This is a genomic window from Actinosynnema sp. NPDC091369 (assembly GCF_044757065.1).
Classification (GTDB): domain Bacteria; phylum Actinomycetota; class Actinomycetes; order Mycobacteriales; family Pseudonocardiaceae; genus Actinosynnema.
This window is the reverse complement of the sequence record NZ_JBIVUG010000001.1, coordinates 1013391-1128733: the sequence shown is the minus strand read 5'-3', so window position 1 is coordinate 1128733 and position 115343 is coordinate 1013391. Positions and strand designations below refer to the sequence as shown.

General features: G+C 72.0%; 106 protein-coding genes, 3 tRNA genes and 1 pseudogene (2 of these 110 cut by a window edge). 66 read left to right on the top strand and 44 right to left on the bottom strand.

The features are described 5' to 3' along the window. Positions 1-949: the end of a transglycosylase domain-containing protein gene (locus tag ACIQMJ_RS05560; protein ID WP_499759762.1), read on the top strand. The gene continues 1895 nt to the left of window position 1, outside the view; 949 of the gene's 2844 nt are visible here — the last part of the coding sequence; the start codon falls outside the window, past its left edge; its stop codon occupies positions 947-949. 138 nt (positions 950-1087) lie between these two features. Then, the gene (locus ACIQMJ_RS05555) at positions 1088-2653 is read left to right on the top strand and encodes a glycosyltransferase family 87 protein (protein WP_499759761.1); all 1566 of its coding nucleotides are present in this window, start codon (positions 1088-1090) and stop codon (positions 2651-2653) included. On the opposite strand, the gene ACIQMJ_RS05550 is transcribed toward ACIQMJ_RS05555, so the two are convergent. The 3 genes from ACIQMJ_RS05550 to ACIQMJ_RS05540 are packed head-to-tail and all read right to left on the bottom strand — an operon-like array spanning position 2650 to position 6413. Continuing rightward, on the bottom strand, positions 2650-4221 hold the full coding sequence (locus ACIQMJ_RS05550) for a hypothetical protein (protein WP_499759760.1): 1572 nt from the start codon (positions 4219-4221) through the stop codon (positions 2650-2652). The genes ACIQMJ_RS05555 and ACIQMJ_RS05550 overlap by 4 nt on opposite strands. Positions 4222-4233: 12 nt before the next feature. Beyond that, entirely contained in the window at positions 4234-5646 is a 1413-nt protein-coding gene (locus ACIQMJ_RS05545; RefSeq protein ID WP_499760253.1) for a glycosyltransferase family 87 protein, read from the bottom strand. Then, entirely contained in the window at positions 5643-6413 is a 771-nt protein-coding gene (locus tag ACIQMJ_RS05540; RefSeq protein WP_499759759.1) for a deoxyribonuclease IV, read from the bottom strand. Before ACIQMJ_RS05540 ends, ACIQMJ_RS05545 begins: the two co-directional genes overlap by 4 nt. Positions 6414-6569: 156 nt before the next feature. Between ACIQMJ_RS05540 and ACIQMJ_RS05535 the strand changes: the two genes are divergently transcribed. The 11 genes from ACIQMJ_RS05535 (at position 6570) to ACIQMJ_RS05485 (ending at position 15572) form a co-directional block, all read left to right on the top strand. Continuing rightward, positions 6570-7580, top strand: a complete 1011-nt coding sequence (locus tag ACIQMJ_RS05535) for a hypothetical protein (RefSeq protein ID WP_499759758.1) — start codon at positions 6570-6572, stop codon at positions 7578-7580. Positions 7581-7752: 172 nt separating this feature from the next. Further along, a complete protein-coding gene (rpsF, locus tag ACIQMJ_RS05530; RefSeq protein WP_499759757.1) occupies positions 7753-8100 on the top strand; it encodes a 30S ribosomal protein S6 in 348 nt (115 codons plus the stop codon). 12 nt (positions 8101-8112) lie between these two features. After that, entirely contained in the window at positions 8113-8610 is a 498-nt protein-coding gene (locus ACIQMJ_RS05525) for a single-stranded DNA-binding protein (RefSeq protein WP_141979896.1), read from the top strand. A 51-nt stretch (positions 8611-8661) separates the two neighbouring features. Then, complete coding sequence (gene rpsR, locus ACIQMJ_RS05520) at positions 8662-8901, top strand: 30S ribosomal protein S18 (RefSeq protein ID WP_015805710.1); 240 nt, start codon at positions 8662-8664, stop codon at positions 8899-8901. 13 nt (positions 8902-8914) lie between these two features. Next, positions 8915-9373: a 50S ribosomal protein L9 gene (gene rplI, locus ACIQMJ_RS05515; protein WP_170232445.1), complete on the top strand. Its 459-nt coding sequence runs from the start codon at positions 8915-8917 to the stop codon at positions 9371-9373. 410 nt (positions 9374-9783) lie between these two features. After that, positions 9784-12378 (top strand): replicative DNA helicase, encoded by a 2595-nt coding sequence (dnaB, locus tag ACIQMJ_RS05510; RefSeq protein WP_499759756.1) that lies wholly within the window; start codon positions 9784-9786, stop codon positions 12376-12378. 70 nt (positions 12379-12448) lie between these two features. Continuing rightward, positions 12449-12859, top strand: a complete 411-nt coding sequence (locus ACIQMJ_RS05505) for a VOC family protein (protein ID WP_499759755.1) — start codon at positions 12449-12451, stop codon at positions 12857-12859. Positions 12860-12876: 17 nt separating this feature from the next. Then, positions 12877-13179 carry a helix-turn-helix transcriptional regulator gene (locus ACIQMJ_RS05500; protein ID WP_499759754.1) on the top strand — a complete coding sequence of 101 codons (303 nt, stop codon included), beginning with the start codon at positions 12877-12879 and terminating at the stop codon, positions 13177-13179. 76 nt (positions 13180-13255) lie between these two features. Continuing rightward, positions 13256-13819: a TetR/AcrR family transcriptional regulator gene (locus ACIQMJ_RS05495; protein ID WP_499759753.1), complete on the top strand. Its 564-nt coding sequence runs from the start codon at positions 13256-13258 to the stop codon at positions 13817-13819. Between the two features lie 19 nt (positions 13820-13838). After that, entirely contained in the window at positions 13839-14723 is an 885-nt protein-coding gene (locus ACIQMJ_RS05490; protein WP_499759752.1) for an exonuclease domain-containing protein, read from the top strand. 66 nt (positions 14724-14789) lie between these two features. Beyond that, entirely contained in the window at positions 14790-15572 is a 783-nt protein-coding gene (locus ACIQMJ_RS05485) for a GGDEF domain-containing protein (RefSeq protein WP_499759751.1), read from the top strand. A 63-nt stretch (positions 15573-15635) separates the two neighbouring features. Here ACIQMJ_RS05485 and ACIQMJ_RS05480 read toward each other — a convergent pair whose 3' ends face one another. The 3 genes from ACIQMJ_RS05480 to ACIQMJ_RS05470 form a co-directional block, all read right to left on the bottom strand. After that, positions 15636-19046, bottom strand: a complete 3411-nt coding sequence (locus ACIQMJ_RS05480) for a beta strand repeat-containing protein (RefSeq protein WP_499759750.1) — start codon at positions 19044-19046, stop codon at positions 15636-15638. 198 nt (positions 19047-19244) lie between these two features. Further along, positions 19245-20054, bottom strand: coding sequence for a hypothetical protein (locus ACIQMJ_RS05475; RefSeq protein ID WP_499759749.1), 810 nt, complete (start codon positions 20052-20054; stop codon positions 19245-19247). A 168-nt stretch (positions 20055-20222) separates the two neighbouring features. Further along, the gene (locus tag ACIQMJ_RS05470; protein ID WP_499759748.1) at positions 20223-22415 is read right to left on the bottom strand and encodes a hypothetical protein; all 2193 of its coding nucleotides are present in this window, start codon (positions 22413-22415) and stop codon (positions 20223-20225) included. 131 nt (positions 22416-22546) lie between these two features. Here ACIQMJ_RS05470 and ACIQMJ_RS05465 point away from each other — a divergent pair, with 131 nt between their 5' ends. Further along, on the top strand, positions 22547-23779 hold the full coding sequence (locus ACIQMJ_RS05465) for an AI-2E family transporter (RefSeq protein ID WP_499759747.1): 1233 nt from the start codon (positions 22547-22549) through the stop codon (positions 23777-23779). A 3-nt stretch (positions 23780-23782) separates the two neighbouring features. On the opposite strand, the gene ACIQMJ_RS05460 is transcribed toward ACIQMJ_RS05465, so the two are convergent. Continuing rightward, entirely contained in the window at positions 23783-24979 is a 1197-nt protein-coding gene (locus tag ACIQMJ_RS05460; RefSeq protein ID WP_499759746.1) for a GGDEF domain-containing protein, read from the bottom strand. Between the two features lie 223 nt (positions 24980-25202). Here ACIQMJ_RS05460 and macS point away from each other — a divergent pair, with 223 nt between their 5' ends. The 6 genes from macS (at position 25203) to ACIQMJ_RS05430 (ending at position 31307) form a co-directional block, all read left to right on the top strand. Then, positions 25203-26309: a MacS family sensor histidine kinase gene (macS, locus tag ACIQMJ_RS05455; protein ID WP_499760252.1), complete on the top strand. Its 1107-nt coding sequence runs from the start codon at positions 25203-25205 to the stop codon at positions 26307-26309. Further along, a complete protein-coding gene (locus ACIQMJ_RS05450) occupies positions 26306-26956 on the top strand; it encodes a response regulator (RefSeq protein ID WP_378086352.1) in 651 nt (216 codons plus the stop codon). The genes macS and ACIQMJ_RS05450 overlap by 4 nt, the downstream gene beginning before the upstream one ends. 3 nt (positions 26957-26959) lie before the next feature. Beyond that, positions 26960-27529: a DUF1707 SHOCT-like domain-containing protein gene (locus ACIQMJ_RS05445; RefSeq protein ID WP_499759745.1), complete on the top strand. Its 570-nt coding sequence runs from the start codon at positions 26960-26962 to the stop codon at positions 27527-27529. 65 nt (positions 27530-27594) lie between these two features. Next, entirely contained in the window at positions 27595-29058 is a 1464-nt protein-coding gene (locus tag ACIQMJ_RS05440; protein WP_499759744.1) for an SDR family oxidoreductase, read from the top strand. A 36-nt stretch (positions 29059-29094) separates the two neighbouring features. Next, on the top strand, positions 29095-30129 hold the full coding sequence (gene tdh, locus ACIQMJ_RS05435; RefSeq protein ID WP_499759743.1) for an L-threonine 3-dehydrogenase: 1035 nt from the start codon (positions 29095-29097) through the stop codon (positions 30127-30129). Then, positions 30129-31307: a glycine C-acetyltransferase gene (locus ACIQMJ_RS05430; RefSeq protein WP_499759742.1), complete on the top strand. Its 1179-nt coding sequence runs from the start codon at positions 30129-30131 to the stop codon at positions 31305-31307. Before tdh ends, ACIQMJ_RS05430 begins: the two co-directional genes overlap by 1 nt. A 4-nt stretch (positions 31308-31311) precedes the next feature. On the opposite strand, the gene ACIQMJ_RS05425 is transcribed toward ACIQMJ_RS05430, so the two are convergent. Continuing rightward, positions 31312-31506: a hypothetical protein gene (locus ACIQMJ_RS05425; protein ID WP_499759741.1), complete on the bottom strand. Its 195-nt coding sequence runs from the start codon at positions 31504-31506 to the stop codon at positions 31312-31314. A 51-nt stretch (positions 31507-31557) separates the two neighbouring features. Here ACIQMJ_RS05425 and ACIQMJ_RS05420 point away from each other — a divergent pair, with 51 nt between their 5' ends. Further along, on the top strand, positions 31558-32430 hold the full coding sequence (locus ACIQMJ_RS05420; protein WP_499759740.1) for a LysR family transcriptional regulator: 873 nt from the start codon (positions 31558-31560) through the stop codon (positions 32428-32430). On the opposite strand, the gene ptsP is transcribed toward ACIQMJ_RS05420, so the two are convergent. Together ptsP and ACIQMJ_RS05410 are read right to left on the bottom strand one after the other, a co-directional pair. Continuing rightward, entirely contained in the window at positions 32424-34055 is a 1632-nt protein-coding gene (gene ptsP, locus ACIQMJ_RS05415; RefSeq protein WP_499759739.1) for a phosphoenolpyruvate--protein phosphotransferase, read from the bottom strand. The genes ACIQMJ_RS05420 and ptsP overlap by 7 nt on opposite strands. Before the next feature lie 130 nt (positions 34056-34185). After that, entirely contained in the window at positions 34186-35049 is an 864-nt protein-coding gene (locus ACIQMJ_RS05410) for a ribokinase (RefSeq protein ID WP_499759738.1), read from the bottom strand. Positions 35050-35145: 96 nt separating this feature from the next. Between ACIQMJ_RS05410 and ACIQMJ_RS05405 the strand changes: the two genes are divergently transcribed. After that, positions 35146-37107, top strand: coding sequence for a DUF2339 domain-containing protein (locus ACIQMJ_RS05405; protein ID WP_499759737.1), 1962 nt, complete (start codon positions 35146-35148; stop codon positions 37105-37107). A 270-nt stretch (positions 37108-37377) separates the two neighbouring features. After that, positions 37378-38391 carry a YncE family protein gene (locus ACIQMJ_RS05400; RefSeq protein WP_499759736.1) on the top strand — a complete coding sequence of 338 codons (1014 nt, stop codon included), beginning with the start codon at positions 37378-37380 and terminating at the stop codon, positions 38389-38391. A 10-nt stretch (positions 38392-38401) separates the two neighbouring features. Here ACIQMJ_RS05400 and ACIQMJ_RS05395 read toward each other — a convergent pair whose 3' ends face one another. Beyond that, entirely contained in the window at positions 38402-40513 is a 2112-nt protein-coding gene (locus ACIQMJ_RS05395; protein ID WP_499759735.1) for an MMPL family transporter, read from the bottom strand. Positions 40514-40635: 122 nt separating this feature from the next. Here ACIQMJ_RS05395 and ACIQMJ_RS05390 point away from each other — a divergent pair, with 122 nt between their 5' ends. Further along, positions 40636-41385 carry a TetR/AcrR family transcriptional regulator gene (locus ACIQMJ_RS05390; RefSeq protein WP_499759734.1) on the top strand — a complete coding sequence of 250 codons (750 nt, stop codon included), beginning with the start codon at positions 40636-40638 and terminating at the stop codon, positions 41383-41385. Positions 41386-41548: 163 nt separating this feature from the next. Beyond that, entirely contained in the window at positions 41549-42151 is a 603-nt protein-coding gene (locus tag ACIQMJ_RS05385; protein ID WP_499759733.1) for a hypothetical protein, read from the top strand. 6 nt (positions 42152-42157) lie between these two features. Here ACIQMJ_RS05385 and leuS read toward each other — a convergent pair whose 3' ends face one another. Both leuS and ACIQMJ_RS05375 read right to left on the bottom strand, forming a co-directional pair. Then, positions 42158-44959 carry a leucine--tRNA ligase gene (leuS, locus tag ACIQMJ_RS05380; RefSeq protein ID WP_499759732.1) on the bottom strand — a complete coding sequence of 934 codons (2802 nt, stop codon included), beginning with the start codon at positions 44957-44959 and terminating at the stop codon, positions 42158-42160. Positions 44960-45108: 149 nt separating this feature from the next. Next, positions 45109-46224, bottom strand: a complete 1116-nt coding sequence (locus ACIQMJ_RS05375) for an esterase-like activity of phytase family protein (RefSeq protein WP_499759731.1) — start codon at positions 46222-46224, stop codon at positions 45109-45111. A gap of 102 nt (positions 46225-46326) precedes the next feature. On the opposite strand from ACIQMJ_RS05375, the gene ACIQMJ_RS05370 reads away from it, so the two are divergent. Next, complete coding sequence (locus ACIQMJ_RS05370) at positions 46327-46734, top strand: SdpI family protein (protein ID WP_499759730.1); 408 nt, start codon at positions 46327-46329, stop codon at positions 46732-46734. A 4-nt stretch (positions 46735-46738) separates the two neighbouring features. Here the strand turns inward: ACIQMJ_RS05370 and ACIQMJ_RS05365 are convergent, their stop codons facing one another. Further along, on the bottom strand, positions 46739-47320 hold the full coding sequence (locus ACIQMJ_RS05365; protein ID WP_499759729.1) for a YqgE/AlgH family protein: 582 nt from the start codon (positions 47318-47320) through the stop codon (positions 46739-46741). A 273-nt stretch (positions 47321-47593) separates the two neighbouring features. Here ACIQMJ_RS05365 and ACIQMJ_RS05360 point away from each other — a divergent pair, with 273 nt between their 5' ends. Beyond that, positions 47594-48889 carry an MFS transporter gene (locus ACIQMJ_RS05360; RefSeq protein WP_499759728.1) on the top strand — a complete coding sequence of 432 codons (1296 nt, stop codon included), beginning with the start codon at positions 47594-47596 and terminating at the stop codon, positions 48887-48889. Here ACIQMJ_RS05360 and ACIQMJ_RS05355 read toward each other — a convergent pair. Together ACIQMJ_RS05355 and ACIQMJ_RS05350 are read right to left on the bottom strand one after the other, a co-directional pair. Next, positions 48878-49135 (bottom strand): response regulator transcription factor, encoded by a 258-nt coding sequence (locus tag ACIQMJ_RS05355; protein ID WP_073897834.1) that lies wholly within the window; start codon positions 49133-49135, stop codon positions 48878-48880. The two genes, ACIQMJ_RS05360 and ACIQMJ_RS05355, sit on opposite strands and share 12 nt — an antisense overlap. Positions 49136-49232: 97 nt before the next feature. Further along, positions 49233-50705, bottom strand: a complete 1473-nt coding sequence (locus ACIQMJ_RS05350) for a CCA tRNA nucleotidyltransferase (protein ID WP_499759727.1) — start codon at positions 50703-50705, stop codon at positions 49233-49235. A gap of 118 nt (positions 50706-50823) precedes the next feature. Between ACIQMJ_RS05350 and ACIQMJ_RS05345 the strand changes: the two genes are divergently transcribed. The 9 genes from ACIQMJ_RS05345 (at position 50824) to ACIQMJ_RS05305 (ending at position 61017) form a co-directional block, all read left to right on the top strand. After that, on the top strand, positions 50824-51342 hold the full coding sequence (locus tag ACIQMJ_RS05345) for an NUDIX hydrolase (protein WP_499759726.1): 519 nt from the start codon (positions 50824-50826) through the stop codon (positions 51340-51342). Next, positions 51339-53600: a DUF6049 family protein gene (locus ACIQMJ_RS05340; protein WP_499759725.1), complete on the top strand. Its 2262-nt coding sequence runs from the start codon at positions 51339-51341 to the stop codon at positions 53598-53600. Before ACIQMJ_RS05345 ends, ACIQMJ_RS05340 begins: the two co-directional genes overlap by 4 nt. A gap of 14 nt (positions 53601-53614) precedes the next feature. Next, the gene (murJ, locus tag ACIQMJ_RS05335) at positions 53615-55228 is read left to right on the top strand and encodes a murein biosynthesis integral membrane protein MurJ (protein ID WP_499759724.1); all 1614 of its coding nucleotides are present in this window, start codon (positions 53615-53617) and stop codon (positions 55226-55228) included. A 37-nt stretch (positions 55229-55265) separates the two neighbouring features. Then, a complete protein-coding gene (locus ACIQMJ_RS05330) occupies positions 55266-56795 on the top strand; it encodes a protein kinase family protein (protein WP_499759723.1) in 1530 nt (509 codons plus the stop codon). A 65-nt stretch (positions 56796-56860) separates the two neighbouring features. Beyond that, positions 56861-57478 carry an RNA polymerase sigma factor SigM gene (gene sigM / locus ACIQMJ_RS05325; RefSeq protein ID WP_499759722.1) on the top strand — a complete coding sequence of 206 codons (618 nt, stop codon included), beginning with the start codon at positions 56861-56863 and terminating at the stop codon, positions 57476-57478. Then, entirely contained in the window at positions 57475-58233 is a 759-nt protein-coding gene (locus ACIQMJ_RS05320) for an RsmA family anti-sigma factor (RefSeq protein ID WP_499759721.1), read from the top strand. The genes sigM and ACIQMJ_RS05320 overlap by 4 nt, the downstream gene beginning before the upstream one ends. Before the next feature lie 116 nt (positions 58234-58349). Then, positions 58350-59348: a thioredoxin-disulfide reductase gene (gene trxB / locus ACIQMJ_RS05315; RefSeq protein ID WP_499759720.1), complete on the top strand. Its 999-nt coding sequence runs from the start codon at positions 58350-58352 to the stop codon at positions 59346-59348. 29 nt (positions 59349-59377) lie between these two features. Beyond that, positions 59378-59704: a thioredoxin gene (trxA, locus tag ACIQMJ_RS05310; RefSeq protein WP_499759719.1), complete on the top strand. Its 327-nt coding sequence runs from the start codon at positions 59378-59380 to the stop codon at positions 59702-59704. 170 nt (positions 59705-59874) lie between these two features. Continuing rightward, a complete protein-coding gene (locus tag ACIQMJ_RS05305; protein WP_499759718.1) occupies positions 59875-61017 on the top strand; it encodes an N-acetylmuramoyl-L-alanine amidase in 1143 nt (380 codons plus the stop codon). A gap of 6 nt (positions 61018-61023) precedes the next feature. Here the strand turns inward: ACIQMJ_RS05305 and ACIQMJ_RS05300 are convergent, their stop codons facing one another. Beyond that, entirely contained in the window at positions 61024-61248 is a 225-nt protein-coding gene (locus ACIQMJ_RS05300) for a hypothetical protein (protein WP_499759717.1), read from the bottom strand. Positions 61249-61289: 41 nt separating this feature from the next. On the opposite strand from ACIQMJ_RS05300, the gene ACIQMJ_RS05295 reads away from it, so the two are divergent. Continuing rightward, positions 61290-61709 carry a hypothetical protein gene (locus tag ACIQMJ_RS05295; protein WP_499759716.1) on the top strand — a complete coding sequence of 140 codons (420 nt, stop codon included), beginning with the start codon at positions 61290-61292 and terminating at the stop codon, positions 61707-61709. On the opposite strand, the gene ACIQMJ_RS05290 is transcribed toward ACIQMJ_RS05295, so the two are convergent. Both ACIQMJ_RS05290 and ACIQMJ_RS05285 read right to left on the bottom strand, forming a co-directional pair. Further along, a complete protein-coding gene (locus tag ACIQMJ_RS05290) occupies positions 61706-62464 on the bottom strand; it encodes an ArsR/SmtB family transcription factor (RefSeq protein ID WP_499759715.1) in 759 nt (252 codons plus the stop codon). The genes ACIQMJ_RS05295 and ACIQMJ_RS05290 overlap by 4 nt on opposite strands. A 69-nt stretch (positions 62465-62533) precedes the next feature. Then, on the bottom strand, positions 62534-63169 hold the full coding sequence (locus tag ACIQMJ_RS05285) for a GNAT family N-acetyltransferase (RefSeq protein ID WP_387484852.1): 636 nt from the start codon (positions 63167-63169) through the stop codon (positions 62534-62536). 144 nt (positions 63170-63313) lie between these two features. Here ACIQMJ_RS05285 and ACIQMJ_RS05280 point away from each other — a divergent pair, with 144 nt between their 5' ends. Together ACIQMJ_RS05280 and ACIQMJ_RS05275 are read left to right on the top strand one after the other, a co-directional pair. Next, positions 63314-64630 carry an aminotransferase-like domain-containing protein gene (locus ACIQMJ_RS05280; protein WP_499759714.1) on the top strand — a complete coding sequence of 439 codons (1317 nt, stop codon included), beginning with the start codon at positions 63314-63316 and terminating at the stop codon, positions 64628-64630. Between the two features lie 13 nt (positions 64631-64643). Further along, a complete protein-coding gene (locus tag ACIQMJ_RS05275) occupies positions 64644-65588 on the top strand; it encodes a D-alanine--D-alanine ligase family protein (RefSeq protein ID WP_499759713.1) in 945 nt (314 codons plus the stop codon). Between the two features lie 103 nt (positions 65589-65691). Here ACIQMJ_RS05275 and ACIQMJ_RS05270 read toward each other — a convergent pair whose 3' ends face one another. The 4 genes from ACIQMJ_RS05270 to ACIQMJ_RS05255 all read right to left on the bottom strand — a co-directional run bounded on the left by ACIQMJ_RS05270 (position 65692) and on the right by ACIQMJ_RS05255 (position 69015). Continuing rightward, positions 65692-66693: a ParB/RepB/Spo0J family partition protein gene (locus ACIQMJ_RS05270; RefSeq protein ID WP_499759712.1), complete on the bottom strand. Its 1002-nt coding sequence runs from the start codon at positions 66691-66693 to the stop codon at positions 65692-65694. Then, positions 66690-67598, bottom strand: a complete 909-nt coding sequence (locus ACIQMJ_RS05265) for a ParA family protein (RefSeq protein WP_387488104.1) — start codon at positions 67596-67598, stop codon at positions 66690-66692. The genes ACIQMJ_RS05270 and ACIQMJ_RS05265 overlap by 4 nt, the downstream gene beginning before the upstream one ends. Before the next feature lie 116 nt (positions 67599-67714). Further along, on the bottom strand, positions 67715-68392 hold the full coding sequence (rsmG, locus tag ACIQMJ_RS05260; RefSeq protein ID WP_499759711.1) for a 16S rRNA (guanine(527)-N(7))-methyltransferase RsmG: 678 nt from the start codon (positions 68390-68392) through the stop codon (positions 67715-67717). A 164-nt stretch (positions 68393-68556) separates the two neighbouring features. After that, the gene (locus ACIQMJ_RS05255; protein ID WP_499759710.1) at positions 68557-69015 is read right to left on the bottom strand and encodes an NUDIX domain-containing protein; all 459 of its coding nucleotides are present in this window, start codon (positions 69013-69015) and stop codon (positions 68557-68559) included. Between the two features lie 47 nt (positions 69016-69062). On the opposite strand from ACIQMJ_RS05255, the gene ACIQMJ_RS05250 reads away from it, so the two are divergent. Next, a complete protein-coding gene (locus ACIQMJ_RS05250; protein ID WP_499760251.1) occupies positions 69063-69521 on the top strand; it encodes a phosphatase domain-containing protein in 459 nt (152 codons plus the stop codon). A 56-nt stretch (positions 69522-69577) separates the two neighbouring features. Here the strand turns inward: ACIQMJ_RS05250 and ACIQMJ_RS05245 are convergent, their stop codons facing one another. The 5 genes from ACIQMJ_RS05245 to rpmH are packed head-to-tail and all read right to left on the bottom strand — an operon-like array spanning position 69578 to position 71950. Next, complete coding sequence (locus tag ACIQMJ_RS05245) at positions 69578-70120, bottom strand: Jag family protein (protein WP_141979845.1); 543 nt, start codon at positions 70118-70120, stop codon at positions 69578-69580. Positions 70121-70138: 18 nt separating this feature from the next. Further along, on the bottom strand, positions 70139-71179 hold the full coding sequence (yidC, locus tag ACIQMJ_RS05240; protein ID WP_499759709.1) for a membrane protein insertase YidC: 1041 nt from the start codon (positions 71177-71179) through the stop codon (positions 70139-70141). A 3-nt stretch (positions 71180-71182) separates the two neighbouring features. After that, a complete protein-coding gene (gene yidD / locus ACIQMJ_RS05235) occupies positions 71183-71455 on the bottom strand; it encodes a membrane protein insertion efficiency factor YidD (protein ID WP_073897786.1) in 273 nt (90 codons plus the stop codon). Continuing rightward, positions 71452-71793, bottom strand: a complete 342-nt coding sequence (gene rnpA, locus ACIQMJ_RS05230; protein ID WP_387484829.1) for a ribonuclease P protein component — start codon at positions 71791-71793, stop codon at positions 71452-71454. The genes yidD and rnpA overlap by 4 nt, the downstream gene beginning before the upstream one ends. Positions 71794-71806: 13 nt before the next feature. Next, positions 71807-71950, bottom strand: coding sequence for a 50S ribosomal protein L34 (rpmH, locus tag ACIQMJ_RS05225; RefSeq protein WP_073897783.1), 144 nt, complete (start codon positions 71948-71950; stop codon positions 71807-71809). A gap of 475 nt (positions 71951-72425) precedes the next feature. Between rpmH and dnaA the strand changes: the two genes are divergently transcribed. The 11 genes and pseudogenes from dnaA to ACIQMJ_RS05170 all read left to right on the top strand — a co-directional run bounded on the left by dnaA (position 72426) and on the right by ACIQMJ_RS05170 (position 85180). Then, on the top strand, positions 72426-73988 hold the full coding sequence (dnaA, locus tag ACIQMJ_RS05220; protein ID WP_499759708.1) for a chromosomal replication initiator protein DnaA: 1563 nt from the start codon (positions 72426-72428) through the stop codon (positions 73986-73988). A gap of 1231 nt (positions 73989-75219) precedes the next feature. Next, positions 75220-76356 carry a DNA polymerase III subunit beta gene (gene dnaN / locus ACIQMJ_RS05215; RefSeq protein WP_499759707.1) on the top strand — a complete coding sequence of 379 codons (1137 nt, stop codon included), beginning with the start codon at positions 75220-75222 and terminating at the stop codon, positions 76354-76356. Positions 76357-76397: 41 nt separating this feature from the next. Continuing rightward, positions 76398-77312 carry a phosphogluconate dehydrogenase (NAD(+)-dependent, decarboxylating) gene (gene gnd, locus ACIQMJ_RS05210; RefSeq protein ID WP_499759706.1) on the top strand — a complete coding sequence of 305 codons (915 nt, stop codon included), beginning with the start codon at positions 76398-76400 and terminating at the stop codon, positions 77310-77312. A gap of 4 nt (positions 77313-77316) precedes the next feature. Continuing rightward, positions 77317-78450: a DNA replication/repair protein RecF gene (gene recF, locus ACIQMJ_RS05205; RefSeq protein WP_499759705.1), complete on the top strand. Its 1134-nt coding sequence runs from the start codon at positions 77317-77319 to the stop codon at positions 78448-78450. Positions 78451-78568: 118 nt separating this feature from the next. Beyond that, a complete protein-coding gene (locus ACIQMJ_RS05200) occupies positions 78569-79069 on the top strand; it encodes a DciA family protein (RefSeq protein ID WP_499759704.1) in 501 nt (166 codons plus the stop codon). A 236-nt stretch (positions 79070-79305) separates the two neighbouring features. Continuing rightward, complete coding sequence (gene gyrB, locus ACIQMJ_RS05195; protein ID WP_499759703.1) at positions 79306-81276, top strand: DNA topoisomerase (ATP-hydrolyzing) subunit B; 1971 nt, start codon at positions 79306-79308, stop codon at positions 81274-81276. Positions 81277-81309: 33 nt separating this feature from the next. Next, positions 81310-83898 (top strand): DNA gyrase subunit A, encoded by a 2589-nt coding sequence (gene gyrA / locus ACIQMJ_RS05190; protein WP_499759702.1) that lies wholly within the window; start codon positions 81310-81312, stop codon positions 83896-83898. A gap of 27 nt (positions 83899-83925) precedes the next feature. Continuing rightward, positions 83926-84780, top strand: coding sequence for a DUF3566 domain-containing protein (locus ACIQMJ_RS05185; protein ID WP_499759701.1), 855 nt, complete (start codon positions 83926-83928; stop codon positions 84778-84780). A 63-nt stretch (positions 84781-84843) separates the two neighbouring features. Continuing rightward, positions 84844-84917 (top strand) — tRNA-Ile (locus tag ACIQMJ_RS05180). A 35-nt stretch (positions 84918-84952) separates the two neighbouring features. Continuing rightward, a pseudogene (locus tag ACIQMJ_RS05175) lies at positions 84953-85069 on the top strand (DLW-39 family protein); the annotation flags it as partial. Positions 85070-85107: 38 nt separating this feature from the next. Further along, a tRNA-Ala gene (locus ACIQMJ_RS05170) sits at positions 85108-85180 on the top strand. Between the two features lie 284 nt (positions 85181-85464). Here ACIQMJ_RS05170 and ACIQMJ_RS05165 read toward each other — a convergent pair. Beyond that, positions 85465-85881: a DoxX family protein gene (locus ACIQMJ_RS05165; protein ID WP_499759700.1), complete on the bottom strand. Its 417-nt coding sequence runs from the start codon at positions 85879-85881 to the stop codon at positions 85465-85467. A 127-nt stretch (positions 85882-86008) separates the two neighbouring features. Between ACIQMJ_RS05165 and ACIQMJ_RS05160 the strand changes: the two genes are divergently transcribed. Continuing rightward, positions 86009-86563 (top strand): DUF2020 domain-containing protein, encoded by a 555-nt coding sequence (locus tag ACIQMJ_RS05160; RefSeq protein ID WP_499759699.1) that lies wholly within the window; start codon positions 86009-86011, stop codon positions 86561-86563. A 57-nt stretch (positions 86564-86620) separates the two neighbouring features. Here the strand turns inward: ACIQMJ_RS05160 and ACIQMJ_RS05155 are convergent, their stop codons facing one another. Then, positions 86621-87229: a hypothetical protein gene (locus ACIQMJ_RS05155; RefSeq protein WP_499759698.1), complete on the bottom strand. Its 609-nt coding sequence runs from the start codon at positions 87227-87229 to the stop codon at positions 86621-86623. A gap of 96 nt (positions 87230-87325) precedes the next feature. Here ACIQMJ_RS05155 and ACIQMJ_RS05150 point away from each other — a divergent pair, with 96 nt between their 5' ends. After that, positions 87326-87874, top strand: coding sequence for a peptidylprolyl isomerase (locus ACIQMJ_RS05150; protein WP_499759697.1), 549 nt, complete (start codon positions 87326-87328; stop codon positions 87872-87874). Then, positions 87875-88759, top strand: a complete 885-nt coding sequence (locus ACIQMJ_RS05145; protein WP_499759696.1) for a rhomboid family intramembrane serine protease — start codon at positions 87875-87877, stop codon at positions 88757-88759. 133 nt (positions 88760-88892) lie between these two features. Here ACIQMJ_RS05145 and ACIQMJ_RS05140 read toward each other — a convergent pair whose 3' ends face one another. Next, positions 88893-89306, bottom strand: a complete 414-nt coding sequence (locus tag ACIQMJ_RS05140) for a PH domain-containing protein (protein WP_499759695.1) — start codon at positions 89304-89306, stop codon at positions 88893-88895. A 216-nt stretch (positions 89307-89522) separates the two neighbouring features. Then, positions 89523-89789: a cell division protein CrgA gene (gene crgA, locus ACIQMJ_RS05135; RefSeq protein ID WP_053714567.1), complete on the bottom strand. Its 267-nt coding sequence runs from the start codon at positions 89787-89789 to the stop codon at positions 89523-89525. A gap of 950 nt (positions 89790-90739) precedes the next feature. Between crgA and ACIQMJ_RS05130 the strand changes: the two genes are divergently transcribed. Next, a complete protein-coding gene (locus ACIQMJ_RS05130) occupies positions 90740-92119 on the top strand; it encodes a class E sortase (protein ID WP_499759694.1) in 1380 nt (459 codons plus the stop codon). After that, entirely contained in the window at positions 92119-92277 is a 159-nt protein-coding gene (locus ACIQMJ_RS05125; RefSeq protein ID WP_499759693.1) for a hypothetical protein, read from the top strand. Before ACIQMJ_RS05130 ends, ACIQMJ_RS05125 begins: the two co-directional genes overlap by 1 nt. A gap of 3 nt (positions 92278-92280) precedes the next feature. On the opposite strand, the gene ACIQMJ_RS05120 is transcribed toward ACIQMJ_RS05125, so the two are convergent. Then, positions 92281-93636: an FAD-dependent oxidoreductase gene (locus ACIQMJ_RS05120; RefSeq protein WP_499759692.1), complete on the bottom strand. Its 1356-nt coding sequence runs from the start codon at positions 93634-93636 to the stop codon at positions 92281-92283. Positions 93637-93701: 65 nt separating this feature from the next. Here ACIQMJ_RS05120 and ACIQMJ_RS05115 point away from each other — a divergent pair, with 65 nt between their 5' ends. Then, positions 93702-94346 (top strand): aminodeoxychorismate/anthranilate synthase component II, encoded by a 645-nt coding sequence (locus ACIQMJ_RS05115; RefSeq protein ID WP_499759691.1) that lies wholly within the window; start codon positions 93702-93704, stop codon positions 94344-94346. A gap of 60 nt (positions 94347-94406) precedes the next feature. Here ACIQMJ_RS05115 and pknB read toward each other — a convergent pair whose 3' ends face one another. The 7 genes from pknB to ACIQMJ_RS05080 form a co-directional block, all read right to left on the bottom strand. Next, entirely contained in the window at positions 94407-96416 is a 2010-nt protein-coding gene (gene pknB, locus ACIQMJ_RS05110) for a Stk1 family PASTA domain-containing Ser/Thr kinase (RefSeq protein WP_499759690.1), read from the bottom strand. 72 nt (positions 96417-96488) lie between these two features. Further along, positions 96489-97931: a serine/threonine-protein kinase gene (locus ACIQMJ_RS05105; protein WP_499759689.1), complete on the bottom strand. Its 1443-nt coding sequence runs from the start codon at positions 97929-97931 to the stop codon at positions 96489-96491. Then, positions 97931-99394: a peptidoglycan D,D-transpeptidase FtsI family protein gene (locus tag ACIQMJ_RS05100; RefSeq protein WP_499759688.1), complete on the bottom strand. Its 1464-nt coding sequence runs from the start codon at positions 99392-99394 to the stop codon at positions 97931-97933. The genes ACIQMJ_RS05105 and ACIQMJ_RS05100 overlap by 1 nt, the downstream gene beginning before the upstream one ends. Further along, on the bottom strand, positions 99391-100854 hold the full coding sequence (locus ACIQMJ_RS05095) for an FtsW/RodA/SpoVE family cell cycle protein (protein WP_499759687.1): 1464 nt from the start codon (positions 100852-100854) through the stop codon (positions 99391-99393). The genes ACIQMJ_RS05100 and ACIQMJ_RS05095 overlap by 4 nt, the downstream gene beginning before the upstream one ends. Positions 100855-100858: 4 nt before the next feature. Then, complete coding sequence (locus ACIQMJ_RS05090; RefSeq protein WP_499759686.1) at positions 100859-102244, bottom strand: PP2C family protein-serine/threonine phosphatase; 1386 nt, start codon at positions 102242-102244, stop codon at positions 100859-100861. Then, the gene (locus tag ACIQMJ_RS05085; RefSeq protein WP_499759685.1) at positions 102241-102702 is read right to left on the bottom strand and encodes an FHA domain-containing protein FhaB/FipA; all 462 of its coding nucleotides are present in this window, start codon (positions 102700-102702) and stop codon (positions 102241-102243) included. The genes ACIQMJ_RS05090 and ACIQMJ_RS05085 overlap by 4 nt, the downstream gene beginning before the upstream one ends. A 70-nt stretch (positions 102703-102772) precedes the next feature. After that, positions 102773-103948: an FHA domain-containing protein gene (locus ACIQMJ_RS05080; RefSeq protein ID WP_499759684.1), complete on the bottom strand. Its 1176-nt coding sequence runs from the start codon at positions 103946-103948 to the stop codon at positions 102773-102775. A 116-nt stretch (positions 103949-104064) separates the two neighbouring features. Here ACIQMJ_RS05080 and ACIQMJ_RS05075 point away from each other — a divergent pair. The 3 genes from ACIQMJ_RS05075 (at position 104065) to ACIQMJ_RS05065 (ending at position 105867) form a co-directional block, all read left to right on the top strand. After that, positions 104065-104147: transfer RNA gene (locus tag ACIQMJ_RS05075), tRNA-Leu, on the top strand. A 455-nt stretch (positions 104148-104602) separates the two neighbouring features. After that, on the top strand, positions 104603-105220 hold the full coding sequence (locus tag ACIQMJ_RS05070; RefSeq protein WP_499759683.1) for a hypothetical protein: 618 nt from the start codon (positions 104603-104605) through the stop codon (positions 105218-105220). A 14-nt stretch (positions 105221-105234) separates the two neighbouring features. Next, positions 105235-105867, top strand: coding sequence for an SDR family oxidoreductase (locus tag ACIQMJ_RS05065; protein WP_499759682.1), 633 nt, complete (start codon positions 105235-105237; stop codon positions 105865-105867). Positions 105868-105939: 72 nt separating this feature from the next. Here the strand turns inward: ACIQMJ_RS05065 and ACIQMJ_RS05060 are convergent, their stop codons facing one another. After that, positions 105940-107217: a D-arabinono-1,4-lactone oxidase gene (locus tag ACIQMJ_RS05060; protein WP_499759681.1), complete on the bottom strand. Its 1278-nt coding sequence runs from the start codon at positions 107215-107217 to the stop codon at positions 105940-105942. A gap of 73 nt (positions 107218-107290) precedes the next feature. Between ACIQMJ_RS05060 and ACIQMJ_RS05055 the strand changes: the two genes are divergently transcribed. Further along, a complete protein-coding gene (locus tag ACIQMJ_RS05055) occupies positions 107291-108478 on the top strand; it encodes an amino acid deaminase/aldolase (RefSeq protein ID WP_499759680.1) in 1188 nt (395 codons plus the stop codon). Between the two features lie 9 nt (positions 108479-108487). Here the strand turns inward: ACIQMJ_RS05055 and ACIQMJ_RS05050 are convergent, their stop codons facing one another. Continuing rightward, entirely contained in the window at positions 108488-109102 is a 615-nt protein-coding gene (locus ACIQMJ_RS05050) for a TetR/AcrR family transcriptional regulator (protein WP_499759679.1), read from the bottom strand. 117 nt (positions 109103-109219) lie between these two features. On the opposite strand from ACIQMJ_RS05050, the gene ACIQMJ_RS05045 reads away from it, so the two are divergent. From ACIQMJ_RS05045 to ACIQMJ_RS05035, 3 genes are read left to right on the top strand one after another with little or no spacing between them, the layout of a single operon-like run. Then, on the top strand, positions 109220-110464 hold the full coding sequence (locus tag ACIQMJ_RS05045; protein ID WP_499759678.1) for a glycoside hydrolase family 1 protein: 1245 nt from the start codon (positions 109220-109222) through the stop codon (positions 110462-110464). Between the two features lie 47 nt (positions 110465-110511). Then, positions 110512-111684 (top strand): MFS transporter, encoded by a 1173-nt coding sequence (locus ACIQMJ_RS05040; RefSeq protein WP_499760250.1) that lies wholly within the window; start codon positions 110512-110514, stop codon positions 111682-111684. 10 nt (positions 111685-111694) lie between these two features. Next, entirely contained in the window at positions 111695-112486 is a 792-nt protein-coding gene (locus ACIQMJ_RS05035) for an SDR family NAD(P)-dependent oxidoreductase (RefSeq protein WP_499759677.1), read from the top strand. 259 nt (positions 112487-112745) lie between these two features. Here ACIQMJ_RS05035 and ACIQMJ_RS05030 read toward each other — a convergent pair whose 3' ends face one another. Beyond that, complete coding sequence (locus ACIQMJ_RS05030) at positions 112746-113108, bottom strand: hypothetical protein (protein ID WP_141979813.1); 363 nt, start codon at positions 113106-113108, stop codon at positions 112746-112748. Positions 113109-113121: 13 nt separating this feature from the next. Next, positions 113122-113448: a hypothetical protein gene (locus ACIQMJ_RS05025; protein ID WP_499759676.1), complete on the bottom strand. Its 327-nt coding sequence runs from the start codon at positions 113446-113448 to the stop codon at positions 113122-113124. 270 nt (positions 113449-113718) lie between these two features. Between ACIQMJ_RS05025 and ACIQMJ_RS05020 the strand changes: the two genes are divergently transcribed. Beyond that, entirely contained in the window at positions 113719-115041 is a 1323-nt protein-coding gene (locus tag ACIQMJ_RS05020; protein WP_499760249.1) for an NsdA family TPR-like regulatory protein, read from the top strand. 19 nt (positions 115042-115060) lie between these two features. Next, positions 115061-115343: the beginning of an aminoglycoside phosphotransferase family protein gene (locus tag ACIQMJ_RS05015; protein ID WP_499760248.1), read on the top strand. It continues 608 nt past the right edge of the window; only the first 283 of its 891 coding nucleotides appear in the window; the start codon lies at positions 115061-115063; the stop codon falls past the right edge of the window.

The window sequence follows — 115343 nt, the reverse complement described above, 5'->3', positions numbered from 1 at the left end:
CGAGAAGTGCTCCATCCGCAAGGCCATGGAGCTGTCGCTGAACACCGTGTTCTACGAGATGGTGATCGACATCGGCACCCAGCCGGTCGCCGACGCCGCGCGCGCCGCGGGCATCCCGGCGTCGGTCGAGGTGCAGGGCGAGAAGCGGGACCTGCTGGTCGGCGAGAACGGCGGCCCGCCGAACGTCGGTATCGCGCTGGGCGGCGGTGAGGCGCAGGTGCGGCCGTTCGACATGGCCTCGGCCTACGCCACGTTCGCCGCGCGCGGCACCTACCACGAGCCGTTCTTCATCTCGAAGATCACCAACGCCGAGGGCAAGGCCGTCTACCAGCACGTCGACGTGTCCCGGCAGGCGTTCGACCCGGACGCGAAGAAGAACCAGGACATCGCCGACAACGTCACCGAGGCGCTGCGGCCCATCCCGAAGTCCTCGAACATCCCGTGCGCGGGACGCGAGTGCGCCGGCAAGACCGGCACGCACGAGCTCCCCGACGACGCCTCCCAGAACTCGAAGGCGTGGATGGTCGGCTACACCCCCTCGCTGTCCGCGGCGGTCTGGGTGGGACGCGACGAGGGCAACGTGGCGCTGAAGAACGCCGACGGCAAGCCGGTCTTCGGCAGCGGCCTGCCGGGTCAGATCTGGAAGCGGTTCATGGACAAGGCCCTGGAGGGCACGCCCGCCGAACCCTTCCCGAAGCCCGCGAAGCTGAACACCTTCGACGACCCGAAGCCGACGACCACCACTCCGCCGACCACCACGACGACGGACAAGAAGCCCGAGGACAACCGGCCGTCGTCGACCGAGCCGACCACGACCCGGCAGTCGACCCCGACGACGACCCGCAGCGGTCGGCCGTGCCCCGGCCTGGTCTGCCAGACCGAGCCGACCACGACGACCAACGACCAGCCCGATCCGGGTATCGGCAACGGCGCCTCGCCCACGGGTTAGCGCCCGGGGCGCGCACGCGAGGAGAGGGGTCCGGCCTGGTGCCGGGCCCCTCTTCGCGCGTCGGGGCGCGGATCGCCCGCCCCAAGTTCGCGGCGACCTCACATCTTCCGTTGACCCGTGCCCGTAGCATCCGTCCCCGTGGCCAGCCCCTCGCAGCCCTCGCAGGCGAACGCCGACGACACCGACTCGCTCGGCCCCGAAGAGCGGATCAACCCGACGTGGACCGAGCCGTTGGCGCGGGCTGCGAGCAGGCCGCTGGGCGGGCCAGTCGGGGTGCACGCGGCGGTGGGCCGCCAGTGGTTCTGGACGCCGCTGCGGGTCGTGCTGCTGTTCGCGGTGGTGACGCTGGCGCTGGCGTGGTTCCAGAAGTCGCCGTGCGTGCAGCAGTACGTGGACGACAACGGCGTGGTGCAGCTGGACTGGCGGGGCAGCAAGCAGTTCACCGCGATGTGCTACTCCGACACCGTGCCGCTGTACACGGCGGAGCGGTTGGACAAGCCGGACACGTTCCCCTACAAGACGTCCTGGGTGGACGACGAGGGCAAGCCCACCGCGCACGTCCGGTACATGGAGTACCCCGTGCTGACGGGCATGTTCCAGCTGCTCAACGCGCGCATGGCGCAGGGCTGGACCGCGATCGCCGCGTCCGGGTGGCTGCCGAACCCGATGACCGTGATCGTGTACTTCAACATCACCGCGCTGTGGCTCGCGCTGGCGTGGCTGGTGACCGCCTACGCGGTGGCCCAGCTGGCGAGGCGGCGGCCGTACGACGCGGTGATGGTGGCGGTGTCGCCGCTGGTGATCGTGCACGCGTTCACCAACTTCGACACGCTCGCCACGGCGTTCGCGACCGCGGGCATGCTCGCGTGGGCGCGCAGGAAGCCCGTGCTCGCGGGCGTGCTGCTGGGGCTGGGCGGCGCGGCGAAGCTGTACCCGCTGTTCCTGCTCGGACCGTTGCTGCTGCTGTGCTGGCGCGCGGGCAAGCTGCGGGCCGGGTGGACCACGTTCGGCGCCACGCTGGCGACGTGGGCGGTGGTCAACGCGCCGATCGCGTGGCTGTACCCGGACGGCTGGCGGGAGTTCTTCCGGCTGAACACCGAGCGGGGCGTCGACCCGGACTCGGTCTACAACGTGATCGCGCAGTGGACCGGGTGGCAGGGCTTCGACCCCGGCCTGGCGCACGGGCAGGCGCCCGAGGTGCTGAACACGGTCAGCGCGGTGCTGTTCCTGGTGTGCTGCGCGGCGGTCGGGTTCGTGGCGCTGTCCGCGCCGCGCCGGCCCCGGTTCGCGCAGCTGGCGTTCCTCGTGGTGGCCGCGTTCCTGCTGACGAACAAGGTGTGGAGCCCGCAGTACTCGCTGTGGCTCGTGCCGCTGGCCGTGCTGGCCCTGCCGCGGTGGAAGCTGCTGCTGGGGTGGATGGTGGTGGACGCGCTGGTGTGGGTGCCGCGGATGTTCTTCTACCTGGGCGTGGACAACAAGGGCCTGCCGATCGACTGGTTCCTGGGCGCGGTGGTGGCGCGGGACGTCGCGGTCCTGGTGCTGTGCGCCTTCATCGTCCGCGAGATCTACCGGCCCGACCTGGACAAGGTGCGCCAGGCCGGTGACGACGACCCGTGCGGCGGCTTCGTCGACGGCGCGCCGGACCGGTTCGCGCTGCGGTTCGGCCGGTCGCGCCGACCGGTGGAGGTCGAGCAGCCCGCTTAGCGGGCGGTGAGCCGGGCGACGCGCTGCTCGAACGGCACCCGGCGGGCGGCGTCGAGCCCGTCGACGACGCGGGCCAGCGGCGGGCTGCCCGGCACGTCCAGCTCGTCGGCGTCGACCACGTGCGCGAACGCGGCGAGCGCCGGGTGCTCCCGGGTCAGCGGCTCACCGCCGGTCCGGGGCAGCACCGCGCCGGGCACGGGGTCCGCCAGCGAGGGGTCGAGCACCACCAGCGTGTCGTCGGTGCGCCGTTCGGCGATCAGGCAGTCCAGCTCCCGCGCGAGGCCGGCGCTCAGCTCGGCGGCCCAGACGATCACCTGGTCGGCGACCGCGATCAGCGCGGACACGGTGTCGAACCACGTCTCGTCCGGCAGGTACAGCCGCACGGGGGCGGTGAACTGGCCGAAGTCCGGGCCCAGCTCCAGCTCGCCCGCGGTCGTGGAGGCCACCACGACCAGGGGCACGGCGGCGGCCAGCTCGCCCAGCACGCGCCCGGCGCGGCTGAGGTTGATCACCTGGACGTGGTCGGCCGGGTCCGCCGGGTCGCGCCACCACCCGTCCCCGGCGACCCCCGACCGCTCGGTGAGGTCGAAGTTGCGCAGCAGCAGGACGAACGGCTCGCCGGCGCACAGCCACGCCCGCACCTGGCCCGCGGACTTCCGGTGCCGGTCCCGGGCTTGCCGGACGAGCTCGCGCAGGTGGTTGCGGGGCGCGCCGTCGCGCAGCCACCGCGCGAAGCCGAGCCCGGTGAACCGCCGCCGCCGGTCCCAGTGCCGCTGGCGTTCGAGGTAGTCCAACCGCAACCCGGCCTCGCCGACGGGGAACCGGTCCAGCACGGTCGGGGCGTGCCGCGCGCGGCCGACCCACAGGTCCACGTCCGGCGACACCCCCGGCGGGTCCGCGCCGAACTCGGCGGTGATCACGGCGAACAGGCGGCGCGCGCGGTCCTCGTCGTCGGCCTGCAACCACAGCAGCGCCTCGTTGCCCAGCGCGTGCGCCCGCCGGTCGCGCAGCTCGGGGTCGGTGCTGCCGCCGGACCGCTCGGCCAGCTCGCGCCACCGCGAGGCGATCTCCCGGGCCGTGGCCCGGTCGAACGTGACGCCCCTGCCGCTCAGGTGCGCCACGCCGGACAGCGCTCGGCACACCGCCCGTTCCACCCGCACGTCCGCCGGCGCGCGGACGACGTCCACCACGTCGCGCAGCACGCCGACCGCGAGGTCCACCGACTCCCGGTCGACCGCACGCCCGGCGCACGTGTCCGTCAGCGCCATGATCGCCCGGACCCGCGTGTCCACCCGGAAGCCGTCCCGCGCGAAGTGCCGCCCCAGCCAGCGCAGCACGAGGAACGCGTCACCGGCGCGACCGCGGTCGAACAACCCGCTCGCCACCTCGAACGCCAGGAACGCGTGGGTGTCCGCGTCGTCGCCGAGCCCCGCCAGCACCGGCGCGACCTCGAAGAACCACTCGCGGAACCGCTCGTCACCGGCCCGCGGACCGGCCTCCCGCCGCAGCGCGTCCCACCGGTCGAGGGTCGCGGCCACGATCTCGGCGGTGGACATGTCGTCGGTCACCGGCGTCACCCCCTAGGTGCCGCCATCCTCCCGAACCCGCGCGGCCGCGGTCGAGGGCTCGGGCGCACCGAACGTGACCTCCGACTTCAGGAACACCAGGAACAGCGCCGCCAGCAGCGCCGCCCGGCCCCACACGCCGATCACCACCGCCTGCGCCGAGAACCCGTCGTAGATCCCGGACGGCGCGCCGAACTCGATCGCGTAGTACCAGCGGAAGATGCCGATGCCCATGGCGAGGTCGGCCGCGAAGTACGCCGCCACCCAGCCCCAGTCCACCCGCAGCAGCACGAACACCGGCACCAGCCACAGCGTGTACTGCGGCGAGTGCACCTTGTGCAGCAGCAGGAACCCGCACAGCATCGCCGCCGACACCGCCACCCACGGGTAGCTGCCCTCCCGCAGGTACCGCCGCCACCCCAGCCAGGCCGCCAGCGCGAACGACGCCAGGACGCCCACCGGCGACAGCACGCCCACCACGGCCTGCATGGTCTCGTCGGCCATGAACGGCCGCATCGACCAGAACCAGATCGAGTTCGTGGTGATGTCGACCCGGCGCAGCCCCTGGAACGTGAACGACGCCGCCCAGCCCTCCGGCCCGACCACCGCGAACGGCAGGTTGACCAGCACCACCGTCAGCACCGACGCCACCGCGACCTTCACCGCGCCCGCGACGTCGTACCGGTCGGCGCGCGGCAGCCACCGCCCGCCCGGACCGCCGGTCAGCACGTACAGGCACAGCGGCAGCACGAAGATCAGCGGGTAGAGCTTGAACGCGCACCCGATGCCCAGCAGCACGGACGCGACCACGCCGCGCTCGACCAACGACCGCTCGCGCCCGCCCCAACCGTGGTGCACCGCGTACACCGCCGCGACCGCGCAGAACACGACCGGCAGGTCCCAGTTGTGGAACGCGTACAGCACCACCGGCGGGCCCAGCGCCCAGATCAGCGCCCGCCACCGGCTCAACCTGCCCAGCATCCACCCGGCGGCCAGCCCGAACGGCGCCATCAGCAGCGCCGAGTACAGCAGGAACGCCGCGTCGGTCCGGGCCAGGATCGCGCCCGCCCAGATCAGCAGCCCGGTCAGCACCGGGTACTCGACCACGCCGCCGACCAGCACGCCCTTGTCGGTGATGCCGCCGTTGACGTACGGGAACACGTGCCGGTCGACGTCACGGCCGATCCACAGGTGCTGGATGTCGGAGTAGCAGACCTCGGCCTTGTTGCGCTCCTCGTAGTCGGGCGCGCTGCGGCCCCACTGGTCGAACTCGGGGCCGGTGCAGCGGTCCTTGTTGAGGAAGCCGAGGAACATCGTCAGCCCGCACAGCACGACGATCGCGGCGAGCGCGCCCCCGCCGAACCGGCGCGACCGCGACCGGGTGCCCGCGCGCTGCCGCACGGCCACCACCTCCCGCGTCACGCTCAGCGGCCCAGGTGCTCGCGGAGGAACGCGATGTCCTCGGCTTGCCCCTCGTCCGGCGTCTCGACCAGCACCGGCGAGCCCGCCGCGGCGGCCACCGCGACCAGCTGGTCGGGGTCGATGGTGCCGGACGCGATGTTGGCGTGCCGGTCGCGCGAGGAGCCGAACCCGTCGCGGGAGCTGTTGAGGTGGACCAGGTCGATGCGCCCGGTGATGGCCTTCACCCGGTCCACGATGCCGACCAGGTCCTCGCCGGAGGCGAACGCGTGGCAGGTGTCCAGGCAGAACCCGGCGTCGAACTCGCCGACCGCGTCCCACAGCCTGCCGAGCATGTCGAACGTGCGCGCCATGGCGTTCTCGCCGCCCGCGGTGTTCTCGATCAGGATCGGGACCGCGAAGCCGCCGCTGTCGGCCTGCCGCTCGAACATCTTGCGCCAGTTCGCGATGCCCTCGTTCGGGTCCTCGCCCTTGGTGACGTGCCCGCCGTGCACGATCAGGCCCTTGGCGCCGACCTTGGCCGCTGCCTCGGCGTGCTGGAGCACGATCTTGCGGGACGGGATGCGGATGCGGTTGTTGAGCGACGCGACGTTGGCCAGGTACGGCGCGTGGACGAAGACGTCCAGGTCGGAGGCCAGCAGCCCGTCGGTCTGGGGGTGCGGCTTCGGCGCCTTCCAGCCCTGCGGGTCGGCCAGGAAGAACTGCACGACGTCGGCGTCGCGCTCGGCGGCGGCGCCGAGCGGGTCGTCGTCGCGGACGTGGGCCCCGATGCGCATGGGTGTGGAGGGTAGCCGGGAGCTGCAACGCCGCGCCGACCGCCGGCGATAGGAAATTTGTCATCGCGGGGGATGGTCCGCGTCACTATCAGCACCTACGCTCGTTACTTGTAAGTAGGAAACGGGAAGCGCGTGCGGTACGCCAGGAGGCCAGCGATGCGGATCCGGCTCACTCGACTGGTGGGCGCGGCGGCCGTCGTGCTCGCGGTCGGCACGGCCGGCGTCGCGGCGGGCTCCGGTTCGGCCGTGGCCGCCGAACCCGTCGTCGTGGGCAGCTGCGCGACCACCGTGCAGGGCGCGCCGGGCACGCCGGTGGCGCTGAGCCCGGCCGCGGTGCTCGACCCGGTGGTGCAGCTCATCCGGGCGATCCCGCTGCTCGGGCCGCCGCTGGCCGAGCCGTTCCGCCAGGCGTTCACCGCCCTGCCGCCCATCCCGATCGGCTCGATCCCCACCGGTTCCGGCGTGATCACCGGCGGCGAGATCGCGAACAAGGTCAACGCCGAGCTGGTCAAGCTGCCCCTGCTCGGACCGATCATCGTCACCCTGTCCAACGGGGTGCGCACGGAGCTGGCGAAGCTGTGCGGCGTCACCGTGCAGGCGGTCAACACCGCCGCCGCGCCGGTCCAGGACGGGTCGCGGGCGCTCGCGGACGCCTCCGAGCAGGCCGCGGGCCGGCTCCCGGGGCTGCCCACCCTGCCCGGCACCAAGCCGTCGCCGAACCAGCCGCCGCAGACCGGCCAACCCGGCGGCACCCCCGGCACGTCCCAGCCCGGCACCAGCCCGTCCGGCCAGAACCCCGCCACCAGCCCCGTCGGCGGCGTCGGCGCGCTCGACGTGCCGCTGTACGGCTCGAACCCGTGGGGCGGCAACTTCGGCCGCGTGCCGCTGTTCAGCTACGGCTCCCTGCCGTTCGCCGTGCCCGGCCGGTTCGCGCCGTCACCCGGCGTGCGCTACGGCGGCGGCGTGAGCGGCTACCGGCCCGGCTACGGCGTGCCCGGCGCGGACGACTCCGACAGCGTGCAGACCGCGGGCCGCGCCCAGGCCCTGCCCGGCTCGGGCCGGATGGGCGGCGGCGTGGCGGCTCCCGTGCTGCTGGCCGTGCTGCTGCTGTCGTTCGTGACGGGCGCGCTGGTGCGCACCTGGGTGCTGCGCCGAGCCGTCGCCTGATCCCCGGCTGACCGAATCCCGGCCTGAATCCCGGTCGCCTGGATCCCGGCCGCCCGGGACCTGGTCAAAAGCACCGTTCACCGCCTGTTACCCTTCTCGGGTTGCTGACGCGACGACCCTCCTGCCACGGAACGTCCGTGGCCGCCGAGTCCACAGGAGGTGAGTGGTCTTCATGCGTCATTACGAAGTGATGGTCATCCTCGACCCCAGTCTCGACGAGCGCACGATCGCGCCGTCCCTTGACACGTTCCTCAACGTCATCCGCACCACGGGTGGCAACGTGGAGAAGGTCGAGGTGTGGGGCAAGCGCCGGCTGAGCTTCGAGATCAACAAGAACGCCGAGGGCATCTACGCCGTCCTCGACCTGATCTCGACCCCCGACGCGGTGAAGGAGCTGGACCGCCAGCTCGGCCTGCAGGAGACGGTGCTCCGGACGAAGGTCATCCGGCGCGAGCCCGCCAAGGCCGCGAAGACCGCCGCGCGGATCGCCGCCAAGGCCGCAGCCAAGGCCAAGGTCTAGGGGCGCCTCGACATGGCAGGCGAGACGACGATCACGGTGGTCGGGAACCTGACCGCTGATCCCGAACTCCGCTTCACCCAGTCCGGCGCCGCGGTGGCGAGCTTCACCGTGGCCTCCACCCCCCGCACGTTCGACCGGGCGAGCGGTGAGTGGAAGGACGGCGAAGCGCTGTTCCTGCGGTGCAACGTGTGGCGGCAGGTCGCGGAGAACGTGGCCGAGTCCCTCACCCGCGGTTCGCGCGTGCTCGTGACCGGGCGGCTGCGCCAGCGCTCCTTCGAGACGAAGGAAGGCGAGAAGCGCACCGTCATCGAGCTTGAGGTCGACGAGATCGGCCCCTCGCTGCGCTACGCGACCGCGAAGGTCAACAAGGTGAGCCGCGGGGACGGCGGCGGCGGCTTCGGCGGCGGCGGTCAGTCCCGCGGTGGTGGCGGCGGCGCCCCGGCCGACGACCCGTGGGGCTCCGCGCCCCCGGCCGGCTCCGGTGGCTTCGCCGACGAGCCCCCCTTCTAGACCGGCACCGGTCCACTCCACACTTCACTGCGTAATACCAGGAGTCCACACATGGCCAAGCCGCCTGTGCGCAAGCCCAAGAAGAAGGTCTGCGCGTTCTGCAAGGACAAGAACGCCAACCTGATCGACTACAAGGACACCACCCTGCTCCGGAAGTACATCTCGGACCGGGGCAAGATCCGCGCCCGCCGGGTCACCGGCAACTGCTCCCAGCACCAGCGCGACGTCGCGGTCGCCGTCAAGAACGCCCGCGAGATGGCGCTGCTGCCCTACACCTCGACCGCTCGCTGAGAAAGGGGACGGCATCGTGAAGCTCATCCTCACCGCTGACGTGACCGGCCTCGGCGGCCCCGGCGACATCGTCGAGGTCAAGGACGGCTATGGCCGCAACTACCTGCTGCCCCGCGGCCTGGCGATCCTCGCCACCAAGGGCGCGGCCAAGCAGGTCGAGGTCATCCGCCGGGCGCAGGAAACCCGCCGGGTCCGCGACCTGGATCACGCCAAGGAGATCAAGGCGTCGCTCGAGGGCCTCGGCTCCGTGACGCTGAAGGCCAAGGCCGCGGCGGGCTCGAAGAAGCTGTTCGGCTCCGTCACCTCGTCCGACGTCGTGTCGGCCGTGCGTGCGGCCGGCGGCCCCACGCTGGACAAGCGGGCCGTCGAGATCGCGGGTCACATCAAGACCCTCGGCAAGCACTCGGTGAACGTCCGGCTCCACCCGGAGGTCACCGTGGCGCTCTCGGTCGAGGTCGCGAACGCGCTCTGACGCACTCGGAAGCGCCGTTCGACCAGGTGTTCTGGTCGGGCGGCGCTTTCGCGCGTCCGGCTGTGGACAACTCGTGTGACACATCGTGCGCGACACGCCGGGGCCCCGGTTACACGCGACACGCCGAAGGTGTGACGCACGACTTTTCCACAAACTTATCCACAGCCTCTGACCTGCGTTAACTTTTGTCTGGACCCGAGTTGTACCCAGGTTGTCCACAGCTTTCCCCAGCCCTGTGGTCAGCTCGGCCCGACCATCCCCAAGCTGTCCACCGAGTTGTCCACAGGTGGGTTTGCCTACGCCATCCAGGTGGCTCTAGCGTCGCTGGACCACGGGGCGTGGCGTGGCGGACATTGTCGGACCCACGAGGTACAACAAACCGCACGGCAGCAGATTGGGGTGAGCTCACGGTGGCGCTGGTGGACGACCGGGGCATGGCCGAGCCCGGCTTCGAACGGCAGCCGCCGCAGGACCTCGCCGCCGAGCAGTCGGTGCTGGGCGGGATGCTGCTGAGCAAGGACGCGATCGCCGACGTCGTCGAGGTCCTCGCGCCCAACGACTTCTACCGGCCCGCGCACCAGGCCGTGTACGACTGCATCCTCGACCTGTACGGGCGGGGCGAGCCGGCCGACCCGATCACGGTGTCCGCCGAGCTCGAACGCCGGGGCGAGCTGCTGCGCGTGGGCGGCGCGCCGTACCTGCACACCCTGATCGCGACCGTGCCGACGGCCGCCAACGCCTCCTACTACGCCGAGATCGTGGCGGAGAAGGCGGTGCTGCGGCGGCTGGTCGAGGCGGGCACCAGGATCGTCCAGCTCGGTTACAACGGCGCCGAGGGCGCCGACGTGGACGAGGTCGTCGACCGCGCCCAGGCCGCGATCTACGAGGTCACCGAGCGCCGCACCACCGAGGACTACGTGGTGCTGGAGGAGCTGCTCCAGCCGACCATGGACGAGATCGACGCCATCGCCTCGCGCGGCGGCTCGTCCCTCGGCATCCCCACCGGCTTCGCCGACCTGGACGAGCTGACCAACGGCCTGCACCCCGGCCAGATGATCATCGTCGCCGCCCGGCCGGGTGTGGGCAAGGCGCTCGCGCTGGACACGCCGCTCGCCACGCCCACCGGGTGGACGACCATGGGCGAGGTCGCAGTCGGCGACCGGCTCATCGGCGCGGACGGCCGGCCCACCAGGGTGGTGGCGGCGACCGACGTGATGCTCGGCCGCCCGTGCTACGAGGTGGAGTTCTCGGACGGCTCCGTGCTCGTGGCCGACGCCGAGCACCAGTGGCTCACCGACACGCGGGCGTCGCGCCGCTCGGCGCACGAGGCCGGGTCCGGGCGCGAGCCGCGCGTCCGGAGCGGCATCCGCACCACCCGGGAGATCGCCGCGACCCTGCGCTGCGAGACGGCGGACCGGCGGCTGAACCACTCGGTGGCGAACGCCCGAGCCCTGGACCTGCCTGAAGCACCGCTGCCGATCGGCCCGTACACGCTCGGCGCGTGGCTGGGCGACGGGCATTCCGCCGCCGCCCGGATCACCACGGCGGACCCCGAGATCGCCTGGAACATCGAAGCCGAGGGCTACGAGGTCGTGCCTCGGGGCGGCCTGGTGCACAGCATCCGGCTACCCGCGGCGGACGTGCCCGTGATCCGCGCGTGCGTCGTCTGCGGTACCCCGTTCACGCCGAAGACCTCGCAGGTCAAGACGTGTGGCCGCAGCTGCGGCGGCAAGTCGCGCTTCACGTCGGCCCCGGTCCCGGCGTCGACCTGCCCGGACTGCGGTGGCCCCTCCTCCGGCCTGCGGCGCTGCCAGGACTGCCACCACGACCACGGCACCGTGCAGGCACTCCTGCGCGGCCTCGGCGTGCTGGGTGACAAGCACATCCCCGTGACCTACCTCCGGGCTTCCGTCGCGCAGCGGCGTGCGCTGCTCGCGGGGCTGCTGGACACCGACGGCACGGTGACGGCAGGCGGGTCGGTGCAGTTCTCCGTGACGAACCGACGCCTGGCCGAGGACGTCCGCGAGCTCGTCGTGAGCCTCGGGTACCGGTGTTCGACCAGCACCAAGTCGGTGCGCGGGCGCAACGAGCAGACGTCCACCGCGTACGTCCTGACCTTCGGCACGGACGACGACGTGTTCGGTCTCGAGCGCAAGCGGCTGGCGTTGAAGGAACGGCGCCGCGCTCTGAGCCCGGTCCGCACGGGCTCGCGGTTCATCGTCGACGTGCGCCCGATCCCGAGTGTCCCGGTGCGCTGCGTCGAGGTCGACAACGCGGACCACCTCTACCTCGCGGGACGCTCCATGATCCCGACCCACAACTCGACGCTGGGACTGGACTTCGCCCGGTCCTGCTCGGTGAAGCACGGGTTGACCAGCGCGATCTTCTCGCTGGAGATGTCGCGCACGGAGATCGTCATGCGCATGCTGTCGGCCGAGGCGCGGATCCGGCTCGGGGACATGCGCGGTGGGCGGATGAGCGACGACGACTGGACCCGGTTGGCGCGGCGGATGAGCGAGATCTCCGAGGCGCCGCTGTTCGTGGACGACTCGCCGAACCTGACCATGATGGAGATCCGGGCCAAGGCGCGGCGGTTGAAGCAGCGGCACGACCTGCGGCTGGTGGTGGTCGACTACCTCCAGCTGATGTCGTCGGGCAAGCGCAGCGAGTCCCGCCAGCAGGAGGTCTCGGAGTTCTCCCGGAACCTGAAGCTGATCGCCAAGGAGCTCGAGGTGCCGGTGATCGCGATCAGCCAGCTCAACCGCGGCCCGGAGCAGCGCACCGACAAGCGCCCGCAGCTGTCCGACCTGCGCGAGTCCGGCTCGCTGGAGCAGGACGCGGACATGGTGATCCTGATCAACCGCCCGGACGCCTGGGAGCGCGACGACCCGCGCGCCGGCGAGGCGGACCTGATCATCGCCAAGCACCGCGCCGGCCCGACCGCCACCATCACCGTCGCCCACCAGCTCCACTACAGCCGCTTCGCCGACCTCGCCCAGGGCTAGCCGGCCTGCGTCCGGCGGGTGGTCAGGAATCGAGAAGCGCAGGTCAGCGTGCCGATCTAGGCTCACCGCCATGGACCTGACGATTCACACGACCGTCCTGCCGCACGACGACCCGGAGGCGTCGGTCGCGTTCTACCGCGACACCCTCGGCTTCGAGGTCCGCAGTGACGTCGGCCAGGGTTCGATGCGCTGGATCACGGTCGGTCCGGTCGGGCAGCCCGGGACGTCCATCCTGCTGGCGCCGCCCGCCGCGGACCCGAACATCACCGAGGACGAGCGGCGGACCATCACCGAGATGATGGCCAAGGGCACCTACGGCTGGATCCTGCTCGCCACGCCCGACCTCGACGGGACGTTCGCGAAGGTGCAGGAAGGCGACGCCGAGGTGGTCCAGGAGCCGACCGTGCAGCCGTACGGAGTCCGGGACTGCGCGTTCCGCGACCCGGCGGGCAACCTGGTCCGCATCCAGGAACTCCGCTGACCCGAGGAGCGACCGCCATGTGCCATCCCGCGTGGGCGCGCGCCCGCACCGCGGCGCGCCGACGGGAAGAGCTGACCCGGTTGCGCCGCGTGCGCGACCGGATCGACCGCGACCACGCCCTGCCGCTGGACGTCGAGGCGCTGGGCCGCGAGGCGGGCCTGCCCGGTCGGGTCCTCGGCCTCGCGTTCCGCCGCGAGTACGGCAGGTCTCCGTACGCCTACCTGCTGGCGCGGCGTGCCGAGCGGGCGGTGGTGCTGCTGCTCCGCGGTGACCGGGGCGCCACCGCGTCGCCGGACGCGCTCGTCCCGGCGCTCGGGTGACCGTCGCGGGCCGGGCAACCGACCACGTCGGTTGTGGGTCATTCCCGCACCGCAGAACTGCGCATACCATCGGAAGATGCCACCCGACGCGGCGCGGCGCAGCGACCGTTCGAGGCGGGCGATCCTCGTGGCCGCGATTGAGTTGCTCGAGGCGCTCGGCTACTCGCGGTTGACCATCGAAGCGGTGGCGGCGCGGGCCGGGGTCGGGAAGCAGACGATCTACCGGTGGTGGCCGTCGAAGGGGCCGTTGCTGTTCGACGCCTTCCTGGAGTACGGGCCGGCCGGGGCGGACGCGCTGCCCAGCGGTGTGCTGGCGGTCGACCTCAAGCGGGAGCTGCGCACGGCGGCCGAGGAGCTGGCGGAACGGCGGTTCGACCAGGTGTGCCGGGTGCTGGTGCACGAGGAGCGCACGGACCTGGTGACGTTGCTGCTGATGCCGCGCCGGATGGCGCTGGAGGAGCGATTACGCGCGGCCCAGCGGCTGGGTGAGGTGCGGGCCGACGTCGACGTGTCGGCGGCGGCGGAGTTGTTGTTGGGGCCCGTCTACCAGCGGTGGTTCCTGCGGACGGCGCCGTTGACCGGGGAGTTCGCCGACGCCGTGGTCGATCTGGTGCTCCGCGCGCTGACCGGGCGACCATGATCGGTAGGGTCCGTCGATCATGGGGTACGCCGTGGTCGACGTGGAGACGACCGGGTTCGCCGCGCGCGGTTCGGACCGGGTGGTCGAGGTGGCCGTCGTCGGGTTGGACGACGGGGGCCGGGTGACCGACGAGTGGTGCACCCTGCTCAACCCCGGGCGCGACCTCGGGCCGCAGCACGTGCACCGCATCCGCGCGGCCGACGTGTGGCACGCGCCGACGTTCGCGCGGGCCGCGGGCGCGGTGGCGGCGCGCCTGGCCGGGCGGGTGGTCGTCGCGCACAACCTGTCCTTCGACGCCCGGTTCCTGACCGCCGAGTTCGCCCGCGCCGGGGTGGACCTGCCGGTGACCGGTCTGTGCACGATGCGGCTGGCCGACCGGTACCTGCCGAACCTGGTCGGGCGGTCGTTGGCGGCGTGCTGCGAGGCCGCCGGGGTAGTGCTCGACTCGGCGCACTCGGCGCTGCACGACGCCCGCGCCACGGCCCGCCTGTTCGCCCACTACCTGGGGTTCGGCGTGCCAGACGCCGAGCCCGTGCCGCGGCTCGCGCTGGACGACGACGTGGCCGAGGTGCGGCGCGGGGCGGCCACGCCGGTGCCGCGCCGGCTGGGACCGGTGGCGTTGGACCGCGGTGACCGGGTGGTGTTCACGGGTCAGATGGACGTGCCGCGTGACGAGTGGATCGACCGGGCCGCGTCCGCCGGGCTGGTCAGCCAGGGGTACGTGACCAGGTCGACCCGCGTGGTGGTGGCCGCGGACCCGTTCACGCTGTCGAGCAAGGCGCGTCGGGCGCGGGCGTACGAGGTGCCGATCGTGTCCGAAGAGGACTTCGCCGGGATGCTGGCCCGGCTCGGCGTTACACCGCCGGCCAAAGATCACCGGACCGGGTGGCGTCGGAGCTATTGAAAAGCCCGCTACCCGCAGGGAGGCTCTTCACGGACAGGCCATGCCTCAGCGGAAGGCACGAGTCCTATGAGTACCGTGCAGACAACGGCTTCCCGTGCGGTGTGGGACGAGTTCGTCTCGGAACTGCCGGTCGGGGTGCTGCTCCAGGACGAGCACGGCGTGGTGCTCGCCGCGAACCCGATGGCGTCCTCGCTGCTCGGTGACGCCCGCGCCCGCGACGACTCCGGGGCGCCGCTGCCCAGTTGCGCCGAGCTCGCCGCCCAGGTGCTGCGCACCGGGTCACCGCTGACGATCCCGGTGGTGCTGCCGCACGCCCAGGTGTGGGCGGAGTACTACCCGGTCGTGGTGCGCGGGCAGGTGCTGGTGCTGCTGCGGCCGGTGCAGGCGGACGTGCCGCACAGCGCCGGGCTGCTCGACGCGCTGACCGGGCTGCCGGGGCGGGCGCTGCTGCTCGACCGGCTGGACCAGGCGTTGATCCGGGCCCGCACCCAGGGCACGTTGGCGACCCTGGTCCTGGCCGACGTGCACCGCATGGCGGCGGTGAACGCGGCGCACGGCTTCAAGCGCGGCGACGAGCTGCTGACCGTGCTGGCGAAACGGCTGCGGCAGGGTCTGCGGGCCGACTACACGGTGGCGCGCTACGGCGGTGACTCGTTCGCCGTGGTCGCGGAGCACCCGAACGGCAGCGGCGAGGAGGTCGCGGCCCGGGTGCGCGAGCTGGCGGGGCGCGCGGTGCGGCTCGGCGGTGAACGGGTGCGGACCGGCGTGCGGGTGTGCTGGGTGACCAGCGACGGCGAGGCGCCGGTGCACTCGGTGGTCGCGCACGTCGAGGAGCTCCTGCGCCACTGACCCCGAACGCGGACCGGGCCCCCGGCACGTGAGGTGCCAGGGGCCCGGTCGCCGGGGGGTGGATCAGATGCGCGGGATCACCGTGGTGTCCTCGAGCGAGCTGAACACCGTGCGCGCGTCCATCGCGGCCAGGGCGGGAGCCTGGGTCTCGGTGAACCGCGTCGGGCCGACGCCACCCTGGACCGGGTTGACGTTCATGCCGCTGAGCGCCATCGGGGGCACGACCGGGGACTCGGAGCGCGGCTGCGCGACCCCGGGCACCGGCAGCACGAACGGCAGGCCGGCCGGCGCCGCGACGGGCAGCGACGACACGGTGCGACCGCCCTCGGCCAGGCCGTCGACCGGCAGGCCGCCGTCCACGACCGGGAGGGGCTGGGTCGGGGCGAAGTCGCCGAGCACCGGCAGGGTGCCGCCGAACGAGCGCTCCTCGTCGTCGGACCGCACCGCGCGGGCCAGCGTCGCCAGGACCGGCACCGTGCGCAGGGCGGCACGGGCGGCCTCACCGACGGCCGGCAGGCCCTGCCGGACCTGCTCCAGGTCGGTGAGCCGCGGCAGCTGCTGGGTGGGCAGCTCGGCCTGGGACAGCGCGCCCAGCGGCCCTCCCGTCGGCAGCTTGGCCTGCGACAGCGCGCCGAGCGGCGCGTCCAGGGTCGGCAGCTCCGCCTGGGACAGCGCGCCGACCGGGCCCTCGGCCGTGGGCAGCTTCGCCTGCGACACCGCGCCGACCGGGTTGTCCGCCTTCGGCTTGGCCGCGTTGATCGCGTCCACGTCCGGCCTCGGCACGGTGCGGCCCAGCAGCGCGCTGCCCGGCAGCTGCGCCTGGCGCAGGCCCTGGATCGGCAGGCCGCGCAGCTCGTCCAGCCCCGGCGTGCCCAGCGGCACGGTGTACTGCGACAAGCGGCTCACCAGGCCCAGGTTCGGCAGCTCGGTGACGCGCAGCAGGCTGTCGACGCCGGCCGGGAGCTGGATGCCCCGGTTCGCGTCGGTGACCCGGGTGTCGTCGCCCTTGTCGTCGCCGGTGCGGACGTCGTTGCGGTCCTGCGCGTTCGCGGTGGCGGTGCCGAGCACGTCCACCGGGATGCCGAACACGCGGGCGAACGCCTCGGTCGGCACCTCGACGTCGTGCACGCTGACCGGGCCGCGGCCCTCGGTGGTGGTCTTGCCACCGGACTGGCTGGCCGACCGGCTCGCGGTCGCGGCGTCCGCGAGACCCGCGACGGTCACCGCGTCACCGTGCACCGACGGCGTGACGCCGGCGGGCGCGGTGAGCAGGTTGCCCGACCACGCGCTGTCCTCGGCGGAGGTGAGGTGCTCGCCGCCGGCGATCAGGCCGGTCCGGTTGTCGGTCTCCGAGTAGCCGTTGCCCGCGGCGGTGACGGCGTCGCCGAACACCTGGAGGGGGACCGACGGCTGCGCGCCGATGCCGTTGCCGGAGAACGACGCGTCGTCGCCGGAGGTCTGCACGTCGCCGCCGGAGTACGAGCCGAACTGGTTGCGGCTCTCCGACTCCACGTTGCTGCCCGCGCCGACCGCGCTGCCGAACACCTGGGGCGAGGACGCCTCGGGCAGCGACAGCACGTTGCCCGACAGCGAGCCCTCGTCGCCGGTGGTGATGGCGGTGCCGCCGGAGCGGGAGTCGAGCTTGCTGTCGGTGTCGGACGAGCCGTTGCCGACCGCGACGACCGAGTCGCCGAAGACCTGGGCCGGGTTGGAGGTGGGCACGTGCACGATGTTGCCGGAGACCGAACCGTGCTTGCCGTTGGCCCTCGGCGGGTTGCCGAGGTCGATCTCGGTGTCGCTGTCGGTGGTCGACGTCGGGTTGGCGACCGCGCCGCCCGAGTTGCCGAACACCTGGCCGCCCAGGGCGGTCGGGGCGGACACGACGTTGCTGGACACGGTGCCGTTGTCGTCCACGCTGGTCGCCACCCGGCCCGAGCGCACGTTCTTGTTCTCGGTGGCCCGGCCGGTGGGCGTGCCCGCCGCGCCGACGCCGTTGCCGAACGCCTCGGCGGGCAGGCCGAGCGGCACCTGGCCGACGTTGCCGGAGCCGACCGCGTCGTTGCCGGTCGTGCCGTTGTAGCCACCGGACTGCGCGGTGACGTCGTTGCGGCACTCGGCTTCGGCGATGCCGCCGCCGGTCAGGCCGTTGCCGCACAGGTCGGCCGCGCCGGCGGGCGGCAGGTTCGCCGAGTTCGCCGACAGCACGGACCGGTCGCCGTTGGCGTAGGTGTCGCCGCCCGCGGCGGCGGAGGCGGCGTTGGCGTGCCGGGCCGTGGTGTTGCCGACGCCGGACAGCGAGTTGCCCGCGCCGGAGACCGGCAGGGCGAGCGGGGTGTCGGCGTAGTTGCCGGACAGCACCGAGTCCTGGCTGGAGGTGTAGCTGTTGCCACCCGCTTCGGCCTCGTTCGCCATCGCGTTGGTGACCCGCGAGTTGCCGACGCCCGCCAGCGCGTTGTCGCCCGCGGCGACGGGGCCCGCGAACGCGGGCTGGACCACGTTGCCCGCGAGGGTGCCGTCGTTGCCGGAGGTGGACGACCACATCGGCAGGTCGGTCCGGTCGCGCTGGGTGGTGCCCGCGTCGGAGGACGCCCGGTTCTCGGTGACGGTGTCCGCGTTGCCCGCGGCGCCGACGCCGTTGCCGGTGACCGCGAGGACGGGCGCGGCCGGCACGCCGAGGACGTTGCCGCCCCCGGTGCTGCGGTCGCCGGTCGTGCTCAGCGAGCCCGTGGCGCGGGCGTCGCTGGAGGAGGTGGCCTCGCTGTAGGCGTTGCCGCCCGCGGCGACCGCGTTGTTGGTGACCTGCGCCGGCAGGGCGCCCTGGACGGCCGCGATGTTGCCCGACAGGGAGCCGTCCTGGCCCGAGGTCGTGACGCTGTCGCCCGCGACCGCGCGCTGGTGGGAGGTCGCCCGCGACTCGGCGTTGGCCAGCGCGGCGATGGCGTTGCCGTTGACCTGCGGGGAGATGGCGGCGGCGCCGTGCGCCACGTTGCCCGCCAGGGGGCCGTACGAGCCGTCGGTCTTGATCTCGCCCGCGCTGGACGCGGACTGGGTGCAGACGCCCTCGGTGTAGGCGTCGCCGCCCGCCGCGACGGCGTTGCCGCAGACGTTCACCGGCACGACCACGTCCGCGTCGGCGGTGTTGCCGCGGGCCAGGCCCACGGTGTCGACGCCGGTCAGCCGCTCCTGCGTGGCGCGGACCAGCGGGTTGGCCGGGAGCGCGAGGTCGCGCACCGGCCGGCCGGTCGCGCTCGGCGTGCCGATCTCCTGGTGCACGGCCGGCAGCTCGTGGCTGCCGACCGGGGTGCCCAGGGTGTTGTGGTCGACGTCGACCGGAACGCGAACCTTCGCGTCGAGCGGGTTCGGCTTCGCGTCGGGGTTGACGTTCTCCTGGGCTGAAGCGATGCCCGTGCCGAGCATCAGCAAACCACCCGTGACAAGTGCGGTCTTCAGACCGCGCTTGGCCCAGGTTTGCATGGGTTCTCCTTCTTCCGGTGTCCCTTGCGGGAGGTGAGGGGTGGTCGGACGCGGTCACCGCGTCGGAGACGACGACCACCCGGGTCATCAGAGGGGTGGGAAGCGCGGCATCGACCGGGAGGGGAGCGCACGCGAAGCGGCGCGACGGTCGATCACCGGGTCAGCTCGACGATGAGCTGCCGCGGACCGCGCGCGTGGTCAGTCGGGCGTGATGCCGGGCTGCTTGCCCGGCATCACGACGTTCCGCTCGGTGGCGGGGAACAGAGCCCGGGCCACCGCGGGGTCGATGTGGTCGGCGGAGACGACCCAGAACGGGCCGTTGCCACCACTCGAGGAACCGGAGCCGTCGCCACCGCAGGAGCAGTGGGCCGGCGCGCCGAGGGGCGCGAACGGCATCGACGGCAGCCCGGACGGGTCTCCCGGCAGGGACGACCCGTTGTCGCCCGGCAGCGCGACGACCGCCTGCCGGGGTGCGTCCAGCCACGTCCGGCTGAGCTTGGCGAACACCCCGTGCACCACCGGGGTACCGGCGGAAACCGGCACGGCGGTGGCGGCCGGGGTGGTCTCGGTGACGACCTGCGTCACGACGCCGCCGACGACCGCGTCGGCGGGCGCCTGCTCGGACGCGCGGTGCTGGAACCAGTCGCGCACGCCTCCGACGGCGCCGCGGATGTCCTCCGCGACCTGCCGCAGGCGGGGCGGGTTCGGCTCGGGCACCCGCGGGGTGCTCAGCGCCGTGTCGAGCTCGTGCACCGCCCGGCCGACCTCGCTCGCGCGGACCGGGGCCAGCGCGGCCTCGACCCGGCTCTGCGCCGCGTCGGGCGACAGCGAGTCGTGCGCGACCTCGGCGACCTGGTCGACCGGGATCTGCGCGGACGCCGGAGCGGTCGACAGCGCCCAGGCCGCGGCGGTGCCCGCCAGCGTGCCGCCGACGACCAGCAGGGCGCGGGAGAGCAGCCGCCGAACGCGGCTCGCCCCCGTTCCCACTCGCTGGTCAACGCACGACATCGCTGGAACCTCCGCCGAAAGCACTGGGATTGGCCGGCGACGTGATCGAGGTGATCAAGCCGACGACGAGAGACTGCCAGTCGCGGGGGTCGCGGCGCACTCCATCCACACCTGGTTCGCCGGATCGTGTGACGAACACTCTGTGCTTTCAGGCGTGACTGCGGGTAATCAGACGCGCTTGAGGACCCGGGCCGCGCCGGCGGCGGCCGTGGACGCCAGGATCCAGCCGACCGCGATGAGCGAGCTCGAGATCCACTGCGAGGCGCCGCTGAACTTCCACTTGCCGTCCTGGCCGAGGTCCACGATCGGGATCAGCAGGTCCATCGACAGCAGCCACGCGTTCCAGGACGGCGACTCGTCGTCGTTCAGCTTCGGCATCTCGTGGCCCAGGAACCACAGCGCGCCGACCAGCCAGAACGCGGTCAGCCAGGCGATCGCGAGCCACGGCCGGTAGCCGTAGCCGACCGTCCAGCGCTGCAGGAACCCCCACACCCGGCCCGCGACCCCGAGCTCGGAGTAGCGCCGGTGCTGCTTCTCCACCTGCACGAGCTGCGCCAGCTCCTCCTCGCCGCCGTCGCGGTACACCGCGGCCAGCTGCTCGTACGGGCCGGGCGCGAAGTCCGGCTGCACCTCCCGCAGCCAGCGCAGCCGGGTGCGCACGTCGACGTGCGGGGTGGAGGAGATCGAGCGGAACGTGAAGTCCTCGACGTCCACGCCACCGGTGGCGGCCCACAGGCCGGGCCCGTCCATCACGGTCGTCGCGCTGACCCGCGTCAGCACGACCCGGCCCACCGGGGTCCGGTCCTCCGACAGCCGCAGCACGAGCTGGCTCACCGTGAGGCCGTAGGCGTTCAGCGCGATGTCGCTGCCGGGACCACCCAGCCGGGCGCCCGCGAACGTGGCCATCTTGCCGACCTCGGCCAGCCGCAGGCGCACGCCGCCCGCGGCGGTGAAGCCGTGGCTGCACAGCAGGTCCTTGCCGATCCCGGCCACGCGGGCGTCCAGCGACGGCTTCACCGTGCCGTCGGGCCGGCTGCGCGGGGAGAGCAGGGACGCGCCGGAGCAGTCGAGGGTGGAGCCGATCTCGGCGTTCTGGAGGCGCAGCGAACCCTCGGCGCGCAGGTCGCGGAGGAACAGGGTGCCGCCGACCCGGAGCCGGTCGGCGAACAGGACGTCGATGCCGGGTCCGTGCAGCCGCACGCCGGACAGCGACGCGCTGCCCCGCACGTGCGCGTCCACCAGGCGCACCTGGCCGTAGGCGCGCAGCGCCGCGTCACGCTCGCCGTCGCCGTGGAAGCCGCCGTTGACCGCGCCGCGCGCTTCGAGGTCGCCGCGCACCTGGATGCCGTCCGCGTGCAGCGCCACCGGGATGCGCTGGACGTCCTCGCCGGTGCGGCCGGCCAGCTCCTCGACCACGTCGCGGCGGCCGATCACCGCGCCGGACAGCCGCAGGTAGCCGCCGATCTCGGCGTTGGGCAGGCGGACCGTGCCCGAGGAGGTGAAGCCGTCGTCCAGCTCGACGTTGCCCTCCACCCGCATCCGGTCGGCGACCAGCGCGGCGGCCTCGTCGGCGGTGCCGCGCGGGATCACCAGGACCGGGCGGTCGACCACGCTGGCGTGCAGGCGGGCGCCGGAGAACACGACGCTGCCGCCGACCCGCGCGCCGTCGAGCAGGATGCGGCCCTCGGCGGTGAACCGGCCGCCCTCGGCGTCGCAGAACAGGGTGCCCGCGATGGTGACGCCGGTGGCGTCGAGGGCGTTCTGGCCCGCGTTGAGCAGGCGCGCGCCGCCGAGGTGCACGTTGCCGCCGACGTTCGCGCCGCGCAGCCGCACCTCCCCGCCCGCGCGCAGCGCGATGGCCTGCAACGAGCCGGACAGCCGGATGCGGGCGGCGAGCAGGGCGTGGTCGCCGCCCTTGTTGCGCAGCACCGCGCCCGCCAGCCGGCACGTGCCGTCGACCGAGGCGTCGGTCAGGTCGACCACGCCGTCGCTGGTGAACCCGGCCTCCAGCACCAGGTCGCTGCCCACGCGCAGGTTGCGGCCCCACAGGCCGGGCACCTTGCAGCCGCGCAGCCGCAGGCCGACCAGGCGGGCCATGCGCAGGTCCGGCGGCCGTTCGAAGGAGCAGTCCTGGAAGTCGACCACGTGGTCGACCTGCGCCCCTTCGAGGGCGAACGAGCCGACGACGTTCGCGCCGACCAGGCGCAGCGCGGCGGTCCGCGGTCCGCCGACGAGCAGGTCGGCCAGCAGCTCGCCGCGGACCGTGCGGTCCCGCTGGGGCGTCCTCGGGTCGAAGCGCAGCACGCGCCCGGCGGCGAACGCGGCGCGGACGGCGTCCTCGACGGTGCTCTCGGCGGTCACGCCCGCGATCCGATCACCCGGCGCGCCGGTCGCGCCGGCGTTTGACCGAATCCGAAACGTGGGGTCCGCCATGCCGCCCGCGGTGCCCGACCGACCCGCTCGCGGGCCCGCGGCCGACTAGCGTGGTGCGCGTGACGGGGACGGAACGGAAGATCACCGACAACGTGCCGGCGCTGCTGCGCGTGACCGCCGCGCTGAGCTGGCGTTTCGTCGCCGTGGTGGCGGCCCTCTACGTGGTGTTCCACGTGGTCGGGTTCCTGGCCACCATCGTCATCCCGGTGGGGGTGGCGCTGCTGCTGGCCGCGCTGCTGTCGCCCGCGGTGTCGCAGCTGACCCGGGCGGGCATCCCGCGCGGTGTGTCCACGGGCGTCGTGCTGGTCGGGGGCATCGCGCTGGTCGGCGGCGTGCTGACGTTCGTGATCAACGAGTTCTCGAAGGGCCTGCCGCAGCTCCAGGTGCAGGTCGGCAAGAGCCTGGAGCAGATCCGCGACTGGCTGCGCGACGGCCCGCTGCACCTGAGCGACGTCGAGTTCCAGGAGTACCTGGACGAGATGGTGAAGACCATCCAGGACAACCAGGCCGACATCACCTCGGGCGCGCTGACCACGGCGGCGACCCTGGGCGAGATCCTGACCGGTTTCATCCTGGCGCTGTTCACCCTCATCTTCTTCCTGCACGACGGCGACGGGATCTGGCGGTTCCTGGTCCGGATCGTGCCGCGCGACGTGCGCGACCGGGCCGACGTGGCGGGGCGGCGCGGTTTCGCCTCGCTCGTGTCGTACGTGCGGGCGACGGCGCTGGTGGCCGTGGTGGACGCGGTCGGCGTCGGCGTCGGCCTGTGGATCGTGGACGTGCCGCTGGTGGTGCCGCTGTCGGCGCTGGTGTTCCTCGGCGCGTTCATCCCGATCGTGGGCGCGGTGATCACCGGCGCGGTGGCGGTGCTGGTGGCGCTGGTGGCGGTGAGCCCGGTGGCGGCGCTGGTCGTGCTCGCCATCCTGATCGGCGTGATGCAGCTGGAGAGCCACGTGCTCCAGCCGTTGCTGCTGGGCCGCGCGGTGAAGCTGCACCCGCTGGCCGTGGTGCTGGCGATCACCGCCGGGTTGGTGGTGAGCGGCATCGCGGGCGCGCTGCTGGCCGTGCCGCTGCTGGCGGTGCTGAACTCGGGCATCAGGTCGCTGCTGTCGGAGTCGGACCGCGACGTCGCGCCGCGCCAGGTCGACGTGCTGGAGCCTCAGGAGAGCGGACCCGTGGACACGGGCGGGGACCGGGTCTCCGACGACGGAGTCGTCAATCGGGTACAGGATGCGTTCGAGGGTGACACCGACACCGAGGGGCCGACGGCGGACCACAGCGGGCGGCAGTAGGGGTCAGGCCATCTCGACCAGGTTGCGGCCGTAGCCCTTGGCCGCGAGCAGGGCGGCGTCGGCGGCCACCAGCAGGTCCGGCAGCTCGTAGCCGAACCGCTGGGTGGTGGCCACGCCGATGCTCACGGTCAGGCCGGTGAGCAGGTGCTCGCGGCCGTCCGTGCGGACGGTGGGCACGGCCAGGTCGGCGACGGCGTGCCGCACCCGTTGCGCCACGGACCGGGCGACGGCCGGTTCGGCGTCGGGCAGCAGCACGACGAACTCCTCGCCGCCGAAGCGGCCGACCAGGTCGCCGCGCCGGACCGTGCCGGTGAGCAGCAGGGCCACCGCGCTGAGCGCCGAGTCGCCCGCCAGGTGGCCGACCTCGTCGTTGACCCGCTTGAAGTGGTCGAGGTCGAGCAGCATCACGGCCATCGGCCGGTTGCGCGCCCGCGCCTTGGCCAGCTCGTAGCGGGCGCGGCTGTCCCAGTGCACGGCGTTGGCCAGGCCGGTCTTCGCGTCGCGCTGGGCGGAGCGCCGCCACTGCGGCAGCTGCGCCGCCCGTTCCAGCAGGGCCAGCGGCGGCCCGGCCATCAGGGCGTGCACCGGGGTGGTGATCGCGACGAAGCCCATCAGGCCGCCGATGCTCACCGCGACGATGCCCAGCACCACGTCGATCGGCTCGCCGATGACCTCCTCGCCCTTGGCCCGGGGGCTGCGCAGCTTCAGGCCGACCGCGATCACGGCCGCGCGGACGACCAGCAGCACCGTCGCGCCGAGCACCATCACGGCCAGGTCGGTGCTCGGCTCGGCCCAGCCGATGGCGTAGCGGGTGGTGAACACGGCCAGCGCGGTCGCGGACAGGGTGAACACCCAGCGGTGCGACTCCGGGCGCTGGGTCAGCACGCCGTGCAGCGCGGGGCCGAACAGCAGCAGGACCAGCAGGTTGCACGGCAGGGCGACCAGGCCCGCGGTGAGGTAGCACAGGTGGGCGGCCCACGGGTTGCGCGCGGCCTCTCCCGCCCGGTGGCTGTAGATGGAGCTGCCGACGATCACCGCGCCCGCGGTGCCCGCGATGGCCGCGAACCGGCCGATCTGCCCCGGTGTGGGCTGCGGCGAGGTCACGATGCAGTAGACGACGACCGCCAGCGCCAGGGCGTCCACGAGCAGCCAGTAGGCCAGCGCGGAGCGCTTCAGCGTCCACATTGGCCAGTGGCGCACGCTCGGCCCTCCCTCGCCACAGCGGTCCACGGACGTGATCTTCACCCCCGGAGGTAATCAGACTCCGCGAGATCACGCTCGGTGACTCCCGTCAGCCTTCCACAGGTGTCGGTATCGGAACAGACGGCCACCTGGGGGTTAGCTGCGCCACTCGACACGGCAAGATTGGGCGCGAAGGGAGCACACCGTGCACACGAAGCCAGCCGACCAGGGGACAGCGGCCATGGAGGACCCCGTCGCGCACCTCTGGCGGGGAACGGTAGCGCTACGCGTAGTGACGTTCCTGTTCGCCCTGGGCAACGCCATCGACCAGCACGACGAGTACGAGCGGCCGTGGCTGGCGTGGTGCGCGATCGCGGCGATGGCCCTGTGGTCGGTGTTCACGATCCAGGCGTACAGCCGGGAGCACGGGCGGCGGCCGTGGATCGTGGTGGCGGACGTGCTGATCACGTGCGGCCTGATGTCGCTGTCGCCGTTGATCATGACCGACGACCAGTTCCTGTTCAGCGTCCCGCTGATCACCACGATCTGGGCGGCCGGTCCGCCGGTGGCGGCGGGCGCGCTCGGCGGGCAGGTCGCGGGCGCGGTGTCCGGGTTCGCGGTCGGGCTGAGCACCTACCTCAACCGCGGTGAGCTCAGCGTCGACCTGGTGCGCGACGTGGTGCTGCTGTCCGGCGCCGGGTTCGTGGTCGGCATGGCTTCGACCACGGCGCGCCGCTCGGCGGTGCGGCTGGCGCAGGCGCTGCGGACCGAGGCGGCCACGGCGGAGCGCGAGCGGCTGGCGCGGTCCATCCACGACGGCGTGCTCCAGGTGCTGGCCCGGGTGCGCAAGCGCGGCACGGAGCTGGGCGGCGAGGCGGCGGAGCTCGCCGAGCTGGCCGGTGAGCAGGAGGTCGCGCTGCGGTCCCTGGTGGCCGCCGCGCCGACGGAGTCCACCGTGGACGGTGACGCGGACCTGCGGCCCGCGCTGCAACTGCTGGCCACGTCCCGGTTCCAGGTGTCCACGCCGGCCACGCAGGTGATGCTGCCGGCCGCGACGGCGTTCGAGCTGACCGCCGTGGTGCGCGAGGCGCTGTCCAACGTGGACAAGCACGCGGGCCCGGACGCGCGGGCGTGGGTGCTGCTGGAGGACCTCGGCGACGAGGTCGTGATCAGCGTCCGCGACGACGGTCCCGGCATCCCCGAGGGCCGGTTGGCCTCGGCCGAGGCGGAGGGTCGGATGGGCGTCGCCCAGTCGATCCGGGGCCGGGTGGAGGCGCTGCGTGGGACCCTTGAGCTGCAAACGGGGCCGGGGGAGGGCACCGAGTGGGAGGTGCGGGTCTACAGATGAGCGTGTCCGTGATGGTGGTGGACGACCACCCGCTGTGGCGCGACGGTGTCGCGCGCGACCTGTCCGAGCGCGGCTTCGAGGTGGTCGCGACGGCCGGTGACGCCGCGTCGGCGGTGCGGATCGCCCGCGCGGTGCGGCCGGACGTGGTGCTGATGGACCTCAACCTCGGCGAGACGACGGGGGTCGAGGCGACCACGATGATCACCGGGTCGCTGGAGGGCACCCGGGTGCTGGTGCTGTCCGCGAGCGGCGAGCACAGCGACGTGCTGGAGGCGGTGAAGGCGGGCGCGTCCGGCTACCTGGTGAAGTCGGCGTCGGCCGAGGAGCTGGTGGAGGCGGTCAACCGGACCGCGGCGGGCGACGCGGTGTTCACCGCGGGGCTCGCGGGCCTGGTGCTCGGGGAGTACCGGCGGATGGCCGCCACGCCGGACGAGGACAAGCCGCAGCTCACCGAGCGGGAGACCGAGGTGCTGCGGCTCGTGGCCAAGGGGCTGACCGCAAGGCAGATCGCGAACCGGCTGGTCATCTCGCACCGCACGGTGGAGAACCACGTGCAGTCCACCCTGCGCAAGCTGCAACTGCACAACCGCGTCGAGCTGGCGCGGTACGCGATCGAGCACGGGCTCGACGTCGAGCCGGAGGGCTGAGCCATGACCGACCCCAGGGACTTCCGGGTGTCCGACGCCGAGCGCGAGCACGTCGTCGGCCTGTTGCAGAAGGCGATCGGCCGCGGGCTGATCACGCTGGACGAGTTCACCGAGCGCACCGACACCGCGCTGGCCGCCCGCACCCGCGGCGAGCTGAACGCGGTGCTGCTGGACCTGCCGGGGATGGTGCACAACGAGCAGGTGCTCGCCGCGCCCGCGGAGCGGCAGGAGCTCAAGGCCACCATGTCCACCATCAACCGCAAGGGCAACTGGTCGGTGCCGCGGCAGCTCGTGGTGCGCAGCCGGATGGGGTCGACGGACCTGGACTTCCGCGAGGCTTCCATCCCGCACGCGGTGGTGGAGATCGAGCTGGACGTGACCGCCGGGTCGGTGAAGCTGGTGCTGCCCGAGGGCGCGACAGTGGACGCCGACGGCGTGGAGCTGGCCGCGAGCAACCTCAAGGACAAGGTCGGCACGGGCGCGAACGGCCGGCCGCACTTCGTGGTGCACGGCCACGTGCGGGCGGGCAACGTGGAGATCAAGAAGAAGGCCCGCTGGTTCCGGCACGCGTGACCCCGTCGTGACCCCGTGGCGCGCGCCGGCGTGCGCGCCGGCCGTCGCGCGGTGAGGATCGTGGTGTGCACTGCCTCGTCACCGGCGCGACCGGCTACCTCGGCGGACGGCTCGTGCCCCGGTTGCTCGCGGCGGGCCACCGGGTCAGGTGCCTGGTCCGCGACCCGCGCAAGCTGCGGGACGTGCCGTGGGCCGGGCAGGTCGAGGTGGTGCGCGGCGACGTGCTCGACCCGGCTTCGCTCGGCGCGGCGATGCGCGACGTCGACGTGGTGCACTACCTCGTCCACTCGCTGAGCGACCCGCACTTCGCCGACGCGGACCGGCGCGCCGCGCAGAACACGGCCCGCGCGGCGGCGGACGCGGGGGTGCGGCGGATCGTCTACCTGGGCGGGCTGCACCCGCCCGGGGTGGCGCTGTCACCCCACCTGGCCTCCCGCAAGGAGGTCGGGGACGTGTTCCTGCGCGGACCGGTGCCCGCGGTGGTGCTCCAGGCGGCGGTGGTCATCGGGTCCGGGTCGGCGAGCTTCGAGATGCTGCGCTACCTCACCGAACGCCTGCCGGTCATGGTCACGCCCCGCTGGGTGCGCAACCGGGTCCAGCCGATCGCGGTGCGGGACGTGCTGCGGTACCTGGTGGACGCGGTGGGGTTGCCCGCCGAGGTGAACCGGACGTTCGACATCGGCGGCCCGGACGTGCTCACCTACCTGGAGATGATGCTGCGGTACGCCCGGGTGGCCGGGTTGCGCCGGCGACGCGTCCTGCCGGTGCCGGTGCTCACGCCGCGCCTGTCCGCGCACTGGGTCAACCTGGTCACGCCGGTGCCGCGGTCGATCGCCTCGCCGTTGATCGAGTCGCTGGTGCACGAGGTGGTGTGCCGGGAGCACGACATCGAGGCCCACCTGCCGGGTGACACCACCGGCTACGACCGGGCGGTGGCGCTCGCCCTGGCGAAGATCCGCGACGCGGACGTGGAGACCCGCTGGTCGGGGGCGTCGGTGCCGGGCGCGCCCGCCGACCCGCTGCCCACCGACCCCGACTGGTCCGGCGGCTCGTCCTACGTCGACGTGCGGGAACGCCGGACCGCCGCGTCGCCGGAGCGGCTGTGGCAGGTCGTGGAGGGCATCGGCGGCGAGCACGGCTGGTACTCGTTCCCCCTGGCCTGGGCGGTGCGGGGGTGGCTGGACCGGCTGGTCGGCGGGGTGGGGCTGCGGCGCGGCCGGCGCGACCCGAGGCGGTTGCAGGTGGGCGAGGCGCTGGACTTCTGGCGGGTGGAGGAGCTGGACCGGGGCCGGCTGCTGCGGTTGCGCGCGGAGATGCGGGTGCCCGGCCTGGCCTGGTTGGAGCTGCGGGTCGCGGCGGCGGAGGGCGGCGGGTCGACCTACCGGCAGCGGGCGGTGTTCGTGCCGCGCGGGCTGGCCGGGCACGCCTACTGGTGGTTGGTGTGGCCGTTCCACGGCGTGGTGTTCGGCGGCATGGCGCGCAACATCGCCAATGAAGCTGAACTTACGAGTGAATTCAGAAAGTCCTGATGGACTGCACAGCGGGCCGGGGGCACACTCGCCCGCATGAAGGCACTGGTCAAGGCGACCGCCGGGCCCGGTCTGTCGTTGACCGACGTCCCGGACCCCACCCCCGGCCCCGGTGACGTCGTCGTCCGCGTGCTGCGGACCGGCATCTGCGGCACGGACCTGCACATCGACTCGTGGGACGAGTGGGCCGCGCACAACATCCACGCGCCGCTCGTGCTCGGGCACGAGTTCGTCGGCGAGGTGGTGGAGACCGGCGCGGCGGTGACCGGGGTGAAGGTCGGCGACCTGGTCAGCGGCGAGGGCCACCTGGTGTGCGGCACGTGCCGCAACTGCAAGGCGGGCCGGCGGCACCTGTGCGCCAACACGCGCGGCCTGGGCGTGCACAGCGACGGCGCGTTCGCGCAGTACGTGGTGCTGCCCGAGGAGAACGCCTGGGTGCACCGCACCCCCGTCGACCTGGACGTGGCGGCGGTCTTCGACCCCTTCGGCAACGCCGTGCACACCGCGCTGTCGTTCCCGGTCATCGGCGAGGACGTGCTGATCACCGGCGCGGGCCCGATCGGGATCATGGCGGCGGCGGTGGCCAAGCACGCGGGCGCCCGCAACGTCGTCATCACCGACATCAGCGAGCACCGGCTGGCGCTGGCCCGGGAGGTCGGCGTCGACCTCGCGCTCAACGTCGCCGAGCGCACCATCTCCGAGGCGCAGTCCGAGCTGGGCATGTCCGAGGGCTTCGACGTCGGCATGGAGATGTCCGGCAAGCCGATCGCGTTGCAGGAGATGATCGGCAACATGGCACACGGCGGCCGGATCGCCATGCTCGGGCTGCCCGCCGAGGAGTTCGCCGTCGACTGGAGCAGCGTCGTGCTGAAGATGCTGCACATCAAGGGCATCTACGGCCGGGAGATGTTCGAGACCTGGTACTCGATGTCCGTGCTGCTGCAACGCGGCCTCGACCTGTCGCCGGTGATCACGCACCGGTTCGACTACACGGCGTTCGACGAGGCGTTCGCGACGGCGCGCGAGGGCAAGTGCGGCAAGGTCATCCTCGACTGGACGGGAGCTCACTGATGTACGGCGCGATGCGCGAGGACCTGCGGGCCGGGCTGGACGAGATCCGCGCGGCCGGGCTCTACAAGGCGGAACGGGTGATCGGCACGCCGCAGAACGCGGCCGTGCGGGTCGGCTCGGGCGCCGAGGTGCTGAACTTCTGCGCCAACAACTACCTGGGCCTGGCCGACCACCCCCGGCTGGTCGAGGCCGCGCACGAGGCGCTGGACCGGTGGGGCTTCGGCATGGCGTCGGTGCGGTTCATCTGCGGCACGCAGGAACCGCACAAGGAGCTGGAGCGGCGGCTCTCGGAGTTCCTGGGCACCGACGACACGATCCTCTACAGCTCGTGCTTCGACGCCAACGGCGGCCTGTTCGAGACGCTGCTCGGCGCGGAGGACGCGATCATCTCCGACGAGCTGAACCACGCGTCGATCATCGACGGCGTGCGGCTGTCGAAGGCCCGCCGCCACCGCTACCGCAACCGGGACATGGACGACCTGGAGCGGCAGCTCAAGGACACCGCCGACGCCCGCTACCGGCTGATCGCCACCGACGGCGTGTTCTCCATGGACGGCTACCTCGCGCCGCTGGACGAGATCTGCGACCTGGCCGAGCGGTACGACGCGCTGGTCATGGTGGACGACTCGCACGCGGTCGGCTTCACCGGGCCGAACGGCCGCGGCACGCCCGAGCTGTTCGGCGTGCAGGACCGGGTGGACATCGTCACCGGCACGCTCGGCAAGGCGCTGGGCGGCGCGTCGGGCGGCTACACGTCCGGCCGCGCGGAGATCGTGGAGATGCTGCGGCAGCGGTCGCGGCCGTACCTGTTCTCCAACTCCCTGGCGCCGTCGATCACGGCCGCCGCGATCGCCGCGCTGGACCTGCTCAGCTCCTCCGGCGAGCTGCTGACCAGGCTGCGCGAGAACACCGCCCTGTTCCGGTCGCGGATGACCGAGGCGGGCTTCGACCTGCTGCCCGGTGAGCACCCGATCATCCCGGTGATGATCGGCGACGCGGCGCGGGCGTCCCGGATGGCCGACCTGCTGCTGGAGCAGGGCATCTACGTGATCGGCTTCTCCTACCCGGTCGTGCCGCACGGCAAGGCGCGCATCCGCACGCAGATGTCGGCGGCCCACTCGACCGACGACGTGAACCGCGCGGTGGACGCGTTCATCGCCGCACGCGACCGGATGTGAGGTCTCACTTCTTCCCGCTGCCGCCCCAGATGCCCGCGAACACGAGCAGGATCGCGGTCACCAGGATCGAGAGGGTCACCACGACGCCGTTCATCTCGAACCCGCCCGCCCGGGCGCTGGGCACGACGAAACCGAACACGACCAGCACGAGCAGGCCGACACCGGCGATGACCGATTCGGTGGTGCGGAGCGAGCGCATGGCTCTTGGTACCGCACGCGCGCGTGGCGTGCACGTCGTGACAATGGGCCCGTGATAGACCCACGGCGACTGCGGGTGCTGCGGGCGCTGGCCGACCACGGCACCGTGACGGCGGCGGCCCGCGCACTGCACCTCACGCCTTCCGCGGTGTCGCAGCAGTTGGCCGCCCTGGAGTCGGAGGTGGGGCACGCGCTGCTGCGGCGCCGCGGCCGGCGGGTGTCGTTGACGGCGGCGGGCGAGCTGCTGGTCCGGCACGCCAACGCGGTGGCGGCCGAGCTGGAGCGGGCGCAGGCGACGCTGGCGGCGTTCAGCTCCGGCGCCACCGGCCGGGTCGAGGTGGGCAGCTTCGCGTCGGCGATCACGCAGGTCGTCGCGCCCGCGCTGGCCGCGCTGCGGGTGTCCGCGCCGGACGTGACGCTGCGGGTGCGCGACGTGGAGGGGCACGCCAGCGTGCCGCTGCTGCTCGACGGCGAGATCGACCTGGCGATCACCGAGGAGTACCGGCTGCGCACCGACGACCGGCGGCTGACCCGGTTCCCGCTCTACACCGAGCCGTTCGACGTGCTGCTGCCGCCGGGGCACCCGCTGGCCGGGCGGGCGGAGGTCGACCTGGCCGACCTCGCGGACGAGGACTGGGTGGTGACGCTGCCGGGCAACCCGGTGCGCGACGTCGTGCAGCTGGCGTGCGAGCAGGCCGGCTTCGCGCCCCGGATCACGCACACGTCCGACGACTTCCGGGCCACCGGCGCGCTGGTGCGGGCGGGTGCGGGCGTGGCGCTGGTGCCGCGCAACGCCGTGCGGGGTGTGCCGGTCCGCGGCACGGCGCCGCTGCGGCGCGTGGTCGCGGCCGTGCGCCGGGGCAGCGAGGACCACCCGTTGGTGCAGCTCGTCCGGGACGCCCTGCTGGACGCCGTCGGTCAGTGAGGGGCGCGGGCCGCCAGCTTCGCCGCCGCCGGGTCGGCCGCCGCCACCGCGCCGCGCGCCGCGAGCTGGCACAGGTCGAAGCTGGTGGAGGCGAGCTTCGCGCCGACGCCCGCCAGCGCGGTGTGGTTCATCGACAGGCTCGTCACGCCCAGCCCGGTCAGCACGCACGCCAGCAGCGGGTCGGCGGCGGCTTCGCCGCACACGCCCACCGGCTTGCCCGCGGCCGTGCCCGCCTGGCCGACCAGCTCGATCAGCCGCAGCAGCGCGGGCTGCCACGGGTCGTTGAGCGCGGCCACCGCGCCGACCTGCCGGTCCGCCGCGAACAGGTACTGGGCCAGGTCGTTCGTGCCGATGGAGACGAAGTCGACCGCGGCCAGCACCTCGGCGGCGACCAGCGCCGCCGCCGGGATCTCGATCATCACCCCGGCCCGCTGGATGCCCGCGGCCCGCGCCCGTTCGGCGAACCACGCGGCCTCGGCGGCGGTGGCGACCATCGGGGCCATCACCGACACCTCGGCGTCGGTGTCGGCGGCGGCCAGGGCGATGGCTTCGAGCTGGCGCTCCAGCACGTCGGGGCGGTCGAAGGCGACGCGCAGGCCGCGCACGCCCAGCGCCGGGTTCGGCTCCGGCTCGGGCGCGAGGAACGGCAGCGGCTTGTCCGCGCCCGCGTCGAGCGTGCGGACCACCACGGGCTTGCCCGCGAACGGCGCGAGCACCGCCGCGTACGCCGCGCGCTGCTCGGCCACGGACGGCTCGGTGGTGGCGGACAGGAAGCAGAACTCGGTGCGGAACAGGCCGACGCCCTCCGCGCCGCCGGCCGCCGCGGCGACCGCGTCGGCGGGCGAGCCGACGTTGCCGAGCACCTTGACCCGGTGGCCGTCGCGCAGCGCGCCGACGCCGTTCCACTCGGCCCGGCCGGCGACGTGCGCCGCGCGGACCGTGCCGTCGGACGCCTGCACCACGCCGGTGTCGCCGTCCACGAGCAGGGAGGGCACGTCGAGGTCGAGGACGCCGCGGCACGCGACCACGGCCGGGATGCCCAGCGACCGGGCCAGGATCGCGGTGTGCGAGGTGGGGCCGCCCTCCTCGGTGACCAGCGCGAGCACCTTCGCCGGGTCGAGGCCCGCGGTGTCGGCGGGCGCGAGGTCGCGGGCCACCAGCACCGACGGCGAGGTCAGCGACGGCACGCCGGGCGCGGCCACGCCGAGCAGCTCGGCGACCAGCCGGTCGCGCACGTCGCGCACGTCGCGGGCCCGTTCGGCCATGTACCCGCCGGCCGCTTCGAGGGCGGTGATGAACCCGGCCGCGGCCTGGTGCACGGCCCGTGCGGCGGGCAGGGCGTCGGACGTCACCAGCTTCTCGGCCTGGGACAGCAACGCGGGGTCGGCCGCCATCGCCGCCGTGGTCTCCAGCACGTCCTTCGCGTCACCGCTCGCCGCCGAGGCCCGCTCGTGCAACCGCGCGACGACCACGTCCGCCGCCGGCCTGATCCGCGCGGCCTCGGCCGCCGGGTCGGCCGGCGCGGGCCCGGCCGGGGGCTCCCCCAGGGGTTCCGCGACCCGGACCACCGGCCCGGACGCCCGCCCGGAACTGACCCCGACACCGCTCAGCCGCGCACTCGACATGGTCTAGACCATACCCCCAGGTTGACGGGACGTGGAAGACAAGCCAACGCCACCCGGCCCGGACGCGCTACCCCAGCAGGTGCTCCGAGGTCGGCAGCACGGGTCGGCCGAGATCGACCCGAGCCCGCGATCACCCGGATTCCCGCACCCGCTCCGCACCCGGGTACGACGGCTGCGCGCCGGGCGAGGTCACCGACACGGCGGCCACGCGGGCGGCGAAACGGGCGGCTTCCGGCAGGGACGAGCCCGACGACAGGCCGAACGCCAGCGCGCCCGCGAACGCGTCACCGGCGCCCGTGGTGTCCACAACGGACACCTCCGGCGCGGCCACCTCCACCACACCGGACGGCGTGACGACGGCCGCACCGCGTGCGCCCAGCGTGACCACGGCGGACTTCGGGCCGAGGGCCAGCAGCCCCTCGAACGACGACGCCAGCGACGCGGCCTCGTGCTCGTTCACGATCAGCGGGTCCAGCAGGGCCAGCGCGTCCGCGGGCACCTCGACCACCGGCGACAGGTTCAGCACCGGCCGGACGCCGCGGGCGGCCGCCGCCCGCACCGCGTGCGCCACCGTCGGGACCGGCACCTCCAGCGAGCACACCAGCAGCGTGACGTCGTCCCAGGTCAGCGCGTCCACATCGGACACGCCCAGGTCGGAGTTCGCGCCGGGGGCGACGACGATCGAGTTCTCGCCGTCCGGCGTCACGGTGATGTACGCCAGGCCCGTGGGCCGGGACGACGTGCGCACGAAGTCCGTGCGCACACCCGCCGACGACAACGACTCCAGCAGCAGCCGCCCGTACTGGTCACCGCCCACCGCCCCGACGAACGCCACCGGCGCGCCGAGCCGGGCGGCGGCGACGGCGGTGTTCGCGCCCTTGCCGCCGGGCATGACGACGGTGTCGCCGCCGAGCACCGTCTCCCCGCCGGCGGGACGGCGGGGCACCGGCACGACGAGGTCCGCGTTGGCCGAACCGAGCACGAGAACAGTCACGGTGGAACTCTGCCAGGTCCGACCGTGACCCGTTCGGTACCCGGTTGAGTAGTGGTACGGATTCCGGATACACCGGTTCGAGGCGACCCTGGTCACATGACCGGTACCGGGCAGGACCCGTTGACGAGGCTGGCTGACGAACTCGGGCACCTGGGTCGCCGCTTGGAAGCGGTCGGCCTGGAGCTGCACCGGGTCGGCAGCGCGCAGGCGGTGGCAACGGCCACCGCACCCCCCGCCACGACCACGGCCACCACAACGGCCACGGCCACAGCCGCCGCACCGACCACCGCAGCGCCCGCGTCCACCGCAGCGCCGACCACCGCTGCCGGTCGACCGGGCGCGTCGACCGCCCCGCGGGCTGAACCCCTCCGGCCGGCGCAGCCGGGGCCGCAGCAGCCGGTACCGCAGCAAGCCGCCGTGCCGCCCCACGCGTACCCGGCCGCCCCGCCCCCGCCACCCGCCAGCGGCTGGGGTCCGCCGCCCACCCCCTACTGGACGCCGGCCCCTCCGCCGCCGCCCGGCCCCACCCTGTTCGACCGCCTCGCCAAGGACGGCGCGGGCAGCAAGCTCCTCGCCTGGGTCGGCGGCGCCGTCACGCTGCTCGGCGTCGTGCTGCTCCTGGTCCTGGCCGTGCAGCGCGGTTACCTCGGCCCGCTGCCGCGCGTCCTCGGCGGCGCCGCGCTCGGCGGCGCGCTGGTCGGCCTCGGCCTGTGGCTGCACCGCACCCCCGCCGGCCGGACCGGCGCGTTCGCCCTCGCCGCCACCGGCATCGCCGTGCTCTACCTGGACGTCATCGCGGCCACCTCGATCTACGAGTACCTGCCCGAGGGTGGCGGCCTGGCCGCCGGTCTGCTCATCGCGGGCGGCGGGCTGCTGCTCGCGCTGCGCTGGGACTCCGCGACCCTCGCCATCGGCGTGGTCGCGGCGTGCGCCGTGTGCGCCCCGGTCCTCACCCAGGGCTTCACGCCGCTGCTCGTCGCGTTCCTGCTGGTCCTGAAGATCGCGGCGAGCCCGGTGCACCTCAAGCGCGACTGGCCGTGGCTCGCGGTCACCGCCGGCGTGCCGCCGCTGGTCGCCTCGGTGCTGGTGATCGGCCGCACCGACGAGCTCGCCCTGGCCGGGATCTCCTTGCTGGCCGCCGTGATCGGCGTCGCCGCCGCGGTGCTCACGGTCCGGGTCCGGCCCGGTGACGTCACCGCGCTCGCCCTCGCCGTCGGCTCGCCGCTGCCCGCCCTGCTCACCACCGCCGTGCTGGACCGCCACCTCGGCGCGGGCGTGGCGGGTGCGGTCGCGGTGGTGATGCTCGCGCTGTGGGCGGCCGGTCGGCGTTCGCTGCCGGGCAACTTCACCGCGGCCGTCGGCGGGGTCGGCGCGTTCGCCCTGTTCCAGGCGACGGCGCTGGCCCTCGACGGCAGCACGCGGGCCGCGGTGGTGCTGGCCGAGGCGTTGGTGCTGGCGTTCCTGGCGAAGGTCCTGGCGTCACGCGGTCCGCTGCTCGGCTCGCTCGTGTTCGGCGCCACCGGTTTCCTGCTGACCCTCGGCAACGCCGTGCCGCCGCGACTGCTGCTGGACGAGCCGTGGCGCGTGGACACCGCGGGGTTCCTGGTGTCGGGCATGCTGACCGCGTTGGTCCTCGGTGTGCTCGCGGTCGTGCTGCCGTGGGTCGCGTCGGGCCTCGGTGTGCTGGGCCGGCAGCCGTTCCCGTGGGTGGTCGCGGGTGTCGTGCTGCTGTACGCGGCGGCCGGGGTCGTGCTGTGCGGCGCGCTGCTGGTGTCGCAGGACGTGACCGGATTCCTCTTCGGTCACTCGATCGTGACCGTGTCGTGGACGGTCGCCGCGCTGGTGCTGCTGGTGCGCGGCATCGACCGGAAGTCCCTGCGGGTGGCCGGGTTGGTGCTGGTCGGGGCCGCGGTGGCGAAGCTGCTGCTGTTCGACATGGCCGCGCTGGACGGCATCGCGCGCGTGCTCGCGTTCATCGGCGCGGGCCTCGTCCTCCTGACGGCGGGCACCCGTTACGCCAAGCTGGTGGCAACTCGACGAATTTCGGCTGATTCGTAGCTCTCGGGATCCAAAACGGCCCGGGCTGCGTCAACCTGGTGGTAGAGGTCTACGTCGTCGGGGTACGACCACCGGTGCTCCGGCACCGGCAGGGGTCCGGCGTCGGTCGTTTCGCCCCCCGAGCGACCGGCGCCGGGCGCACCGCCGCCGTTGCCGCCCGCCCCGCCGCCGCGGGCGGCAGCCAGGACCTCGTCACCCGGTCCGGCACAAATGGCACCCGTCCGTAGGACCAGGGTGGAAGCCGACCGCGCGGCGGTGTTCCCTCCAGCCATGTGGGGACGACGACGCACCGCAACCCTCGGCACCGCCGCTGTCCTCCTCGCCGCCGCGATCTCCGCCGGGGGCCAGGAGCGCTCGCACGTCGTCACGGCCGCCGGCGCGCCCGCGCCGAAGGCGTACGTGGTCGCGCACGGCGGCCAGGTCCAGGTGCTGGACACCACCAACGGACGGGTCGTGGCGGGCGCGAACACCGGCGCGTGGACCACGGGCGCGGCGGTCGGGCCGGGCGGCCACCGGGTGTACGTGGTCAACGGCTGGGCGGGCGTGATCACGGCGGTCGACCCGGTGGCGGGCAAGGTGGTCGGCCGCATCGACACCCGCGTGCAGCTGGCGCAGGCGGTGCTGCGCCCGGACGGCGGACGCCTCTACGTCACCGGCAGCGGCGCGGTCGCGGTGGTGGACCCGGTGTCGTTCCGCCTGGTCGCCGCGATCAAGGCGGGTGGTCAGCCGCAGGGCATCGCGGTCACGCCGGACGGGCGGCGGTTGTACGTGGCCAACGCGCAGGACGGCACGGTGAGCGTGCTCGACACCGAGACCGCGAGCCCGAAGACCACGATCGACGTCGAGGGGATGCCGCAGCACGTGGCGATCAGCCCGGACGGCAAGGCCGTCTACGTCAGCTCTCTCGACCTGGGCGAGGGCGCGGGCACGGTGTCGATGATCGACCCGAACGCCGACGAGGTGCGCTGGTCGACGCCGGTCGGCAAGGGCGCGGGCAGCATCGCGGTCACCCCCGACGGGCGGCGCGTCTACGTCGCGCTCGACCGCCGCGTGGCCGTGCTGGACACCACGACCCGGACCGCGAGGACGTTGCGGCTCAAGGCGAAGACGCTGGCCATCGCGCCGGGCGACCGCCGCGTGTTCCTGTCCACCGGCGACACCGCGACCGTGCTCGACAGCGCCGACAACCGGGTGCTGAACACGTTCCAGCTCAGCGGCCTGAACGGCGACGGCCGCGGCTTCCAGGCCACGGCCATCGCGTTCGAACCCCTCGACCTCTCGTGAGGGACCCCGCCTAGACGGTCTGCGCCACCTTGGTCGGGTTGCCGTCCTCCGCCGGCGCTTCCTCGTGGATCGCCATCCGCTCCTGGATCCGGCGCAGCGGGCCGGGAGCCCACCACGCGGCGTCCCCGAGCAGCTTCATCACCGCGGGCACGAGCAGCATCCGCACCACGGTGGCGTCCAGCGCGAGCGCCAGGATCATGCCGACGCCGACGAACCGCATCATCGTGATCTGCGAGAACGCGAACGCGCCCGTCACCACGATCAGCAGCAGCGCCGCCGCCGTGATCACCCGCCCGGTCTTGGCCAGGCCCGCCGTCACCGCTTCCTCGGTCGACGCGCCACGACCGCGCGCCTCGACCATCCGGGACAGCAGGAACACCTCGTAGTCGGTGGACAGCCCGAAGACCACGGCCGCCATCAGCACCACGATGCCGGACTCCAGCGGCGCGGGCGTGACGCCGAGCAGCGAGGCGCCGTGCCCGTCCTGGAACACCCACACCAGCACGCCGAACGTGGCCGACAGGCTCAGCGCGCTCATCACCACGGCCTTGATCGGCAGCAGCACGGACCCGAACGCCAGGAACATCAGCACGAACGTCGCGCCGACCAGCAGCGCGATCATCAGCGGCAGCTTGTCGCCGATGGCGTCGAGGCTGTCGGACACCATGGCCGTGGTGCCGCCGACGAGCACCTCGTCACCGGGACCGGCCAACGCGCGCACGTCCCGCAGCGCCTGCTTGGACTCGTCGCTCAGCGCGTCCTGGTCCAGCCCGGCGTTGACCAGCCACACGCCGCCCGCGGGCTCGGCCGCGACCTGCGCCTCGCCGACACCGGGCACCGCGGCGACCTCGCCGACGAACGCCTGCACGTCCGCGGGCGACGGGTCGCCGGTGATCACGACCTTGAACCCGGAGTTGGACAGCGCGGCGAAGTCGCGGTTGACCGTCTCGGCGGCGACCCGGGCCGGGTTGCCCTCGGGCAGCACCTTCTCGGTCACCTCGCCGAACTTCACGCCCAGGAACGGTGAGCCGAGCGCGAGCAGCACCAGCACGATCGGCAGCGCGAACAGCACGGGGCGCTTCATCACGCGACCGGCCAGCCGCCGCCATCCGCCCTCCGACGGCGCCTTCTTCTTGCGCCACGGCACGGCGAGCTTGTCCACGCGGTGGCCGAGGACGGCCAGCAGCGCGGGCAGCAGCGTCAGCGACACGACCGCCGCGATGGCGACCGCGGACATGCCGCCGTAGCTGAGGGACTTCAGGAAGCCGTGGGGGAACAGCAGCAACCCGGCGAGCGCGATCACCAGCAGCGTCGCGGAGAACAGCACGGTGCGGCCCGCCGACATGACCGTCCGGCGCACGGCGTCGGGGGTGTCGCGGCCGGCGGCCAGCTCCTCGCGGAACCGGCCGACCATGAACAGGCCGTAGTCGATCGCCATGCCGAGGCCGAGCAGGCTGGCCACGTTGACCGCGAACGAGTTCACGTCGGCGACCAGCGAGACGGCGTGCAGCACGCCGAGCGACCCGGCGATGGCCAGGCCGCCGACCAGCACCGGCAGCGACGCGGCGACCAGGCCGCCGAAGATGATGATCAGCAGGATGAGCACGATCGGCAGCGACACGGCCTCGGCCTTGGTGAGGTCGGAGGCGGACATGTCGCTGATCGCCTTCTGGGTCGGCACCAGGCCGCCGACCTGCGGGTCGAGGCCGTCGACCGCGAGCTCGCCCGAGATCTGCTCGTACTGCTTGAGCTGGGTGTTGGAGTCGCCCGAGCGCAGCGTGATCACCACGAGCGACTTGCCGCTCTCCGGCGACGGGAACGGCGGCTGCACCTTCAGCACGGCGTCGGTCGGGAGGTCGGCCAGCTCGGCGGCGATCCGCTGGAGCTTCGCCGGGTCGGTGGTGTCGTAGACCGCGAGGACGTCGCCGCCCTGCCGGCCGAACGCGTCCTGCGCGACGTCGTTGGCGCGGGCGGCCTCGCTCGTGGGCGCTTCGTAGCCGCCCTGGCTGAGCCGGTCGAACACGCCGAGGCCCCAGATGCCGCCGACCACCGCGAGGGCCGCCGTCGCGATCAGCACCACCCACCTGCGGCGGTACGCCAGCGATCCCCACTTCGCGAACACGCGTCCTCCCGGGCAAATGGGCTACCGTTGCGTGAATGGCGTGAACTACGTAAACAGCGTTCACTGACCGCCCCCGAAGTTATACCCGGGTGAACAGTGTTTACAACCTGATTGGGTGACATATGACCGAGGCCACTCGCCGTGAACGGCTCCGCGCCGAGACAGAGCGCGACATTCGGCGACAGGCCCGTGCCCTGCTCGTGGAGCGCGGCCGGGACGCCGTCACTCTGCGTGCCATTGCTCGCGAGGTCGGCATCACCGCTCCGGCGCTGTACCGGTACTACGACTCGCGCGAGGACCTGCTCCGCAGGCTCGCCGAGGACGTCTGCGCCGACCTCGCCGCGGAGCTCGAAGCCGACCTCGACCGGATCGACCCCGGCGACGTCACCGCCCAGGTCTACGCGGTGTGCCGCGGCTTCCGGCGCTGGGCGCTCGCGCACCCGCAGGAGTTCGCGCTGGTGTTCGCGTCCACGGAGGACGCCCTCGGCTCCTGCACGCCGAACGAGGACCGCAGCCAGGTCGGCGACCAGTTCGGCCGGGTGTTCCTCGAGGTCGCGGGCCGGTTGATCGCGAGCCACCCGCTACCGGACGACCTCGGCGGCGACGACGTCCCGGTGAACCTGCACGGCGAGCTGGCGGCGTTCCAGAAGGTCCTGCTGGCCACCGTCGCCGAACGCGGCGTCGAGGTGGACGAGGACGTCCTGCCGCTCGGCGCGGTCTACCACATCACGCAGTCGTGGGTCCGCATCTACGGCCACGTGGCCCTGGAGGTCTTCGGCCGCTTCCCGTTCGCCGTGACCGACCTGGAGCCCATGTTCGACTCGATGCTGGCTCAGATCCTCGGCGAGATGGGTTTCGCTGCGCAACGGTGAAGTGCGACTTCCGGGCATACCTGCTGGGCCGTTCGAGCGCTTTTCGCCTGCGCGGCGCAACCAGGGGCACCCGGGCGGGGTTGCATGGGTTGGCCGCACGGCGAGAACGTCTCGGGGCGGGGGGATGGTGGCGGGGAAGAGTTCCGACAAGGGATCAGGCGGCGTGGCGTTAGTGGCCGCGGTGCTCGTCGTCCTCGCGGGCGCGGGTGGCGCCGGTGGCGCAGCGCTCAACTCGGGCGCGAGCGGCGGTGGCGGCGCGGCACCGGTGGAGAGCATCGGGGTGCGCAAGTGGGACGCCAAGCGCGCCGCGCGCGGTGGCGACGCCGCGGGCGCGATGGGCCACCTCGGCGTCGCGATCAGCAAGCAGGCGGTCAAGCAGGAGCTGGACTGCGTGGCCAACGCGTTCGGCCAGGTCCGCGACTTCCTCGTCCGCACGCCGTGCACGTCCCTGGACCGCCTGCTGCTCGCAGTCGGCGACCAGGCGGGCAACGCGGCCGTGGTGTCCGTGGTGTGGGTGACCTTCCCCGGCCGCAACCAGGCGCGGCAGTTCGACCGCGTGATCGACGTCGCGGGCTCCGGCGACGTGCAGCCGTTGAACGGCGGGGTCGTCGGCCTGCCGGACGTGCGGTTCACCGCCCGGCACTACTGGTCGGAGATCAAGGACACGACGATCACCATCGCCGAGTCCGAACCGGCAACCGGGCACGTCGAGCCGGACCTGCTCGACGCGATGACCGAAGTGGCCGCCCAGTTGCCCCGTCCGTGAACCCCGCTACAGCACCACGTTGACCAGTCGGCCCGGTACGACGATCACCTTGCGCGGCGTGCCGCCGTTCAGCAGCTCGGCCACCTTCTCGTCGGCCAGGGCCGCCGCCTCGACCTCACCCGCTGACGCCGACGCGGGCACGACCACGCGGGCCTTCACCTTGCCGTTGACCTGGATCGGGTACTCGACCGTGTCCTCGACCAGGTACTTCTCGTCCGCGGCCGGGAACGGGCCGTGGGCCAGCGAGTCGGTGTGGCCCAGCTTCGACCACAGCTCCTCGGCGACGTGCGGGCTCAACGGTGCCAGCATCAGCACCAGCGGCTCGGCCAGCGCGCGGGGCGCGCCGCCCGGGAAGTGCTTGGTGACGTGGTTGTTCAGCTCGATCAGCTTCGCGCCCGCCGTGTTGTAGCGCAGGTTCGCGAAGTCGTCGTGCACGCCCGCGATCGTCTTGTGCAGCAGCCGCAGCGCTTCCTCGCCCGGGTCCTCGTCGGTGACCCGCAGCTCGCCCGTGGTCTCGTCGACCAGGTTGCGCCACAGCCGCTGCAGGAACCGCTGCGCGCCCACGACGTCCTTGGTCGCCCACGGCCGCGAGACGTCCATCGGGCCCATCGACATCTCGTACAGCCGGAACGTGTCGGCGCCGTACTTCTCGCACATCTCGTCCGGCGTGACGACGTTCTTCAGGCTCTTGCCCATCTTGCCGTACTCGCGCTTGACCTCTTCGCCGTCGAAGAAGTACTTGCCGTCGCGCTCCTCCACCTCCTCGGCGGGCACGGGGGTGCCGCGCGAGTCGCGGTAGGCGTACGCCTCGATGTAGCCCTGGTTGAACAGCCGCCGGTACGGCTCGTCACCGGACACGTGACCCAGGTCGAACAGCACCTTCTGCCAGAACCGCGCGTACAGCAGGTGCAGCACCGCGTGCTCGACACCGCCGATGTACAGGTCGACGCCACCGGGGTCGGACGCGCCGTGCTCGGCCGTGCGCGGGCCCAGCCAGTACCGCTCGTTCTCCTCGTTGACGAACCGGTCCGGCTCCGTCGGGTCCACGTACCGCAGCTGGTACCAGCACGAGCCCGCCCAGTTGGGCATGGTGTTGGTCTCGCGCCGGTACGGCTTGGGCCCGTCGCCCAGGTCCAGCTCGACGGTGACCCAGTCCTCTGCGCGCGACAGCGGCGGCGACGGCTCGGAGTTCGCGTCGTCCGGGTCGAACGTGCGCGGCGAGTAGTCGTCCACGTCGGGCAGCTCGATCGGCAGCATCGACTCCGGCACCGCGATCGGCGTGCCGTCGGCGTCGTAGACGATCGGGAACGGCTCGCCCCAGTACCGCTGCCGGGAGAACAGCCAGTCGCGCAGCTTGAACTGCACGGTGCCCTCGCCGCGGCCCTGCTCCTCCAGCCAGGCGATGATCTTCTTCTTGGCCCCGTCGACGTCCAGGCCGTCCAGGCTCACGCTGCTCTCGTGGCTCGAGTTCACCGCCGGGCCGGTACCCGTGTACGCCTCGCCGTCGAAGTCCTCCGGCGGCTGCACGGTCCGGACGATCGGCAGGTCGAACGCCTTGGCGAAGTCCCAGTCGCGCTGGTCCTGGCCGGGCACCGCCATGATCGCGCCGGTGCCGTAGCCCATCAGCACGTAGTCCGCCACGTACACCGGGATGCGCGCCCCGTTGACCGGGTTGACCGCGTGCGCGCCGGTGAAGACGCCGGTCTTCTCCTTGTTCTCCTGCCGGTCCAGCTCGGACTTGCGGGCGACCTCGTCGCGGTAGGCGGCGATCGCGTCGGCCTGCCCGGCGGACGCGATCACGTCCACCAGCGGGTGCTCGGGCGCCAGCACCATGTACGTCGCGCCGAACAGCGTGTCGGGCCGGGTGGTGAACACCTCGACGTCGACGCCGTCGTGCCCGTCCACGGCGAACTTGACCCGGGCGCCGTGCGAGCGCCCGATCCAGTTGCGCTGCATCGCCTTGATCTTGTCCGGCCAGTCCAGCCGGTCCAGGTCGTCGATCAGCCGGTCGGAGTACGCGGTGATCCGCATCATCCACTGGCGCAGCGAGCGCCGGAACACCGGGAAGTTGCCGCGCTCGCTGCGGCCGTCCGCGGTGACCTCCTCGTTCGCCAGCACGGTGCCCAGGCCGGGGCACCAGTTCACCGGCGCCTCGGACAGGTACACCAGGCGGTGCTGCCCCAGCAGCTTCTCGCGCTCCGGGCGGGACAGCTCCGCCCACGGCTTGCCCGGCGTGGCCCGCTCACCCGAGGCGAACTGCGCCTCCAGCTCGGCGATCGGGCGGGCCTTGCCCGCCGCCGGGTCGTACCAGGAGTTGAAGATCTGCAGGAAGATCCACTGGGTCCACTTGTAGTAGCCCGGGTCGATGGTGGAGATGCGGCGGCGCTCGTCGTGGCCCAGGCCCAGCCGGCGGATCTGCCGCAGGTAGGTCTGGATGTTGTCCTCGGTGGTCTTGCGCGGGTGCTGCCCGGTCTGCACGGCGTACTGCTCGGCGGGCAGGCCGAACGCGTCGAAGCCCATCGTGTGCAGCACGTTGCGGCCGTTCATCCGGTGGTACCGGGCGAACACGTCGGTGCCGATGAAGCCCAGCGGGTGCCCGACGTGCAGGCCCGCGCCCGACGGGTACGGGAACATGTCCTGCACGAACAGCTTGTCGGCGGGCACGTCGCCCTTGAGCGGCCCGACCGGGTTCGGCGCGTGGAAGGTGCCCTGCTCCTCCCAGTGCTGCTGCCAGCGCCGCTCGATCTCGCCCGCCAGCTCGGCGGTGTAGCGGAAGGCGGGCGTCGCGTCCGCCGCGTCGGTGCTCATCGGGATGTCCCTCTCCATCGGTACCTGCCCCTGACATGACGAAACCCCCCAGCCCGGAAGGGCATGAGGGGTTGCCGCGCGGACCTGGCTGTCGAGGTCTGCGCGGCTAGCTAAGGAGCAGGCGGGCCTTGCTCATGTCGTCAACGGTATCAGCGCAGCGCAAGTGCGATGAACCGGGTGAACTCCTCGGCCGCGAAGTTGTCGTCGCTGACCAGCAGCAGCGTGCGCTCGCCGGAGGCCAGGCGCGGGCCCCAGGTGAGGCCCTCGACGTTGTCGATCACGGGCAGCGGGAAGTCGTGCAGGTCGGCGAGCTGCTTCTTGCGGACCGGGCGCACGTCGTCGGCCAGCACGTCCTGGTGGCGCACGTCCGTCGCGCCCGCGATGTCGACCTGGAACAGGCGCACCTTGTAGTCCGCGCCGGGCACCCAGCTGCGCTCCAGCGCGTAGTAGCGGCCGGGGACCTTCGGGTCGGCCAGGATCGCGGGCACGCCGGTGTCGGGGCCCCACGGGCCGGGCTCGGGTTCGGCGAACAGCGGTTCCAGCGGGTAGGCGTGCTGGCGGACGACCGCGCCGTCACGGGTCTGCACGGTGAGGCGGGTGAGCGCGCCGCGCTCGGCGGTCGGCACGTCGCCGTCCTGCAAGAGCGGTCCCTCGACCACGCTGGTGACGAGCGCGCCGTCGGCGGAGAACGCGATCGCCTCCAGCGCGAGGTTGCGGCGCGGGCCGCGGTCGGCGGTGTAGGCGTAGTTCTCCGGCAGCGGCAGGGTGTCGACGTAGGCGCCGTCACGGGCGGCCCGCTGGATGGACGGCTGCACCACGACCGGTCCCTCGGTCTTGGGCCGCTCGCCCTCCTGGCTCCACCAGTAGTCGCCGGTGACGGGGTCGACCCGGATCTCCTCGGGGTCCGCGGTGCGGCCGTCGTTCGCGGGCGGCGACGAGTAGGTGCCGCCGTCGGGGTGCCGCAGGGCGTGGGTGGCGGTGATGCGGACGTCGTGCACGCCGGACTCGTCCAGGCGCAGGTCGGCGGTGTAGAAGCGCGCCGGGTTCGTGTAGGAGCGGTCGTCGCTGATCAGCACGTACTCGCCGGTGGCGGGGTCGCGGTCGACGCCGGAGAGGCCGCCGACCGTGGTGCCCTCGAACTGCCACGCGTGCGGCAGCGTGGTCTCGCCCAGGAAGCGGACGGGGGGCGCGGCGGAGGCGGTGGGCGCGGCCGTGACGAGCGCGGCGACGACACCCAGCGCGGCCAGGCAAGATCGAGTCTTCATGCGGTGAGCCTCCCGAGCCCGAGGGCCCGTCCATAAGGACACCTTCGGGTGAAGTCGGGGCTGGTTCGACCAAGATCGAAGGACGGGCCTACCCTCGGACGCGTGAACATCGTGCTGCCTGTGGTGCTGGGTCTGATCGGTGTCGCGTTCGCGACGATCGGCTTCCTCGGCGTGCGGGGCGGACTGCACCGCAACCGCTTCTTCGGCGTGCGCACCAAGGCCACGCTGCGTGACGACGAGACGTTCGCGCTGGCCAACAAGATCGCCGGCGTGCCGAACGTGGCCGCGGGTGCGATCGCCCTGGTCGCGGCCGTCGCGGCGGCCGTCAACCCGGCGTTGGCGCTGGTCATCGGCCTGATCGGGCTGGTCGGCAGCCTCGTGGTCGCGGGCGCGGGCGGCGTGCTGGGCCACCGGGCCGCCGAGGCGCTGCCCGAGCAGGCGCCGGCCGGGTGCGGCGGCTGCGCGTGCTCCGGCGCGGGCGGCGGCTGCGGCGTGCTGACGCGCGCCTGAGCCGCTAGTTGCGGCGGATGTCCGTCGGGAACGTCGCCAGCAGCGCCGTCGGCATCCCCTGGCGGCGCAGCACCCGACCCCACAGGTCGACGTTCGGCGGCGTGAGCACGTCGTCGGGCAGGCCCTTGACCACGATCCAGTCGCCGCGCGAGATCTCGCCGCCCAGCTGGCCCTCGCCCCAACCCGAGTAGCCCGCGAACACGCGCATGCCGCGCACCTTCGCCACCAGCGCGTCCGGGTCGGCGTCCAGGTCGACCAGCGCCACCGGGCCGTGCACGCCGACCACGCCGTCCAGCGAGGCCAGGTCCTCCCCGGTGCGCAGCGCGGCCAGGCACAGCGCCGTCTTCTGCTCCACCGGCCCGCCGATGTAGACGGCCTGCGGCCTGCTCACGTGCGGGCCCCAGGCGGGCAGCACGTCGTGGACGGCGACCTCGCTCGGGCGGTTCAGCACCACGCCGAGGCTGCCCTCGTCCCGGTGGTCGATGACGTAGACCACCGTCCGGCGGAAGTTGGAGTCGGTCAGACTCGGTGCCGCGACCAGCAGGGATCCCGGTTCGACGTCGGCATCAGGGCGCACACCACGCATGATCCCAGACGAGCGCCGCGGGCCAGGCGACGCAGCGCGCACACCGCACCTCCGCGTCGGCGGAACATCCGGGCTACCGTGTTCGTTGCAGTGAACGTCAGGCGCCATCGAGTCCCCCGGGCCCACTTGAACGCCTACGCGGAATACCGTCCGGCTGGAGCCGCGTAGTGCCACCCGCCGAGAGGCGACCGGGCGCCTGGCGCCAGGGAGGCCGGACCCCACGCGGGTCCGGCCTTCGTGGTTCCCGGCCGCGCAAGGCTTAGGCTCACCACCGTGACCACTGCCGGCACCACCGCGGCGAAGCACCACCTCGGGGTCCGGAAACTCCTCGCGCTCGCCGACTTCCGCAGGTTGCTGGCCTCCCGGCTGGCGGCCCAGTGGGGCGACGGGTTGTTCCAGGCGGGCCTCGCGGGCGCGGTCCTGTTCAACCCCGAGCGCCACGCCGACCCGCTCGCCGTCGCGGCCGGGTTCGCCGTGCTGCTGCTCCCGTACTCCGTGGTCGGCCCGTTCGCGGGCGCCCTGCTGGACCGGTGGGACCGCCGCCGGGTGCTGGTGGTGGCGAACCTCACGCGCGCCGTCTTCGTGCTGCTCACCGCGACGGCCGTCGGGCTCGGCCTGGACGGCGTGCCGCTGTACGCCTCGGCGCTGTTCGTCACGGGGGTGAGCCGGTTCGTCGGCTCGGGCCTGTCCGCGTCCCTGCCGCACGTGGTCGACGGAGACCACCTGGTGGAGGCCAACGCGTTCGTCACCACGCTGGGCGCGCTGACCGCGGTGCTCGGCGCGGGGTGCGCGGTGGTGCTGCGGTCGGTGTTCGGCTCGGGTGACGGCGGCTCGGCGTGGACGACGGCGTTCGCGGTCGTGGGCTCGCTGGGTGCCGCGTTCCTGGCCTCCCGCTTCGCGCGTGGGGCCCTCGGGCCCGACGAGGTGGACGAGCCCAACCGGACGCTCATTGCGGTCGCCCTGGGCCTGTTGGACGGCGCACGGGCGGTGTGGCGCGCGCCCGGCGTCGCCGCCGCCCTGCTGGCGCTGCTCGCCCACCGGCTCGCGTTCGGCGCGTCGCTGCTGCTGACGTTGCTGCTGATGCGCAACTCGTTCACCGACTACGGGCCGCTCAAGGCGGGCATGGCGGGGCTCGGCGAGGTCGCCGTGGCGGGCGGCGCGGGCATCCTGCTGGCGGGACTGGTGACCGACCGGCTGGTGGACCTGCTGGGCAGGCGCGGCACGGTCAGCTGCGCGCTTCTGCTGGCCGCGGCCACCCAGCTCGGCCTCGGCCTGCCCATGCTGCTGCCCACCATCCTGGCCGCGTCGTTCGTGCTCACGTTCGCGGGCCAGGTGGTGAAGCTGTGCGTGGACGCGGCCGTGCAGGGCGACATCGGCGACGAGGTCCGCGGCCGGGTGTTCGCCCTGTACGACACGCTGTTCAACGTCACGCAGGTGGCGGCCGTGACCGCCGCGGCGGCCGTGGTGCCCCTGAGCGGGCGGTCGCCGGGCCTGGTGCTCGCCGCGACGGCCGCCTACCTGCTGGGTCTGCTCGGCTACCTGCTGCTGGTCAAGCGGTCAGCGCGGTAGCGGCAACCGGATGATCCCCGTTTCGTGGGCGTAGACGACCGCCGCCATCCGGTCCCGCAGGTTCAACGCGCGCAGGATCTCCGACACCACCGCCCCCACCTGGTGCTGGCTCAGCGCCAGCACCCGCGCTATCTCGTGGTCCGCGAGCCCCCTGGCCAGGCAGCGGAGCACGGCCCGCTGCCGGTCGGACAGCTCATCCAGCCCTTGCGCCCGGGTGCCCCCCTCGGACAGTCCCCAAGCGTTCATACGACACCACCCCCAGTGCGCGTTTGACGCACACAGTCATGGTCCCGCAACAGGCTGTCACTGGCCAGGGCAAAAGTACGAGATTGGTCACGTGGTGTCAGTCACCCGGGAGCTGGACACCCTCCGACCGGGCCCACTCCAGCAGCTCGGCGACCGCCTCGTCGTGGTCCAGCGGCCCTCGGTCCAGGCGCAGCTCCTTGAGGAACTTCCACGCCTTGCCGACCATCGGCCCCGGTGGCAGGCCCAGCAGCCGCATGATCTCGTTGCCGTCGAGGTCCGGCCGGACCCGCTTGAGGTCCTCCTCGGCGGCGATCCGCTCGATGCGGCGCTCCAGGTCGTCGTACGTGCGCTGCAACGCGTTGGCCTTGCGCCGGTTGCGGGTGGTGCAGTCGGCGCGGACCAGCTTGTGCAGGCGGGGGAGCAGGTGGCCCGCGTCGGTGACGTACCGGCGCACCGCCGAGTCGGTCCACTCGCCGCTGCCGTAGCCGTGGAAGCGCAGGTGGAGGTACACGAGCTGGGCGACGTCCTCGATGATCTCCTTCGAGTACTTCAAGGCGCGCAAACGCTTGCGGACCATCTTCGCCCCGACCACCTCGTGATGGTGGAACGAGACACCGCCGCCCTCCTCGAACCGCCGGGTGTCCGGCTTGCCGATGTCGTGCAGCAACGCCGCGAGCCGCAGCACCAGGTCGGGCTCGGAGCCGCCTGCCGGGTCCGCCGCCTCCAGGTCGATGGCCTGCTCCAGCACCACCAGCGAGTGGTGGAACACGTCCTTGTGCTGGTGGTGCTCGTCGATCTCCAGCTTCATCGCGGGCAGCTCGGGCAGCACCACGTCGGCCAGCTTCGACTCGACCATCAGCTCCACGCCCGCGCGCGGGTGCGCGCCGGTGAGCAGCTTGGACAGCTCGACCTGCACGCGTTCGGCGGTGATGCGGGTCAGCTCGCCGGACATGGCCGTCATGGCCTCCAGCACGCGGGGCGCGACGGTGAAGCCGAGCTGGGACGCGAACCGGGCCGCGCGCAGCATCCGCAGCGGGTCGTCGGAGAACGACTCCTGCGGGGTCGCGGGGGTGTCCAGGACGCGGGCCCGCAGCGCCTCCCGCCCGCCGGTCGGGTCGATGAGCTGCCGGTTCACCACGTCGTAGGCCATCGCGTTGACCGTGAAGTCGCGGCGGACCAGGTCACCCTCGATGCTGTCGCCGAAGGTCACCTCGGGGTTGCGGCTGACGCCGTCGTAGCTGTCGGCGCGGAACGTGGTGATCTCCACGGTCTGGCCGTGCTTGGTCGCGCCGACCGTGCCGAACGCGATGCCGGTGTCCCAGATCGCGTCCGCCCAGCCCTTGAGCAGCGCCATGATCCGCGGCGGCCGGGCGTCGGTGGTGAAGTCGAGGTCGCCGGACAGCCGCCCGATCACGGCGTCGCGCACGCTGCCGCCCACCAGGTACAGGCGGTGGCCGGCCGCGGCGAAGCGGTCGGCCAGTTCCTCGGCGACGGGAAGGGCGCTCAGCAGTTCCACCACGGCATTGTCCTGCTCAGGCGGAGTGGCGGCGGAGGCGAGGGGTCCGGACACGAGGAGCCAGCCTACTGGTCCGCGACCGCCGTTCCGAACGAGTTGACCGCCTTGTTGATCACCGCCCGCCACCGGGCTGTCACGTCCGGTAAGCGCTGGTCGCCACTACCATCAGGGCATGCCCCAGTCGTCCGGTCGCTCCGGCGGTCCCAAGCCGAGGCGCCGGAACCGGCGTCGCGGTCGCCGGCTGAGGACCGTCGACGAGACCTCGGCGGGCGGACTGGTGCTGGACTTCGAGCAGCACGTCGCCGCGATCATCGGGCGGCTGGACCGGCGCGGGCGGTTGCTGTGGTCGCTGCCGAAGGGCCACATCGAGGCGGGCGAGACCGCGGAACAGACCGCGGTGCGCGAGGTCGCCGAGGAGACCGGTATTCATAGCAGGGTCCTGCGCCCGCTCGGCTCGATCGACTACTGGTTCGTCGCCGAGGACCGGCGGGTGCACAAGACCGTCCACCACTTCCTGCTGGAAGCGCTGGGCGGCGAGCTTTCCGACGAAGACGTGGAGGTCACCGAGGTGGCGTGGGTGCCCCTGGGCGAACTGGACGACCGGCTCGCCTACGCGGACGAGCGCCGACTGGTGCGCCGAGCCGCCGAACTGCTCGCCGAGTTCCAGGCGGACGGGGCGGAGTCGGCGTGAAACGGCTGCTGTCCGCGCTGGCGGCGGCGGGGGTCCTCCTCGTGACGACCGCGTCCGCCGCGCCCGCCGCGCCCGTCGACGGCGGGCGGCTGCCCGTCCGGCCCGCGCCCGCGACGCAGGTGTGGGCGACCCGGGCGCTGTCGAGCCAACCGGGCCAGCAGTCGCAGGTGTGGCTGCGCCTGGACGTCGAGGAGATGACCCCGCGGGTGATCACCGCGGACGGGCCCGACTCGATCACCATCTCCGGCAAGGTGGTCAACGTCGGCGACCGGGCGCTGGAGGACATCGAGCTGCGCCTGGAGCGCGGCCAGCCCCTGACCAGCGAGGAGCAGGTCCGCAAGGCGCTGCGGGAGCCGACCGACGCCGAGGTCGTGCAGCCGAACTTCACCCCGGTCACCGACCGCCTGGAGCAGAACGAGTCCAAGCCGTTCCGGCTCACCGTGCCGTTGCGCGGCACGGACCCGACCTCGCTGCGGATCACCGAGCCGGGCATCTACCCGATCCTGGCCAACATCAACGGCGTCCCCGACTACGGCGGCCGCGCCCGGCTGGCCGCGCTGAGCACCCTGCTGCCGGTGCTCGCGATGCCCGGCGGCCAGGCCCCGACCCCGCCCGCGAACCCCGCGAAGCTCACCCTGCTCTGGCCGCTGGCCGACCGGCCGCGCCTGATCAGCGAGAACCCGACCGTCCTCGCCGACGACGAGCTGGCCGGCTCGCTGGCCATGGGCGGGCGGCTGTACGGGCTGCTCATGGCCTACGAGTCGGCGTTGACCAGCCCGCTGGGCACCGGCGTGTGCCTGGCCGTCGACCCGGACCTGCTGCGCACGGTCGAGGCGATGAGCCAGGGCTACGAGGTCAGCGGGCAGGGCGCCGGCAAGGGCAAGAGCGCGGCCGGCATGTGGCGCGACCGGCTGCGGCTGCTGGCCGCCGGCCGGTGCGTGATCGCCCTGCCGGACGCCGACGCCGACCTCGTCGCGCTGTCCCGCGCCCAGCTCACCGGCCTCGTCGACCTGTCGCTGGCCGGCGCCGAAGTGGTCCGCCAGGTGCTCGGCGTCCAGCCGACGCCGGGGCTGGCCTGGCCCGAGGACGGCGTGCTCGACCAGCCGACGATGGCCAACCTGACCGCCCGCGGCATCACGTCCCTGGTGCTCGACCAGTCGGCCGTGGCGGGCACCCCCGGCACCGGACCGGTGCGGTTCGACGCGGCCGACGGCAAGCCGGTCACCGGCGTGCGCGTCGACGGCATGGTGTCCGACGCGCTGCAGGGCGCGGCGACGACCCGGCCGGTCGCGGGCGTGACCACGCCGAGCGAGACCCGGCCGGTGTCGGTGCAGAACGCGCTGGCCGCGCTCACCTTCCGGGCCGGGTTCCAGAGCACCGGCCAGCACGTGGTCATCGCGCCACCGCGCCGCTGGAACGCGCCGACCGGCGAGGTCGACACCCTGCTGCGCACGACGAAGTCCCTGGTCGGGGGCGGTTTCGCGACGCCGGTCGCGCTGGAGTCGCTGCTCGCGTCACCGCCGGAGCAGGCCGCCGCGCTGAGCTACCCGGTCGACGCGGGCGCCCGCGAGGTGCCGCCGACCGTGACCGCCTCGGTCGCCGAGTCGTGGGGCCGGCTGCACCAGCTGGCGGAGTCGATGAGCCAGCCGGACGCGGAGTCCGCCGAGCCGGCCGACCTGGTCGACCCACTGCGGTTGGCGCTGCTGCGCGCGGTGTCGGGCGCGTGGCGCGGCAACGACGACGGGGCGCGCACCGCGCTGGCGGTGGGCCGGGCGCAGCTCGACGGGTTGCAGGACCAGGTCACCGTGACCGAGCCGAACAGCCCGATCCTGCTCGGCTCGGGCGACAGCCCCATCCCGCTGTCGATCAAGAACCGGCTCGACGTGCGGATCACGGTCCGGATCGTGATCGAGGACACGCCGGGCATCGTGGCCAAGGACCTCACCGACATCGAGCTGCCCGCGCGTGGCGACCGCCTCGTGCGGGTACCGGTAGAGGTGCAGCGGTCCGGACGGTTCCCGGTGCACGTCCGCCTGGTCACCACCAGTGGGGTGGAGCTGGGTAGGCGGGCCCGGTTGGAGGTGTCGTCCTCGGCGTACGGGACGATCACCGTGGTCATCACCTGCCTGGCGGGCGCCGCGCTGGTGCTGCTGTCCGCCCGGCGCATCTACCGTCGGGTGCGCGCCGCGCGGGCCGCGTCCGCGCAGGTGCCGAACGACGCGAGCGAGGTCACCCCGGAGAGGTCGAGCACGAGTTGAGCGGAACAACCACGGTGACGCAGGAACAGCCGCAGGGCCCGTCGCTGGCGCGGGCCAGCGGCTCGATGGCCGTCGCCACGATCGTCAGCCGCGCCTCCGGGCTGCTGTCCAAGCTGCTGCTGATCGCGATCCTCGGCGTCGACGCGCTCAACGACTCCTACCAGGTCGCCACCACGCTGCCGACGATGATCAACGAGCTGCTCCTCGGCGGAGTGCTGACCAGCGTGGCCATCCCGCTGCTGGTCCGCGCCGAGAAGGAGGACGGCGACCGGGGCGAGTCCTACGCGCAGTGGATGATCACCATGTCGGCGGTGGTCCTCGGTGTCGGCACGGCGATCGCGGTGGCGTGCGCGCCGCTGCTGACCGGGTTGTTCATCGACTCCTCCGACGCCGAGCCCGAGCTGGTCACCGCGTTCGCGTACCTGGTGCTGCCGGGCATCGTGTTCTACGGGCTGTCCGCGCTGATCGGCGCGATCCTCAACACCCGCCACGTGTTCGGCCTGCCCACCTGGGCGCCGGTGCTGAACAACCTCGTGGTGATCGCCACGCTGGTCGTCTACTGGCTGATGCCGGGTGAGATCTCCCTCGACCCGGTGCGGATGGGCGAGCCGAAGCTGCTCGTCCTCGGCCTGGGCACCATGCTCGGCGTGGCCGTGCAGGCGTCCGTGCTGATCCCCGCGCTGCGCCGGACCGGGTTCCGGTTCCGCTGGCGGTGGGGCTGGGACCGGCGGCTGTCGGAGTTCGGCGGCCTGGCGTTCTGGGTGCTGCTGTACGTGGCGCTCGGCTTCGTCAGCATGGTCGTGCTGACCAAGGTCGCCACGCACGACCGCGGCGCGATCACCGTCTACAACATGCAGTGGCTGATCGCCCAGGTGCCCTACGGCGTGCTCGGCGTGTCGCTGCTGACCGCCCTGATGCCGAAGATGAGCCGCGCGGCGGCGGCGCACGACACCGACGCGCTGGTCGGCGACCTGGCGCTCGGCAACCGGATGTCGTCGATCCTGCTGATGCCGTTCAGCGCGTTGCTGACGGTGTCCGGCGTGTCGATCGGACTGGCGCTGTTCTCCTTCGGCGCCTCCGGGGTCGAGGACGGCGAGGCGATCGGCACGGCGCTGGCGCTGTCGGCGTTCGGGCTGGTGCCGTACGCGATCACGCTGCTCCAGCTGCGGGTGTTCTACGCGTTGAAGGACGCCCGGACGCCGACGATCATCCAGGCGATCATCGTGGTGGTGCGGATCGGCCTGCTCTACGGGTTCCTGGCCCTCTCACCGCCGGACAAGCTGGCCGTCGGCGTGTCGATCGCGATGTCGCTGAGCTTCGTGGTCGGCGCGCTGGTGGGTCAGCTGTGGCTGCGGTTGCGGCTCGGCCGGCTGCGCACCGGTTACACGGCGTGGACGATCTGCCTCACGGTCGTGGCGTCCGCCATCGCGTTCGGGGCGGCGACCGGGCTGGCGTGGTTGGTCGTCGAGGTGCTGGGTATCCAGTCCCGCGTGGCGGGTGCCTGGGTCGAGGTCGTGATCCAGGCGGTCGTCGGGTTGCCGGGCAGCTTCCTGCTGCTCGCGTTGTTCCGAGTGCCCGAGGTGAAGCCGGCGGTGGCCAAGATCAGTCGTTTGGTGGGTCGGCGATGACCCCTGCGACCCGACCCGGTCACGTACCCTCGGCCCCGTGAGCAGCGGTCCGATCCAGAACACCTCGCTGGTGCCCGGCGGGGTGATCGGCGACGGCCGGTACCGGCTGCTGGCGCAGTCCGGTGTGGACCGGCGGTGCGACGCGCACCTGTGGCGGGCCCGGGACGGCCAGCTCAACCGGGACGTGGCGCTGACCGTGCTGGTGGGCAACCCGGCCGACCACCCCGCCGCGGCCCGCGCCAAGCGGACCGCCGAACGCGCGATGCACGCCGCCAGCTTCACCCACCCGGGTGTTTCCCGGGTGATCGACGTGCTGACCCCCGGCGCGGGCATCCGGCTCGACGAGGGCATCCTCGCGGTGATCGTGGCCGAGTGGACCCAGGGCACCGACCTGCTCGACCTGATCGCCGAGGGCCCGCTGCCGGCGGGCACGGCGACCCGGCTGCTGGAGCCGCTGGGCGCGGCGATCGAGGGCGCGCACCACGCGGGCCTCGTGCTCGGCGCGGACCACCCGCAGCGCATCCGGGTGACGTCGGACGGCAGGCTGCGGCTCGCGTTCCCGGGGCCGAGGCCGGAGGCCATCGCCCGCGACGACGTCAAGGGCCTGGGCGCCATCCTGTACCTGCTGCTGACCGGGAAGTGGGCGCTGCCCAACGGCCCGGACGGCGTGCCCGTCGCGCCCACCGGGCCGGACGGCGCCGTGCTGGCGCCGAGCGCGCTGCACCCGTACGTGCCGCACGAGCTGTCGTCGGTCGCCGTGCGCAGCCTGGAGGACACCAGCGTCGGCGGCATCCGCACCAGCGCCGCGATCCTCCAGGTGCTCGACCAGATCACCCAGTCGGAGGCGCAGACCGCGCTGATCCAGCCGGTCCAGGACGACCAGCCCGACGACGGCGCGGTGTGGACCACGCAACGCCCCGTCCGGGACAAGGACCACAAGCGCAAGCTGATGATCAGCGTGGCCGTGCTCGCGGTGGCGACGCTGGCCGTGGTCATCTGGCTCGGCGTGCAGATCGTGAGCTTCTTCAGCGACGAGCCGTCCCGCGGCGGCGGGCCGACGGTGGTGATCGGCCAGTCGACCACGCCGGGGCAGAGCGGCCAGCCCGCGCCGCCCCCGCCCCAGCCCGCCGGTCCGGTGCAGCCCGCGTCCGTCGGCGTGTACGACGTGACCAACCAGCCCGACAACGCCACCCGGGCCAACCGCGCGGTCGACAACAACCCGACCACGGTGTGGCAGACCGAGAACTACTTCCAGCCGTTCCCGGCGCTCAAGCCCGGCATCGGGCTGATGGCGGGCTTCGCCGAACCGGTGAAGCTGTCGTCGGTGACGATCACGTCGCCCAGCGAGGGCACGGTGGTGGAGATCCGCGTGGCGGGCGCCCCCGGCGCGCCGCTGCCGGAGACCAAGGTGATCGCGACCGCGACCCTGTCGGCCGGGCAGACCCAGATCCAGCTCGGCGACCACGAGCCCACCCAGCACGTGCTGGTGTGGATCACCAAGCTCGGCGGCAGCGGCAAGAACAACCGCTCCGAGATCGCGGAACTCGTCTACACCCGCGCGCAGTAGCCCGCGCGCGCGTCCACCGCGAAGGTGAGCGGAGTGCGGTTGTCCCAGCCCGATAGGCTCCCCGCGTGACCGCCGCAGCCAGCTCGGACGCAGACCTCATCACGGCGCACGCCGCGGGTGACCCGCACGCCTTCTCCGAGCTCGTGCGCAGGCACCGGGATCGCATGTGGGCCGTCGCGCTGCGCACGTTGCGCGACCCCGAAGAGGCCGCGGACGCGTTGCAGGAGGCGTTCATCTCGGCCTTCCGCGCCGCCGCCAGCTTCCGGGCCGAGTCCCAGGTCACGACCTGGCTGCACCGAATAGTCGTCAACGCCTGCCTGGACCGGATGCGCAGGCGACAAACCAGGCCGACCGTGCCGCTGCCCGAGGCGGGCCCCGGCGAGCCGGTGGCGCCGCGCGACGCGATGGCCGAGCGCGAGACCCGCCTGGTGGTCCAGGCCGCCCTCAACGAGCTCCCCGAGGAGCAGCGGGCCCCGATCGTGCTGGTCGACGTGGAGGGCTACTCGGTGGCGGAAACGGCCCAGCTGCTGGGCATCGCGGAGGGCACCGTGAAGTCGCGGTGCGCCCGCGGGCGGGCCAAGCTCGCCAAAGTTCTGGGGCACCTCCGGAACCAGGGTGCAGATGCGAACGTCCCACTGAACGATGTGCAGGTGCAACAGGGACGTCAGTTGGAGGAACGATGACCGGCAATGCGCGGCGTTCAGGGCCGCCGTGGTCCGTCGACCTGCTGGCTGATCTGCACGCGGGGGCTCTGGACCCGCGGACCGAGGCCGAGCTGCGGCCGCTGGTCGAGAACGACCCCGAGGCCCAGGCGATCCTGGCCGCCCTCGACGCGACGCTCGAGGACCTGCACAACCTGCCGCCCATCCCGATGCCGCGCCACGTGGCCGAGCGGATCGACGCGGCGCTGGCCGAGGAGGCGCGCCCGAGCGCACCGGTCATCGACTTCGCGCAGGCCAAGGCCCGGCGCGCCAAGCGGCTCGGCTGGGGCGCGGGGCTCCTCGCGGCGGCGGCGGTCGCCGTGGGCGTCGCCGTGATGGCGATCCCGCGGGACACCACCGCGAACGACGGCGGCATCGCGCAGGAGGACAAGACCCAGGACACGCCGGTGTCCGCCAGCGCCCGACCGCCCGGCAGCGGCGACATGCCCGCGGTCCGCGACGAGAACTTCGGCCCGGTCGTCGGCGACGTGCTCAAGGCGCAGAACTACGGCCCGCTGGAGAACCAGGAGAAGCTGGCCGACTGCCTGCGCGGCGCGAACATCACGGCGGGCAAGCCGCTCGGGGTCAGCCCCATCACGCTGGACGACAAGCCGGCCGTGATGGCGATCCTGCCCGCGGGCACTCCCGGCGCGTACCGGATCGTGGTGGTCGACCCGCGCACCTGCGGTCCGGACAACCCCGACGGGGTCCTGGCGAACAGCACGATCGAGCCGTAGCCCGGCGGCGTTGCCCAACTCACCGTGAAGGGGTGGAATTACCGCACCCTACGATCCGTTGTGCGAAGTGCCGGGCCTGGTGATCCAGGTCCGTCAACGACTAACGGAGGTCGAGGGTGTCGGACGTTCGGAACCTGATCGTCGTGGGATCGGGGCCCGCCGGGTACACCGCGGCGGTCTACGCGGCGCGTGCCCAGCTCGAACCGCTGGTGTTCGAGGGCTCGCAGTACGGCGGCGCGCTGATGACCACGACCGAAGTCGAGAACTACCCCGGTTTCCGCGACGGCATCATGGGCCCCGACCTCATGGAGCAGATGCGGGAGCAGGCCAAGCGCTTCGGCGCCGAGCTGCGCGCGGAGGACGTCGAGGCCCTCGAGCTGGACGGCCCGGTCAAGTACGTCACCGCGAACGGCAAGCGCTACGCCGCCCGCGCGGTCATCCTGGCCATGGGCGCGGCGGCCCGCTACCTGCACGTCCCCGGCGAGCAGGAGCTGCTCGGCCGCGGCGTGTCGGCCTGCGCCACCTGCGACGGCTTCTTCTTCCGCGACCAGGACATCGCGGTGATCGGCGGCGGCGACTCGGCGATGGAGGAGGCGACGTTCCTGACCAAGTTCGCCCGGTCCGTCACGATCATCCACCGCCGCGAGGAGTTCCGCGCCTCCAAGATCATGCTGGAGCGCGCGCGGAGCAACGAGAAGATCAAGTGGCTGCTCAACGCCGAGGTGGTCGAGGTGCTGGGCCAGGACTCCGGCACGGTGGCAGGCGTGAAGACCCGTGACACCCGGACGGGTGAGGTCACCGAGCACCCGTTCACCGGTTTCTTCGTCGCGATCGGCCACGACCCGCGAAGTGAGCTGGTCAAGGGCCAGGTCGAGCTGGACGGCGAGGGTTACGTCCAGGTCATCGGCCGCACGACTCACACGAACGTGAACGGCGTGTTCGCCGCGGGCGACCTCGTCGACCACACCTACCGCCAGGCGATCACCGCCGCCGGCTCGGGTTGCGCCGCCGCGATCGACGCGGAGCGCTGGCTCGCCGAGCACGGGACCACGGAGGCCGCCGTCACCGCCGAGCACGTCGGCGGCGGCTACGGCGAGCCCGTCACCACCAGCTGAACCGACTTTCTGTGAGGGAGAAGAACGACATGGCAGGCACCCCCGTGGTCACGACCGCTCAGACGTTCACCGACGACGTGCTGACCAGCGAGAAGCCGGTTCTGGTCGACTTCTGGGCGACCTGGTGCGGCCCGTGCAAGATGGTCGCGCCGGTGCTCGAGGAGATCGCCGCCGAGCACCCCGACAAGATCACCATCGCGAAGCTCGACATCGACGCCAACCCGTCGATCGCGCGGGACTACCAGATCATGTCGGTGCCGACCATGATCCTGTTCCAGGGCGGCAAGCCGGTGAAGCAGATCGTGGGCGCGAAGCCGAAGGCGGCGCTGCTCAAGGACCTGTCCGACGTGCTCTGAGTACGACCAACCGGGTGACCCGTCCGTCTCTGCGGAAGACGGACGGGTCACTCGTTTGTGGAGCCGTGACCACTCGGAGTAGCCCCGTCCGTGGCATCGGCGCGAGCAAGGCACAATAGGGCGTCAAGTTCGCGTCGACGGATGTCGGCGCCTTAGTGAGCGAGGGGTGCATGCTGCTACTCCGCCGCGGGGATTTCGGTCCGGACGTCGCCGAGGTCAGGGCAACGCTGACGAAACTCGGTCTGCTGTCCGATCCGCAGCCGTCCCAGGTGTTCGACCTGCCGGTCGAGCACGCGGTGCGCGCGTTCCAGCAGCAGCGGGGCCTGATCACCGACGGCGTCGTCGGTCCCGCCACCTACCGCGCGCTGCGCGACGCGACGTACCGCCTCGGTGACCGCCCGCTCGCGTTCCTCATGGCGCAGCCGGTGACCGGCGACGACGTGTTCGCGTTGCAGGAGCGCCTGCTGGAGCTGGGCTACGACGCCGGGCGGGCCAACGGCGAGTTCGGTCAGCAGACCGAGCAGGCCCTGCGCAGCTTCCAGCGCGACTACGGCCTGATCGTGGACGGCATGTGCGGTCCCGACACGGTCCGCGCGCTGCGCCAGCTCCAGCCCAAGGTGCGCGGCGGCCGGCCGGTGTTCCTGCGCGAGCAGGAGCGGGTCCGCCGGGCCGGGCCGAGGCTGTCCGGCAAGCGGATCATCATCGACCCCGGTCACGGCGGCGAGGACCGCGGCGTCGTGGTCGACGGCGTGTCCGAGGCCGACGTGATGCTGGACCTGGCCAGGCTGCTCGAGGGCAAGATGGCCGCCACCGGCATGGAGGCCCTGCTCACGCGCGGCCCGAACCACAACCCGGACGAGGGCGAACGGGCGCGCTTCGCCAACGAGGCGGGCGCGGACCTGATCCTGTCCCTGCACACCGACCGCAACGCCTCGCCGCTGGCGTCGGGCGTGGCGACGTTCCACTTCGGCACGGGCAACGGCACGTCGTCGACGGTCGGCGAGGCGCTGGCCGGGTTCATCCAGCGCGAGATCGTGGCGCGGACGGGCATGCTCGACTGCCGCACGCACCCCAAGACCTGGGACATGCTGCGGATGACCCGCTGCACGGCGGTCCGGGTCGAGGTGGGCTACCTGACCAACGCGGGCGACCGCCGGCGCCTGGCGAACCCGTCGTTCCGCGACGTGGTCGCGGAGGGCATCCTGGTCGCGGTCAAGCGCCTGTACCTGCTCGGCAAGGACGACCAGCCGACCGGCACGTTCACCATGGACGACCTGCTGCGGCACGAGGTGGCCACCGGCAAGCTCCGGTAGGCGGTCCTAGTAACCCGTCAGGACGTCCACCACCCGGGCGACGGCGTCCTCGTCGTCGGCCCGGTTCTGGGCGCGCAGGTCCAGCATCAGGTCGGTGAGCTCGTCGACCAGCTGCTCGGCCGGGATGCCCTGGGCCTGCCAGCCGTCGAGCAGTGTGCGAATCTTCACGAAGTCCCGCGAGCCCTCGATGATCGCGAGTACCTCGCGCTGGATCTCGACCCCCACGTCCACGAGTCGATCTTATTGGCCGGCGCCCGCCGGTGAGGAGCACGATGGAGTTCTACCGCCTCGAACCCGAGGTCGCCGGCGTGTTGGACGAGGGGACCGTGATCGACGCCGCGGCCCAGCCGCCGCGCATCGAAGCGGTGCACTACGAGATCACCGACTGGACCGGTGACGACCTGGTCGAGGCGTTCCCGGTGTACCTGGTGACCGACGACCTGGCCGACACGCTCGTCGACAGCGGCCTGGACGCGTTCCGCGTCCGCCGCGCCACGGTGACGCTGTCGGACGAGGCGCAGGAGCTGCTGGAGGGCCGGGAGGTGCCCACGTTCCACTGGCTCGAGGTGACCGGCCAGGCGGGGGTGGACGACCTCGGCGTGACCGACCAGGGCCAGCTCGTGGTGAGCGAGCAGGCCCTCGACCTGTTCCAGGGCGGCACGCTGGAGAACTGCGAGATCGACCGCTTCTAGTCGACGTGCGCGGGCATCTCCCACGGGATGCCCGGCAGCACGTGCCCGGTCTCCAGCAGCGACTTCAGGTTCGACAGCACGGCCGCCCAGCCGGACGCCGCCTGAGCGCGTTCCGCCTCGTCGGCCAGGCCCTCGTGCGTCACGGTCAGCCGCACGATCCCGCCGTACGCGTCGATGCGGAAGGTGACGGTGGAGGTGACCGACGGCTCCGCCGGGTCGGCCCACGTCGTCACCAGGCGCCGGGGCGGGTCCGCCTCGACGACCTGGCCCACCACGTCGTCCACGTCCGACCCGTCCGCGCGCCGGTGCGCCCACGGCGACCCCGGCTGCCAGTCCGAGACGTTGCGGTGCCCCCAGTACTGCGCGGTGACGTCCGCGTCCGTGAGGGCCTCCCACACCCGTTCGGGCGTGCTCTCGATGTACGTCACGTACACGAACTCCGGCTTCACCGGTTCCTCCGCTCGTCGTTTCACGTCACCGAGCAGCCGCAACCGGGGCCGCTCGAACTTGTCGACCCACCGCTCCTGCACCTCGTGCAGCGGCACCGGGTTGAGGTAGTGCAGCTTCTCCCGGCCGCGGCGCACGGTGGTGACGAGGTTCGCCGCCTCCAGCACGGCCAGGTGCTGGCTGACGGACTGCCGGGCCATGCCCAGGCGGGCGCACAGCTCGCCGAGGGTCTGGCCGTTCTCCTCGTGCAGGCGGTCGAGCAGGTACCGGCGCGTCTCGTCGGCCAGGGCCTTGAACACCTTGTCCACACGGCACGTTATGCAGTCATTCACCTGCATGTCAACCCGAGCGAAGAAAACACCAGCTCAGGGAGCAGATCACACGGGCTTGAAACTCGGTTCCGCCGCGGTCGACACCGACACCGAGCTGAGCAGCCGCTCCAGCGCCGCTTCGACGTCTTCCTTCCACGACGACGCGCTGCGCAGCTCCAGCCGCAGCCGCGGCCAGCGGGGGTGGGGTCGCACCGTCTTGAAGCCCACCTGGAGCAGGAAGTCGGCCGGCGTCACGCAGCTCGGCCCGTCGACCTCCGGCCGGTTGTCGCCGAACGCCTCGATCGCCTTCACGCCGCGCCGGGTGAGGTCCTTGGCCACGGTCTGCACCAGCACCCGCCCGAGACCACCCCCGCGGAACTCCGGCAGCACTTCGAGACCGGTCATCAGCACGGCGTCGGGACTGGCGGGGGAGGTGGGGAAGGCCAAGGACCTCGGCACGGCCGCGGGGGGTGCGTAGAACACCGAGCCTGCGGGAATCCCGTCCAGGTAGATGATCCGACCGCAGGAACCCCACTCCAACAGCACGCTGGAGACCCAAGCCTCCTTCTCGAACTCGGTGTCCCCGAACTCCTCGGCCTGCTCCTTCAGATGGGGCGCGAGCTCCCAGAACACGCAGGTCCGGCTGTGCTTGGAGAGGTGCTCCAGGTTGTCCAAGGTGACGCCCACGACACGACGCGACACCCCGACCTCCAAGCCCCCGAACACATCCCCCCACGAGGATAGGCGGATGTGACCCCCGCCCGGAAGGCAGATGCCCCGAACGGGACGGCCGTTACACTCGGGCGGGAACAAACCCGCCGGTAACGCCCACCTACGGAGTTTCCCGTGAACCTACCCGGACAGCCTCCCAAGCAGGGAGCCAGAAGCCTCGACCCCCACCTGCGCCGGTACGCGGCGCGGACGGCGGGCATGACGGCATCGGAGATCCGGGCGCTCTTCGCGGTGGCGAGCCGGCCTGAGGTGGTGTCCCTGGCGGGAGGGATGCCCCACCTGGCAGCACTGCCGCTGGAGTCCCTCAGCGCGGAAGTGGCCGACGTCGTGGCCACGGAAGGGCTCGTCGCGCTCCAGTACGGCAGCGCGCACGGCGTGCCCGAGCTGCGTGAGCAGATCTGCGACGTGATGGCCTTGGAGGGCATCAACGCCCACCCGGACGACGTCGTGGTGACCGTCGGCTCCCAGATGGGCCTGGACATGGTCACCCGCATCTTCTGCGACCCCGGTGACGTCGTGCTGGCCGAGGGCCCGTCGTACGTGGGCGCGCTCGGTTCCTTCGCCGCCTACCAGGCCCAGGTCGTCCACGTGGGCATGGACGCCGATGGCCTCATGCCGGAGGCCCTGCGCGAGGCCATCGCCGCGGTGGAGCGCTCCGGCCGCCGGATCAAGTTCCTCTACACGATCCCGAACTTCCACAACCCGGCCGGCGTCACGCTCGCCGTGCAGCGGCGCGCCGAGGTGCTGGAGATCTGCCGGGCGCACGGCATCCTCGTGGTCGAGGACAACCCGTACGGCCTGCTGGGCTTCGACGGCGTCACCTACCCGGCGCTGCGCTCGACCGACCCGGACAACGTGGTCTACCTCGGCTCGTTCTCCAAGACCTTCGCCGCCGGCCTGCGCGTGGGCTGGGTCCTGGCGCCGCACGCGGTCCGGGAGAAGCTCGTCCTGGCCGCCGAGTCGGCCACCCTGTGCCCGCCGACCCTCAACCAGCTCATCGTGTCGCGCTACCTGTCGACGCACGACTGGAAGGGTCAGATCAAGACCTACCGCGAGGCTTACCGGGAACGCCGTGACGCGGCGATCTCGTCGCTCGAGCAGCACATGCCGCTTGGTTCCACGTGGAACAAGCCCACCGGCGGCTTCTACGTCTGGGTGACCGTGCCCGAGGGCATCGACACCAAGGCGATGCTGCCGCGCGCCATCACGCAGCGCGTGGCGTACGCGTCGGGCACCGGCTTCTACGCCGACGGCCTCGGCAGCCGCCAGCTGCGCATCTCGTACTGCTACCCGACGCCCGAACGCATCCGCGAGGGCGTGCGACGGCTCGCGAACGTCATCAAGGACGAGATCGAGCTGCACGAGACGTTCGGCCCGACCGTGGGCCGTGCCGTCTCGGGACCGCACAGCCCCTCGCCCGACACCGCTTGATCAGGAGCACACGTTGTCCAACCGCTGGGTCGCAGTCCTGTCCGGGGGCCTTTCGCACGAGCGGGAGGTGTCCTTGCGATCCGGTCGCAGGCTGTCCGCCGCGCTGCGCTCGGCGGGCCTGGTCGTGGAGGAGTGGGACGCCGACGGCAACCTCCTCACCCGCCTGAAGGAACACCGCCCCGACGCCGTCGTGGTGGCGCTCCACGGCGGTGAGGGGGAGAACGGCTCGGTCCAGACGATCCTGGAGCTGATGGACGTCCCGTTCGTCGGCACGGACTCGCGCGCCTGCCGCCGGGCCTGGGACAAACCGACCGCGAAGGCCGAGCTGGCCCGGGCCGGCCTGACCACCCCCGAGTGGGCCGTGCTGCCGCACGCCACGTTCCGCGAACTCGGCGCGCAGCCCGTGCTGGACGCCATGGTGGACCGCCTGGGCCTGCCGCTGATGCTCAAGCCGGACCAGGGCGGCTCGGCGCTCGGCGCGCACGTGGTCCGGGATGCCGCCGAGCTGCCCGCCGCGATGGTCGGCTGCCTGGCCTACGGCAACACCGTCCTGGCCGAGCGCTTCGTGGCCGGGGTGGAGGTCGCGGTGGCGGTGGTGGACGGTCCGGACGGGCCGTACGCCCTGCCGCCGGTCGAGATCGTCCCCGAGAACGGCGTCTACGACTACACCGCCCGCTACACGGCCGGCCTTACCGACTTCCACGCTCCCGCCCGGCTGGACGACAAAGCGGCGCAGGCGGTCGGTGAGCTGGCGGTCGCCGCGCACCGGCTGCTCGGACTGCGGGACGTGTCGCGGACCGACGCCATCGTCGCCCCGGACGGCACGGTCCACTTCCTGGAGGTGAACGTCTCGCCCGGCCTGACCGAGACCTCGCTGCTGCCGATGGCGGTGGAGGCGGCCGGTCAGTCGCTGGGGGAGATCTACGCGGGGTTGGTCGAGCGCGCGGTCGACCGTTAGGCCCTCTCACTTAACGATGACGGCCCGTGTCCAACTGGACACGGGCCGTCATCGTCACCGTGACAAAAGACCCCTGGGTGATCCCTTGCGCCCCGAACGAATCCTAAATGTCCGTTTTCACCGCACGCTGGGCGGCTTCGGGTGACATGAGCTGGATGATGCGTTCGAGGTCGTCGACGGACCCGAACTCGACCACGATCCGGCCCTTCCGCTGCCCCAGCTCGACCTTCACGCGGGTGTCGAAGTTGTCCGACAGCCGCTCGGCCAGCTCCTGCAACCCGGGCGCCTGCATCGGCTTGCGCCGCGCGGCCTTCGCCTTGGTGGGCTCGGCCCCCTTGGCGAGGGTGACCGCTTCCTCGGTCGCCCGGACCGACATCCCCTCGGCGACGATCCGGGTGGCCAGCTCCTCCTGCACGCCCGGGTCCTCGATCCCCAGCAACGCCCGCGCGTGCCCGGCCGAGAGCACGCCCGCCGCGACCCTCCGCTGCACCGGCAGCGGCAGCTTCAGCAGCCGGATCGTGTTGGTCACGACCGGCCGGCTGCGCCCGATCCGATCGGCCAGCTCCTCGTGGGTCACGCCGAACTCCTCCAGCAACTGCTGGTAGGCCGACGCCTCTTCCAACGGGTTGAGCTGCACGCGGTGGATGTTCTCCAGCAGCGCGTCCCGCAGCATCACGTCGTCGGCGGTGTGCCGGACGATCGCCGGGATCGTCTTCAACCCCGCCAGCTGAGTGGCCCGCCACCGCCGCTCGCCCATGACGAGCTCGTAGGTGTCGGTCCCGGTCGCCCGCACCACGATGGGCTGCATCAGCCCGAACTCGCGGATCGAGTGCTCCAGCTCCCGCAGCGCCTCTTCGTCGAACACCTGCCGCGGCTGCTTCGGGTTCGTGCGAATAGCCGTGACCGGCAGCTCCTGGTACACCGCGCCGGCCACCTCCCCTGTGGGGCCAGGGGAGGGCGCAGGGGTGGACGTTCCGCTGGACGACCCGTTGGACCCGCCCCGGGCCGGTGACGACGACGGCGCCGCCGGCGTGCCGGGCGGCGGGCCGCTCGGGATCAGGGCCGCGAGCCCGCGGCCCAGGCCACCCTTGCGCTGTTCCGTCATGCCGACCTCATCTCCGCGCCGTACTCGGCGATCTCCCGTGCCGCGTCGAGGTAGCTCATCGCGCCCCGTGAGCCGGGATCGTAGGTGAGCACCGTCTGACCGAATCCTGGTGCCTCGGAGACCTTCACGCTGCGCGGGATCACCGTTTTGAGGACCGTGTCGCCGAAGTGGCCGCGCACCTCGCTGGTCACCTGGTCGGCCAGCTTCGTGCGGCCGTCGTACATCGTGAGCAGGATCGTGGACACGTTCAGCGTCGGGTTCAGGTGCGCCTGCACCAGCTCGATGTTGCGCAGCAGCTGACCCAACCCCTCCAGCGCGTAGTACTCGCACTGGATCGGGATCAGCACCTCCTGCGCGGCGACCATCGCGTTGACGGTCAACAGGCCGAGCGAGGGCGGGCAGTCGATGAACACGTAGTCCGGCTTGATCGGGTCCAGCGCCTCCGGGCTCAGCGCCTCCTTCAACCGCGACTCGCGGGCGACCATCGACACCAGCTCGATCTCCGCGCCCGCCAGGTCGATCGTGGCGGGCACGCAGTAGAGGTTGGGGGACTGGTTGCTGACCTGAGCGGCTTCCGCGACGGACAGCTCACCGATCAGCACCTCGTACACCGACGGCGTGCCGGACCGGTGCTCGACGGCCAGCGCCGTGCTCGCGTTGCCCTGCGGGTCGAGGTCGATGACGAGCACCTTGAGCCCGTGGATGGCGAGCGCGGCGGCCAGGTTCACCGTGCTGGTCGTCTTGCCGACGCCACCCTTCTGGTTGGCGACCACCATGACGCGCCGACGGTCCGGGCGGGGGAGTTGGAGGGAGTCGGGGTGCAGGACGCGGGTGGCGCGTGCCGCTTCTTCCGCGATGGGGGTCCACACGGTGCTGTCTCCTGCCGGTTCCACGTTGTTGGCCAGATCTGGACTGGATCCAGGACGGAGCACTTCGCCCGCGCCCACCACACCTTCAGGTTCGGTTTCACGTGGAACACCGGCCGCTTGGAACACCGGTTGCAGGGGGTCGGGGTACACGTTCACCGATCCTTCCTCTTGCGACGCGCGCCTTCACGGCGGCTCGCCTGCTCATCGCGCTCCACGAGCACGACCGTCGTCGGCAATTCGAGTACTTCGCCACCGCAGGTGATGACGCGCGGTCGGATGCCTCCGGCCCGACGTACCGCCTCGGCGTCGCGTTCCAGTTCTTCCGCGGCGCTCTCGCCCTTGAGAGCGACCAGACGTCCACCCGGCCGCAGCAGGGGCAGGCACCACCGCGTCAGCCGTTCCAGCGGAGCCACCGCGCGGGCCGTCACGACGTCGCTGTCCGACAGCCGCTCCCGCACGGGACCTTCCTCGGCCCGGCCGCGCACGACGGCGACCTTCAACCCGAGCGCGTCGACGCACTCGGTCAGCCACGCCACCCGCCGGGCCATCGGCTCCAAGAGGGTGAGGTCGAGGTCCGGGCGCGCGATCGCCAGGGGGATGCCTGGCAGTCCCGCGCCCGAGCCGACGTCCACGACGCGTGCGCCTTCGGGCAGCAACTCCGCCACGACGGCCGAGTTGAGGATGTGGCGCTCCCAGAGCCGGTCGACCTCCCGCGGGCCGATGAGGCCGCGTTCGACGCCGTGCTCGGTGAGCAGTGCCGTGAAGGCGACCGCCTTGTCGTAGTGGTCACCGAAGACCTTCTTCGCGCGGTCTTCCACCTCTGCGGCCATGTCTCCGTCCGGGACGTTTCACGTGAAACCACACCGGACGCCGGCAGCGGCCGGGTGTGGGCGATGGGGTTGGGCGTCTCGCCAAGAGGCAGTGAGCCCCACGAGATGTGCCGGCCCCCACTATGACGGATCACCCCGGCGACACGCCAAATCCGAGTCGCGTTTCACGTGAAACTTTCAATCCGACCGCCCTTCGGGAGCACGCGCAGGAGTTCCAGCGCGTAGTCGACCGACTCGACGTGGTCCAGCGCGGGCACGTCGGCGAGCGGGAACCACGCCGCCTGGTCCGTGCTCCCGTCCACCTCGAAGGTCAGCTCGCCGCCGACCACGTGCGCCTCGTACATGATCCGGATGCGGTGGTAGTCCACCTCCACCCCGTCCCGCACCATCGGCCCGTACACGTTCTGGATGCCGAGCAGCCGGTCGACCTCGGCGCGGTAGCCGGTCTCCTCGAACACCTCGCGGACGACCGCGTCGTACGGGTCCTCACCGTGGTCGAGCCCACCGCCGGGCAGGATCCACCTCGGCCGGTCCGGACCGAGCCAGCGGGAGAGCAGCATCCGATCGTCTTCGATGATCACGGCGTAGGCGGCGACCCGGAGGTTGCGGACGTTCCCAGTCATGCCGCGACCGTTTCACGTGAAACGCGACGAAGGGAAGAGGAGCGGATATACAAGATCAGACCGGGGCGCTCAGCACGATGGGGCACCCGTACGGCCTGGAGCACATCGATCGCCTGGCCACGGCCGGCGTGGAGGTGATCGTGTGCGCCCTCACCGAACCGGAGCTGGCCGAGCTGGACCTGATCGACGAGCGCGAGGCCGCGCAGGACGCCGGCATCACGTTCCACTGGATGCCGATCCCGGACTTCGGCGTGCCCGCCACGACGCCCGACCTGGACCCGCTCCTGCGCGACCTGCGGGCGGGTCGTCACGTCCTGGTGCACTGCTGGGCCGGCATCGGCCGCTCGTCGTTGCTCGCCGCCGCCCTCCTCGTCCTGGACGGCGCGTCCCCCGAAGCGGCGTGGCAGGCGATCGCCGACGCGCGCGGCCGGGACGTCCCGGAGACCGACGAGCAGCGGGCGTGGCTGACCACAATCGCCGAGACCCGTCCCCGGCCTTCCCGCTGAACGCAGAACGGCCCCGATCCCCATCAGGGGAGCGGGGCCGTTCCGGCACAACCCGTTCAGGGCTTCGGCAGCACCACCACGCGGCGCTGCGGCTCCTCGCCCTCGCTCTCGCTGTGCACGCCCGCCACCGCGGCGACGGCGTCGTGCACGACCTTCCGCTCGAACGGCGTCATCGGGTGCAGCCGCACCTTCTCGCCCGTCGCCACCACCTTCTCGGCCGTGGTGCGGCCGAGGTCGGCGAGCTCGGCGCGCCGCCCGGCGCGCCAGCCGGCGATGTCCAGCATGAGGCGGCTTCGCACACCCGTCTCCTGCTGCACGGCGAGCCGGGTCAGCTCCTGCAACGACTCCAGGACCGTGCCGCGGGGGCCGACCAGCTTCTCCAGGTCGTCACCGCCGTCGATGCTCACGATGGCCCGACCCGCCTCGACGTCGAGGTCGATGTCACCGTCGTAGTCGAGCAGGTCCAACAGTCGCTCGAGGTAGTCCCCGGCGATGTCGCCCTCCTGGACGAGCAGGTCCTCCGAACTCCCCGACCGCGCCGGCGGGACCTGGTCGGCCTCCGGTGCGTCCACGTCGGCCGCCTGCAACGTCTCCGACACGATGTCTCCTCTCCAGGGTCAACGACGCTTCTTGTTGCCCTGCTTCTTGCTTGGGGATCGGTCTGGGCTCAGACCGGGAACCTCGGTGGACGGCTTCGCGTCCGGTGCGGACCCGCTCGCGTCCGGTGCCGACGTGGCGTCGGCGGCGGGCTGCGCGGACTGGCCGGCCGCGGGCTTGCGCTGCGGCTGCGGCTTCTGGCCGGGCTTCGGCTTGGTCGCCGGCCTCACGCCCGGCTTGGGCGCGAGCGCGGACCGCTGCGCGGTCGCCTCAACCTTCTTCGCCTCTTCCTCGCGGTCGATGCGGTGGTACACGACGTACTGCTGGCCCAGCGTCCACGCGTTGTTGCTCAGCCAGTAGAGCAGGATCGCGATGGGGAAGAAGAGGCCACCGACGAGCACACCCAGCGGGAAGATGTAGAGCGTCAGCTTGTTCATGATCGCCGTCTGCGGGTTGTCCGTCGCGGCCTGCGTCTGCCGGGCCACCGAGTGGCGCGCGGTGAAGTGGGTCGCGATCGAGGCAACGATCATCAGCGGGACGGCCACCAGCAGCACCGCGTTGCGGTCCGTGGCGAAGTTCGCCAGCTCGCTCGCGGGCATCGTGATGAACGTCGACAGGTTCGCGCCGAACAGCTTCGCCTGGACGAACGACTCCACGCCCTGGGCGTCGAAGAAGTAGACCTCGCCCCAGCCGGGCCGGAACGAGCGCAGCACGTGGAACAGGCCGATGAACACCGGGATCTGCACCAGCATCGGCAGGCAGCCGCCCAGCGGGTTGACGCCGTGCTCCGACTGGAGCTTCTGCATCTCCTGCGCCTGGCGCTGCTTGTCGTTCGCGTACTTCTTCTTGATCTTCTGCAGCTCGGGCGCGAACTCCTGCATCTTGCGCATCGAGCGGACCTGGCCGACGAACGGCTTGAACAGGATCGCGCGCAGCGTGAAGACGAGGAACACCACGGCCAGGGCCCACGCGAACCCGCTCGACTCGCCGAAGATGTGGCCGAACACCCAGTGCCAACACCACAGGATGAAGGACACCGGGTAGTAGATGAAGTTGAGCACTAGCTACTCCTCGGCAGGAAGGTCGGGGACCGCGTTTCGCCTCGGCGGAACCGGGTCCAGGCCACCAGGGTGCCAGGGTCCGCAGCGGCCCAGCCGGCGCAGGGTCAGCCAGGAACCGCGCAGCGCACCGTGGACGGTCAACGCCTCCACCGCATACGCACTGCAACTCGGGTGGAAACGGCAGGTCGGGGGCAGCGCCGGCGAGATGAACTTCCGGTAGAAGCGCACGGGCAGGAGCAGAACCCGCACGACGGGGTTCACCTGGACGGTCGTCATCGCAGCACCTTGTGCAGCGCCGCGTCGAGGTCACGGCCGAGCTCGGCGCTGTCCGCATCGGCTGACGGTGCCAACGCGCGCACGACCAGCGAAGTTCCGGGCGGCAGCACGTCGAGGCGGTCCCGCACCACGTGGCGGAGCTTGCGGCTCACCCGGTGGCGGACCACGGAGTTGCCCACCGCCTTGCTCACGACGAAGCCCACCTTGGACGGGTCCAAGGTGGGCTGCGCCGACGTCAGGACGTGCACGACCAGCCGGGGCCGGCCGGCCCGGCGGCCTCGGCGGACCACCAGGCCGAAGTCCTGGCTGCGGGTCAGCCGGTTGGCCGCGGGTAGCACGGCGCTGCGGCGATCAGGCGGACAGCTGCTTGCGGCCCTTGCCACGGCGCGCGGCCAGGATGGCGCGACCGGCACGGGTGCGCATGCGCAGCCGGAACCCGTGGGTCTTGGCACGGCGGCGGTTGTTGGGCTGGAAGGTGCGCTTACCCTTGCTCACGGTCGGACTCCCGGTGCTTAACTGCCAAGCAGGTCTGTGGTTGTCCCCAGCGAACAAGCCTTAGGCGCGCGAAAAGCACCCCACGCAAGCGGGAGACGGTTACGAGGGTACGCAGCCCCGGGGGCGCGGTCCAAATCGGGGTCGCACCCGGGCACGGGGACGGCGGCCGGCCAGGCGTCCACGGGGCGGAAAAGGCTTGCGCCCCCGTACGCCTTGTGGCAGGGCCCGCACCTTGTTAGCGTGCTGCGTTCGCGGGTGGATGCGCGTCGACGCGGGCCCGTCCCACGAGGGACGACAGCCGCCGCCACGGCCGGCCGCAGGTGCTCGGGAGCAACGGGGGGATCCGCTGCGCTCCGGGCCTCGTTCGTGCACAGTTGTGGATAACTCTGTGGATGCCTCTATTCTCCGTGTCCACGTCGTGGAAGTTCCCCGGGGACTGACCGCGGAGCCATCACGAGGGGAGGGGAGCGCGGAGGTGTCCGACCACCAGGCCGATCTGGGTCTCGTGTGGGAGCAGGTCGTGCAGGAGCTCGCTGCCAGCACGTTGTCTCCCCAGCAGCGCGCCTGGATGCGCGTGACCCGACCCATCGGGCTGCTCGACGGGACCGCGCTGCTCGCCGCGCCGAGCGACTTCGCCAAGGAAGCGATCGAGCGCGCGCTGCGCGAGCCCATCACCGCCGCCCTGTCCCGCCGCCTCGGTCGGGCCGTGTCGCTGGCCGTGAAGGTCGACTCGCCCGACCCCGTGACCGCGCCGATCCCCGTGCCCGGCCCCGTGCCGGTGCCCGGACCCCTGCCCGGCCCGCCGCCCGGCGCGGTCCCGATCAACGGCCTGGCCGTCGAGGCGGAGACCGAGGGCGACGCGGACGGCGAGGGTGAGGAGGTCGACGAGGAGGGCGAGGCGCTCGCCGCCGTCACCGAGATCTGGCCCACGTTCAGCGGCGGCCACGCCGCGCCGAGCGGCACGCCGTACACCCGGCCCGCCAACCCGGCGTCCTCGCAGACCAGGCTGAACGAGAAGTACAACTTCGACACGTTCGTGATCGGCGCGTCCAACCGCTTCGCGCACGCCGCCGCGGTGGCCGTGGCCGAGGCGCCCGCCCGCGCCTACAACCCGCTGTTCATCTGGGGTGAGTCCGGGCTCGGCAAGACGCACCTGCTGCACGCCGTGGGGCACTACGCGCAGCGGCTGTTCCCCGGCATGCGCGTGCGGTACGTGTCGACCGAGGAGTTCACCAACGACTTCATCAACTCCCTGCGCGACGACCGGAAGGTCGCCTTCCAGCGCCGGTACCGGGACATCGACGTGCTGCTGGTCGACGACATCCAGTTCCTGGAGGGCAAGGAAGGCACGCAGGAGGAGTTCTTCCACACGTTCAACACCCTGCACAACGCGAACAAGCAGATCGTGGTGTCCTCCGACCGGCCGCCCAAGCGGCTGGAGACGCTGGAGGACCGGCTGCGGACCCGGTTCGAGTGGGGTTTGATCACCGACATCCAGCCGCCCGAGCTGGAGACCCGGATCGCCATCCTGCGCAAGAAGGCCGCCCAGGACCGCCTGGCCGCGCCCGCCGAGGTGCTGGAGTTCATCGCGGCCCGGATCGAGCGCAACATCCGCGAGCTCGAAGGCGCCCTGATCCGGGTGACGGCGTTCGCGTCGCTGAACCGGCAGCCGGTCGACGTGCAGCTGGCGGAGATAGTGCTGCGCGACCTGATCCCGGACTCGCACGCCCCGGAGATCACCGCGCCGACCATCATGGCCGTGACGGCCGAGTTCTTCAGCGTGTCGATCGACGACCTGTGCGGGCCGGGCAAGACCAAGGTGCTGGCCCAGGCCCGGCAGATCTCCATGTACCTGTGCCGCGAGCTGACCGACCTGTCTCTGCCGAAGATCGGCCAGACCTTCGGCGGTCGCGACCACACCACGGTCATGCACGCGGACAAGAAGATCCGCAAGGAGATGGCTGAGCGCCGCCGGGTCTACGAGCAGGTCCAGGAGCTGACGTCGCGCATCAAGCAGCGCGCCCGCCACACCCCCTGACACCCGCAAACGCTTGCGGACGCCTGTCCGGCCACCGCCCGCACCGCCGACCTCCGATGACGGGTGGGCGGGCCTCGGATCGCCGGGGGAGTCCGGCGCGGCTCTGATCCACCCGCGTCCGACCTCGGGCTGAGCCCGGCTCCTGCGCTCCGCCCGCCCCCGCCTGCCCACCCCGGTGCTCACCGAGCCCGGCTCGCCGGCGACCCGGACGGAGCCCCTCGAAGCAACCGGCACCGAACCGGGAGTGCCGCGGTCGGCCCGACCCCACCCGAGCCGACCTCACCCGGCTAGCTCGGGCCGAGCCGAGCGAGTCAGCCGACCCGACCCGAGCCGGTAGCGCCGAGCCCCCGTCGCGGGCGGTCGAGTCGTCGTCCGCTCGGCCGCCGCAGCGAGGTCTCCGCCCGACCCACAGCCGGCCCCTCGCGCACCCGGGTGCCGCCGTCGCACCCGGGTGCGGGTCGCTCCGCACCCGGGGACGGTCCGGTCCGCACCCGGGTGCGATCCGGTCCCGCCGCCGGCACCCGGGTGCGGCACGCCTCGCACGCCACCCCGGCCCACTTCGCACGCATGAACACCCGGGCGTGCGGGTAAGGACCAGTGGGGGTCGTTTCGTGTCCCCCGTGTGAGGTACCTCCGCCCCACCGGGGCCGGGTCCAGGGCGTTCCCGAGGCGCTGCAACGGCCCGGCCCCGCACGACGGCGCTGGTGAACGGCGGGCCACGAGTTGTCCACAGGCTCGGAAAAGTGCCCCGTAGGGGGAGATTCGCCCCACCTTCACCCTGTGCAACACCCGGGTACAACTCGGCCCACACCCGGGGATTAACCCGGGGACAACTCGGCCTTCCTGTGGACCGAACGGACGAGCCCGTCAGTTCTCCCCGGGGACGCCGACTTGTCCCCGGGTGACACCCCGTGTCCGTCCACACCTCCAAGCGGGCGACGAGCTGCGAGAACGGCGGTTGTCCACACAATCCACAGCCCTTACTGCTGTTGCTGTTGTCTTCCCTTGAAGAGAAGAACAAAAGAAAAACAGGTGGGGGTCGAGCCCGGGGACGAGCGCTCGGCGACCGCCTCCCCCCGGGGCGGCCCCGAGGTGACGAAGTCGGCCCCGACGCTCTACGGTGGGGAGCCTCCGCGCCGAGGGTCGGAAGATCCGGCGAGGGCCGCGGCTCCCCAACCCCCACCGCAACGCATGCTGTTGTTGGTCATGCCGACTTGAGGAAGGACGCCTCATGAAGATCCGCGTCGAGCGCGACGGCCTGGCCGACGCCGTCGCCTGGGTCGCCCGCAGCCTGCCGTCCAGGCCGCCTGTCGCGGTGCTCGGCGGAATCCTGCTCGACGCCGGGGCGGAGGACGGCTCCGGCGAGGCGCTGACCGTCTCCGGGTTCGACTACGAGGTGTCCGCCCAGTGCGGTGTCCCGGCCACGATCGCCGACGGCGGCAAGGCGCTCGTCAGCGGGCGGCTGCTGGCCGACATCACCAAGGCGCTGCCCAACCACCCGGTCGAGATCGCGGTCGACGGCTCCCGGATGACGATCTCCTGCGGCAGCGCCCGCTTCAGCCTGCCGACCATGCCGGTCGAGGACTACCCGCAGCTGCCGTCCATGCCGCAGCTCGCCGGTGAGCTCCCGGGCGAGGTCTTCGGCGAGGCCGTGTCCCAGGTCGCCGTCGCGGCGGGCAAGGACGACACGCTCCCGATGCTGACCGGCGTCCGGCTGGAGATCGGCGAGGGCAAGGTGACGCTGGTCGCCACCGACCGCTTCCGGCTCGCCATGCGCGAGTTCCCGTGGGAGCCGAACGAGTCCCTCGGCGAGGTCGCCGTGCTCGTGCCGGCCAAGACCCTGAACGACTCCGCGAAGACGCTCGGCGCGTCCGGCGCGAAGATCGAGCTGTCCCTGGCCGCGAACGACGGCCTGCTCGGCCTGTCCGGCACGGGCCGCCGCACGACCACCCGGCTGCTCGACGCCGACTTCCCGAAGTACCGCCAGCTCCTGCCCACCGAGCACTCGGCCGCCGCGATCATCGAGGTCGACGCGCTGGTGCAGGCGATCAAGCGCGTGTCGCTGGTCGCCGAGCGCGGCACGCAGGTCCGGCTGGAGTTCGTGGACAGCGGCCTGCGCCTGTCCGCGGGCGGCGACGACGAGGGCAGCGCCGAGGAGGAGCTGCCGGTCGAGTACACCGGCGACCCGGTGACCATCGCGTTCAACCCGACGTACCTCCTGGAGGGCCTTCAGGCCGTCCGCACGCCGAGGGCGCACTTGTCCTTCACCACACCCAGTCGGCCCGCATTGCTCAAGCCGGTGGACGAGGATGGGAACGTGGCGCCGGGCTACCTCTACCTGCTGATGCCCGTGCGCCTGCCCGGCTGATCCACAACGCCATCCACAGACGCTAGGGAAGAGGAACGACCGTGCAGCTCGGACTCGTCGGCCTCGGCAAGATGGGCTTCAACATGCGCGAGCGGATCCGCCGCGCGGGGCACGAGGTGGTCGGCTACGACCGCAACCCCGAAGTCTCCGACGCCGACTCGCTCGCCGACATGGTCGGCAAGCTCGCCGCACCGCGCCTGGTGTGGGTCATGGTGCCCGCCGGTGACATCACCCGGCAGACGATCGCCGAGCTCGGCGACCTGCTGGAGCCCGGCGACCTGGTGATCGACGGCGGCAACTCCCGCTTCACCGACGACGAGGTCAACGCCAAGGCGTTGGGCGACAAGGGCGTCGGCTACGTCGACGCGGGTGTGTCCGGTGGCGTGTGGGGCCTGGAGAACGGCTACGGCCTGATGGTCGGCGGCGACGCCGAGCACGTCGAGCGGGCCATGCCGATCTTCGACGCGCTGCGCCCGGAGGGTCCGCGCGAGGAGGGCTTCGCGCACGCGGGCTCCGTCGGCGCGGGCCACTTCGCCAAGATGGTCCACAACGGCATCGAGTACGGCCTGATGCAGGCTTACGCCGAGGGCTTCGAGCTGCTGGAGGCGTCGAAGCTGGTGCGGGACGTGCCCGGCACGATCAAGGCGTGGCAGCGCGGCACCGTGGTCCGCTCGTGGCTGCTCGACCTGCTGGTCCGCGCGCTGGAGTCCGACCCCGAGCTGGACGACCTGCGCGGTCACGTCGAGGACTCCGGCGAGGGCCGGTGGACCGTCGAGGAGGCCATCAAGCACGCGGTGCCCGCGCCGGTGATCTCCGCCGCGCTGTTCGCCCGGTTCGCCTCGCGCCAGGAGGACTCGCCCGCGATGCGCGCGGTCGCGGCGCTGCGCAACCAGTTCGGCGGCCACGCCGTGCAGACCGCCGGCCCCTCGTCCGGTTCCGGCACGACCCAGAGCTGACGAGTTGTACGTCCGGCACCTGCAAGTCACCGACTTCAGGTCGTGGGAGCACGCGGACCTGGCGTTCGAGCCGGGGGTGAGCGTGCTGGTCGGGCGCAACGGCCAGGGCAAGACGAACCTGGTCGAGGCGCTGGGGTACGTGGCCACCCTCGGTTCGCACCGGGTGGCCACGGACGCACCGCTGATCCGGCACGGCGCGCCGCGCGCGGTGGTCCGGGCGGCGGTGGTCAACGAGGGGCGCGAGCTGCTGGTCGAGCTGGAGATCACGGCGGGCAAGGCGAACCGGGCGCGGATCAACCGCGGCCCGGTGCCGCGCCCGCGCGACGTGCTCGGCATCCTGCGCACCGTGCTGTTCGCGCCGGAGGACCTGGCGCTGGTGCGCGGCGACCCCGGTGAGCGCCGCCGGTTCCTGGACGAGCTGCTGACGACGCGCGCGCCGCGGTACGCGGGGGTGCGCAGCGACTACGAACGCGTGCTCAAGCAGCGCGGCGCGTTGCTCAAGAGCGTGCGCGCGGCGCGCAACGCCGACATCAGCACGCTCGACGTGTGGGACGGGCACCTGGCCCGGCACGGCGCGGAGCTGCTGGCCGCGCGGCTGGACCTGGTCGCGGACATCGCGCCGCACGTGGCCGCGGCGTACGCGGAGGTGGCGCCGGAGTCGCGGCCCGCGCGGATCGCGTACCGGTCGAGCCTGGGGGAGGCGTTCCCCGAGCTGGTCGCCCCCGGTGGCCGGCACGACCGGGACGTGCTGGAGGACGCGCTGCTCGCCGAGCTGCACCGGGTGCGGTCGCAGGAGGTCGAACGGGGCGTGTGCCTGGTGGGGCCGCACCGCGACGACCTCGACCTGGCGCTGGGCGACCTGCCCGCGAAGGGCTACGCCAGTCACGGTGAGTCATGGTCCTTCGCGCTGGCCCTGCGGCTCGGCGGGTACGAGCTGCTGCGTGTCGAGGGGGCCGAACCGGTGCTCGTGCTGGACGATGTGTTCGCCGAACTGGACCGCGGCAGGCGTCGCCAGTTGGCGAAGGTGGCCGCCGGCGCGGAGCAGGTGCTGATCACGGCGGCGGTCGCGGAGGACGTGCCCGAGGAGCTGGACGGGCTGCGGTTCGACGTTCGCCACGGGGAGGTGCACCGTGTCTGAGGAGTTGCCCCATACGGGTGTGACGGCCCGCACATCTGGGGACAACCCTGTGGATGGTGTGGATAACTCACCGCCCGAATCGGACATATCCACAGTCGGGGGCACACCAGAGGGTGGTTTGCGGGGATCGGACCTCGCCCGTGCCGCCTTGGAGGCCGCCCGCGCGTCCGCCAAGGAGCGCGGTGCGCGGGGTGCGCGCAAGGGTGTCGCGGGCGCGACCGGCCGCCGGCGGCGACGTCGCTGGTCGGGGCCCGGCCCGGACGACCGCGACCCGCAGCCGCTCGGCCGGATCGCGTCCCGCATCGCCGCCGACCGCGGCTGGGCGGAGCGGTTGGCGGGCGGCCAGGTGTTCGCCCGGTGGCCGAAGCTGGTCGGCGAGGACGTGGCCGAGCACGCGCAGCCGGTAGCGCTGAGTGACGGCGAGCTGACCGTCCAGGCCGACTCCACGGCGTGGGCCACGCAGCTGCGGCTGCTCCAGCGCGACCTCCTCAAGCGCATCGCCGCGGGCGTCGGCGACGGCGTGGTGAAGAAGCTGAAGGTGCAGGGACCGGCGGCCCCCAGTTGGCGGTACGGCCCCAGGCACGTTCCCGGCCGCGGACCACGTGACACCTACGGGTGACCGACGTCAGGGCCGCAGCGGCGATCCTGTGGCGCGGTGAGCGCCCACCAGTCGATTTTGACCCCGCGAGCGGCGGTCGGCACCCATCTGCGTTCACTTCGGGCCGCCTGTGAGCGAACCAGGGGTGTCCTAAGTGGGTTTCTGTCGGTCCGCCCCGGTAGAATCGTGGGGTAGCGCAACCCAGCGTCGCCCGGCGACGGTCCCAGTCGCGTGAAGTCCGAGGAGACACCAGGCCCGTGGCAGTCAAGAAGAATGAGTACAACGCGTCCTCGATCACCGTCCTGGAGGGCCTGGAAGCGGTCCGCAAGCGCCCCGGCATGTACATCGGGTCCACCGGCGAGCGCGGTCTGCACCACCTGATCTGGGAGGTCGTGGACAACTCGGTCGACGAGGCGATGGCGGGCTACGCCACGGTCGTGGACGTGACGCTGCTGGCCAACGGTGGCGTCCGGGTCATCGACGACGGCCGCGGCATCCCGGTCGGCATGCACCCCGTCGAGAAGAAGCCGACGCTGGAGGTGGTGCTCACCAAGCTCCACGCGGGCGGCAAGTTCGACAGCGACTCCTACGCGGTGTCCGGCGGTCTGCACGGCGTCGGCATCTCCGTGGTGAACGCGCTGTCCAGCGCGGTCGACGTCGAGGTCAGGACCGACGGTTTCACGTGGAACCAGCGGTTCGAGGCCACCAAGCCCGCGCACGAGCTGCGCAAGGGCGAGCCGACGGACGTCACCGGCACCTCGATCACCTTCTGGGCGGACCCGGAGATCTTCGAGACCACCGAGTACAACATCGAGACGATCTCCCGCCGCCTTCAGGAGATGGCGTTCCTCAACAAGGGCCTCACGATCATCCTGCGCGACGAGCGCGTGCAGGCGGGTGACGAGGAGGCCGACGCCGAGGGGCACGTGGCGGCCGTGCGCGAGCGCACGTTCCACTACCCCGGCGGCCTGGAGGACTTCGTCCGCCACATCAACCACACGCGCGAGGCCGTGCACCAGAAGGTCGTCTCGTTCGAGGCCAAGGGCGAGGACCTCGAGGTCGAGGTGGCGATGCAGTGGAACACCGGCTACACGCCGTCGGTCTACACGTTCGCCAACACGATCAACACCCACGAGGGCGGCACGCACGAGGAGGGCTTCCGCGCCGCGCTGACCCGCGTGGTCAACGAGTACGCGCGCGACAAGAAGCTGCTCAAGGAGAAGGACTCGAACCTCACCGGCGACGACATCCGCGAGGGCTTGGCCGCGATCGTGTCGGTCAAGCTCAAGGAGCCGCAGTTCGAGGGCCAGACCAAGACCAAGCTGGGCAACAGCGAGGCCAAGTCGTTCGTGCAGAAGTCGACCAACGAGCACCTGGCCGACTGGTTCGAGCGCCACCCGAACGAGGCCAAGACGATCGTCACCAAGGCTGTGTCGTCGGCGCAGGCCCGCATCGCCGCCCGCAAGGCCCGCGAGCTGGTGCGCCGCAAGGGCGCGCTGGACATCGGCGGCCTCCCGGGCAAGCTCAAGGACTGCCGCTCCACCAACCCGGAGGAGTGCGAGATCTACGTCGTGGAGGGCGACTCCGCGGGCGGTTCGGCCAAGGAGGGCCGGGACTCGATGTTCCAGGCGATCCTGCCGATCCGCGGCAAGATCATCAACGTGGAGAAGGCGCGCATCGACCGCGTGCTGAAGAACAACGAGGTCCAGGCCCTCATCACGGCGTTCGGCACGGGCATCCACGAGGACTTCGACATCTCGAAGCTGCGCTACCACAAGATCGTGCTGATGGCCGACGCCGACGTGGACGGCCAGCACATCCGCACGCTGCTGCTGACCCTGCTGTTCCGCTTCATGCGGCCGCTGATCGAGCACGGCCACGTGTACCTGGCGAACCCGCCGCTGTACAAGATCAAGTGGCAGCGCGCCGAGCCGGAGTACGCCTACTCCGACCGCGAGCGCGACGGCATCATCCAGGCCGGTCTCGCCGCGGGCAAGAAGATCGGCAAGGACGACAACATCCAGCGCTACAAGGGCCTCGGTGAGATGAACTCCTCCGAGCTGTGGGAGACGACGATGGACCCGGCCAACCGGGTGCTGACGCAGGTGACCATGGACGACGCCGCGACGGCCGACGAGCTGTTCAGCGTGCTCATGGGCGAGGACGTGGAAGCCCGCCGCGCGTTCATCACCCGCAACGCCAAGGGCGTGCGGTTCCTCGACGTCTGATCCTCCCCGGCCCCTGTTGAAGGAAGTAGAACCTTGAGCGAGACGACGCTGCCCCCCGCCGGTGGAGACCGCACCGAGCCGCGCGACATCCAGCAGGAGATGCAGAACTCGTACATCGACTACGCCATGAGCGTGATCGTGGGACGAGCGCTGCCCGACGTGCGCGACGGACTGAAGCCGGTGCACGTCCGCGTGCTGTACTCGATGTTCGACTCGGGCTTCCGCCCGGACCGCAGCTACAACAAGTGCGCCCGCGTGGTCGGCGACGTGATGGGCAACTACCACCCGCACGGCGACTCGGCGATCTACGACGCGCTGGTCCGCCTCGCCCAGCCGTGGGCGCTGCGCTACCCGCTGATCGACGGCCAGGGCAACTTCGGCTCCCAGGGCAACGACCCGGCCGCGGCCATGCGCTACACCGAGTGCCGGCTCACGCCGCTGGCCATGCACATGCTGGCCGACATCGAGGAAGACACGGTCGACTTCCGCGACAACTACGACGGCCGGATCCAGGAGCCGACGGTCCTGCCGTCGCGCGTGCCGAACCTGCTCATCAACGGCAGCTCGGGCATCGCGGTCGGCATGGCGACCAACATCCCGCCGCACAACCTGCGCGAGGTCGCGGACGGCGTGGTGTGGGCGCTGGACAACCCCGACGCCTCCGACGAGGAGACGCTGGAGGCCATGATCCAGCGGATCAAGGGCCCCGACTTCCCGACCTACGGCCAGATCCTGGGCACGGCGGGCATCGAGGACGCCTACCGCACCGGCCGCGGCTCGGTGAAGATGCGCGCGGTCGTCGAGATCGACGAGGACGCCAAGGGCCGCGTGATCCTGGTCGTCACCGAGCTGCCCTACCAGGTCAACCCGGACAACCTGGTGGAGAACATCGCCACCCTGGTCCGCGACCAGAAGCTCACCGGCATCGCGAACATCGCCGACGAGTCCAACCGCCGCTCGGGCATGCGCATCGTGATCACGCTCAAGCGCGACGCGGTGGCCAAGGTCGTGCTGAACAACCTCTACAAGCACACCCAGCTGCAGTACTCGTTCGGCGTGAACATGCTGTCGCTGGTCGACGGCGTGCCGCGCACGTTGCGCCTGGACCAGATGATCCGGCACTACGTGAAGCACCAGGTCGAGGTCATCGTCCGGCGCACCCGCTTCCGGCTGCGCAAGGCCGAGGAGCGCGCCCACGTCCTGCGCGGCCTGGTCAAGGCGCTCGACCAGCTCGACGCGGTGATCGCGCTGATCCGCCGGTCGGACACGCCCGAGGTGGCGCGCACCGGCCTGATGGAGCTGCTCGACGTCGACGAGATCCAGGCCAACGCGATCCTGGAGATGCAGTTGCGCCGCCTGGCCGCCCTGGAGCGGCAGAAGATCGTCGACCAGTTGGCCGAGATCGAGCTGGAGATCGCGGACTACAAGGACATCCTCGCCAAGCCGGAGCGGCAGCGCGCGATCGTGCGCGAGGAGCTGCTGGCGATCGTGGAGAAGCACGGCGACGACCGGCGGACCCGGATCGTGCCGTTCGACGGCGACGTGTCGATGGAAGACCTGATCGCGGTCGAGGACGTCGTCGTCACGATCACCCGGACGGGTTACGCGAAGCGCACCAAGACCGACCTGTACCGCTCGCAGAAGCGCGGCGGCAAGGGCGTGCAGGGCGCCCAGCTCAAGCAGGACGACATCGTCCAGCACTTCTTCGTGTGCTCCACGCACGACTGGATCCTGTTCTTCACGAACAAGGGCCGGGTGTACCGGGCGAAGGCTTACGAGCTGCCCGAGGCCAACCGCAACGCGCGCGGCCAGCACGTGGCGAACCTCCTGGCGTTCCAGCCGGAGGAGGAGATCGCCCAGGTCATCCAGATCAAGAACTACGACGTGGCGCCGTACCTGGTGCTGGCCACCAAGAAGGGCCTGGTCAAGAAGTCGAAGCTGTCCGACTTCGACTCGAACCGGTCCGGCGGCCTGATCGGCATCAACCTGCGCGACGACGACGAGCTGGTCGGCGCGGTGCTGTGCGCGGCGACCGACGACCTGCTGCTGGTGTCGGCCGACGGCCAGTCCATCCGGTTCCACGCCAGCGACGAGGCGCTGCGCCCGATGGGCCGGGCCACGTCCGGTGTGCTCGGCATGCGGTTCAACACCGGCGACGAGCTGCTGTCGGTGGGCGTCGTCCAAGAGGGTCTGTTTGTTTTGGTCGCCACCGATGGCGGGTACGCCAAGCGCACGCCGATCGAGGACTACCCCGTCCAGGGTCGCGGTGGCAAGGGTGTGCTCACCATCCAGCACGACCGCAGGCGTGGGAGGCTGGTCGGCGCGCTCATCGTCGACGTCGACGACGAGCTGTACGCGATCACCTCCTCGGGCGGGGTCATCAGGACCAGCGCCAAGGAGGTGCGCAAGGCAGGGCGGCAGACGAAGGGTGTCCGGTTGATGAACCTCGGCGAAGGGACCACCCTGATCGCGGTGGCACGCAACGCCGATGAGCCGGCGGACGTCACCAGTGGTGACGGCGATCCGGTCGTCGACGCCGACGGCAGTCCGACTGCCGACTCCGCCGACGTGAGTCCGATCGTCGGCTCCGCCGATGGCGACCAGGCCGAGCCTGCCAACTAGCGCGAACGAGAGGTTGAGGGACTGCTCGTGACTCCACCCGAGAAGCCAGAGGACAAGACCGCGGTGATCACCCGGCCCGGTGCCGAGCCGACACCGGCGGCCGGGGCCGACACCGGCGCCGACGAGCCTGCGGTCGACGCCTCGGGGGCGTCCGAGCAGCCCGGGACGCCCGCGGCCGGTGCCACGTCGGCCGACAGCAAGACCGAGAAGGTCGACCGGTCGGCCCTCGAGGACGACAGCCACCACGCCTCGGCGCCCCCGCCGTGGCAACGTGTGACGAGCGACACGCAGTACGGCGAGGCGCAGCAGGTCGGTCCGGCCGACCTGATGTCCCCGCCGGAGCAGCCGGCCGAGGCGGCGCAGCCCGCCTACCCGGCCAGCGACCCGGACACGGTGGCCGTGGCCAGGCCGGTGGTGGCGGGCTCGGCCGCGGCCGGCTCGGCCCGCACGCAGGTGAACCTGGGTGCCGCGAACGGCCGTCCGGCCGCGGCGGCTCCGACGGCCCGCCGTCCCGGGCGCGGGCCGCGTCGGGCGAGCCTCCAGGTGAAGCGGGTCGACCCGTGGTCGGTGCTCAAGCTGGCCCTGGTGCTCAGCGTGGCGCTGTTCTTCGTGTGGCTGGTGGCGGTCGGCGTGCTGTACGGCGTGCTGAACGGCATGGGCGTGTGGGACAAGATCAACAGCACCGCGAACGACCTGCTCCAGGGCAACGAGCCCAGCGGCGACCCGCTGATCAGCGCGGGCCGCGTGTTCGGCGTGGCGGCGATCGTGGGCGCGGTGAACATCGTGCTGTTCACCGCGCTGGCGACCGTGGCGTCGTTCGTCTACAACGTTTCCGCTGATCTTGCCGGGGGTCTGGAAGTGACCCTGTCCGAGCGGGAGTGATCTACGACCACCCGATTTGGGGCCGCGACGGGGGGTGCTGTAGTCTTGCCGTCGTTGCCCCGAGGGCCTATAGCTCAGACGGTTAGAGCGCTTCGCTGATAACGAAGAGGTCGGAGGTTCGAGTCCTCCTAGGCCCACCGGAAGTTCACAGGTGTTGCAGAGGGGAATCGCCGTGAAGAAGATCATCGCACTTGTCGCTGTCGCCGGTGCGGTTCTGTTCTTCGTCAAGCGCAGCCGCTCGGCCAAGGCTGACGCGGACCTGTGGCGCGAGGCCACTGCTCCCACCGACTGACCCGCGAGGGCGGTTCGCCTGCCGCCCCCGTGCACGGGGACGTAGCTCAATTGGCAGAGCACCGCCTTTGCAAGGCGGGGGTTAGGGGTTCGATTCCCCTCGTCTCCATCCTCTCGCTCCGGGCGAGGTGTGTTCGCGGACAACGCGAACCGCCTCGCCCGGAGTGCTTTGTGGGCTCGTGCCCCCGCCCGGGAGGCTCCGCCCCCGGACCTCCGTCGATCGGGTCGCGCCGTGGTCGGCCACCCGCGTCCCAGGGGCGCAATAGTTTCGGGTTTCGTGTTTTACTGGGGGAGCCCCGCCAGGACATCCGATGGCTGGGGTTCTCGCGGTAGGACGACAAGTGAGGGCCCGCACCCAATGCCGCTGGGTGCGGGCCCTCGGTTTGCCCACTGCTATGCGGTGACGAGCGCCTGCTCCTGCTTGCGGGAGGCGATCACCTTGTCGACGGCCCAAGCTCCCGGGCCGGTGAACGCCAACAGCAGGAACACCCACGCGTACACGGCGGCCAGCTCGCCCTTGTTCTGGATGGGCAGGAGCCCGGCGGGCTGGTGCACCACGAAGTACGCGTAGGCCATCGCACCGGACGAGATCAGCGCGGCGATCCGGGTGCCGAGGCCGATGACGATCAACGCGCCACCGACGAGCTCGATCAGACCGGCTGGGCCGGACGGCCAGTCGGTGATCGACACGGCACCCTTGGCGCCCAGCACGCCGAACAGCTTCTGCGCGCCGTGGCACATGAACAACACGCCGACGACGATCCGGAACACAGCGATGGCTTGCTCTCGGCCGCGGTCAAAGATGTTCATCTTGACTCAGTCCTCACATTGCAGGGGCGGCCGGCAGGGTGAGGACAACCGTAATGTGGTTTACCGTGGGTGCCTAGGTGGTCACCGTGTCGATTGGCTGTCGACCATCTGATTGACTGGCGCCCCTATGAACCGAGTGCTGCTCACCGCCCTGCCCTCCCTGCTGGTCCTCGGCGCGCTGGCCGCCTGCGCCACCGCCGAACCCTCCTCGGCGCCCACCGCCGGGACCACGACCAGCGCAGTGGCGAAGACGACCACGACCACGCCCGCCGGACCGCCTCCCGTGCCGGAGCCCAGCGCCGACGGGCAGTGCCCCTACCTGGCCTCTTCCGTCGTGCAGGAGGCGAACGGGCAGCTGGTGCGGAAGGTTCGGCTTTCCGCCGACCAGGCGCGACCGGCCTGCTTCTTCTACGCCAACGCCACGGACGTGCAGCTGTCCGTGTGGGTGTTCGAGGGTGAGCCCGCGACCGCGAAGGCGGTGGTCGACCGGGCCGCGCCCGTCGCCGACTCCAGCCCGGCGTCGGCGCCCGCCGGGTGGGCCGGGGGCTCGCTGACCACCGACACGGGCGCGGTCTACGCCGTGTCCAAGGGCGGCAGCGCGGTGGTCGTGACCAGCAACCAGAAGCAGACGATCAAGGCGCGTCGGATCGCCGAGACCGTGGTCGGCAACCTCGGCCTGTGAGCGGGCACGACTTCGCGCCCGTCCCGTGCCGGGGCGGGCGCGAAGTGGTTCCTGCGGTCAGCTGCGGCTGTGCTGGTCGGAGACCTGGCCGTTGCGGGCCGCGTGCGGGCGCACCGACTCGGCGGCAGCGCCGGTCGTGGTGGTGTCGGACGTGATGTCCACGTCCTCCTCCTCCAAGTGCACCTCCTGCGGCCGCTTGGTCAGCGCGAGGTACCCCGCCACCGCGGCGGCGGCGAACACGCCCAGGACCCACGGCCAACGACGGCGCTGGGGGTGCTTGGCCGCCGCCAGTTCCTTGCGTGCCTGCTTCGCGGCCTTGCGCACGTCCTTCGCGCGCACCTTGGCCTCCTTGCGCGCCCGCTCGGCGGCCTTGGCCACGTCCTTGCGGACGCCCTTGGCCCTCTTCGCGAGCTGCTTGCGACCGCGCCGGGTGGACTTCTCGTACGCCTCGGCCTTCTCCACCAGGGCACCCGCCTTGTCGGCGACCACACTGCGGACGTAGTCCTTGGTCACCCCTCGCTCGGCGAGCTTGCCCTCGGCGCGCTCGGCGAGTTGAACAGCCGCGTCCGCACCGACGTGACCAGCGCGGACGGCGCTGCGCCGAACTGCGCGCACCGCCTTGCCGACCGACTCCCCGGCCCGGGTCATGGCGTCTACCTCATCCATATCGCGCTCCAGAAGCTGTCGGTCAGTCACGTTCCAGGCAATACCCATCGTGCCCCTTCCCCAACCACCCCGCGCGGTGATGGCACGATGGGGTGCGTGGCAGACAGCAACGAATCGTTCGTCGGGACCAAGGTGACGGCGACCCTGCACACCTCGCAGGGCGACATCCGCATCAACCTCTTCCCCGACCACGCCCCCAAGACGGTGGCCAACTTCGTCGGCCTGGCCGAGGGCACGAAGAGCTACTCCGAGCCCAACGCGAAGGGCGAGCAGTCCGGTCCGTTCTACGACGGCGCGATCTTCCACCGGGTGATCGCGGGCTTCATGCTCCAGGGCGGTGACCCCACCGGCACCGGTCGCGGTGGTCCGGGCTACAAGTTCGGCGACGAGTTCCACCCGGAGCTGCAGTTCAACAAGCCGTACCTGCTGGCGATGGCGAACGCCGGGCCCAACACCAACGGCTCGCAGTTCTTCATCACGGTCGCGCCGACCACGTGGCTGAACTTCAAGCACACGATCTTCGGCGAGGTCGCGGACCAGGAGTCGCGCAACGTGGTCGACGCGATCGGTCGCACGGCGACCGGCGCGAACGACCGCCCGGTCACCGACGTGGTGATCGAGAAGGTCTCGGTCGAGCGGGCCTGAGTGGCCGACTCACCCGCCTTCCCGCCGCCCGGTGAGCCGGTCGGGGCGCAGCCAGACCTGCCGGTCTGCGTGCGCCACCCCGACCGGGCCACCGGGCTGCGGTGCGTCCGCTGCGAGCGGCCGTCGTGCCCGGAGTGCCTGCGCGAGGCGTCGGTCGGCTACCAGTGCGTCGACTGCGTGAACGTGGCCCGCGCCACCGTCCGCCGGCCGCGCACGTTCGTCGGCGCGGAGTTCTCCCAGCGCATGGTGGTCACGCCGGCGCTGATCGCGGTGAACGTGCTGCTGTTCGCGATCACCGCGGTCCAGGCGGGCAGCGCGTCGGCCAACCAGCGGTCGGCGCTGTTCGAGCACCTGGTCATGTACACGCCGGCGGTCGCCGCGAACGGCGAGTGGTGGCGGCTGCTGACGTCCGGGTTCCTGCACTTCGGGCCGCTGCACCTGGCGTTGAACATGATCGCGCTGTACGTGCTGGGCCGTGACCTGGAACCGGTGTTCGGCAAGCTGCGGTTCTCCGCGGTCTACGGGGTCTCGCTGCTCGGCGGCGGCATCGCGGTGTACCTGTTCGGCGGCGTGTTCACCGTGGTCGCCGGGGCGTCCGGCGCGGTGTACGGCCTGATGGGCGCGATGCTGGTGGCCGTGCTGCGGCTCAAGCTCAACCCGGGGCCCGCGCTGGGCGTGATCGGGTTGAACGTCGTGCTCAGCTTCACCCTGCCGGGCATCTCGCTGCTCGGGCACATCGGCGGCCTGGTGATCGGCGCGGCGCTGACCGCCGGGCTGGTCTACGCGCCCGCCGCGAAGCGGAACAACTGGCAGGCCGCGGCCGTCGCGGCGGCGGTCGTGCTGCTGGTGGTGCTCGCGGTCGTGCGGACCGGGCAGCTGGTCTGACGGCGCGGCTGGCCGTCCTGGGCGGCGTCGGCGCGTGGCCGACCGCCGGCCTCGTCCCGTTGCTTCGGGTGCGCGTGGTCGGGTCTTCGGGTCCCCGGTGCTGCCGGTGCACCCGCTGGACCGCGTGCCGGCGCTAGGGGCGCAGGGCGTGCAGGACGTCCGCCACGTCTCGCGGGTCCGTGCCCAGGTCGAGCGTGGTGAGCACGAACAGCTGCTCGTGGTCGCCGTGCCGCCAGTCGAGCTCCAGGGTGGGCGTCTCGCGGCCCAGCCGGCGGGTGCGGGCCAGGCGCACCTTCACCTCGTGCCACGGCAGCCGGTGCGCCCCGTTCAGGGTGCGCACGGTGAGCCCTGAGTCGTCCACCAGCAGCCTGGGGCGCACAAAAGTGCCGTGAGCGCCGAGCCCGATCTGGATCAGCGTGGCGAGGCCCAGGAAGACCCGGCTCATCGGATCCGGGCTGATGATCGTGACCAGCAGGAACACGACGGCCAGCCCCCAGGCGAGGCCGACCATGCCGGGCTGGGGCGACCAGGTGCGCGGTGGGTTCACGCCTTCGAGTCTGCCGCACTTGTGGACAACTGGGGCCTCCGACCGGCGCTTGTGCAATTGGGCGCAAAGTTGTCCACAGGAGTTGTCCCCATTGGGGATGACTTACACCTGTGTGCTTCGGTGACCGCGAGGTGAACCGGGTGAACTACCGGGTAACGCGCAACGACCCGGACGTGGTGCACGTCCGGGTCGTCGGCCACTTGGCGTAGCGCGTGGTCAGCGCCATTTCATGGTCATCAGCAAGCCGACGATCATCAGGGCGAATCCGATGCCGAAGTTCCAGGACCCGAGGTCCATCATCACCGGGACCTTCTCGCCCGCGATGTAGTTGACCACCAGCCACGCCAGCCCCAACAGCATCATGCCGAGCATCACGGCGACGTAGACGGGGTGCGACGGCCCCGCTGCCTTGACCTTCACCGGGGTGCGGCGATCGGCAGGCGCCGTGTAGACGGCCTTCTTGCGGACCTTGGACTTAGGCATGCTGTCCTCGCCTGACGGGTGGATAGGTCTCCAGTGGCGCGAGTTCACGTCCACTGCTGGATGAACACGTTAACGTAACCGAGCAGGTCCCTGAAGCACCGTGTAGTTCTGGAACGTTCGGCTTGGGAGGTTTTCCGGTGAGCTACGACCCGCCCCCGCCGCAAGGCGGCCCGCCGGGCCGACCGCCGCGACCCAGGCCCCAGCAGCCCCCCGCCACCGGCGAACCACCGCTGCCCGGTCACCGCACGACCACGCCTCCGGGCGGTTTCTCCAGGCCACCGACCCCTCCGGCCGGTGTCGACCGCCCCGCCGCCCCGAACCGCCCGCTCACCCCGCCCGGGGGCTTCGACCGCCCGCCGACGCCGCCGGGCGGTGTCGACCGCCTCGCCGGCCGTCCCGGCGACCCGGACCGGCCCCCGACGCCGCCGGGAGGTTTCAGCCGTCCGGGGGAGCCGTTCACACCCCCTGTCGACCCCCCGCCGACCGGCCGCCGCGCGCGCAGGGACGAGGTCGAGCCGCCTCACGGCGAGCCGCCTGCCGCTCGACGCGCGCGACGCGACGACGCCGTGCCGCCGGTTGACCCTTCTTACGGCGAACCGCCCGCCGCCCCTCGCCGTGCCCGTCGTGACGACGCTGTGCCGCCGCCGGAAGCACCCCCGGCCCGCCGTGCCCGTCGCGATGACGTGGTGCCTCCGGTCGAGCCGCCGTACGGCGACTTCCCGCAGGTCGAGCCGCCCGCCGCTCGCCGCGCCCGTCGTGACGACGCCGTGCCGCCGGTTGACCATTCTTACGGCGAGCCGCCTGCCGCTCGCCGCGCGCGACGCGACGATGCCGTGCCGCCGCCGGAACCGCCCCCGGCCCGCCGTGCCCGTCGCGATGACGCGGTCCCGCCGGTGGACCCGTCGTACGGCGAGCCGGCTGCGACTCGTCGTGCGCGGCGCGATGACCCGATGCCGCCGGTGGAGCCGCCGCTCGCCGAGCCGCCCGCTGCCCGCCGCGCCCGTCGTGACGACTCCTTGCCGCCGGTCGAGCCGCCGTACGGCGAGGCACCCCGAGCCGAACCTCCGCCCACCGGTCGCCGGGCGCGCCGTGACGAGATGGGTCCGCGCCCCGAACCGCCCGGTGGCCGCCGGGCGCGTCCGGACGTGCCGCCCGCCGTGGCCCTCGACGCCGAAGAGACCACCTACGTCGAACCTGTCCGGGTCGAGCCGCCCGGTGGTCGGCGTGCGCCCTCCGAGGTGGCCGCACGGCTCGGTGGGGCCTCGCCCGCCGCCCCGGCCGCGGCGCGTCCCCGTCCCGCCCCGCCGGAAGCCGACGCCACCCGCTACACCAACGCGTTCTCCGGCAGCCTCCCGCCGCCCCCCGGCGCACGCCCGCCCGCGCCGCCCGGCCGCCCCCGCCCGCGTCCCCGCCCCGTCGACCCGCCGACCGAGGTCATCGCACCCGTCGACGACTACGACGACGAGTACGAGGACTACGACGACGAGTACTACGAGGACGACGACTACTACGACGACGAGGACGACCAGCCGCCACCGCCGCCCGACAGCACTGCGCGCAAGACCGTCCGCACCATCGGCGAGCTGCTGATCACGGCCGGCCTGGTCATCCTGCTGTTCGTGGTCTACGAGGTGTACGTCACCGACCTCATCTCGGCGGGCAAGCAGGACGACGCCACCCAGGCGCTGGACGACCAGTGGAACGCGAACACGGTCGAGGTCGACCCGCAGCGCCAGGTCAAGTACGACCTGCTCGACGGCCAGGCGTTCGCCAAGATGTACATCCCGGTGTTCGGCCCGGACTACAAGTTCTCCATCGTCGAGGGCACCACCGACAAGGACCTGGAGATCGGACCCGGCCACTACAAGGGCACGGCGCTGCCGGGTGACCCGGGCAACTTCTCCGTGGCCGGTCACCGGGTCGGCAAGGGCGCGCCCTTCAACGACCTCGACCTGCTGAACTCGTGCGACGCGGTCGTGGTCGAGACGCAGACCCACTGGTTCGTCTACCGGGTGCTGCCGAAGTCCGGCGAGGTGGCGGACTGGGCGCAGCGCAAGTCCGACCCCAAGTGCGAGAAGGTCTCACCGCTGGGCGCGCCCTACGACAAGACGGTCGGCCAGGAGATCGTGCTGCCCACGCAGGGCGAGGTGATCAGCCCGGTGCCGCACTTCGAGGGCGAGGTCCCCGCGGCGCAGCAGGCGGCGCTGATGACGCTGACCACCTGCCACCCGCGGTTCTCCGACAAGCAGCGGCTGATCGTGCACTCGGTGCTGACGATGAGCTACCCGAAGGCCCCCGGCTTCGTGCCCGAAGAGATGAAGGAGCAGTGATGTACGGGTGGATCTGGCGGCACCTCCCCGGCCCGCTGCCCGTGCGCGTCCTGGAAGCGGCGGTGCTCGTGGCCGGGGTGGTGGCGCTGCTGATGTTCGTGGTGTTCCCGTGGGCGGAGCCGAAGCTGCCGTTCAACAACGTGACGACGCCGCAGTAGCCCTCACGGCCGGCAGATGCCGGTCATCTCCGCCCGGTCCACGACCTTCACCCGGTCACGGCCGCGCGCGGCGCCGAGGGCGATCTCGTGCGCGTCCAGCCTGCGCCACCCGTCCACGGTGGTGAACGGCACGGCGCGCTGCTCCAGGAACCGGACCACCGCGTCGGGTTCGCGGGCGGGCGCGGTGGGCAGCAGCGGCGCGTCGGCCAGCAGGCTGGTGACGGTCTCCAGCGCGTCGCCCTTGGTGTGCCCGATGAGCCCCACCGGGCCGCGCTTGATCCAGCCGGTGACGTAGACGCCGGGCATCGCCTGCTCGTCCAGGTCGAGCACGCGGCCCGCCCGGTGCGGCACGGTGCCGGACGCGTGGTCGAACGGCAGGTCGACCAGGTGCGTGGACAGGTAGCCGACGGCCCGGTACACCGCCTGCACGGGCCAGTCGGTGAACTCGCCCGTGCCGCGGACGCCGCCGTCGCCGTCCAGCTCCATCCGCTCGGTGCGCAGCCCGGTGACCTCGGACGAGCCCAGCACCCGCACGGGGGCTTCGAGGAAGTGCAGGTGCAGCCGGCGCGGGCGCGAGCCGACGTCGCGGATCGCCCACTCCTGGAGCGTCTTGACCACCATCTCGACCTGCTTGTTGGACCGGATCGCCGCCATGCCGGCCGCGTCGAACTCGATGCCCTCGGGGTGGACGACGACCTCGACGTTCGGCGAGTGGTCGAGCTCGCGCAGCTCCAGCGGTGTGAACTTGGCCTGCGCCGGGCCGCGGCGGCCGAACACGTGCACGTCGGTGACCGGGCTGGCCTTCAGGCCCTCGTAGACGTTGTCCGGGATGTCGGTGCTCAGCAGCTCGTCGGCGGTCTTGGCCAGCACGCGGGCCACGTCGAGCGCGACGTTGCCGACGCCCAGCACGGCGACCTCGCGAGCCCGCAGCGGCCAGGTGCGCGGCACGTCCGGGTGGCCGTCGTACCAGGAGACGAACTCGGCCGCGCCGTAGGAGCCGTCGAGGTCGATGCCGGGGATCGGGAGCGGCCGGTCCTTCTCCGCGCCGGTGGAGAAGACCACCGCGTCGTAGAAGTGCCGCAGGTCGTCCAGCTTGAGGTCGACGCCGTACTCGACGTTGCCGAAGAACCTGATCCCGGGCCGGTCCAGCACGCGCTGCAAGGCGGTGACGATGCCTTTGATGCGGGGGTGGTCCGGCGCGACGCCGTACCTGATCAAGCCGTAGGGCGCGGGCATCCGCTCGAAGAGGTCGACGCCCACCTCGGTCCCCGACTCGGCCGCGGACTTGGTCAGGATGTCGGCGGCGTAGATGCCGGCGGGGCCGGCGCCGACGACGGCGACGCGCAGGGAACGGGTCATACCTCAAGGTTAGGTGAGCCTAAGCTCACTTCTGGCGAGAGGTTCGTCACGGCTACGCTGGCGGCATGCGCGTGCTCGTGGTCGACAACTACGACAGCTTCGTCTACAACCTCGTCCAGTACCTGGCCCAGCTCGGGGTCGAGTGCGTGGTCCGGCGCAACGACGCCGTCGAGCTGGACGAGGTCGCCGACGTCGGTGGCGTCCTCGTCAGCCCCGGACCCAGCACGCCGGACAAGGCGGGCAAGAGCATGGACGTCATCCGCCACTGCGCGGACCGCGGCGTCCCGGTGTTCGGGGTCTGCCTGGGCCACCAGGCGATCGGCGCGGTGTGGGGCGGTACGGTCGACCTCGCGCCGGAGCTGCTGCACGGCAAGACCAGCGTCGTGCACCACAACGGCGCAGGCGTGCTGAAGGGCGTGCCCAGCCCGTTCACCGCGACCCGCTACCACTCCCTGACCGTGCTGCCGGACACCATCCCGGCCGAGTTCGAGGTGACCGGCCGCACCGAGTCCGGCGTGGTGATGGCCATGCGGCACCGCGAGCTGCCGGTCGAGGGCGTCCAGTTCCACCCGGAGTCCGTGCTGACCGAGGGCGGCCACCGGATGCTGGCCAACTGGCTCGCGGTGTGCGGTTTCGAGGTGCCCGAGAGCACGGTCTCGCAGCTGGAGAACGGCATGCGCGAACTGGCCGCGGCCGCCAACCGGAAGTAGCCCGAACGGCAGAAGGCCCCCTCCGGCGTGGAGGGGGCCTTCTCGCTGCCTGCTGTCCGACTACCTCGTGGACGTGGGTCCGCCGAGCTTGAAGTCGGACGCGGTCACCGAGATCCGGGCGTTCTTGCCCACCGGCTCGTTCGGCTTGATCTCCTGGGCCAGGATCTTCTTGTCCTGGCTGATGTCGGTGGTCGGCTCCTTGGTGACGGTCAGGTCGTTGCCCGTCCACCCCGCCTGGCTGAGCTTCGTCCGCGCCTGGTTCTCGGTGAGCCCGCGCAGGTCGGGCATGAGGAACTGGTTGTTCTTGGACACGCTCAACGTGATGAGCGAGCCCTTCTCCGCCCGTCCCGGCCCGGGGTTCTGCGCCACGACCTCGTTGAGCGGCTCGGTGCTGTCGACGTCCTTGGTCTGCACCTTGAACCCGTTGCCCTCGAGGGTGGCGCGCGCGTTCTCCAGCGTCTGACCCGTCACGTCCGGCAGCTGCACGGTGTCCGGGGCCTTGCCCAGCGTCACCGTGATCGCGCTGCCCTTCGGCGCGTTGGTGCCCGCGGCCGGGTTCTGCGAGACGACCTTGCCGACCAGGTTCGGGTCCTCGGTCTCGATGGTCTCCGTGGCCTGCTGGTAGATCCACTTCTCGGCTTCGAGCTTCTTCTGCGCGTCCTGCGGGCTCAGCCCGGTGACGCTCGGCACCGGCGCGGGCTGAGCCTTGGCGCCGATCACCAGCTTGACCTCGGTGCGCTTCTCGACCTCTTCGTTCGCCGGCGGGTCGGTCAAGACGACCTTGCCGACCTGGTCGTCGGTGCAGGCCGGCTCCGAGCCCGGCTGGCACGGCACGGTCTCGATGATCCAGCGGAGCTCCTTGGCCTCCAGCTCGACCAGCGCCGCGGACTGCTCCTTGCCCGTGAGCGCCGGCACCGACACCTTCTCGGTGCCGGCCGCGGTCTTCTCGCCGTCGCTGAGCAGGGTCGTGGTGATCCACGTGGCGAGCGCGAGCACGGCGATGCACAGCAGGACGACCAGGGTGACCATGATCGCCTTCTTGCGCCGGGCGCGCCGCTCCTCCTCTTCCTCGGCCAGCGGGTCGTACTCGGCGGGCTCCTCGCGCTGCGCCGACGGCCGGTGCCGACCGCCCGTCGAGGGCGCGACCTCGGTCCGCGGCGACGCCGCCTGGCTGCTGAGCACGGCCGTGCGGTGGTCCTCCGCCGTCATCACGGCGGGCGCGGAAGGCCGTTGGCCGGACAGCACGCGCACCAGGTCCGCGCGCATCTCGGCGGCCGACTGGTAGCGGTTGGCCGGGCCCTTGGCCATCGCCTTGAGCACGATCGCGTCCAGCGCGGGCGTCACCTTCGGGTTCAGCGACGACGGCGGCTTCGGGTCCTCCCGCACGTGCTGGTAGGCCACCGCCACGGGCGAGTCGCCGGTGAACGGCGGCTCGCCGGTCAGCAGCTCGAACAGCACGCAGCCCGACGCGTACACGTCGGACCGGCCGTCCACGGCCTCACCGCGCGCCTGCTCGGGCGACAGGTACTGGGCGGTCCCTATCACGGCGGCGGTCTGCGTCACCGCGGCCTGGCCGTCGTGCACCGCGCGCGCGATGCCGAAGTCCATCACCTTCACCGCGCCCGACCGGGTGATCATCACGTTGGCCGGCTTCACGTCCCGGTGCACGATGCCGTGCCGGTGGCTGAAGTCCAACGCGGCCGACACGTCGGCCATGACCTCCATCGCCCGCTTGCCCGACAGCGGGCCCTGAGTCTTGACGATGTCGCGCAGCGTGCGGCCGTCGACGAACTCCATCACGATGTAGGGCAGCGGGCCGTACTCGGTCTGGGTCTCACCGGTGTCGTAGACCGCGACGATCGCGGGGTGGTTCAGCGCGGCCGAGTTCTGCGCCTCCCGGCGGAACCGCTCCTGGAACTGGGCGTCACGGGCGAGGTCAGCGCGCAGCACCTTGATGGCGACGTCGCGGCCGAGCCGGACGTCCCGGCCCTTGTGCACCTCCGACATACCGCCGTAGCCGAGCGTCTCACCCAGTTCGTAGCGGTTGGAGAGCAGTCGCGGAGTGCTCATCAGTGCTTCGTCCCGCTCCTCGTCAACGGTCTCACCATCAAGCCTTGCGTTCGCCTTCGTACCGTTCGGGCATCAAGTCGGTACACACGTCACCGTGACCCGTGAGCCGATCGCAACCTCACCGGTCGGCGCCAGGTCCGACACCAGGCACCGCTCGGGGTCCCGCGGCGCGCCTCCGTCCTCGGAGTGCACCTCGGGTTCCAAGCCGTGCCCGGAGAGCTGTTTCGCGACTTCGTCCACCGGGAGGTCGACGTAGTCGGACTTCGTGATCGTCACCTTCGGTTTGCCGGGGAGACGATCGGTCGAGTCGTCCAACGGGCGGGCGCTCGTGGTGCCCTGCTGGCTCGCCCCTCCGGGCACCTCGTCGTCCTTCAGCGCCCAGCGCAGGACGACCACGCCGAGCACCAGCAGCGCGACCACCAGCACAGCGACCATAACCCACAGCACGGCGCGGTTGCGCCCCGGTGGCCGTGCGCCCGGTGGCAACGGACGGAAAGCGCCCGTGTGCGGAGTGTTCATCGCTGGTGGGGCCGGTTGCATGCCCGGACGCGACCCCGGGTGGGTCACCGGGTTGCCCACGTGGGGGTGCTGGGGGTGGGTGCGCTGCGCGGGCGGCGGCGTGAGGGGCGCGGCCATCGGCGCGCCCACCGCCATCGCCAACCCGGACGGCGCGGGCAGCGGCTGGCCCGCCCGCACCGCGCTCACCGCGGACGCGAACTCGCCGCCGTTGCGGTAGCGCTGCCGGGGGTCCTTGACCAGGGTCGCCTCGATCAGCGCCCGCGGGCCCGGCGGCACGTCCGGCGGCAGCGGCGGCGCGATGTCGCGGATGTGCATCATCGCGACCGTCACCGCGTTCTCCGACAGGAACGGCCGGTGCCCGGTCAGGCACTCGTAGCCGCACACCGCCAGCGCGTACACGTCCGACGCGGGCTCGGCGGCGTGACCGAGGGCCTGCTCCGGCGCGATGTAGTGGGCCGTGCCCATGACCATGCCGCTGTGCGTGACCGGCGCCGCGTCGGCGGCCTTCGCGATGCCGAAGTCGGTGATCTTCACCTTGCCGGTCGGCGTCACCAGGATGTTGCCCGGCTTCACGTCCCGGTGCACCAGCCCGCGCTCGTGCGCGGCCTGCAACGCGTTGCCCGCCTGCTCCAGCACGTCCAGCGTGCGGTCGGCGTTCAGCCTGCCGCGGGCGATGATCGCGGCCAGCGGCTCGCCCTCGACCAGCTCCATCACCAGGTAGGCGGTGTCCTCCGGCCCGTCCGGGATCGACGCGGTCTCGCCGTAGTCGTGCACCGCGGCGATGCCGGGGTGGTTGAGCGACGCGGTGGTGCGCGCCTCGATGCGGAACCGGTTCAGGAACTCGGCGTCCCCGCTGAGCTCCGCCTTCAGCACCTTCACCGCGACCTTGCGGTCGAGCCGGGTGTCGTCGGCCTCCCAGACCTCGCCCATGCCGCCGACCGCGATCCGCTTGGTGAGGCGGTACCGCTCGGCGAGCAACTGGCCGGAGGTCAGCATCAGCGTCCCCCGAGGTAGGCGCCGATGACCGCGCGGCCGATCGGCGCGGCGACCCGGCCGCCGGTGGCGGACAGGCCCTGCTGGCCGCCGTTCTCCACGATCACCGCGATCGCGATCTCCGGCTTCTCGGCCGGCGCGAACGCCACGTACCAGGCGTGCGGGTTGGTCGAGCGCACGTCGTCGCCGTGCTCGGCGGTGCCCGTCTTGGACGCGATGGTGACGCCGCTGAGCTTGCCGCCGCCACCGGTGTTGTTCTCCGAGGCGATCATCATGTCGCGCAGCGCCTGGGCCTCGGCGGGCTCCATGGCCTCGTCGACCTCGTCCGGCTTGGTCTCGCTGATCACCTGCAGGTCGGGCGCGAGGATCTTGCCGACCAGGTGCGGCTGCATCCGCACGCCGCCGTTCGCGATGGTCGCCGCCATCACGGCGTTGACCAGCGGCGTCACCCGGACGTCCTTCTGGCCGATGCCGGTCTGGTAGATCGACGGCTTGTCCGACATGGGGCCCAGCGTCGAGGGCACGACCGACAGCGGGATCGACAGCTCCTGCTCGCCGATGCCGAACTTCGCGGCCTGGTCGCGCAGCTTGTCCGCGCCCAGCTCGGCGGCCAGCACCGCGAACGCCGTGTTGCACGACTTGGCCAGCGCCTCCTGCAACGTGGCGGTGACGCCGTTGCCGCAGACGGTGTCGTTGAAGTTCGGCAGCGGGGTGTTCGTGCCCGGCAGCGTGATCACCGGGCGGCCGTCGACCTGGGTGTCCTTGTTCTTGCCCTCGGCCAGCGCCGCCGCCGTCACCACCAGCTTGAACGTCGAGCCGGGCGGGTAGTTCTCGTGGATCGCGCGGTTGAGCATCGGCTTGGACTTGTCCGCGTCGTAGCCGACCCAAGCCTCTTCCTGCACGTCCACGTCGTGGCTGGCCAGCACGTTCGGGTCGTAGGACGGGGTGCTGGCCATGGCCAGGATCTCCCCGGTCTGCGGCCGGATCGCGACCACCGTGCCGGTCACGCCCTGGAGCCGGTCGAACGCCGCCTGCTGGAGCTTCGCGTCGATCGTGAGCTGGAGGCTGCCGCCCTTGGGGTCGCGGCCGGTGATCAGGTCCGACACCCGGCGGGCGAACAGCCGGTCGTCCGAGCCGTTGAGCAGGTCGTCCTCGGCGCGCTCCATGCCGCCCGCGCCGTACAGGGTGGAGAAGTAGCCGGTCACCGGGGCGAACACGGGGCCGTTGGCGTAGGTGCGCAGGTACTTGAGCCGGTCGTCGACCCGCTGCACGCTGGCCAGCGGCGTGCCGTCGGCGGCGATGATCTGGCCGCGCTCCCGCGAGTACTGGTCCAGGACCACCCGCCGGTTGAGCGGGTCCTTGCGGTAGTCGTCGGCCTTGATCACCTGCACGTAGGTCGCGTTGCCCAGCAGCAGGAGCATCATCGCCATCATGGCGAGGCCGACCCGGCGGAGCGGTGTGTTCATTTCGGACGCTCCACCATGACTGTGAACTGGTCGGCGATGGCCGGTTGCTGCGGGCGCGGTTTCGGCGTGGTCTTCGGCGCGCGCGCCGCGTCCGAGATCCGCAGCAGCAACGCGACCAGGATGTAGTTGGCCAGCAGCGACGAGCCGCCCTTGGACAGGAACGGCGCGGTGATGCCCGTCATCGGGATCAGCTTCGTCACGCCGCCGACGACGATGAAGATCTGGAACGCCACGGCGAACGCCAGGCCGCCGCCGAGCAGCTTGCCGAACGTGTCCCGGACCGACAGCGCGGTGCGCAGGCCCCGCATCGCGAACACGGTGTAGATCAGCAGCACCGCGGCCAGCCCGACGAAGCCCAGCTCCTCGCCGATCACGGCGGTGATGAAGTCGGTGTTGGCCTCCGGGATCTGGTCGGGCCGCCCGCCGCCGAGGCCCGCGCCGAACAGCCCGCCCGTGCCGAGCCCGAACAGCGACTGCACGATCTGGTAGCCCGTGCCCGACGGGTCGGCGAAGGGGTCCAGCCAGTTCTGCACCCGGATCTGGACGTGCCCGAAGAGCTTCCACGCCACGACCGCGCCGACGCAGAACATCATCACGCCCAGCACGACCCACGCGGCCCGCTCGGTCGCCACGTACAGCAGCACCAGCACGATGCCGAAGAACAGCAGCGAGCTGCCCAAATCCTTCTGGAGCACCATGATGCTCACGCCGACCGCCCACGCGGCGATCAGCGGGCCCAGGTCGCGGGCGCGCGGCAGGTCCAGGCCGATGACCCGGCGGCCCGCGATGGTGAACAGGTCCCGCTTCGACACCAGGAACGCGGCGAAGAACACCATCAGCAGGATCTTCGCGAACTCGCCCGGCTGGATCGAGAACGCGCCGAAGCTCAGCCAGATCTTCGCGCCGTTGATCTCCGGCGCGATGAAGCTCGGCAGCACGCCGGGCAGCACCAGCGCGACCAGGCCGAGCAGGCCCGCGGTGTAGCCGTAGCGCGCCAGCGTGCGGTGGTCGGACAGCACCTTCAGCACGATGCAGAACAGCGTCAGCGCGATGGCCGTCCACAGCACCTGCTTGGGCGCGGCGGGCGACCACACCTGGTCGCCGGGCAGCTTCACGTCCGCCATGGCCAGGTCGATCCGGTGGATCATGACCAGGCCCAGGCCGTTGAGCAGCGCCACGCACGGCATGATCACGGGGTCGGCGTAGGGCGCCCACTTGCGCACCGCGAGGTGCGCCACGGTGAGCAGGCCCAGGTAGGCCAGGCCCAGCCACAGGATCTGGAGGCTCAGCTCCTGCTCCTGGTTGGCCTCCACCAGGATGAGCGCGCCGGTCACCAGCGTGGCGGCGAACGCGAGCATGAACAGTTCGGTGCTGCGTCGCGTGGGCGGCCTCAACCCGGGCGACGTGCTGCTCGCCGCCGCGAGCGGTGTGCCCTCAGCGCCGGTGACCGGCGAACCCATGCGACTACTGACCCTTTCGGCAATCCGTGCCCGGCTTCTGCACGGGCGTGGTGAGGGGGGTCCCCTCCACAGTGGTGGACGTCGTCGCCTCGGTCGAGGTTGTCGTCGGCGCCGCGGCGGTGGTGGACGTCCCCGTGGTGCTCTCGGCGGTGTCCTTCGGGCAGAACGGCAGCGTCTGCTCGGTGCGCAGCCTGCGGATCGCCTCCCGGGCGCCCTCCAGGCCGTCCACGTCGGTGATGCCGTTGCGCACCACGTCCCGGGTGGCGACCTTCAGGTCGTCCACCGTGATCGGCTCGCACGCCTGCGCGCCGGGCGGGCAGGAGCCCTCCACCTCGCGGTGCAGGTCGAAGCCGAACACGCTGCCGGTGACGCCGCGGAACACCGACACCTCGCCGTTCTCGCCCGCGCCGACGTAGTACTGGCGCAGCACGTACCAGCGCGTGCCCAGGCCCGCCGCGACCACCAGCAGGAGCAGGAAGACGACCAGGGCCAGCGCCTTGAGCCGGTTGCCGCGCGAGCGCCGGGGGTCCGGCGGCGGCATCGGCTCGACCCGCTGCGGGATCGGGCGGGGCCCGGTGATGGAACTCGCCCGCGAGGCGGGCGAGTCGGGTGGGGGTGGGTCTTCGCTGCCGTCTCCGGCCGCGCCGCCCACTATGGGCGCGTCCTCCCCGAAGTCGACGTCGACCACGTCGGCGACGACGACCGTCACGTTGTCGGGGCCGCCGCCCTTGAGCGCCAGCTCGATCATCCGGTCCGCGCACGCCTGCGGGTCCGGGATGCGGATCGCCTCTTCCAGCGTCTCCATGCTGACCACGCCGGACAGGCCGTCCGAGCACAGCAGGTAGCGGTCGCCCGGACGGGCTTCCCGCACCATGAGCCTCGGCTCCACCTCGTGGCCGGTCAACGCGCGCAGCAGCAGCGAGCGCTGCGGGTGCGTGGCCGCTTCCTCTTCGGTGATCCGTCCCTCGTCGATCAACGACTGCACGAACGTGTCGTCGTGCGTGATCTGCGTGAACGTGCCGTTGCGCAGCATGTAGGCGCGGGAGTCGCCGATGTGCACCATGCCCAGCCGCGAGCCCGCGAACAGCACGGCGGTGAGCGTGGTGCCCATGCCGTCCAGGTCGGGGTCGCTCTGCACGAGCTCGGAGATCGCGCCGTTGCCGGCGATCACCGCGTCGCGCAGCTGGCCGAGCAGGTCGTCGCCCGGCTCGTCGTCGTCGAGCGGGGCCAGGGCCGCGATGACGACCTTGCTGGCGACCTCGCCCGCGGCGTGGCCGCCCATGCCGTCGGCGAGGGCGAGCAGGCGTGGGCCCGCGTACACGGAGTCCTGGTTGTTCGAACGGACCAGGCCCCGGTCGCTGCGGGCCGCGTATCGGAGGACGAGGGTCATGAGCGCAGCTCGATCACCGTTTTGCCAATTCGGATCGGGGAGCCGAGCGGGACCCGGAGTGGGGCCGTGACCTTCGCCCGGTCGAGATAGGTGCCGTTCGTGGAGCCGAGGTCTTCCACGTACCAGTCGGTGCCGCGCATCGACAGCCGCGCGTGCCGGGTCGACGCGAAGTCGTCGTCCAGCACGAGCGTCGAGTCGTCGGCGCGGCCGATCATGATCGGCCTGCCGTCCAGGGAGATGCGCGTGCCCGCCAGCGCGCCGTGGGTCACGACGAGCTGCCGGGCCGCCTTGGTGCCCCTGGCGGCCTTGCTAGCGCCTCTGCCGAACTTCGGCGTCGGGACGCGGAGCCCCGACGCCGCGTACAGGTCGGAGCGGACCACTCGAAGCGCAGCCAACACGAACAACCAGAGCAGGACGAGGAAACCCGCTCTGGTCAGCTGCATCACCAGCTCTGGCACCGGTTGTAACCGCTCCTGACTTGAGTGCCGTCACGCCTTCGCCCGAATCGACGCGCCCAGAATGTACTGGTCAGCCCTGGGTGCGGTAGACCAGCGACGAGTGGCCGATGCGGACGACGTCGCCTTCCGCGAGCTGCCAAGTCTGCACTGGAGTGCCGTTCACCGTGGTGCCGTTTGTCGAACCGAGATCAGCGAGCATGGCACTGTGCCCGTCCCACGTGATCTCCAGGTGCCTCCTGGAGACCCCGGTGTCGGGGAGTCGGAAGTCCGCTTCCTGCCCGCGGCCGACGACGTTGCCGCCCTGCTTGAGGTTGTAGGTGCGGTTGGAGCCGTCGTCCAGGTGCAGCGTCGCGTTCAGCTGGCGGGGGCCGGACTGGACCGCCGGCGGCGCGTAGCCCGCGGCCGGGTCGCCGTAGCCCTGCTGCCCGTAGCCCTGGTCGTAGCCGGGCTGCTGGCCGTAGCCCTGCTGGCCGTAACCCTGGTCGTAGCCGGGCTGGCCGTAGCCCTGGTCGTACCCGGGCTGGCCGTACCCGGGCTGCTGCTGCCCGTAGCCCTGGTCGTAGCCGGGCTGGCCGTAGCCCTGGTCGTAGCCGGGCTGCTGCTGGCCGTAGCCCTGGTCGTACCCGGGCTGCTGGCCGTAACCCTGGTCGTAACCGGGTTGCTGCTGGCCGTAGCCCTGCTCGTACCCGGGCTGCTGCTGACCGTAACCCTGCTGGTCGTAGCCCTGCTGCTGCTGGCCGTAGCCGCCCTGCGCATAGGGGTCGTAGGCGGGCTGGCCCTGTCCTTGTCCGTAGCCGGGAGGCTGGCTCATGGATCCGTCTCCTGCAGTGCGAGGTGGTGCTGACCGTCGGCTGGCAACTTTCACGTCGGGGTCGACGGACGAGCTGGTTCGGAACTGTCCCGTGTGCAGCGCGTCGGAGCGCTCCAGGGAGACTACGACGTCACCATAGGTATCCCATCCGCTCTCTTCGAGGTGCTCCCGGATGGAGTCCCCCAGAAGCTGGGTGATGCGTAGTTCATCCTGACCGTCCCCGGCAAGCCGATCGTGGTCCTGCGGACCCAGCAGGACCTTGAAGTGGTTCGGAGCGAGCAACCTGCCACCCGCCAACTCGCGGATGCTGCTCTCCGCCTCCCGCTGCAGTGCCTGGGCCACTTCCTGCGGGACGACGTTGCCACCGAACACACGCGCGAAGGTGTTGCCCACGATGCCTTCGAGACGGCGCTCGAAGCGCTGTACGAGGCCCACGGCAACCCTCCGACCCGGTCGACTTCTTGCTCCGATCGTATCCGGGCCGGGGTGGCGGGACACGGGGCAATTGGTAACCCGGACGGGGACCGTGCTAGTGTTCTCCACGTCGCTCCGGGCGAGTGGCGGAATGGCAGACGCGCACGGTTCAGGTCCGTGTGTCCGAAAGGACGTGGGGGTTCAACTCCCCCCTCGCCCACAAAAGGGGAAGCCCCATCCACGCAGTGGATGGGGCTTCTTCGTTTTCCGCGTCTTTTCGCCGCCGGTGCGTGCGTGATGTCTGTCACCCGCCCGGCCGCGGCCGAACGTGGTGGCGCGGGGGCGCGGGGCGGTCGGTCGGTTTCGCGCGTCGAGCGGTCGGTGGTGCGGGCGGCGAGGTGGCCGGCGGTCCCGGTTCGGCGGTCGTTCCAGGCGAGCGACGCACACGCTGAGCAGTCTTCCGGCTCTCGCGGAGCACCCGGGTCACCCAGACGGCAGCACCGCCGGGCCGAAGTCGCCCCGCCGGTCGCCGACCGGTTACCGACCGCTCGACGCCGTCGATCGCAGGACGCCTTTTGCCCCGGGGGTGCGACCGGTCCCACCTGGTACGCCTTACCCAGAGCACGAGTCGAAACGCGGCGGACAGCCCGCCGTGGTTGCCGAGGAGGCCCTGGCGTGAGCAGCACACCAGCACGGATCGCGGACACCGACGACACCAGGGCGCTGTCGGCGACCGCTGTTCCGGTTCCCGAACTGCCCGGTTCCGTCGAGGAGCTGGCCGCGTCGGCGGCCGTGCGCCTCGGCTGGCACGGCGTGGTGCTGCCCGAGATGGTCCTCATGGGGCGCAAGGTGATCGTGGTGGCGGAGCTGTTGGCCGACGCGCACGCCGAGCGGCTGTGCCTGGGCGCGGCCCCGGAGACCGACCGCACCACCGTGTCGACCTGGGTGTGGCCGGAGATGGACGGCCGCGTGCCGCCCGCCGCGGTGCGGATCGTCGGCGTGCTGGCGGTCGCCCGCCACTGGCGCACCGCCCTGGCCTCGGCGGTGCCGTTCGCCCGCTTCGGCAACGCGGCCGCCGTGCTGCCGACGTCGGTCGTCTTCACGCACGACTACCTGGCGAACTGCCTGCCGCGGGTGCGGCGCTACGGCGTCTCGGTGCTGCTGGCCGACGAGGAGCTGCAGCTGAGCACGGACGTCGCGGGCCGCAACGAGACCGTGCCGGTCGAGGACACCGCGACCACCCGCTGGGTGAACGAACTCGTGTACGAGCAGGTGCTGGCGACCGCGTCCTGACCTACGGTCGGACCATGCGGGTAGTGATCGCGGGCGGGCACGGCAAGATCGCGTTGCGGGTGGAGCGGCTGCTGGCCGCGCGGGGCGACAGCGCCACGGCGCTGGTGCGCAACCCCGACCACCACGCGGACGTGCTGGACGCGGGCGGTGTCCCGGTCCACTGCGACCTGGAGGCGACCGACGTCGCTTCGGTCGCGGAACTGATGACCGGCGCGGGCGCGGCGCTCTTCGCCGCGGGTGCCGGGCCGGGCAGCGGGGTGGCGCGCAAGGACACCGTGGACCGGGCGGCGGCGGCGCTGTTCGCCGAAGCCGCGCAACGGGCGGGCGTGCGCCGGTTCATCCAGATCAGCACCACCGGCATCGGCCGGACGACCGGTGACGAGGTGTTCGACGCCTACCTGGCGGCCAAGGGCGCCGCCGAGGACGACCTGCGGGAACGGGACCTGGACTGGACGATCCTGCGGCCCGGCCGGCTGACCGACGACGAGCCGACCGGCTTGGTCGAGCTGTCGGAGAAGCCGCTACGGGGTTCCGTACCCCGCGGGGACGTGGCGGCGGTCGTGGTGGCCCTGCTGGACCGTCCCGGAACGGTCCGCCGGACCTACGAGCTCATCAGCGGCGACACCCCGGTCGCCGACGCGTTCTGATCGGCCCGCGCGACCGTGAGGGCGTCGGTCACCCCGTCGTCCTGCCCGGGGTGGGCCGCCGCCCGGTGTTGGTCAGCCCAGCACGCGGTCGAGGTAGGCGTTGGTGAACTTGCCGGTCGGGTCCACCTCGGCGCGGACCCGGCGGAAGTCGTCGAAGCGCGGGTAGCGGTCGCGCAGGGTCTCCGCCGTGAGGGTGTGCATCTTGCCCCAGTGGGGCCGGCCGCCGACCGCGCCCGCGATCCGCTCGAACGCGTCGAAGTAACGCCGGTACGGCATCCCGAGGTACTGGTGCACGGCGATGTAAGCCGTGTCACGTCCGTGCGCCGTGGACAGCCAGATGTCGTCGCCCTGGGCCACCCGCACCTCGACCGGCACGATCACGCCGTGGTCCAGGCCCGCGACGGCCGCGCGCAGCTCGCGCAGCACGTCGTGCAGCGCGGCCCGCGGGATCGCGTACTCGGTCTCCACGAACCGCACCCGCCGGGGCGTGACGAAGACGCGGTGCGAGACGTCCCGGTAGTCGCGCTCGGAGATGAGCGACCCGCACACCCGGTTGAGCGTCCTGGTGGTCGCGGGCACGGCCTTCGCCAGCTTGCAGACCAGACCGAACGCGCCGTTCTCCATCACCTCGTACTCGTAGAACCGGCGCACGGCCGACAGCGGCGCGGCCGGGGAGTCGACCCGGTTGTTCCGCTTCACGATCACCCGGTCGGAGTGCGGGAACCAGTGGAACTCCACGTGGTCCTCGACCGCGGTGAGGTGGTCGAACTCCTCCAGCACCGCGTCGAGCCGGCCGGGGAACTCGCGGGCGTGCAGCACGAACGACGGCACGCACCGCAGCGTGACCGTGCTGATCACGCCCAGCGCGCCGAGCCCGACCCCGGCCGCGTGGAACAGCTCGGGCCGCTCCTCGGCCGAGCACCGGACCAGCGACCCGTCCGCGAGCACGAGCTCCAGCGCGACCACCTGGGTGGCCAGGCCGCCGAGCTTCGCGCCGGTGCCGTGCGTGCCGGTGGAGATGGCGCCCGCCACGGTCTGCGCGTCGATGTCGCCGAGGTTGGCCATGGCCAGCCCGAGCACGTCCAGCAGGGCGTTGAGCTGCCGCAACGTGGTGCCGGAGCGGACCGTCACGAGCGTGCCGGACACCTCCACGACCCCGGTCCAGGCGTCGAGGTCGATGGCCACGCCGGGCGCGACCGCGATGTCGGTGAACGAGTGCCCGCTGCCGCGCGGGCGGACACTGGAGGCGCCTGCGACCGCCGCGGCGAGCTCGTCGACGCTCGCCGGGCGTTCCACCCGGTGCGGGTTCGCGGACGCCGTGCGTGCCCAGTTCGTCCACGGGGTCCCCATGCCCACCTCCGGATGTGACGCGTTCCACGCACCGTAGGTGAAAGCTATTCACCTTTCAAGTACGGTGAGGCCCATGCAGCACCGCACGCGCCTGGACGCCGCGACGGAGGAGCACGACCCGCCGTTCGCGATCGTCGACCTGGACGCCTTCGACAGCAACGCGGCCGACCTCGTGCGGCGCGCGGGCGGGCGTCCGATCCGGGTGGCGAGCAAGTCCGTCCGGGTCCGGGCGCTGCTGGAACGGGTGCTCGCGCGGCCCGGCTTCGCGGGCGTCATGTGCTACTCGCTGGCCGAGGCGCTGTGGCTGTCGTCGGTCGACCTGTCCGACGACCTGCTGGTCGCGTACCCGACCGTGGACCTGGCGGCGCTGACCGAGCTGGCCAAGGACGACAAGGCGCGCGAGCGGATCACCATCGTGGTCGACTCGACCGCCCACCTCGACCTGGTCCAGTCCGCGCTCGGCGCCGCGCACCCGGAGATCCGGGTGTGCCTGGAGCTCGACGTGTCCTGGCGGCCGGTGCCCGGCCTGCACATCGGCCCGCGCCGGTCACCCGTGCACACGGCGCGCGACGCCCGCGCCCTGGCCGAGGAGATCGCGCGCCGGCCGGGGTTCCGGCTGGTCGGCGTGATGGCGTACGAGGGCCAGATCGCGGGCCTCGGCGACCGGCCGCCGGGCAAGCCGCTGCGCGGGGCGGCGCTGCGCTGGATGCAGCGCCACTCCGCCGCCGAGCTGGTCGAGCGCCGCGCGGCCGCGGTCTCGGCCGTGCGCGGGGTCGCCGACCTGGAGTTCGTCAACGGCGGCGGCACGGGCAGCCTGGAGGTCACCGCGGCCGACCCGTCGGTCACCGAGCTGGCCGCGGGCTCCGGGCTCATCGGCCCGACCCTGTTCGACGGCTACCGCGGCTTCCGGCCCCGGCCCGCCGTGCTGTTCGCGCTGCCCGTCGTGCGCCGGCCGACGCGGCGGGTGGCCACGCTGTTCTCCGGCGGCTACATCGCCTCCGGCACCGCGACCCCCGACCGCCAGCCCAGCCCGTACCTGCCGGTCGGGCTGAAGCTGCTGCCGCTGGAGGGCGCGGGTGAGGTGCAGACCCCGGTGGTGGGCCGGGCCGCCGACTCGCTGCGCCTGGGCGACCGCGTGTGGCTGCGGCACGCCAAGGCGGGCGAGCTGGCCGAGCGGTTCACCCACTACCACGTCGTGCGGGGCGACGTGGTGGAGCGGACCGTGCCCACCTACCGGGGCGAAGGTCACTCGTTCGGCTGAAAAGGACCGCTAGTTCGGGAGCCTGGTCGACAGGTAGCCCCGCACCAGCGCCTTGGCCTCGTCCAGGATGCGCTGGTCACCGGCCGGATCGCGGCGGAACGCCAGGTTCAGCACGCCGTCCGCCGCCTCGACCGCGATCGAGATCGGGAGCTGGATCTCGGCGAGCGGGATGTCGAACTTCGCCGAGATCATCTCCGCGATGCGGTCGGAGATGACCGTGTTGTTGTCGCGCCGGTCGTCGAGCAGCCGCATGTCGACCACGTCGCCGAAGTGCAGCTTGGAGAACGCGGGCACCTCGCGGTGCATCGAGACGTACACGTCGAAGATCGAGTCGACGGCGTCCCACCAGTGCTCGAGGGTGGTCGAGGTGAACCGGCCGTCCACCGTCTGGATGAACTTCTCCAGGTTGCGCAGGGTCAGCGCCTGCACGACCGCCCGCTTGTCGGGGAAGAACTGGTAGAGCGAGCCGACCGCGACGCCCGCGCGTTCGGCGATCAGTGTCGTGGTGACTCCGTCGTAGCCGACCTCCTCGATGAGCTGGGCGCAGGCTTCGAGCATCCGCTCGACGCGCTTGGCGCTGCGCTGCTGCACCGGCTGGCGGCGCAGTGGGGTCGTACTGGTCACGGCGACTCCTGCTGAATGGGTGGCGGGTCTCCATAGTGCCCGGTCCTGGACCTTTCCACTTCACTTCACGGCGCAACACGCCTACGATCCGAATCACTTTCATGTTTGGAGGCCCGCGTGACCGCGTCCGATGAGCTCCCGGGCACCGACGACTTCCTCTGGGGCGTCTCGACCTCCGCGTTCCAGATCGAGGGCTCGTTCACCGCCGCCGGCAGGCGACCGTCCTCGTGGGACGCGTTCCCGGCGTTCGAGGGGCACGACGCGTCGGTGGCCTGCGACCACTACCACCGCTACCGCGAGGACGTCGGCCTGATGCGGTCGCTGGGCGTGAACGCCTACCGGTTCTCCGTGTCGTGGCCGCGGGTGCTCGCGGGCGATTTGGTGTTCTACGACCGGCTGGTGGACGAGCTGCTGGAATCGGGCATCGCGCCCGTCGTCACGCTGTACCACTGGGACACGCCGCTGGCCGTGGAGGATGCGGGCGGCTGGCTGGAGCGCGACACCGCCTTCCGGTTCGCCGACTACGCCGAGCGGGTCGCGGCGCGCCTGGCCGACCGGGTCGCGCTGTGGATCCCGATCAACGAGCCCGCGATGGTGACGCTGCTCGGGTACGCCACCGGGCAGCACGCGCCGGGCAAGGCGCTGCTGTTCGACGCGCTGCCCACCGCCCACCACCTCAACCTGGCGCACGGGCTCGCCGTCCAGGCGCTGCGTTCCGCCGGAGCGCGCGCTGTGGGCACGGCCAACAACCACACGCCCGTGTGGCCCGCCGAACCGTCCGACCTCCCGGCCGCGCAGGCGTACTCCGAGCTGCACAACTGGCTCTACGCCGACGCGCAGCTGGCCGGCCGCTACCCCGACGCGCCGGCCGACCGCTTGCCGATCGTGGACGGCGACCTGGCGATCACCTCCGCGCCGCTCGACTTCTACGGCGTCAACTACTACAACCCGACCCGCGTGCGGCTGCCGTCCGAGGGCAACCCGCTGCCGTTCGAGCTGGTGGACATCGAGGAGTACCCGAAGACCGGCTTCGGCTGGCCGGTCGTGCCGTCCGGGCTGTCGGAGATGATCTCCCTGTTGCGAGATCGATTTGTCGACTTGCCTCCGGTGTACGTGACCGAGAGCGGGTGCAGCTACCCGCACTCCCTGGACGACACCGAGCGGATCGAGTACCTGGACGGGCACATCGAGGAAGCCCTCAAGGCCGACGTGCGCGGGTACTTCGTGTGGTCCCTGATGGACAACTTCGAGTGGGACTCGGGGTACTCGCAGCGGTTCGGCCTGGTCCACGTCGACTACGAGACGCAGCAGCGCACCCCGCGCGCCTCCTACGAGTGGTACCGCGATCGGATCAGGAGGTGACCGCCGAGGCGTTGGCGGAACCGGCCGTCCCCGTCCGCCGGTCGTGGATGACGTGGCTGTTCCTGGCCAACCTCGGCCTGTGGCTGGCGATCTACGCGCCCATCCAGGTGCTGCTGCCGCACCAGGCCGAACTGCTCGACGCCACCGCCAAGGAAGCGGTGTTCGGGCTGGTCACCGGCGTGGGAGCGCTCGTGGCGCTGGTCGCGAACCCGCTCGTCGGGCTCTCGTCGGACCGGACCACGTCCCGCTTCGGGCGGCGGCACCCGTGGACGCTGGCGGGCGCGTCGATCGGCGCGGTCGGCCTGGCCGTGCTGTCCTCGGCGTCCTCCGTCGGGGTGATGGTGCTCGGCTGGTGCCTGGTGCAGGCCGGGCTGAACGGGATGCTCGCCAGCCTCACCTCCGCCGTGCCCGACCGGGTGCCCGTGCGGCAGCGGGCCAAGGTCGGCGGCCTGGTCGGCGTGTCCCAGATGCTCGGCACCGTGCTCGGCGCGGTCGTGGTCACGGTGCTGGTCAGCGGCCTGGCCCAGGGGTACCTGGCGTGCGCGGCGCTGGTCGTGGCGGGCGCGCTGGCGTTCGTGCTGATCACCCCGGACGCCCGGCTGCCGCGCGCCGCCCGCCCGCCGCTGCGGTGGCGCGAGCTGTGGGTCTCGCCGAGGCGGCACCCGGACTTCGCCTGGGCCTGGTCCGCCCACTTCATGATCAACCTGGGCAACGCGTTCGGCACGCTCTACCTGCTGTACTTCCTCGACGACGTGGTCCGGCACCCCTCGCCCGAGGACGGCCTGCTGGTGCTGATGCTGCTCTACGGCGTGGCGCTGGCGATCGGCGCGTTCGTCGTCGGCGCCCGCTCCGACCGGACCGGCCGGCGCAAGCCCTACGTGCTCCTGGCGGCCGGCGTGATGGCGGCGGCGGCGCTGCTGCTCGTCGCCTGGCCCACGTGGACGGCCGCGCTGATCGCCGCGCCGCTGCTCGGCGTCGGCTTCGGCGGCTACTGGGCGGTGGCGCTGGCCCTGCTCACCCAGGTGCTGCCCGCCGCGTCCGACCGGGCCAAGGACCTCGGCGTGGTCAACATCGCCAACTCGCTGCCCCAGGTGCTCGCACCGCTGCTGACGACGTTCGTGCTGGCGTCACTCGGCGGGTACCGGGGGTTGTTCGCCGTCTCGGCTGCCGCCACGCTGTGCGCGGCGGCGCTCGTGATCAGGGTCCGTTCGGTGGCATAGGGAGAGTTCGTTGCGGTTGGCGGGTAAGACGGTCGTGGTGACCGGCGCGTCCCAGGGCATCGGCGCGGCGACCGCCCTGACGCTCGCGGGGCGCGGTTCGGTTGTCGTGCTGGTGGCGCGCAGCGGTGAAGCGCTCGACGAGCACGTCGAACGGATCGAGGCGACCGGCGGGCGTGCGCTCGCCGTGCCGGCCGACCTCGCGGACGTCGACCAGATCCACGCGCTCGCCGAACGGGTGATCGCCGAGGTCGGCGTGCCGGACGTCCTGGTCAACAACGCGGGCGTGGGCCGCTGGCTGTTCCTGGACGACACGCCGACGCCCGAGCTGGCCGGCATGATCGCCCTGCCGTTCACCGCGGCGCTGCACCTGACCAGGGAGTTCCTGCCCGGCATGCGGGCGCGCGGCACGGGTCGGGTGGTCAACGTCAACTCGCCGGTGTCCCGCCTGCCCATCCCCGGCGCGACCGGGTACGCGGCGGCCCGCTACGCGCTGCGCGGGATGACCGCGGCCCTGCGGCTGGACCTGCGCGGCACCGGCATCGGGGTGAGCGAGGTCGTGCCGGGCAAGGTGAGCAGCCGGTACTTCGTCAACAACCCCGGCGCGGAGGCGCGGATCCCGGCGCTGGCCAGGGTGATCCCGACCGTGACGCCGCAGGACGTGGCCGAGCGGATCGCCGAGGCGGTGGAGCGGGAGCGCGACGAGGTCGTGTTCCCGTGGCAGCTGCGGGCGTTCGACCTGGCGGGCCGGCTGTTCCCCGGGCTGACCGGCTACCTGACCTGGCGCACCGGCACGCACCGCTGATCTCGTGAAACGGCCCCGATGCCCGCGCGGGAGGTGCGGACATCGGGGCCGGGTTGGTGCCCGCGGACCGGTGTCGGTCGGGGAGGGAAGGTGTGCACAACACCGGCCCGCGGATGTCTGTGGAGTTGTCGTGCGGTGGAGCTGTAGCTGGCCGGCGGTCCGTTCGTCGCGGTCGGGGGTTCGCACGTCCCGGACCGCCGGCCAGTAGGCGGGTGCTCGACCTGGTCGCGTCGGGGGAACGACAGGTCGGGGCCGCCCGTCAGTGGGCTCGCATCACCATTCCCCGGCGCGACCGGGTGACGGGAGGCGTCACCGGCGCCGATCGGAGGTGCCGAGCCGGGCGCGGGGCCAAACCGCCCGCGACCAGGTGTTCGTACGCGGCGCGCCACACCGAGCAGGGGCTCTTCTGCTGCCGCCACCGCCCGGAGCACTCGGGGCAGTTGCCCTTCTCGTCCGGTTCGTGCGCGGCGAGCAGCGCCCGCCACCCCTCGGTCAGCCGAGGGAGCTCGGAACGGGCCACCGACAGCAGGGACGGGGCGTCGGCCTCGTTGGCCAACTCCGTGAGCAGGTCCAACCGCTCCCACACCGCGTTGCGAAGAACTTGTCCGAGGATCTCGTCCACCGAAACGTCACCGTCACCTTTCCGCCTGCTCGGCGGCCTCACGTAGCGCGGCCCTGAGTTGTACGAGTTGGTCGGCCGAGAGGACCGCCGTCTCACCGGGGGGACCGACCAGGACCACGCGGCCCCGGTCGACCATCACGGTGAGGCAGCGCTCCCGGTCGACCACGTCGCTGCAGCGGATGCGCCACCAGCGACGGTGCCCGGTCGTGCCGCGCCATCCGGAGTCGACGTCGGTCGGCTCCTGGACAGACAGGGGTGCCGGAGAGGGGGCCGGGGCGACGACAGGCGCGGCCGACCCACCAGGGGTGGTCACCGCCCGCTCGATCAGGTCCACGACCATGTTCCTCTCCGTACTCGCTCGCTTACCGGAACTCAGATTGCGATGATTCAACCCGGATCGGGACGTCATAGCGCTGGCCGGTGGCCGTTCCACGGTAAGCGGTCAGTGGAGTTCGGCAGGGCCGATCAGCCTCGCCGATCGGTACTTCTCGCAGTCGGGGGAGTGCCCCTACTCTGCCGTTGACGCCCAAAGGACTGTGAGGGGGCGCAATTGAACACCATCGGTTCGCCGAGCTCTCCTGTTACACCAGACGTCTGGGACCAGCAGGAGATGCGTGACGCCCTGGCCAGACGAGAGATCAGCGCGGTCTACCGGCTGCTCCGGCGGCACGGTGTGTCGCAGCGCCAGATCGCGGCGTTGACGGGCCAGTCGCAGTCCGAAGTCTCGGAGATCCTCAAGGGACGCCAGGTCATGGCCTACGACGTCCTCGCGCGGATCGCCCAGGGCTTGGGTGTCCCAAGGGGGTACATGGGCCTCGCTTACGACGAGGCCACGGCAGTGAGGGTGGCCGCCACGGCGGACTCACCCCATTCTGAGGAGGACGAGTCGGTGAAGCGAAGGAAGTTCCTCGCGCACGCCGCCGCCATCACCGTCGGCGCGGCCGTGTTCGGTACGGACTCCGGGTCTTGGGCTTCATCGCCCGCGCAGACTCCGGCCCCTGGCCGCATCGGCATGACCGACGTCCGACAGGTCGAAGCGGCCACCAGGGCGTTGCGCACGCTCGACTACCAGTACGGCGGCGGCTCGTGCCGCGACGCCGTCGTCGCCCAGCTCTCGTGGGGCCAGCAGATGCTCGGCGCGAACGCGACCGACCTGGTCAAGGAACGCCTCTACGTCGCGCTCGCCGACCTGCACAACCTGGCCGGCTGGACCTCGTTCGACACCGGCTTGTACGACTCGGCCCGCAACCACTTCGGCCAGGCGCTGGGCCTGGCGAAGCAGGGCCGCAAGGAAGAGCTCGTGGCCAACATCCTGTACCGGATGGGCCGCGTCTACCTGCACCAGAACGCGCCGGACGACGCGCTGAAGGTGTTCCAGCTCGGCCAGCTCGCCGCCCAGAACTCCGGTTCGGAGCTCGCGGTCGGCATCCTGTGCGCCAACGAGGCGTGGGCCTACGCGAAGATGGGCTCCGACGACCAGGCGCTCAAGCTCCTCGGCCGCGCCCGCGACGAGTTCGCCCGCGCCAACGTCGCCGAGTCGCCCGCGTGGGCGAAGTTCTTCGACGCCAACGACCTGTCCGCGATGATCGGGACGGTGCACACGGAGCTGGCGCAGACGGTGGACGCGAAGTACACGCGCACCGCGGTGCCCGCGCTGACCAAGGCCATCAGCGGCTACGGCGACGACATGGCCCGCAGCCGGTCGTTCAACCTCACGTCGCTGTCGATCAACCACCTGCTCGACGGCGACATCGACCACGGCGCGCGGCTCGGCCGGCAGGCGATCGAGCTGTCCGAGGGCCTGAAGTCGGTCCGCACGAAGGACCGGATGAAGCCGCTGCAGCACGAGGCGGAGAAGCGCCGCAACAACCCCGATGCCCGTGAGCTGGCCGAACGCCTGGCGAAGTTCACCGGCAACGACAGCGCGGCCTGAGCTGCGGGGAGTCGGGGCCCTGGACGGCAGGTTCACCTCCGCCGCGTTGACGTCCGTGCTGGCACGGCTGTGCGCCGAACTGGGGTTGGCGCACCGCGGCGCGAGGCTCGTGAAGTTCACCAGCAACGCCGTGTTCGACCTGCCCGCCGACCGGGTGGTGGTCCGGATCGTCGGCTCCACGACGCTGCGCCACCGGGCGCGCAAGGTGGTCGAGGTCGCGCGGTGGCTGGCGTCGCACGGCGTGCCGGCCGTGCGGCTGGTCGAGGACGTGCCGCAGCCGTTGGTGGTGGGGGAGCACCTGG

Coding starts and splice junctions, on each gene's coding strand:
- ACIQMJ_RS05040 (WP_499760250.1), top strand. CDS start 110,512: ATGACGTGGCTGTTCCTGGCCAACCTCGGCCTGTGGCTGGCGATCTAC.
- ACIQMJ_RS05105 (WP_499759689.1), bottom strand. CDS start 97,931: ATGCTGACCTCCGGCCAGTTGCTCGCCGAGCGGTACCGCCTCACCAAG.
- leuS (WP_499759732.1), bottom strand. CDS start 44,959: ATGAGCACCGACGCGGCGGACGCGACGCCCGCCTTCCGCTACACCGCC.
- ACIQMJ_RS05355 (WP_073897834.1), bottom strand. CDS start 49,135: ATGAACGCTTGGGGACTGTCCGAGGGGGGCACCCGGGCGCAAGGGCTG.
- ACIQMJ_RS05155 (WP_499759698.1), bottom strand. CDS start 87,229: ATGGATGAGGTAGACGCCATGACCCGGGCCGGGGAGTCGGTCGGCAAG.
- ACIQMJ_RS05090 (WP_499759686.1), bottom strand. CDS start 102,244: ATGACCCTCGTCCTCCGATACGCGGCCCGCAGCGACCGGGGCCTGGTC.
- rpsF (WP_499759757.1), top strand. CDS start 7,753: ATGCGTCATTACGAAGTGATGGTCATCCTCGACCCCAGTCTCGACGAG.
- ACIQMJ_RS05295 (WP_499759716.1), top strand. CDS start 61,290: ATGGAGTTCTACCGCCTCGAACCCGAGGTCGCCGGCGTGTTGGACGAG.
- ACIQMJ_RS05125 (WP_499759693.1), top strand. CDS start 92,119: ATGTACGGGTGGATCTGGCGGCACCTCCCCGGCCCGCTGCCCGTGCGC.
- yidD (WP_073897786.1), bottom strand. CDS start 71,455: ATGACGACCGTCCAGGTGAACCCCGTCGTGCGGGTTCTGCTCCTGCCC.
- rsmG (WP_499759711.1), bottom strand. CDS start 68,392: ATGGCCGCAGAGGTGGAAGACCGCGCGAAGAAGGTCTTCGGTGACCAC.
- ACIQMJ_RS05095 (WP_499759687.1), bottom strand. CDS start 100,854: ATGGGTTCGCCGGTCACCGGCGCTGAGGGCACACCGCTCGCGGCGGCG.
- ACIQMJ_RS05365 (WP_499759729.1), bottom strand. CDS start 47,320: ATGCGTGGTGTGCGCCCTGATGCCGACGTCGAACCGGGATCCCTGCTG.
- ACIQMJ_RS05450 (WP_378086352.1), top strand. CDS start 26,306: ATGAGCGTGTCCGTGATGGTGGTGGACGACCACCCGCTGTGGCGCGAC.
- ACIQMJ_RS05430 (WP_499759742.1), top strand. CDS start 30,129: ATGTACGGCGCGATGCGCGAGGACCTGCGGGCCGGGCTGGACGAGATC.
- ACIQMJ_RS05490 (WP_499759752.1), top strand. CDS start 13,839: ATGGGGTACGCCGTGGTCGACGTGGAGACGACCGGGTTCGCCGCGCGC.
- ACIQMJ_RS05020 (WP_499760249.1), top strand. CDS start 113,719: ATGCGTGACGCCCTGGCCAGACGAGAGATCAGCGCGGTCTACCGGCTG.
- macS (WP_499760252.1), top strand. CDS start 25,203: ATGGAGGACCCCGTCGCGCACCTCTGGCGGGGAACGGTAGCGCTACGC.
- ACIQMJ_RS05065 (WP_499759682.1), top strand. CDS start 105,235: ATGCGGGTAGTGATCGCGGGCGGGCACGGCAAGATCGCGTTGCGGGTG.
- ACIQMJ_RS05400 (WP_499759736.1), top strand. CDS start 37,378: ATGTGGGGACGACGACGCACCGCAACCCTCGGCACCGCCGCTGTCCTC.
- crgA (WP_053714567.1), bottom strand. CDS start 89,789: ATGCCTAAGTCCAAGGTCCGCAAGAAGGCCGTCTACACGGCGCCTGCC.
- ACIQMJ_RS05160 (WP_499759699.1), top strand. CDS start 86,009: ATGAACCGAGTGCTGCTCACCGCCCTGCCCTCCCTGCTGGTCCTCGGC.
- ACIQMJ_RS05485 (WP_499759751.1), top strand. CDS start 14,790: ATGAGTACCGTGCAGACAACGGCTTCCCGTGCGGTGTGGGACGAGTTC.
- ACIQMJ_RS05500 (WP_499759754.1), top strand. CDS start 12,877: ATGTGCCATCCCGCGTGGGCGCGCGCCCGCACCGCGGCGCGCCGACGG.
- rpsR (WP_015805710.1), top strand. CDS start 8,662: ATGGCCAAGCCGCCTGTGCGCAAGCCCAAGAAGAAGGTCTGCGCGTTC.
- ACIQMJ_RS05270 (WP_499759712.1), bottom strand. CDS start 66,693: ATGACGGAACAGCGCAAGGGTGGCCTGGGCCGCGGGCTCGCGGCCCTG.
- ACIQMJ_RS05390 (WP_499759734.1), top strand. CDS start 40,636: ATGACCGAGGCCACTCGCCGTGAACGGCTCCGCGCCGAGACAGAGCGC.
- ACIQMJ_RS05100 (WP_499759688.1), bottom strand. CDS start 99,394: ATGAACACACCGCTCCGCCGGGTCGGCCTCGCCATGATGGCGATGATG.
- ACIQMJ_RS05505 (WP_499759755.1), top strand. CDS start 12,449: ATGGACCTGACGATTCACACGACCGTCCTGCCGCACGACGACCCGGAG.
- ACIQMJ_RS05535 (WP_499759758.1), top strand. CDS start 6,570: ATGCGGATCCGGCTCACTCGACTGGTGGGCGCGGCGGCCGTCGTGCTC.
- ptsP (WP_499759739.1), bottom strand. CDS start 34,055: ATGTCGAGTGCGCGGCTGAGCGGTGTCGGGGTCAGTTCCGGGCGGGCG.
- ACIQMJ_RS05055 (WP_499759680.1), top strand. CDS start 107,291: ATGCAGCACCGCACGCGCCTGGACGCCGCGACGGAGGAGCACGACCCG.
- ACIQMJ_RS05320 (WP_499759721.1), top strand. CDS start 57,475: ATGACCGGCAATGCGCGGCGTTCAGGGCCGCCGTGGTCCGTCGACCTG.
- ACIQMJ_RS05495 (WP_499759753.1), top strand. CDS start 13,256: ATGCCACCCGACGCGGCGCGGCGCAGCGACCGTTCGAGGCGGGCGATC.
- ACIQMJ_RS05425 (WP_499759741.1), bottom strand. CDS start 31,506: ATGCGCTCGCTCCGCACCACCGAATCGGTCATCGCCGGTGTCGGCCTG.
- ACIQMJ_RS05130 (WP_499759694.1), top strand. CDS start 90,740: ATGCCGCCGGTGGAGCCGCCGCTCGCCGAGCCGCCCGCTGCCCGCCGC.
- ACIQMJ_RS05115 (WP_499759691.1), top strand. CDS start 93,702: ATGCGCGTGCTCGTGGTCGACAACTACGACAGCTTCGTCTACAACCTC.
- ACIQMJ_RS05345 (WP_499759726.1), top strand. CDS start 50,824: ATGCCCCAGTCGTCCGGTCGCTCCGGCGGTCCCAAGCCGAGGCGCCGG.
- ACIQMJ_RS05405 (WP_499759737.1), top strand. CDS start 35,146: ATGACCGGTACCGGGCAGGACCCGTTGACGAGGCTGGCTGACGAACTC.
- ACIQMJ_RS05475 (WP_499759749.1), bottom strand. CDS start 20,054: ATGTCGTGCGTTGACCAGCGAGTGGGAACGGGGGCGAGCCGCGTTCGG.
- ACIQMJ_RS05525 (WP_141979896.1), top strand. CDS start 8,113: ATGGCAGGCGAGACGACGATCACGGTGGTCGGGAACCTGACCGCTGAT.
- ACIQMJ_RS05445 (WP_499759745.1), top strand. CDS start 26,960: ATGACCGACCCCAGGGACTTCCGGGTGTCCGACGCCGAGCGCGAGCAC.
- ACIQMJ_RS05375 (WP_499759731.1), bottom strand. CDS start 46,224: ATGAAGACTCGATCTTGCCTGGCCGCGCTGGGTGTCGTCGCCGCGCTC.
- ACIQMJ_RS05060 (WP_499759681.1), bottom strand. CDS start 107,217: ATGGGGACCCCGTGGACGAACTGGGCACGCACGGCGTCCGCGAACCCG.
- dnaN (WP_499759707.1), top strand. CDS start 75,220: ATGAAGATCCGCGTCGAGCGCGACGGCCTGGCCGACGCCGTCGCCTGG.
- ACIQMJ_RS05165 (WP_499759700.1), bottom strand. CDS start 85,881: ATGAACATCTTTGACCGCGGCCGAGAGCAAGCCATCGCTGTGTTCCGG.
- ACIQMJ_RS05025 (WP_499759676.1), bottom strand. CDS start 113,448: ATGGTCGTGGACCTGATCGAGCGGGCGGTGACCACCCCTGGTGGGTCG.
- ACIQMJ_RS05540 (WP_499759759.1), bottom strand. CDS start 6,413: ATGCGCATCGGGGCCCACGTCCGCGACGACGACCCGCTCGGCGCCGCC.
- ACIQMJ_RS05480 (WP_499759750.1), bottom strand. CDS start 19,046: ATGCAAACCTGGGCCAAGCGCGGTCTGAAGACCGCACTTGTCACGGGT.
- tdh (WP_499759743.1), top strand. CDS start 29,095: ATGAAGGCACTGGTCAAGGCGACCGCCGGGCCCGGTCTGTCGTTGACC.
- ACIQMJ_RS05255 (WP_499759710.1), bottom strand. CDS start 69,015: ATGACTGGGAACGTCCGCAACCTCCGGGTCGCCGCCTACGCCGTGATC.
- ACIQMJ_RS05305 (WP_499759718.1), top strand. CDS start 59,875: ATGCTGCTACTCCGCCGCGGGGATTTCGGTCCGGACGTCGCCGAGGTC.
- trxA (WP_499759719.1), top strand. CDS start 59,378: ATGGCAGGCACCCCCGTGGTCACGACCGCTCAGACGTTCACCGACGAC.
- pknB (WP_499759690.1), bottom strand. CDS start 96,416: ATGAGCACTCCGCGACTGCTCTCCAACCGCTACGAACTGGGTGAGACG.
- ACIQMJ_RS05120 (WP_499759692.1), bottom strand. CDS start 93,636: ATGACCCGTTCCCTGCGCGTCGCCGTCGTCGGCGCCGGCCCCGCCGGC.